We start from the raw sequence: 113,711 nt of genomic DNA, 5'->3' as shown, positions 1-113,711 counted from the left end.
CATCAGCCAGCCCGGGGATCGAGCGGATCGCGCGAAGGATGCGCGCCGCGTGCGCCGCGTTGGCGGCGGCGTTCTTGCCGGTCACCTGGATGTCGATCGGCGCGGGCGCGCCGAAGTTCAGGATCTGGCTGGTGATGTCGGCGGGCAGGAAGGCGAAGGTCGTGCCGGGGAAATCCTTCGGCAGCTGACGCCGCAGCAGCGCGATATATTCGGCGGTTGGCCGATGCTTCTTGGTCAGCGCGACGAGAATGTCGCCATCCTGCGAGCCGATCGTCCCGGAGTTATTATACACCGTGTTGATCGAGCTGACCGGCAGGCCGATGTTGTCGACGACCGAGGCGAGCTCCGACGACGGGATCAGCTGGCGGAGGCGGCGCTGGATCAGGTCGAACTCGGCGGCGGTATCCTCGATCCGCGACCCGATCGGCGCGCGGACGTGCATCGTGATCTGCCCGGCGTCGACGCTCGGGAAGAAGTTGCTGCCGAGGAACGGGACGAGCAGGAACGACGCCAGCACGACGACCATGAACCCGGCCATGAAGATGCCGCGTCCCGCAAGCGCGCGTCCGAGCAGGCCGCCATAGCTCGTGCGGATCCGCGAGAATGTCCGTTCGAAGCCGCGCTGGAAGCGGACCAGCGGGTTGCGCGACCCTGGCTTGCCCGCGGCATGCCCATCCTCGCCGACCGCATGCGCGCGCAGCAGATACATCGCCATCGTCGGCACCAGCGTCCGCGACAAGACGAACGAGGCGATCATCGCGAACACCACCGCCATCGCCAGCGGCACGAACAGGAATCCAGCGACGCCAGGAAGGAAGAACATCGGCACGAAGACGATGCAGATGCACAGCAATGAGACGAACGCCGGGGTGACGATCTGCGCGGCCCCGTCGAGGATCGCGGGGACGACCGCCTTGCCCTTTTCGAGGTGCCACTCGATGCTCTCGATCGTCACGGTCGCGTCGTCGACGAGGATGCCGACCGCCAATGCCAGACCGCCGAGGGTCATGACGTTCAAAGTCTCGCCGATCGCCGCGAGCATCGCCACCGCGGCGAGCACCGCGAGCGGGATCGACAGCGCGATGATCACGGTCGAGCGCCACGAGCCGAGGAACAGCAGGATCATCAGCGAGGTCAGCGCGGCGGCGATCGCGCCCTCGACGATGACGCCGGTGACAGCACCCTTCACGAACACCGACTGGTCACCGATCGGCACGATGTGGAGGCTGTCGGGCAGCGTCGCGGCGATCGCGGGCAGGCTGTCCTTGACCCCCTGGACGATCGCCAGCGTCGAGGTTGCGCCGTTCTTGAGGACCGTCATTAGAACCGAACGGCGGCCGTCGACGTGGACGACATTGGTCTGCGGGCCGCTGCCGTCGCGGACGTTCGCGACGTCGCGCATGTAGATCGTCGCGCCGTTGACCACCTTGACCGGGAGGTCGTTCAATCCGGCGATGGTGTCGGGGGCGTTGTTGAGCTTAATGCTGTACTGGTACGAGCCGATCTTGGCGAAACCGGCGGGGTTGATCTGGTTCTGCGCGGCGATGGCATTGCCGACATCCTGCGCAGATAGGCCCTTCGACTGGAGCGCCTGCGGGTCGATGTCGATCTGGATCTGCCGCTGGCGTCCGCCCGACGGATAGGGGATCGCCGCCCCGGGAACCGTGACGAGACTCGTCCGGACCTGATTCTGGCCGATGTCGAAAAGCTGCTGCTCGCTTAGGCCCTTGCCCGACAGCGCGAGCTGCAGGATCGGCACCGTCGACGCGCTGTAATTGAGGATCAGCGGCGGCGTGACCCCCGGGGGAAGCTGGCGCAACACGCTCTGCGAGATCGACGTCACCTGCGCCGTCGCGGTGCGGATATCGGCACCCGGCTGGAAGAAGATCTTGACCACGCCGATGCCCTGCAGCGACTGGCTCTCGATATGCTCGATGTCGTTGACCGTCGTCGTCAGCACGCGCTCATACGGGGTGATGAGCCGCCCCGACATGTCTTCGGGGGACAGGCCGGCGTAGGTCCACGCGACCGCGATCACCGGTACGCGAATGTCGGGAAAGATATCGACCGGGGTCCGCAGCGCGGCGAGAACGCCGACGATCGCGATCAGCATAGCCATGACGATGAACGTCAAAGGCCGCTGCAAGGCGATTTTGACGATGCTGATCATGACGCCATTACAGACCTGCTCCGCGCGGTTGCCGGGACGTAAGCCGGCACGGGCGGCTGATCGACAAAGCGTTTTGCAAGAATGATGCGCTGCGGTCTAATACTCGATGCAGCATGATCGATACGAAGGGCGACTTGATCCGTGGAGCTGCGGCACTTCAGATATTTCGTCGGTGTCGCCGAGGAGCTGCATTTTGGCCGAGCCGCCGAGCGCCTGGGCATCTCGCAACCGCCGCTAAGCCAGCAAATCCGCGCATTAGAAGCTGAACTGGGCGTCGAACTGTTCGAACGGACGAGTCGGCGTGTCCGCTTGACCGAAGCGGGGACGGCGTTTCTCGACGAAGCACGCAAGACCCTGGCGCAGGCCGATCATGCCTTCGCCACTGCCCGCCGGGCCGATCGCGGCGAGATCGGCGAGCTGACTATCGGCTTCATCACGTCGGCACCGCTGACGCCGCTGCTGTCGACCGCAATGTTCGACTTCCGCAAGGCGTATCCGGCGGTCTACCTCGACCTGACCGAGATGCCGCGCGCCCTGCAAGTCGAGCGGCTGACCGAGCGGAGCCTCGATGCCGGCTTCATCCGCGGTGTCGAGCCGCCGGTGCTACCGCCGTCGCTGGTCGCGACCATGCTGCTCGAGGAAGACATCATGGTTGCGATGCGAACCGACCATCGGCTCGCATCGTCGCCCGCGCTCGCTATCGCCGATCTCGTCGACGAAGCCTTTGTGCTTTACGAAAGCAAACTTGGATCGGGGTTCAACGAGCACCTGACGCACTTATGCCGGAACGCCGGGTTCGAGCCGCGGGTGGTGCAGGAGGTCGGCGCGCTGTCGACGTTGCTCGGCCTGGTCGCCGCTGGCTTCGGGATCACGGTGCTGGCCCGCTCGCTGGCGGCGCTGCACCTCGACAATCTCGTCTATCTTCCGCTCGACTCCCCCGGCGCGGTCAGCCGGTTATGGCTTATCCATCATCGCGATATGTCGCCGGTGTGCCGTAAGCTGGTCGATATCGTCACGGCGGCGAGCACCTGACGTTTCGGCGCGATCGTCACGGCTTGAGCGTACTTCCCGGCTGCCACGCCGGGACCGCGGGCTGGTCGGCGACGCGGTCGACAAGGCGGTAGAAGAAGGTGTTGAAGCGTGCGGCAGCGGTCCAGTCCATCGGCTGGGCGATGTCGTCCTGCGGCTTGTGATAGCCGGTGACGTACCAGTGGCGGTAGACGCGCTCGCTCGGGCCTCCCGGGCGATAGCCGAAGACGAAGGCGGTTGCCGGAATGCCCGCCTGGAGGACCGGCCACTGATCTGCTCGCCGGAGCAGGTTGCGCTCGGGCTCGGGGTCTTTCTGCACGGCAATGCCCATCTCTCCTGCCACCGCGCGCGCGTCGTTGCCGAGCGTGGTGTCGTCGAGCGCATGGACCGTCAGCAGGTCGAGCGGGAAGATCGGGCGGAGCTGGTCGAGGTTGATGTCGGCGGCGATCGTCGCGAGCGGCACCGTCGGATGCGCGACGAACCACCGTGCCCCGAGCAGCCCCTTCTCCTCGCCGGTGAACGCCGCAAGCATCACCGGGCGGCGATAGCCATGCCCGTGACGGCGCTCGGCGAGCTGGATCAACAGCGCGACATACGCCGCGTCGTCGAGCGTCCCGTTGTACAACGCATCGCCGTCGACCGGCTCGCCGAAGCCATAGCCGTCGAGATGCGCCGACAAAACGATATGCTGGTTGGCCAGCGCCGCGTCCGTACCGGGCAGCAAGCCGATGATATTCGAGGCGGTCAGCGACTTGCGCGTCGGGGCAAAGCTCGCGACGAAACGCCCCGGCGCGTCGAAGCTCGGCAACGGCTCGCCCATTGTGCCCGCAACGGTCAGCGCTGCCGCGTCATGGCTCGAACCGGCGACGACGCGTCCCAACGCCGCGACGTTGAGCGCCGCGACGAGCATCGCCTCGTGCCGCGGCGTCGTCCCGGCGAGCCAGACCGACCGCGCATAGGCGAACGGCCAGCGGGGCGGCTCGACGGCGAAACCCGGATCGGCGACAGTGACGATGCCGGCGGCTCCGGCGGTCCGTACCGCCGCGAGCCGCGCCGCCGCATCGGGCAGGCCCGGGCGGTGCGTCCCCCAGCAGACGACGACCTTGCCCCGGACATCGCCCAGCACGGCGGCGCCGCAATAACCGCGGAACGCGATCGTCGCGTCGAGCTTGGTCGGCATGTCGACCGTCGGCTCGACGGTAATATCGTGGAGGAAGGCGAGCGGCGTCGTGTCGACCGCGATGTGAACCCCGGCCTTCGGCAGCGCGACTTGCTCCATCGGCACGCGCTGGAACCAGCTGCCGTTGTCACCCGCCGGCTTGACCCCAGCCGCCGCCAGCCGCGCGGCAACGATCTTCGCCGCGCGCTCGTATGCCACCGAGCCGGTGTCGCGGCCCTCCATCGCATCGTTCGACAAGACGGTCGTCGTCGCCCACCACGCGCTCGTATCGCGGTCGGTCGCGGGCGGGGACGTCGCCAGTGCGAGGGCTATCAACGCGATCGACATGGTCTGCTCACCGCCGGTTTATCGCCACCATGTTGCACGCCGCCGGGCACCCGCCAAGCTCGGCTCGGCCTTCGACGGCGACGTATTTGACAGTTGCATGACTGCGGCTAGGTTTACGCCGCAACGGCAGGGGGATGCGCGGTGACGCTCAGGTTTTGGTGGCTCGCGACATTGCCGATGCTTCTCGCGGCGATGCCGCTTCCGGCCGAAACGCCGCCGCCCGGCCTCGAGGCGATGCTCGCCTATCCGTTCGTCAATGAACTCGTTGCGGCGGAAAAGGGCGACCGCATCGCATGGCTGACGACGGTCAAGGGCGTCCGCAATGTCTGGACCGCGACCGCGCCGGGCTTTGCGCCGCGGCAGGTGACGCGCGGCACCGCCGACGACGGGCAGGAGCTGACCGGGCTGACCTTCTCGCCCGATGGCATCCGCCTGGCGTGGGTCCGCGGCGGCGACCACGATGCGAACTGGCCCGCGGAGGGCGGCGTCCAGCCGAACCCCGCCGATGCGCTCGAGCAACCGAAGCTGACGATCTGGACCGCACTCGCCGCGGGTGGCACACCGGTCAAGGTTGCCGAGGGCGACCACCCGAAACTATCGGCAACCGGCAGGCTGGCTTACGTCAAGGACGGTCAGGTCTGGACCGCCCCGCTCGACGGCGGCAAGGCCAAGCCCGAGCGGCTGTTCTACGATGCCGGCAAGGATGCCGATCTGACATGGTCGCCGAACGGCACGAAGCTGGCCTTCGTTTCGCATCGCCGTGATCATAATCTTATCGGCGTGTACGACGTTGCGGCGAAGTCGGTGACGTGGCTGACGCCGTCGACCGGGCAGGACGAGGACCCGGTGTGGTCGCCCGACGGCCGCCGCGTCGCCTTCACTCGGCGTCCCGGCGCTGGCGGCGCCCCCGAGCCGATGCTCGTCGACGTGCCTCACCCATGGTCGATCCGCGTCGCCGACGCCGTCACCGGCGAAGGCCGCGAGGTCTGGCACAGCCCGCGTACGCTGGACGGCTCGTTTCCCGACGTTCCGGGCGGGGTCGGGCTGGCGTGGGCGGCTGGCGACAAGCTCAGCTTCCGTGCCGAACTCGACGGCTGGGCGCATCTCTACGCCGTCGCGGCGGGCGGCGGCAAGCCAGTGTTGCTGACCCCGGGCAAGTTCATCGTCGAGAACGTGAAGCCGACCGCCGACCGGCACGGCCTGCTCTACACCGCCAACACCGGCCCCGATGCGAGCGACGACGACCGCCGCCACATCTACCGCGTCGACGTCGACGGCGGCACAACGGCGATGCTGACCCCCGGCACCGGCCTCGAATTTCTTCCGGTTCCAGTCGGCTCAGGGCTCGCCTATGTCGCGGTCACGGGGCAACGCCCGGCATCGGTCCACGTTGCCAGTGCCGGCGGTGACCGCGCGATCGACGGCGCCGCACCCTATCCCGCCGCGTCGCTCGTCGTGCCGCAGCGCGTCACCTTTACCGCGGCCGACGGGCTGACGATCCACGGCCAGTTGTTCGCCACTGCTGGCAACGAGAAGAAGCCCGCGGTGATCTTCGTTCATGGCGGACCGCCGCGGCAGATGCTGCTCGGCTGGTCGTACATGGACTATTATTCGAACGCCTATGCGGTGAACCAGTACCTCGCCGCGCACGGGTTCGTCGTCCTGTCGGTCAACTACCGGCTCGGCATCGGCTATGGCCGCGCGTTCCAGCATCCGGCGAAAGGCGGCCCGGCGGGGGCCTCGGAGTATCAGGACGTCGTCGCCGGCGCGAAGTATCTCCAGTCGCTGCCGGGGGTCGACCCGGCGCGGATCGGCATCTGGGGCGGATCGTACGGCGGCTATCTGACCGGCCTCGCGCTCGCCCGCAACTCGGACATCTTCAAGGCGGGCGTCGATCTCCACGGCGTCCACGACTGGTCGCGCCTGTTGTACGAGGAGGCCGCTCCCGCGAAGCGCTACGAGCAGGGCGACTGGCTGGAGCTGGTCAAGACCGCCTTTACCAGCTCGCCCGATGCCGACGTCGCGACGTGGAAGTCGCCTGTCCTGCTGATCCAGGGCGACGACGACCGCAACGTCCGCTTCAACCAGACGATCGACCTCGCCCGCCGTCTCGACGCGGTGGGGGTGCCCTATGACGAGCTCGTCCTGCCCAACGAAATCCACGGCTTCCTGCGCTATGACAGTTGGCTCAAGGCCGACAGCGCGACGGTGCGGTTCCTCGAGGCGAAGCTCAAGCCGTAGCGGGCGCGCTCATCCTCCGGGGTGATAGCGGCGCTCGACGTGCCCGCTGAGCTCGTCCGGGTAGAAATACACCGGGCGGAGCGCACCGGCGGCATAGCGGGCGATCTGGTCGGCGAAGTGTGGTGAGGTCGGGTCGCCGCTCTGGCCGCCCGCCATCACCGCCATCGCCTTCACGCGCGGACCGAACTCGACGACCGCGACGAAGCTGTTGCCGCTCGTGCCGTAATAGCGTGTCGTCCCCGGCCATGGCTTGGCGCCGAACGAGGCGAGGCTGCCCCATTGCGCCGAGGTGAAGGGCACGGGCAGCGACGCCTTGGCATCGTCGAAATGCGGCGCGATTGCATCGTCGAGGCGCTGGAAGCGGTTGATCGTCTGCCACGGCGTCTGCCAGCTTCCGACGTCGCGGGTCAGCTGGCCGACCGCTGCCGTCAGCGCGGCAAGCTTGGCGTCGGGGCTGACGCGGGTGGCGATATAGTCGGGGACGTTGAGCCGTTCCGCCTGCGCGAAGCTGCCGACGTCGCGCCACAGCTGGTCGCCCCAGAACACCGCGAGGCTCGTCGCGGTCGAGTCGGCGCTCCAGCGATAATCCCAGCCCTTGAGCAATGCGATCGGCGCGGCGAGGGCGGGCTTGCGCGCATCGCCTGCGGGCAAAGCGGCCCAAGCCTCGACGAGTGCGGGCAGGAGGCGGGCGAAGGCGGGCAGATACGGATCGAACGCCGCGGCGCGCAGCGTCTCGGGCGTCCAGCCGCTTTTGCCGGTCAGCAGCAGGTCGGCATGGACGCCGCGGGCATTGCCACCCGCCTGGTCCATGTAACGCGGATAATTAGCCGTTTTTGGGCTGTCGGGTCCGGCGGCGCTCCACGGCCAGTCGTTGGTGTTGTGGGCCCAGCCGATGCGCGGGTTGATTACGCTCGGCAGGCTGGCGAGCGTATGGAGGCCGCGCCAGTCGGTTGCGGGATCGCTGCCGTCGACGGGCCGCGTATAGTCGAAGCGGTCGTTCCGCAGCGGAATATACTGCGGCATCAGGAAGGCGATCTCGCCGGTGCTGTCGGCGAACAGCGTGTCGTTCGACGAGTTGGCCTGAAGCGCGGCGCTCTTCATATAGCTCGCGAGATTGGTCGCCTTGGTCCGCAGATAGCTTTGTTCGAGCGCCGGAACCGGCTTCCACATCAGCGCGGTGGCGATCCATTTCCCCGCCTTCATCGCCACGACGGGGCCATGATGCGTGCGGTAGGTCGTGAAGCTGCGCTCGCTTATCGTGCCGTCGGGGCGGCGGAACCGGAGCGTGACGACACGACTGGCGACCGCCCGCGCGGCCTTGCCGTAGCGGTACGACCAGCCGTTCGCGGTGTGCGTTACCTTCTCGGCGAACTCGTCGACGGCGTCGGCGGTCGACGAGGTGTGCATCCAGCCGGCGCTGGCGTTGAACCCCTGGTAGACGAAGAACTGCCCCCACGTGCTTGCGCCATAGGCATTCAGCCCGGCGGCGCTGGTAATCTGCGCCTCTGACCGGAAATAGAAACTGGTGTGCGGATTGATCAACAGCAGCGCGTGGCCGTTCGCGGTCAGGCGCGGCGCGATGGCGATGCCGTTCGATCCCGACGGCTCGCGGAGCACCATGCCCAATTCCTCCGGCGTCGGCGGGGTCGGCTGGCCGTAGAAGGTCTTGAGGCCGCTCAGCGAAATTCGCTCGATGTCGCCGCCGATGCTGCCCTCGGTGAAGCTCAGCGCCATCCACGGCTCGAATCGGGTCAGCACCCGCGGCTTCGTTCCAGGATGCGAAGCGAGGTAAAAGTTCAATCCGTCCGCCCACGCCTGCATCAGCGTCCGCAGCCATGCCGGGCTCGCCGCATACTCCGCCTTGAGCTCGACGGGGTCGACGAACAGCCGCTGGCGCAGGTCGCCCCATATCGCGTCCTCGCCCTCGGCCTCGGCGGTCCGCCCGAGAGCGGTGAGGTAGTTCGCCTCGATCCGGGCAAAGTCGTCCTCGGCCTGCGCGTACATCAGCCCGAAGACCGCGTCGGCATCGGTCGGGCCGCTGACGTGCGGAATCCCCCAGTCGTCGCGGACGATCGTCACCCGCGCCGCCTCGTGCTGCCACCGCGTCGTGTCGGTCTCGGCGGCACCCGGCACTGCCGTCATTCCCGCCGCCAGCATCATCAGGAGATTGCGTGTGCGTCGCAGGGCTTTATCCATGAGCCGAGCTTAGGGTGGGAAAAAGGGAATGACTATGCGGTGGCTGGCGATACTCGCGGCGTTGGCGATCGGTCCGCTGGCGGCGGCGTCGGCGGCCGGAACCGCGTCGCTGCTGCTCAAGCCCGCAGGCGTGTTCGACGGCGTCGACGGCAAGGTCCACGCGCGCTGGCAGGTGCTCGTCACCGGCGACAAGATCGTTGCGGTCGGCCCCGACCTGCCGCACCCCGCCGATGCGAAGCCGATCGAGCTGCCCGGCACGACGCTGATGCCCGGGATGATCGAGGGGCACGGCCACCTGTTCCTCCACCCGTATAATGAGACCAGCTGGGACGATCAGGTGCTCCACGAGCCGTTGGCGCTGCGGACCGCGCGCGCGGTGGCGAGCGCCAAGGCGACGCTGCTCGCGGGGTTCACCTCCGAACGCGATCTCGGCACGGAGGGTGCGGGTTATGCCGATGTCGGGCTCAAGGCGGCGATCGACGAGGGCATCGTTCCCGGGCCGCGCCTGTCGGTTGCGACACGCGCGATCGTCGCGCTTGGCGCTTATGGCCCCAAGGGCTTCGAGCCGGGCGTTGTGGTCCCGCAGGGCGCCGAGGAAGTCTCGGGCACCGACCAGATCGTCGCCGCCGTCCGCCGCCAGATCGCGGCGGGCGCGGATTGGGTCAAGCTTTACGCCGATTACCGCTGGCGTCCGGGCGAGGACAGCCGCGCGACGCTCAGCCTCGACGAGATCAAGGCTGCGGTCACCGCCGCGCACGATGCCGGCCGCCCGGTCGCAGTCCATGCCTCGACTGCCGAGGGGATGCGCCGCGCGGTCGCCGCCGGGGTCGATACGATCGAGCACGGCTATGGTGGGACGCCGGAAATCTTCGCGGCGATGGCGGCGAAGCGGATCGCGCTGTGCACGACCCTCGCCGCATCCGACGCGACGTCGCGCTATCGGGGTTGGAACGGCAGCGAGCCCGCGCCGCCGGGGGTCGTGTTGAACCGCCAGAGCTTCCGCATGGCGATGAAGGCGGGCGTCCCGATCTGCATGGGCGGCGATGTCGGCGTGTTCCCGCACGGCCAGAACGCGCGCGAGATCGAGCTGATGGTCGACGCCGGGATGGCCCCGGCCGACGCGCTCGTGGCGGCGACGTGGGGCAATGCCCGCTGGCTGCATCTGTCCAGGAAACTGGGCGCGGTGAAGCCGGGCTTGCTCGCCGATCTTGTCGCGGTCGACGGCGACCCGACCGCCGACATCGGCGCAGTCCGCCGGATCAGGATGGTAATGAAGGGCGGGGTCGTGGTGCCTGCCGGTCAGTAACAGAGCGAACCGCTAGGTCGGGTTGTCGAGTGTAAACAGGTCGGCGGTCTCGTCGAAGGCATAGACCTCGGCATAGCGGCCCCATTGGACGACCGAGCGGATCGTCTGGTCGGCATATTCCTCGGACATATGGTCCTCGAGTTCGTCGCGAAACCGGCGCGCTGGGGCCTGGTGGCTCGCGCGATCGTCGAGGACGCGGCGGACATGCGCGACGAGCGGGACGTAGTTGAGCAGCTGCTGCGCGAACAGCTGCTTGCGCTGGTCGACCTCGGCCTCGGCGTAGCGGAACGCCGGCGGCAGCAGGCGGAGGTCGCCGCCCTCGAGTTCGGCGAAGCGCAGCAGCTGGAGAACTTCCGCGATCGGGAACAGCTCGTCGGCTTCGTACTGCAATTCGCGCGCGAGTTGCGGCAGGTCGGCCTTGCCGCTGTACGGCGGCGCGGCGATCGCCTCCATCAAACCGGCGAGGGTATTCGTCGACACGCGCGGCAGCACCATGCTGATCCCGGTTCCCGGGAACAGTCCGTCGCGCGCCTCGCCCGGGGCGGCTTTCTTGGTCATGCGGACGTAGATGTCCTCGACGAGCGCGCGGAACGCCGGTTCCTGGCGGTTGCGCGGCTGCGGCAGGTCGACCTTGATCTCGGCGACGACGCGGCCCGGGTTTGACGAGAAAACGAGGATGCGGTCGCACATCAGCACTGCCTCCTCGATATTATGGGTGACCATCAGGATCGACTTGATCGGCATCCGGCCTTCGGACCACAGGTCGAGCAGGTCGGTCCGCAGCGTCTCGGCGGTCAGCACGTCGAGCGCCGAGAACGGCTCGTCCATCAGCAGGATCGACGGGTCGACCACGAGCGCGCGGGCGAGGCCGACGCGCTGGCGCATCCCGCCCGATAATTCCTTGGGATAGGCGTTCTCGAAGCCGTCGAGGCCGATCAGGTCGATCGCGGCGAGCGCGCGCTTGCGCCGCTCGGCGGCGGGGACGCGCTTCGCCTCGAGCCCGACTTCGACGTTCTGCTGGACGGTCAGCCACGGGAACAGCGCGAAGCTTTGAAAGACCATGCTGACCGTCGTCGCGGGCGCCGGGAAGGCGACGCTGCCCCCGGTCGGGGTGAGTAGGCCGGCGATCGAGCGGAGCAGGGTCGACTTGCCCGATCCCGACCGCCCAAGCAGTCCGACGATCTCGTTGTCGAACAGCGTCAGGTCGACGTCGTCGAGGACGAGCAGGTTGTTCTCCGCAGACCGGCCGTAGAAATGCCGGACATTGCGGACTTCGACGAGCGGCCGATCGAGAATGGCGGTCATGGGTGCACCTCAGTCGAGCCGCAGGCGGCGTTCGGAATAGCGATAGAGCGGTCGCCACACGGCGCGGTTGAGCGCGGTGACGAAGACCGACATGACGGCGACGCCGAGTGCGACCTGCGCCGATCGGCCCGCCGCCGTCGCGTTGGCGATGTACGAGCCGAGCCCGACCGCCTCGATATGCTCGTGGCCCCAGCTCACCGCCTCGGCGACGATCGACGCGTTCCACGATCCGCCCGACGCGGTCAGCGCCCCGGTGACGTAGTATGGGAAGATGCCCGGCAGCGCGACCTGCCGCCACCACTGCCAGCCGCGAATGTCGAAGATCCGCGCGGCCTCCTTGATGTCGGTCGAGATCGCGCTCGCCCCGGCGATGACGTTGAACAGGATGTACCACTGGGTACCGAGGATGATCAGCGGCGACAGCCAGATGTTGGGATCGAGCCGGAAGCGCAGGATGACGACGACGGCGAAGGGGAACAGCACGTTCGCGGGGAAAGCGGCGAGGAACTGCGCGATCGGCTGGAGCCGCTCGGCCCAGATCGGGCGCAACCCGATCCAGACGCCGATCGGTACCCAGATCAGGCTGGCGACGACGATCAGGACGAGCACCCGGACCAATGTCGCGAAGGCGAGGCCGGTGACCGTCCAGACATCGCTCCAGTTGAGCGTGTGGCTGACGAAGCCAGCGAGCACCGCGACCGCCCAGACCGCGAAACCGCCGATGATGACGAGCCACAGGATGTCGAGGATGCGGTTGGTCTCGCCGCCGAGGCGCAACGCCGGCGGGCGTGGCACCGACCAGTCGATCCGGCCGATCTGGCGCATCGGCCATGCCAGCGCGGCAAAGCCGACGCGAAGCCAGCGCGTCTGGCGGACCATCGCATAGACCCACGATTGCGGCGCCTCCTGCGACTTGGTCTGCTCGAAGCGGAACTTGTCGGCCCAGGCGACGACCGGGCGGAACACCAGCTGATCGTAGAGCAGGATGACCACCGCCATCGCGCCGACGCCGATCGCCACCGCGTGCAGGTCCTGCCGCTCGATCGCCAGCGCCAGCCACGCGCCGATGCCGGGCAGCGTCACGGTCGTGTTGCCGACGGTGATCGCCTCCGACGCGACGACGAAGAACCAGCCGCCCGACATCGACATCATGATGTTCCAGACGAGCCCCGGCGTCGCGAACGGCAGGTCGAGCCGGATGAACCGCCGCCAGCCTGAGAAGCCGAATTGGCGGCTGACCTCGTCGAGGTCGTTCGGCACGGTCCGCAGCGACTGGTAGAAACTGAACGTCATGTTCCACGCCTGGCTGGTGAAGATCGCGAAGATCGCCGCGAGCTCGACACCGAGCTGGCGGCCCGGGAACAGGTTCATGAAGAAGGTCACGGTGAAGGTCAGGAAGCCGAGCACCGGCACCGACTGAAGGATATCGAGCGCCGGCACGATGATCATCTCGGCCTTGCGGCTTTTGGCGGCGAGGGTGGCGAAGACGAAAGTGAAGACGAGCGATGCGCCGAGCGCGGCGAACATCCGCAGCGTCGTCCGCAGTGCGTATTCGGGCAGCCGCGCGACATCGAGCGTGACCGGTGTCGCCCGCAGCGCGGCGAGCGGCTGGCTTGCCTCGCCCGCCCCCCGGACGATCAGGACGGCGGCGGCGGCGAGCAGCAGGAAGCTGATCAGGTCGGCCCATGACGGGGCGGACCGCATCCGCAAGAAGCGTGCGATCGGCCAGCCGCGTTCAGTCGTGGCATCGCGTTGCGCCATCGTGTCCCTCGTGGCCGCCCTGCCGCCACGAGCGCCTGGGGATCAGGCGGCCCCGTTCGACCTCGGCGGCGTGCGTCTTCGGTTGCTGCTATCGCCTGGCATTGGTGCCTGTTTCGCTAAAGTTGCGCATGACCTTTCGGGCGAACGCAGGCTGCGCTTGGCCTCGCAACCTGACCGAGTCAAGGCGTGTGAAAACGCCCTCGCGACGATGCGCGCCGGGGTCGTCGGGATCGACTTCGCGCAACCTGTCGGGCTGACGTTAGCGCCGACTCACGACGCTTCCCACAGCTCGATCGGGGTGCCCTCGGGGTCGTGGATTCGGGCGAAGCGGCCGGCCTCGGGCGAGTCCCACTCGGGGCGTGTCTCGACGTCGATTCCCGCCGCGCGCAGCCCGGCGAGCAGGTCGTCGAGGCCGGTGACGCGGAAGTTGAGCATGAACGGCTTGTCGGCGGCGAAATAGTCGCTCGTCGCGGCGAACGGGGCGAAGACGGTCGGGCCAGCGGCGGTGCGCCACGTCCACGGGTCGGGGTCGTCGTTCGCGCCGCCGCCGCATCCCGCGCCGACGCCGAGGTGGGTGACGTACCATGCCGTCAGCGCCTCGGGGTCGCGCGCCCGGAAGAACAAGCCGCCGATACCGGTTACGCCCATGTCGCTACCCCTTTGCCCGTCGCCGAATATCGAAACCCGGCAAAGGCTCGGCTATGCCGGTCGGGACGTCAAGCTGTGACGGCGGGGTGCATTCGATGCGGGCACGATCCTTCGACGTGCGGCGTTGTGCGGTGCCTGTGCGCGTGGCGGCGCGACGGGCTAAAGCGCGGTCCCGGTCAGTAATTTGGGCCGGTCGCCGGTCTCGCCGCGGGCCTCGGCCATGAAGCGCCGCTTGAGCAGCGGGACGCGCTCGACCGCCGCCAGCCCGAAGCGCCGCGCCGCCGCCGGGACCCGCCCCTTCAACGCGAACAAGCGGTTGAGGCCATCGGTGACGCTCCCGACCATCGAATTGTCGAGCCGCCGCCACGCCGAATAGCGCGCCGTCACTGCCGGCGCGCCGAGGTCGAGGCCGAGCCGGGCGCTGTCGACCAGCACCTCGGTCAGCGCCGCGACGTCGCGCAACCCCATGTTAAGTCCTTGTCCTGCAATGGGATGTATCCCATGCGCCGCGTCGCCGATGAGGACGAGGCGATCGGCGGTGTAGGTCGCGGCGTGGTGGTAGCCGAGCGGATACGACGCCGCCGGCGCGATCACCGTCACCGCCCCGAGCAGCCCGCCGATTCGCGCTTCGATCTCGGCAGCAAGCCCGCGAAGGCCGAGCTTCATCGTCCCCGCCGCGGCGTCGTTCTCGACCGTCCAGACGATCGCCGACCGATGACCGCCGCCCGGACTGGGCTGCATCGGCAGGATCGCAAACGGGCCGGTCGGGTAGAACAGCTCGAACGCGGTATTGTCGTGCGGCTCGGCGTGCTCGATCATCGTCACGATCGCCGTCTGCGGGTAGGTCCAGCGCGCCACCGCGATCCCGGCCCCGTCGCGAATCTTCGACCGGCGCCCGTCGGCGGCGATCAGCAGCGGCGCGGTCAGGACCGTGCCGTCGGCGAGCGTCACCGTCACTCCGTGCTCGGCGCGGACAATCGACGTCGCGGTCGCCGGGGCATGGAGGGCAATCCCCGCCGCCGCGCGTCCGCCGTTGAGCAGCGCGGCGCGGAGGTGGCGATTCTCGACCATGTGGCCAAGCGCGCCGCCACCGGACGCGTCGGGCCCATCGGTCGCAAGCGCGTCGAAGATCAATGGCTTGGTCGTGATCCCGTCGCTGACGCGGATGCGGTGGATCGGGCATGACTGGTCGTCGAGGACACCGCCCAGCCCGATCGCGTGGAACATCGCCGCCGAGGCGCTGGCGATCGCGGTCGCGCGGCCGTCGAAGCCCAGCGCCAGCGTCGCGTCGAGGTCGGCGGCGTCGACCACTGCGCTCGACAGCCCATGCGCGTCGAGGGCGAGCGCGAGCGTCATGCCGACCAGCCCGCCGCCGATGATGATCACGTCGCTCTGCATGTGTTGCGTCTTAGCCCGCATCGCCGCGATTGCGAAGCGGCACGATGTCCCGATCTTGCCCCGCGACTCGATCCAAGGCATCGTGAGACTGACGCGAACGGAGGGCGAACGGCATGGCAACGAGGGCCGCAACGACGGGGCGCGGGGCGCAGATCGTCGGCGCCGAAACCCGGGCCGCGCTGAGTCGCGGGGTCGGCATCGCGGGCGGGATTGCGCTCTTGTTCGTCGCGGCGGCAATCGTCGCGGTGCTCGCAAGTTACGGCCCCGCCGATCCGTCGTTCAACACCGTCACCGGGCGTGTGCCCCAGAACCTGCTCGGCGCTCCCGGGGCATGGGCCGCCGACGCCTTGCTGTTCGCCGCGGGCTATATGGTCGTCGCGCTGGTTCCGGCGCTCGTCGTTGCGGGCGCGCGACTGCTGCGGCGCAAGGGGCTTGCGAACTGGCGGCGCTATGCGCTGGCGACGCTGGCGGGGACGCTGTTTGCCGCGGGCGCGGTCGGAGCGCTGTGGCCTGATCCCGATGCAGCGATGCCCGCGGGGAGCGGCGGGCTTGCCGGGTTGATCGCTGCCAGTGTGGGCGACTCGCTATCGTCGATCGCGGCGCTGTCCGCTTTGCCGGTAACGAGCCTGCTCGCGCTCGTTCTGGCGATGGTCGCACTGCCGCTGCTGCTTTGGGGCGTCGGTGTCGATCGAAGTGATGCTGCAGCCATCACCGGGCTGTTCCGCCACCGCGACGATGACGAGATCGAGCCCGCCGCCGCCCCGGTCGAGCGCCGCCGCCGCCCTGCGCCCGAAGCCACCGCCGCCGCGATCGAGCAGGCCGCCGTGCCGCGGGCGACGATCGTCACGCCTGCCGCGCCGCCTCCTCTTTCGGCGAAGCGCGGTCGTCGCGACCGCCAGCCGACGCTCGGCCTCGGCGACATCTACGAGCTGCCCCCCCTCGACCTGCTCAAGCCGGTGCCGAAGGGGCCGGTAGTCAAGATCGACCGCGCCGCGCTCGAACAAAATGCCCGGCTGCTCGAATCGGTGCTCGACGACTTCGGGGTCAAAGGCCGGATCGGCGACGTCCGCCCGGGTCCGGTGGTGACGATGTACGAGCTCGAACCCGCTCCGGGGCTCAAGGCAAGCCGGGTGATCGGCCTGTCGGACGACATCGCCCGGTCGATGAGCGCGGTCAGCGCGCGGGTCGCGGTCGTGCCGGGGCGCAACGTCATCGGCATCGAGCTGCCCAACCACAATCGCCAGATGGTGACGCTGTCCGAGCTCCTCGCGTCGGCGGCGTTCGAGGACCAGTCCGCCGCGCTGCCGTTGGTGCTCGGCAAGAATATCGCGGGCGATCCGGTCATCGCCGACCTGTCGCCGATGCCGCATCTGCTGATCGCCGGGACCACGGGGTCGGGCAAGTCGGTCGGGCTCAACTGCATGATCCTGTCGCTGCTCTACCGTCTGTCGCCCGACCAATGCCGGATGATCATGATCGACCCGAAGATGCTCGAGCTGAGCGTCTACGACCGCATCCCGCATCTGCTCTCCCCCGTCGTCACCGAGCCGGCGAAGGCGATCCGCGCCTTGAAATGGGCGGTCGAGCAGATGGAGGACCGCTATCGGATGATGTCGACCATCAACGTCCGCTCGCTGTCGGGGTTCAACCAGCGCGTCCGCGAGGCGAAGGCGAGCGGCAAGCCGTTCATCCGCAAGGTCCACACCGGCTACGACGACGACGGCCACGCGATCTACGAGGAGGAGACGCTCGACTTCGAGCCGTTGCCGCTGATCGTCGTCGTGGTCGACGAGCTCGCCGACCTGATGATGACCGCCGGTAAGGAGGTCGAGTTCCTCATCCAGCGCCTCGCCCAGAAAGCGCGCGCGGCGGGCATCCACCTGATCATGGCAACCCAGCGCCCGTCGGTCGACGTCATAACCGGCGTCATCAAGGCGAACCTGCCGACGCGGATCAGCTTCTCGGTGACGTCGAAGATCGACAGCCGGACGATCCTCGGCGAGCAGGGGGCCGAGCAGCTGCTCGGCAAGGGCGATATGCTTTACATGCCCGGCGGCAAGCAGGTTGTCCGGGTCCACGGCCCGTTCGTCAGCGATGAGGAGGTCGAAGCAGTCGCCGATTACTGCCGCACCCAAGGCCGTCCCGACTATGTCGACGCGGTCACCGAGGAGCCGGTCGAGGGCGACGGCGTCTTCGGGCTCGATCTCGGCGAGGGCGGCGGCGAGGAGGCCGAGACTTACAAGAAGGCGATCATGATCGTCGCCGAGAGCCGCAAGGCCTCGACAAGCTACCTCCAGCGCCAGCTTCGCGTCGGCTATAACAACGCCGCGCGGCTGATCGAGCGGATGGAAAAGGACGGCTACGTCGGCGTCGCCGACCATGTCGGGCGGCGCGAGGTTCTCATCGAGCCTGATGGAACACGGATGTAAGCGCGCGTAAGGCCCGGCCAAACATAACCAGATGATGGGCGCTCCCCCTTTCCGCTAGTGCAATCCACGTCGGACAGCGCCCCCCGAAATACCCCTTGCGGTTGACGTAGCGTCATCGGTTACCACTCGGGGCATGGGAACCCTGTCGATCACCGATGTCTGCCGCCGCACCGGGCTCAGCGCCCGCGCCTTACGCTTCTACGAGGCGCGCGGGCTGGTCGGCGCGCAGCGATCGGCGGCGGGGCAGCGGCGTTATGGGGCCGATGAAGTCGCGCGGCTCCACCAGGTCACCGTCCTCAAGCGCGCGGGGTTCAGCCTCGCGCAGATCGGCGCGCTCCAAGGCGATCGCTGGCTCGACCTCGACCGGCTGATCGCGACGCAGCTTGCCGACCTGACCGCGCGGCGGGCGAGCATCGACGATGCGCTTGCGGGCTTGCGCGCGGCGCAGGCGGCGCTGACCGCCGACGCGACGATCGACATCGACACATTTTGCGCCCTCATCAGACAAGGAGAGAAGACTGTGACCGAGCAGACCGCTGCATGGCAAAAGGTCGTCGACCGCTATTATACTACCGAGGATCAGGCGCGCTGGCGCGAGAAGATGGGCGCCCTGCCGAGCGGATTCGACCCGGCTGCCTATCAGGCGAAGTGGGCCGACATCGGCTCGCGGATCGCTGCGGCCTTACCGCTCGATCCGGCCTCGGATGCGGCGCAGGCGTATCTCACCGAATGGAACGCGCTGCTCAAGCCGTTCAACATGGCCGCCGACGCGCGGATGAGGACCGAGGTCTTCGCGCTGTACGAACGGATGGACGAGTGGTCGACCGAGACAACGCCGGGCTTCACCAAGGCGGTGTGGGACTTCATCAAGGTGGCGGCGGTGGCGCGGGGTTGAGCGCACGCGCCTCCACCGACGAAGTTGCTCGTCTATAGTCTATCGCGTCGGCACCGGCTCGGCACCCGAGTAGTCGTAGAACCCGCGCTTCGTTTTCTTTCCCAGCCACCCCGCCTCGACATATTTCACCAGCAGTGGTGCGGGGCGGTATTTCGGGTCGCCGGTCGCCTCCTGCATGACGCGCATGATCGACAGCAGTGTGTCGAGGCCGACGAAATCGGCGAGGGTTAGCGGTCCCATCGGGTGATTCGCGCCGAGCTTGAGCCCGGTGTCGATGTCGACAACCGAGCCGACGCCCTCGCCCAATGCGAAGATCGCCTCGTTGAGCATCGGGCACAGCACGCGGTTGACGATGAACGCGGGGGCGTCGGCGGCCTCGATCGCGGTCTTGCCGAGCTTTGTCGCGAAGCCGTGCATCGCGGTCGCGGTGGCGTCCGACGTTGCCAGCCCGCGGATGATCTCGACAAGTGCCATCAGCGGGACGGGATTGAAGAAATGCACCCCGGTGAAGCGGTCGGGGCGGTCTGTTGCCGCCGCCAGCCGGGTGATCGAGATCGACGAGGTGTTGGTCGCGATCAGCGTATGCGGCGCGAGGTGCGGGCACAGGCCGGCGAAGATCTTCGCCTTGACGCCCTCGTTCTCGGTCGCCGCCTCGATGACGAGATCGGCGGCGGCGAAAGCGGCGGTGTCTGTCGTCAGCGCGATCCGGGCGAGAGCGGGCTCGACCGCAGCGGCGTCGACCGTTCCCTTCTTGACCCCGCGCGCGAGGTTCGCCGCGATCGTCGCCTTCGCGGCTTCGACTCGGTCGAGCGCGACGTCGGACAGGATGACGTCGTACCCGGCGAGCGCCGCGACATGCGCGATGCCGTTGCCCATCAGTCCCGCGCCGATAACGCCAATCGTCTGCATGCTCTATCGGTCCTCGTTGTGCATTTCCGTCATAGCGAGGATCGGCGCGGCTTGAACAGTCCGTTGCATCGCAGCAAATTATCCGTGCCCGACCGGCCTCAAGGGTGGAACATCGTCTTTGGCCATCCGATATCTCTGACGGCGACACCAGCCCGCGCCCGCCAACTCCGTCAGGAATCTATCATGTCAACGACCGCCAACGCTTATGCGGCGCATTCCGCCGACGCGCCGCTCGCGCCCTTCAGTCTCACCCGCCGCGACGTCCAGCCCGGCGATGTCGCGATCGACATCCTGTTCTGCGGCGTCTGCCATTCCGACCTCCACACCGCGCGCAGCGAGTGGGGCGGCACCCTGTATCCGTGCGTCCCCGGCCACGAGATCGTCGGGCGTGTCACCGCCGTCGGTGCCAGCGTCAGCAAGTTCGCGATCGGCGACGTAGTCGGCGTCGGCTGCATGGTCGACAGCTGCGGGCATTGCCCGTCGTGCAATGACGGCGAGGAGCAGTATTGCGAGACGACCGGTTTCGTCGGCACGTACAACGGCCCCGACACGGTGCTAGGCGGCTACACCTTCGGCGGCTATTCGGACCACATCGTCGTCGATCAGGGGTTTGTCCTGTCCGTGAGCCACGACGAGGCCGACCTCGCTGCAGTCGCACCACTGCTGTGCGCCGGCATCACGACCTACTCGCCGCTGCGCCACTGGAAGGTCGGCCCGGGACAGAAGGTCGGCATCGTCGGGCTCGGCGGGCTTGGCCACATGGGCGTGAAAATCGCGGCCGCGATGGGGGCCGAAGTCTATGTCTTCTCGACCTCGCCGAACAAGCGCGACGACGCGATCCGGCTCGGTGCGAAGGAACTGATCGTGTCGAAGGACGCGGACGCGATGGCGGCGCACGCCAACAGCTTCGACTTCATCCTCGATACCGTCGCGGCGAGCCACGACCTCGACGCGCTGACGTCGCTGCTCAAGCGTGACGGGACGCTGACGCTGGTCGGCGTCCCCGAGCATCCGCATCCGTCGCCGACCGTCGGCAACCTCATCTTCAAGCGCCGCGCGATCGCCGGTTCGCTGATCGGCGGCATCGCCGAGACGCAGGAGATGCTCGATTTCTGCCGCGACCATAAGCTGACCGCCGATATCGAGATGATCGCGATCAACGAGATCGACACCGCCTATGAGCGTATGGTGCGGAGCGACGTCAAGTATCGCTTCGTCATCGACATGGCGTCGCTCAAGACGGTGTAATGCCGGACCGGGGATGGGCGGGATGCCCGTCCCCGAACTGCTCAGCTTTTGACCAGTCCCGCCGCGATCAGGCTGCGCGCGGTGTCGACGATCGTCTCGGCGACCGGGCGCGGGTTCCAGCCGATCACTGCGCGGGCATGACTCGCGTCGCCGACGCGGGTGCGCCCGAGTTCGGGCAGGACGAGCTTGACCTGCGCGTCGAATAGCGCCGACACGCGGACGAGGAAATTCGGCAGCTTCATCGTCGGCACGCGCTTTGCCTTGTCGGCAAGGCGGCTTTTGAGGATCGCGGCGACGTCGGCCATCGACAGGTACTCGCCCGAACACAGGAACCGCCCGCCGTCGATGCCGGGCGTCGTCATCGCCGACAGATGCGCGGCGGCGATGTCGCGGACGTCGCAAATGCCGAAGCTGATCGCGGGCAGGCCGGGCAGTTCGCCGTTGAGCATCTTGGTGATGACGAGGAGCGATCCGGAGAAGTCGTTGCCGAGGACCGGGCCGAGCACCAGCGCCGGGTTGATCGTGCAATATTCCATGCCGCCGCCCTCCGCCGCGATCCAGTCGCGCGCGGCGCGTTCGGCGATCGTCTTGGATTTGGCATAGGCCCCGGTCGCGGGCGACGTCAGATTGCTCCAGTCGGCCTCGGTGTACGTCTGGTGCTGGCCGGTCATGCCGTAATACATCGCCGCGACCGACGAGGTCATCACGACGCGCTTGACCCCCGCCGTCTTCGCCGCGCGAAGCAGGCGGAGCGCACCGTCGCGGGCGGGAACGATCAAGTCGTCGTCGGTCTTGACCACGCCGGTCGGCAGCGGCGAGGCGATGTGCTGGACGAAATCGCATCCCGCCGTGGCCTCGGCCCACCCGGCGTCGCTGGTCAGGTCGGCGGCGGTAAGCGGGAGCTGGTCGGCGGTGAGGCCGAGGCTGGCGCGGACGGCGTCGGCCTTGGCAAGGCTGCGGATCGTGCCGCTGACCGACCAGCCATCGGCGATCAGCGCCTTGACGACATAGCCCGCGATGTATCCCGACGCCCCCGTGACGAGGACCTTGCCCTTGCTCATGTCATGCTCCCCCAGCCTGCGGCGACCGTAGGAGGCCGCCGCAGACGAGTCGAGCGGTTCGAGGCTTACGCCGCCTTGGGTGCCGACTCGCGGACGCCGGCATCGACGTGATCCTCGAACTGCGCGAAGTTCGCGACGAACATGCCGACGAGCGATTTCGCCTTGGCGTCGTAGGCGGCCTTGTCGGCCCATGTCTCGCGCGGGTTGAGGATGCGCGGCTCGACTCCGGGGACCGACACCGGGACCTGGAAGCCGAAGTTCGGGTCGGTGCGGAACTCGGCGTCGTTGAGGCTGCCGTCGAGCGCGGCGTTGAGCAAAGCGCGGGTGACGCGGATCGGCATGCGGCTGCCGGTGCCGTAGATGCCGCCGGTCCAGCCGGTGTTGACCAGCCAGCAGTCGACCCCGCCCTTGGCGATCCGCTCCTTGAGGAGGTTGCCGTACACGCTGGGGTGGCGCGGCATGAACGGCGCGCCGAAGCATGTCGAGAAGGTCGCGTCGGGCTCGGTGACGCCGATCTCGGTCCCCGCGACGCGCGCGGTGTAGCCGCTGAGGAAGTGGTACATCGCCTGCTCGGGGGTCAGCTTGGCGATCGGGGGCAGGATGCCGAAGGCGTCGGCGGTCAGCATAATGACGTTCGACGGCACCGGGCCGAGGTTGTCGGCGCTGGCGTTGGGGATGAAGTCGATCGGGTACGACGCGCGGCTGTTTTCGGCGAGCGTCGCGTCGTCGAGGTCGATGACGCGGGTGACGGGGTCAATCACGACATTCTCGAGGACGGTGCCGAAGCGCTGCGTCGTCGCGTAGATCTCGGGCTCGGCCTCGGCCGACAACCGGATGACCTTGGCGTAGCAACCGCCTTCGAAGTTGAACACCGCGGTGTCCGACCAGCCGTGTTCGTCGTCACCGATCAGCGTGCGGCTGGCATCGGCGCTGAGCGTCGTCTTGCCGGTGCCGCTGAGGCCGAAGAACACCGCGGTGCGGCCGTCGGCGCCGATGTTCGCAGAGCAGTGCATCGGCATCACGCCCTTGACCGGGAGCAGGTAGTTCAGGATCGAGAAGACCGACTTCTTCATCTCGCCGGCGTATTTCGTGCCGCCGATCAGGATCGTCTTGCCCTCGAAATCGACCGCGACGATCGTGCCCGAACGGCAGCCGTGGCGCGCCGGGTCGGCCTTGAAGCTCGGCAGGTCGACGATGATGAATTCGGGCGCGAAATCGGCGATCGCAGCGGCGTCGGGGCGCACCAGTAGCGTGCGAATGAACAGCGCGTGCCACGCTAGCTCGGTGATCACGCGGACGTTGACGCGGTGCTCGGGCTGCGAGCCGCCGAACAGGTCCTCGACGAACAACGTCTCCTTCGCGGCGAGTGCGGCGGCGAAGTCGGCCTTGATGTTGGCGAACTGTGCGGGGCTGATCGCCTTGTTGGTCTTGCCCCACCAGATCACCGGACCGGTGACATCGTCGTGGACGATGAACTTGTCCTGCGCGGAGCGGCCGGTGTGGCTGCCGGTCTCGACGACGAACGCGCCGTCTTTCGACAACAGCCCTTCGCCGCGCGTGACCGCGAGCTCGATCAGCGGCGCGGTCGACAGGTTCCAGTGGACCTTCGCAGACGTCGGAAAGCCCTGAGCGTCGAGGCCGTGGCGGGGGGCGGATACGGTAGTCACGGGCGACGTCTCCTCAAGGACGGCGGACTGATAGCCGCCGCAGATTTTCAAATCGCTTACAGGATGCGCCGCGGCTCCGTCAAAGGGCGGACTTGCGCAGGCGGGGCGCGCGGGGCAGAGCGGCGTATTCAACTGTCAGGCCGTCCCCGCATCATGCCCGACACCGCCATTACCCCGGTCGTCATCGCCCTGGTCGACGATGATCGCAACATCCTGACCTCGGTATCGATCGCGCTTCAGGCCGAGGGCTTCGTCGTGCGGATGTATTCGGATGGCGCGGCGGCGTTGAAGGCGCTCGTCGAAACCCCGCCCGATCTTGCGGTGCTCGATATCAAGATGCCGCGCCTCGACGGGATGGAGCTGCTTCGGCGGCTGCGCGACAAGGTCGACGTGCCGGTGATCTTCCTGACGTCGAAAGACACCGAGATCGACGAGGCGCTCGGGTTGGCGATGGGGGCCGACGATTATATCGGCAAGCCGTTCAGCCAGCGGCTGCTGATCGAGCGGATTCGCGCGGTATTGCGGCGGGCGGCATCGCGCAAGGGGCTGCCGCTCGCCGATGGCGAGGCTGCACCTGCGCCCGCGATCGTCCGCGGACGGCTCGCGATGGACCCGGCGCGACACCGCGTCACATGGGGTGTCGCGCCTGGGGGTGTCGCGGGCGGCGACGGCAAGGGCGACGTCGCGCTGACCGTCACCGAGTTCCTGATCCTCGAGGCGCTCGCCGCGCGGCCCGGCTTCGTCAAGTCGCGCGACCAGCTGATGGACGCCGCATACCAGGACGACGTCTATGTCGATGACCGGACGATCGACAGCCATATCAAGCGGTTGCGCAAGAAATTCCGCGTCGTCGATCCCAGTTTCAAGGCGATCGAGACGCTGTACGGCGTCGGCTACCGCTTCAATGAGGAGTGACGCGCCGCGCCGGTCGCTGCGACCGGAGCGCAGCAGGTGACCCGCGACATCGGCGGCGACACCCCCAACCGCAGCTTCAGCCTCGCGCCGCGCATCCTCGCGGTCAACGTCTTCGCCATTCTCGTGCTGACCGGCAGCATCTTCTACCTCGACTCGTTCCGCGAGCGGCTGCTCGACCAGCGCCGTGCCGAAATGCGGATGCAGGCGGTGCTGATCGCGAGCTTCATGGCCGGGGCACCGCCCGCCGCGCTCCCCGCGATCGCGGCGCGCTACGGCCGGGTCGGCGCGTTGCGGCTGCGCGTCTACGACCGCGACGGCGCGCTCGCCGCCGATAGCTGGCGCGCGACGGGGCCGACCTTCGAACTCCGCGACCCCGCCGACGACCCGTTTCGCCGCGATGTCGCCCGCTTTCTCGACCAGGTCGTCGAGGCGGTCGGCTCGTTCCCCAAGATCGTCGGCTACGCCGAGCCCGCGGTCGACAACCGCGCCGCGTGGGCCGAGGTCGCCGCTGCCGCCTCGACCGGCCGCCCGGCCGATACGATGCGCGCTGCCCCCGACCGCATCGTCATCATCAGCGCCGCCGCGCCGTTGTTCGGCACCGCCGAGGCACCGGAGAAGGCGCCATTCGCCACCGTCCAGCTGACCCGCGACAGCCGCGACATCACCAGCCTCGTCCGTGCCGAACGCCTGTCGTCATTCTATGTCTTCCTGTTCGTCCTCGCCGCGTCGCTGTTGCTGTCGAACTATCTCGCCTCGACGATCGTCCGGCCGCTGCGCCAGCTCGCGCTCGCGGCGCAGCGGGTCCGGCTTGGGCGAGCACGCGATGTGACGGTGCCGCGCTTTAACCAGCGGCGCGACGAGATCGGGCAATTGGCGCGCGCTTTGTCGGACATGACGCTGACCCTGCGCGAGCGGATCGACGCGACCGAGGCGTTCGCCGCCGACGTCGCGCATGAAATCAAGAACCCGCTCGCGTCGCTGTCGAGCGCGGTCGACACGTTCGGGCGCGTCCGCGAGCCGCGGCTGCAGAGCCAGTTGCTCGAGGTCATCCGCACCGACGTCGGGCGAATCGACCGGCTGATCACCGATATCGCCGACGCCAGCCGCCTCGACGCCGAGCTGTCGCGCAGCCGCTACGAACGCTTCGACCTCGGCACGCAGGTCGAACGGCTGGTCGACGGCTATTCGAGCGCGCCGCTGCCGCGCGGGGTGTCGGTCGCCTACGTCGGTCCCGGCGAGACTGCGATCGTCTACGGCGACAATGCCCGGCTGGCGCAGGTCGCGCGCAACCTGATCGACAATGCGGTGTCGTTCTCGCCCCCCGGTGGCATCGTCGCGGTCGCGGTGACGCGTTCGGCGCGTCACGTCGAGTTGCGCGTCGATGACAACGGGCCGGGAATCCCGCACGAAAATCGCGACGACATCTTTCGCCGCTTCTACTCCGAACGCCCGGCAGCCGAAGATTTCGGGCGGCACTCGGGGCTCGGCCTGTCGATCTCGCGGACGATCGTCGAGGCGCACGACGGCAGCATCGTCGCGGCGAATCGCACCGGCGGCGGCGCGCGCTTCACCGTCACTTTGCCGGTCGCGTGACGGTCCCCCCGCCCGGCCCGCCGACCATCCACGCCACCGGCGTCGCGATCGGCGCGCAGGGCTTTGCGCGCGCGGTGCTGCTCGTCGGGCCGCCGGGCAGCGGCAAGTCCGACCTCGCGCTGCGGCTGATCGATCGCGGCGCGACGCTGATCGCCGACGACCGCGTCGCGCTGACCACCGATGGCAACCGGCTGATCGCTGCGCCGCCGCCGTCGATCGCCGGGCTGATCGAGGTCAGGGGCGTCGGCATCGTTCCCATCCGCCACGTCGCCGGCGTCCCCGTCGCGCTCGTCGTCGACCTCGCGGAGTCGCCCGAACGCCTGCCCGAGGCGACCACCCGCGACGTCTTCGGCCACGCGATCCCGGTCATCGGCCTCGATCCGTTCGACGCATCGGCGGCGCTCAAGGTCGAACGGGCGTTGACCGCGTTCGGGCGGCGGGTAGAGACTGTGTTCGTGGATATGCCCGCTTTGTCTTCCCCGGTTTCGCCGTCCGGCGCCGCGACCTCGCCGCGCACCCTCCTCGTCACGGGCATGTCGGGGGCGGGACGCTCGACCGCGCTTAAGGTGCTCGAGGACCTCGGCTACGAGGCGGTCGACAATCTGCCACTTGGGCTGTTCGACAAATTGCTCGCGACGAGCGACGGCCACGCCGATCACGACGCCGAACGCCCGCTGGCGATCGGCATCGATTCGCGAACGCGGGCGTTCGATGCCGACGCGATCGTCGAGCGGATCGGCGACCTCCGTGCCGAAGGCGTCGACATCACATTGGTGTTTCTCGATTGCAGCGGTACCGAACTGACCCGGCGCTTTTCCGAAACCCGCCGCCGCCACCCGCTCGCGCTCGACCGCCCCGCCGCCGACGGCATCGCCCGCGAGCGCGAGATCGTCGCGCCGCTGCGCCGCGCCGCCGACATCGTCATTGATACCTCGGATTATGCCGTCTCCGATCTGCGCCGCGCGCTTGCCGGGCGCTTCGCCCGCGCCGGGGTCGACCCGCTGACGCTGACGATCATGTCGTTCGGCTTCGCCCGCGGCCTGCCGCGCGACGCCGACCTCGTCTTCGACGTCCGCTTCCTCGCCAACCCGCATTGGGACGCGGCACTGCGCCCGCTGACCGGCGAAGACCCCGAGGTCGGGGCGTATGTCGCCGCCGACCCTGCCTTTGCCCCGGCGTTCGAACGGATCGCCGATCTGCTCCTCCTGCTGCTCCCGCGCTACGGTGCCGAGGGCAAGTCGTACCTCACCGTCGCCTTCGGCTGCACCGGCGGGCGGCATCGTTCGGTCTATGTCGCGCGGATGATGGCGGAGCGGCTGGCGGCGGCGGGATGGGCCGGGTCGGTCGTTCACCGCGACAAGGCAAGCGGGGCGAGCGCGGCCGCCGACGGGGCCGGGGCTGGTCACGGCGACGAAGCCGCGCTACCGGGCCGCGAGCAGACACGGTGAGGATACTTAATAACGTGCCGATGATCGGACTGGTGCTGGTGACGCACGGGCGGCTGGCTGCCGAATTCGTCGCCGCGCTCGAGCACGTCGTCGGCGCGCAGACTGCGCTCGAAGGCATCTGCATCGGCCCCGACGACGACATGGAAATCCGCCGCGGCGACATCGCCGCCGCGATTGCCAAGGTCGATCGCGGGTCGGGGGTGATCGTCCTGACCGACATGTTCGGCGGCACGCCGTCGAATCTCGCGATCTCGCTGATGGTGCCGAAGCGCGTCGAAGTCATCGCCGGGGTCAACCTGCCGATGCTCGTCCGCCTCGTGTCGGTGCGCGGCACGATGTCGGTGGCCGCCGCGGTCGACGCGGCGCAGGAGGCGGGGCGGAAGTATATTTCGGTTGCGTCGAAGATCCTCGGCGAGGCGGCCTGAGCCTTGGCGGGTCCAGTCACTGTCTTGATTCGCAACAAGCGCGGGCTGCACGCGCGGGCGAGTGCGCGCTTCGTCACGCTGGCGTCGACCTTCGACGCGGTGGTGACGGTCGCGAAGGACGATTCGAGCGTCGTCGGCACCTCGATCATGGGCCTGATGATGCTTGCTGCCGCACCGGGCGACACCGTCGAGCTATCGGCCGAGGGCGAGCAGGCCGACGAAGCGCTCGCCGCGCTCGTCGCGCTCGTCGAAGGCAAGTTTGGCGAGGATTAGCGCGTCAGGCGCACGACCCCGCGACGAGCTCGATCTGGAAGGTCGCATGGCCGATCCCGAAATCATGTTCGAGCATATGCGCCGCCTCGCACAGGAATGCGTCGCCGGGGTGACCGGCGGGGCACAGCAGATGCGCGGTGAGCGCGGTCTCGGTCGTGCTGACCGGCCAGATGTGGACGTGATGGGTTTGCGCGACCCCGGGCAGGGCTGCGAGCCGTGATCGGACGGCGTCCAGCTCGACGCCCGGCGGCACCCCCTGGAGCGCGAGCGTCATCGAATCGCGGAGCAGTCCCCACGTCCCCCAGATGATCGCCGCCGCGATGACGAGGCTGACGATGGGGTCGAGCCACGTCCAGCCGGTCTCGAGGATGACGAACCCCGCAACGACGACGCCCGCCGACACCAGCGCATCGGACAGCATATGCGCGAAGGCGGCGCGGACGTTGATGTCACCCTTGCGCCCGCGCGCGAACAGCCACGCGGTGACGCCGTTGACCGCGATGCCGGCGGCGGCGACCGCCATGACGGTGACCCCGCCGACCGGCTGCGGATCGCCGAGGCGGCGGATCGCCTCGAGCGCGATCGCCCCGACTGCGACCAGCAGCAGGACGGCGTTGAACAGTGCGGCGAGGATCGACGAGCTGCGCATGCCGTAGGTGAAACGCTCGCTCGCCGCGCGCTTGGCGAGTGCGGTCGCGCCCCACGCCGCGGCGAGACCGGCGACGTCGGACAGATTGTGCCCCGCGTCGGCAAGCAGCGCGACCGAATTGGCGAGGAAGCCATACGCTGCCTCGACCGCGACGAAGCCGAGATTGAGGACGATCCCGATGATGAAGGCGGTGCTGAAGTCCTTGGGCGGGGCGTGACTGTGGCCGTGGTGATCGTGTCCGTGGTGATCGTGTCCGTGCGCGTGTGTGTGCGCGTGGTCGTGACTGCCGCTCATGCCGCGAACGCCTCCTCGGGTAACGCGTACAATAACTCGGCCCCGCGAGTCACAGGTCCAAGCAAAGCAGTGGCTTGCGGCAAAACCTGCTCAGCGAAGAAACGCGCGGTGGCGATCTTGGCGCGCAGGAACACCGCGTCGCCCTCGCCCGCCGCCACCCGCTCATGCGCTGCCACCGCCTGGCGTGCCATCAACCAGCCGCCGATGGTGATGCCAAAAATCCGAAGGTACGGCGTCGCCCCGGCGGCTGTGTCGCTCAACGCCTCGCCGCGGTTGCCCGTCAGCCACACCGTCGCGCTCTCGAGCGCCGCCAGCGCGTCCTCGAGATACGGACGCAGCAGGCCGAGATCGCCGCGCGGGGGCAGGTCGCGAATGTCCTGGCGAACCTCGGCGAACAGTGCCTTCCAATGCGCGCCGCCGTCCATTCCGAGCTTGCGCCCGACGAGATCGAGCGCCTGGATGCCGTTGGTCCCCTCGTAGATCGGCGCGATCCGGGCGTCGCGAAGGTGCTGCGCCGCGCCGGTCTCCTCGACAAAGCCCATACCGCCGAACACTTGGATGCCGATGCTCGCCATTTCGACGCCGATATCGGTGCAATACGCCTTGGTCACCGGAGTCAGCAGGTCGGCGAGCCCCGCCGCCGCCGAATTGTCGGCGGCGTGCGCGCGGTCGACCGCGGCGGCGGTATAATAAGTCAGCGCGCGCGCGGCTTCGGTCGTGCTCCGCATCGTCATCAGCATCCGCCGGACGTCGGCGTGCTCGATGATTCGGACCGGTGCGCCGCCCATTCCGAACTTCGCCGACTGGACCCGGTCGCGAGCGTAAGCGACCGCGCCTTGCGTTGCCCGCTCGGCGATCGCGACGCCCTGCAACCCGACGTTGATCCGGGCATGGTTCATCATCGTGAACATCGCTTTCATGCCCGCGCCCTCGGCCCCGACCAGATAGCCGACACAGCCGCCATTCTCACCGAAAGCCATCGTGCACGTCGGCGAGGCGTGGATGCCGAGCTTGTGCTCGACGCCGACCGCCCGCAGGTCGTTGCGCCGGGTGAAGTTGCCGGCATCGTCGGGCAGGAATTTGGGGCACAGGAACAGCGAGATGCCCTTCGTCCCCGCCGGCGCGTCGGGCAGCCGGGCGAGGACGAGGTGCACGATGTTCGGCGCGCAATCATGCTCGCCCCACGTGATGTAGATCTTCGACCCTTCGATCCGGTACGTCCCGTCGGCGGCAGGTTCGGCCTTGGTCCGCAGCGCGCCGACGTCGCTTCCCGCCTGCGGCTCGGTCAGGTTCATCGTTCCAGTCCACTCGCCCGAGACGAGCTTGGTCAGATAGGTTTCCTGCAATTTCGGCGAGGCATGAACCTGCAGCGCCTCGATCGCCCCCTGGCTGAGCATCATGCACAGGCTGAATGCCATGTTGGCGCTGGTGAGCTGCTCCTGCACCGCACTGGCAAGGACGAACGGCAACCCCTGTCCGCCGTGCGCCGGATGCGCGCCGAGCGAGGCCCAGCCGCCGTCGACATAGAGTTTATACGCTTCGGCAAACCCGGCCGGCAGCGTCACCGCGTCGTCGGCGAGCCTCGCGCCCGCTTTATCACCGACCGCGTTCAACGGCGCGAAGACGCCACTTGCCAGCTTACCTGCTTCGGTCAGGATCGCCTCGACCATATCCGCCGTCGCGCCGTCGAACCCCGGCAGGGCGCTCAGGCCAGGCAAGTCGGCGATCGTTTCGAGAACGAACCGCTGTTCAGCGATCGGGGCGATATAGGTCATGCGGCGGCCTTACAACGGTAGCTCGCTGATATAGCCGCCCGGCGAAGGACAGCAAACCGGGCCCGCGTGATCAGGTCAGCCGCCGTCCGACCCAGACTACTCGCCCAATCACCGCGACCGTTGCCGGGTCGCAGTCGTCCCAGCTTGGATACGCGCTATTGTCCGATCGGATCGTCAGCCGCCGGGTCGCCGGATTGATGCTCAGCCGCTTGACCAGCAGCGCGTCGTCGGTCCGCAGCACGTAGATTCCGTCGCGCAGGCGCTCGCGGTCATCGGTGTCGACGAGGATGTTATCGCCGTCGGCGAGCGTCGGCAGCATCGAGTCGCCCTCGACGCGGATCACCGACAGCGCTTCGGGCCGGCCGCTGGCGAGGCCGCGGACCCAGCTCGACTGGAAGGCGAGCACCGCAACCGGCAGTTCAGGACCCGGCTCGGCCCCCGACCCTGCCGACGCGCCGATATCGAGGTGCGGAATCAGCACGAAATCGCCGGGCGTCGACGCAATCCCGGCACGCGCCATGACCGCGTGCCCCGCGCGATCGGCCGGGCCGCCAAGCAGGCGTTCGGCGATGCCGAAATGCGCGGCGAGCTTGCGGCGATCGTCTTCGCTCAGCCGTCGCGGGACGCCACGCTTGACGAATTGCTGAATGTACGTCGGATTTCGCCCGATGAGCCGCGATAGCGACGCGTAATCCTCGCCGTGTTCGGCGATGAGTGCATCGAGCCGCTGACGTATAGCGACGTTTTCCATGCGTAGCGGACCTTTCTCCCCCCGAGACCCCGCTATTAACGGCGTATAGAGATAGTTTTTTACCTAGACTAGTAGGAATTCACTTCGCATCCTGTGTCGATCAAGCGAGTCGAGTCGGGAGAACATCATGGCGCACCTATTAACAGAGATTGAACGCTGCATTCGTCGGCGGAACATATCAGCATCGCGCTTCGGACGCGAGGCCGCAGGCGACCCCCGTTTTGTTTTTGACCTGCGCCGAGGCCGCGAGCCGCGTCCGCGGACTGCGGCGAAAGTGATGACATTCATTGCCGCCGCCCCGTCGCCCGAGTCGCGGTCATGAGGCCAATGCTGTCGGAGGCGCAGGGCCGTCTGCTCCGAGCGTTGACCCGCGCCCTCGCGGCTCCCGAAACGATGAATAGGCAATCACCGGCGCTGGTCGTCGAAAGCTTCGAAACGACCGATTGGTCGAGCCTGACCTTTGCCGGCCAGCGCCATCGAATCACGCTGATCGTCACCGAACCGGTGTCCGCCGATTCACCATCCTTCGACGGGCTGATCCTCAGGGGGTCGATCGTTGCCGAGGCGCGGGTGATTTCGGCGGTCGTCGCAGTGACTGGGCTCGTGCTCGATATCGCGGTGATGACGATCGACGTCGGCGCATGAGCGTCGACGGCGACACCACAGCGAATTGCCGCAGTCGGCTTAGGCACTGGGAACCGCTGCCGGTCGCGTAACGTTCGATCTGCGTGCTCAACTATACCGACACCAGCGAACCCGGCATTACGAGGCGCAAGCGCGGTAAACACTGGCATTATTTTGCCATCGACGGGGTCCGCATCACTGCGGCAGACGAGATCGACCGTCTCAACAAGCTCGGCGTGCCGCCGGCCTACGCCCGCGTGTGGTTCAGCCCGGACCCGTCGGGACACCTCCAGGCAGTCGGCTACGACGCCAAGGGCCGCAAGCAATACCGCTATCACGAGAGCTTCCGTCAGCAGCGCGAGGCCGACAAATACGACCGCTGCGGTGGGTTCGGCGAGGCGCTGCCGCATCTTCGGGCGATCGTCGAGCGCGACATCGCCGAGCGCGGACTCGGCCGGTCCAAGGTGCTCGCCGCGATCGTCCGGTTGCTCGATTCAGGGCACGTCCGGGTCGGCAATGACGTCTATGCGAGCGAGAACGAGAGCTATGGCGCGACGACCTTGCTCAACGAACATAGCGCGGTTCGCGGCAACAAGGTCCGGCTCGAATATCGCGGCAAGTCGGGCAAGATGCAGCGCGTCGTCATTGCCGACGAGGCGCTCGCCAAGATCGTCCGGCGCTGCCACGACCTGCCGGGACAGGCGCTGTTCCAATATGTCGGCGATGACGACGAGCCGCACCGCATCGGCTCGTCCGACGTCAACGCCTATATCCGCGAGGGGATGGGAGATGGCTTCTCGGCGAAGCACTTCCGCACATGGGGCGCGAGCGTCATCGCCTTCACCGCGATCCGCGATGGTGTCACGACCTTGAAGGAGATGCTCGAACCCGTCGCGGCGGCGCTTGGCAACACGCCGGCGATCAGCCGCAAGAGCTATGTCCATCCGGCATTGATCGCGCTCGTCAACGACGGTCAGATGGATAAGGTCGTGGAAGCGAAGCTGCCGCGTCCGACGCGCTATCTCAGCGCGGCCGAACGCGGGTTGATCGCCTTTCTCGCTACCGCATCGTGATCTTGACCCCGCCGGCCCCGGCGCTGAGCTGGAGGCCCTTCGACGTCGTGTCGAGTTCGATCACGACCCCGTGCTTGTTGCGAAGTTGCAGCGCGCCAGAGCCGCTGACGAACGTCGCGCTCGCCGCGACGCGGGTGTAAGTCCCGGCAAAGTCGGCGACGCGGGTCAGGTTGAACACCTGCCCATAGCCGCGGACGTGCGAGACGCCGATGTCGCCGACCGAGATGCCGCCGACTTTGAACGGGTAGAATTTATCGCCGAACTGAAGTTTGCCGCCGCCGACGTTGCCGCCGAGCAGGAATCCGAACTGCGTCTCGTCGATCGTGATCGTCGCCGATGGCAGCCGCGTGTCGGGCTTGCCGGTCGCGCCGGTCAGCACGATCATCGCGACCGCGCCGAGTATGTATTTATTCATTGTGCTGCCAGCCCCTCGTTCGAGGGGCTGGTTTAGCACGATCGTACGTTTCTGCTCAGTAGATCGCCGAAGCGGCGAGCAAGCTCTACTTGAGCGTGATCTTGACCCCGCCCGCGCCGGCGCTGAGCTGAAGACCCTTCGACGTCGTGTCGATCTCGAGGACGACGTCATGCTCGTTCTTGAGCTTGAGCGCGCCCGACCCGTCGACCAGCGTCGCGCTGGCGTTGAGCTTCGAATAGGTGCCGGCGAAATCCTCGATCGAGCGCAGGTTGTAGACGGTGCCAAAGCCCTTGACCTTCGAGCCGCCGATCGTCCCGATCGAGACGCCGCCGACCTTGAACGAATAGCGATGGCCGTGGAAGCGCAGGACGCCGCCGCCGGTGCTGCCGCCGATGAGGAAGCCGAACTGCGCCTCGTCGATCGTGATCGTTCCTGAACGAACCATCTCACCGGCGTTCGCGGTGCCGCTGAAGGCGATGGCCGCTGCGGCGGCGAGTGTCAGGGTCTTGAAGAATGCCATGGTTGAATCTCCTTGGTCGCGATGACCTGCGCCGTTAACGCCGCGACCGTGCGATCGGGTACAGAGCGCACGTGTGCGACGTCAGCCGAGCCGCGCTAGCGCCGCGCGGAGGCGTTCAGCTTCTGCACCACGCGCTGCGAGGTCGGACCGCGCCTTGTCGACCGCCTCGGGCTTGGCCTTGTCGACAAAGCCGGGCGAGGCGAGCCGCCCGGTCAGCGCATCGCGCTCCTTCTCCGCAGCGGCGGCGTTCTTTTCGAGGCGGGCGCGCTCCGCACCGATGTCGATCGCATCACCGAGATCTATCGAGAATGTTGCGCCATCGTGGATGACCTGAAGTTTTGCACCACCACTCTCGGGCGTGCCCTCGTTAGGAGCGGTGCGCGAAAACCATTGAATCGCGGCCGTATTGCGAAGGCGCCGAACTTCCTGCGCGGCGGTCTCCCCGGTCATGGTGTAAAATAGCCGAACGCCCGGCGGCACATTCAACTCCGTCCGCGCGGAGCGCACTGCGGTCACCAGTCGGATCAACCAATCGATCTCAACCGCCACATCGGTATCGATCGCCCCCTCATCGGTCACCGGCCACGCCGCGAGGATCAGGTCGTGATCGCGGCTGCCCAGCTTGTGCCAAAGCTCCTCGGTGAGGAACGGCATGACCGGGTGGAGCATGACGAGGATCTGGTCGAGCGCCCAGCCGGTGACTAGGCGTGTCTCATCCCGCAACTGCCAGTCGAATGAAGTGTTAAGCGCTCCAGTATCAGTTTGCAGCAGCGGTTTGGTCAGTTCGAGATACCAGTCGCAGAAGCGGCTCCAGACGAATTGGTACGCGGTCTCGGCATAGCCGTCGAAGCGGAATGCGGCGATCGCGCTATCGAGCGCGCGGGCGGTGGCGACGACTTCGCCGATGATCCAGCGGTTGACCGGGGCGGTGGCGGCGGGGGGCGTTCCCGACGACGACGCGGCGATGCCGTTCGACTGGCAGAAGCGCGCGGCATTCCACAGCTTGGTGGCGAAGTTGCGGTAGCCCTCGACGCGCTTCTCATCGAGCTTGATGTCGCGCCCTTGGCTCTCCATCGCGGTCAGCGTGAAGCGCAGCGCATCGGCACCGTACCGGTCGATCAGCGCGAGCGGGTCGACGGTGTTGCCCTTCGACTTCGACATCTTCGCGCCCTTGGCATCGCGAACGAGGCCGTGGCAGTAGACCGTGGCGAACGGCACCTCGCCCATGAAGTGGATGCCCTGCATCATCATCCGCGCGACCCAGAAGAAGATGATGTCGAACCCGGTGACGAGGACGTCGCCGGGGTAATAGCGGGAGAGTTCGGGGGTTTGGTCGGGCCAGCCGAGGGTGCCGAACGGCCAGAGTGCGGAGGAGAACCACGTGTCGAGGACGTCGTTGTCTCGGGTCAGCACCGCGTCGGGGCCAGCGAGCGCCTTCGCCTCGGCCTCGGTCGTCGCGACGTAGACCTTGCCGTGTGAGTCGTACCACGCAGGAATCTGGTGTCCCCACGTGATCTGCCGCGACACGCACCACGGCTGGATATTGTCCATCCAGTTGAAATACGTCTTGTCCCAATTCGCCGGCACGAACTTCGTCTTGCCCGACCGCACCGCCTCGATCGCCGGCTTCGCCAGCGTTGCCGCGTCGACATACCATTGGTCGGTCAGATACGGCTCGATGACGACGCCCGAACGGTCGCCGTACGGCACCTGGTGCTTGTGCGGCTCGATCTTGTCGAGCAGCCCGAGCGCGTCGAAATCGGCGATGACCTTTTTGCGCGCCTCCTCGCGGGTCAGGCCGCGATACCCGTCGGGGCAGGCGTCGGACATCGTCCCGTCGGGGTTCATCAGGTTGATCAACGGGATATTCGCCTCGGGGTGGCGTCCGGCGACGGCGAAGTCGTTGAAGTCGTGCGCCGCGGTGATCTTGACCGCGCCGCTGCCGAAGTCGGTCTCGACGTAGCTGTCGGCGATGATCGGGATCAGCCGGTCGACGAGCGGCAGGCGGCAGCGCGTGCCGACGAGGTGGCGGTAGCGGTCGTCGTCGGGGTTCACCGCGACCGCGCCGTCGCCAAGGATCGTCTCGGGCCGGGTCGTTGCAACGGCGATGTAGCCGCTGCCGTCCTCGAGCGGATAGCGGACGTGCCACATCGACCCGTCGATCTCGCGATATTCGACCTCGAGGTCGCTGATCGCGGTCTGGAGTTTGGGGTCCCAGTTGACCAGCCGCTTGTCGCGATAGAGCAAACCCTGATTATACAGGTCGACGAAGACCTTGGTCACCGCCGCCGAAAATCCCGGGTCCATCGTGAAGCGCTCGTGCGCCCAGTCGCAGCTCGCGCCGAGCCGCCGGAGCTGGCGGGTGATCGTGTCGCCCGATTGCGCTTTCCATTCCCAGACGTGCGACAGGAACGCCTCGCGGCTCATGTCGGCGCGCTTGAGGCCCTGCGACGCGATCGTCCGCTCGACGACCATCTGCGTCGCGATCCCGGCGTGGTCGGTGCCGACGACCCACAACGCATCACGCCCCTTGAGCCGGTGGTAGCGGATCAGCACGTCCTGGAGCGTGTTGTCGAGCGCATGGCCGATGTGGAGCGATCCGGTGACGTTCGGCGGCGGGATGACGATGGTGAACGGCTTCGCGTCGGGCCGCGCCGGGCGGAACGCACCAGTCGACTCCCAATGCGCGTACAGCCGCGCCTCGATCTCGGCGGGGTCGAAGGTCTTGTCGATGATATCGGGATTGGTTTCGGTGGTCATGCCTGCGTCTTTTGCGGATCAGCGCAGCGGCGGCAAGCCTTCGAGCCCGGCGGCGCTAAGTTCGATGCGCAGCGCGGCTACCGGGCGACGGTGCCAGACGATCGCCGCATCACTGGTCTTGGTCGCCATCAGTTCGGGCTCGCCCGCTGAATTGTCGAAGATAATCAGCTGGTCGACGTGCCGCGCGAACCACGCCAGCTGTTCAAACGATCGCGTCCGGCGCGCGCGGATCTTGTCCTCGGGAACGTCGTGCCCGCCGGTCTGGACGCGAACGCGGACGCGCTCGATCTGGAGGTCGACGCGGCTGAGCAGCACGTAGATCATCCGAACATCGAAACCATTGTCCTGTGCCCGGGCGACGAGCGCGCGGTACTTGGGCGAGGACAGGACAGTTTCGACGCCGATCGTCTGGTAGACGTCGATCGACGTTTCGAGCCACGCCTCGATGCGCTGGACCGCGGCAAGGTTGGCGGCGGTCAGCGCCATCGACTCGCCCTGGGCGATGCTCACCGTCAGCAGGTCGGGATTGATGATCCAGACCGCGCCACTCCACCCGGCGATGTCGGATTTGTTATAAAGCGAGCTCTTGCCGCTGCCGTTCGGCCCCGCGACGAGCCACAGGATTGGCCGATCGGTGCTATTCGGCGGCGTCACGCGCCCGCTTGCGCTGTTCGGCGCGGATCGTGCGGACGTTGGAACGGAAAGCCGACAGGATATCTTCGGCAAGCGTCGGGCTATTTGACTGGATGACCTTCTTGCGGACGACCGTGCCATCGGCGAGCCGGTAGGTTCGCGTTGGCAGTCGCGTCGGTTTGATCTCCGCCTTGGTCGCCATCGCTGTCTCCTTGCACCTGATATAGCAGGTCGCCGTTACGCTTCCAACGCGGGGCCGCCGTTTCGGCTCAATCGGTACGCTGCGAACAGAAGCTAGTCGGTCCGCCCGGTCAGCCGCCGGATTTCCTCGTGCGTCACGCGTTCGACGATCTCGGGGAGGTGGGTGTCGAGCCACGTCTGCAGCATCGGCCCGACCATCGAGCGGACGACGTCGTCGAGTGACGCACTAATATCGGCGACCGACGGGACCGGCGGCAACGCGGGCGGGCGGGCCGCCGCGGACTGAGCCGGGACGACGGGGGGGCCATCGTCGGCGAGGCTCGCGCGGATCGACGCCATGATGTCGTCGATCGACTGCGGCAGCTCGGCCTCGGGGCTCACCGAGGCGGCCCGATCGCGACCGACTTCGACGCGGCCACAGGGTCGGGCAGCGGCAGCGGCGCGGGGTTGTCGTCGATGTCGTAATCGCCCCACTTATGGCGGACGCGCTTCGCATTCGCGGTCGAGTCGTAATGTTCGCCCGGTACCGCGAGCGGGTCGGCCTCGGCCTCTCCGACCGCAGCGAGCAGCGTGTAGCCAGCGACATATTCGTCCCGGCGCGCGGCGGCGAGATTGACCCGGGCGACGACGAGTTCCTGCTCGGCGTTGAGGACTTCGAGGACGGTGCGCGTGCCGACCTGATTTTCCTGTGTCACACCCTCGAGCGCGAGCTGGTTCGCCTTGACCGAGCTTTCCGACGCGGTGATCACCGCGCGCGCGGTCGCGACCGAGACGAAGGCGTTGCTTGCGGTCTCGACCGCCTGGCGCCCGATAAAGCCGATCTGCTCCATATACTGGCTCCGCACCGACTGTGCCGCGCGGATCTGCGAGCCGTTGAGTCCCGCCTGGTACAGCGGCACCGTCAGCGTCAGCCCGGCGGTCTGCTGGAAAGCGTGGAAGTTGCCGCTGACCACCGACGAGCCGCCGGTCGAGCCGGTCCCCGTCGATCCCGAGCCGGTCGACCCGGTGCCGGTCGATCCGGTCCCCGTCGTCGTAAAGCCCGCCGTGCCCGACTGGGTGTAGGTATAGTTGACCCCGCCCCCGGCATCGAGGGTCGGCAGTCGCTGGCGTTCGATCGTGCTGACGTCGTAGCGCGCCGCCGCCTCGTCGAAGCGGGCCGCGACGAGCGACGGGTTGTTGGCGTTGGCGAGGTCGGTTGCCTGGCCGACGGTGCCGGGCAGGAGCGGCAGCGGCGGCAACGGCGCGAGGTCGACCGGCGGGCGGCCGACGACGCGGACATACGCGTTGTTCGCGGTGTTGAGCTGGCCGCGCGCGACGACGAGGTTCGACTGTGCGTTTGCCAGCCGCGCGTCCGACTGCGCGACGTCGGTCCGCGTCAGGTCGCCGACCTCGAAGCGGTCGCGGCTCGCCTGGAGTTCGCGCTGGAGGACCTTGACCTGATTCTCGTTCAATTCGACCACCTGCGCATAGCGCAGCACGTCGGCGTAAGCGGTGACGACCGCGAGCAGGACATTGTCCTCGACCGCGCGAAGCCGGGCGCGCGCGGCAAGAATGCGGTTCTCGGCGGCGCTCGTCGCGCTCCGGGTCCGGCCGCCGCGGTACAGCGACTGGTTGAGGCTGAGCGCGCCGTTGTAATAACGCCCGCCGTCGCTGGTGAAATTATCGCCGCTCTGCTGCGCGACACCGCTCGCGCTGACGGTCGGACGGCCGCTGGCGAGCGCCTGCGGGACGCCTTCGTCGGCCTGGCGGACGATCGCGCGCTGGACGGTGAGCTGCGGGTTGGTCTCGTACGCCGCCGCAAGCGCATCGGGCAGCGTATCGGCGGCGGCGGCCCCTGCGAAGCCCGTGGCTCCAACCGCGGCAGCGACCACGGCCAGCACCGTCAAACGCGTCATTCCGGCCATTCCCCCAAGCGCTCTTAAAATATGAATTTCGGCGCGCGGCCAAAGCCCGGCAACGCAACGGCGCCGGTGTCGAAGAAGCCGGTGCCGGCAAAATGCCCCCCGGCGACACGCCCCACCGTCGCGCGGCCGACCCCGTCGTCACCGATGATCACCGCCGCGAGCCGCCCGTCGTCGGCGCTCTGCGCGAGCAATGCGGACGGGAGCACCGCCGCCGCGCCGTCGATGAAGATGAGGTCGTACGGCGCGCGCGCCGCCCAGCCGTCGGCGAGCGGCCCGGTCACGACATCGACGCCGTTCGCCTGCGCCGCCGCCACCAGGCCCGAGTTCTCCTCGACCGCGGTGACGTGGCGGCTGAGATGGCGGATGATGGCGGCGGCGTAGCCAGTCCCCGCGCCGACGATGAGCACCCGGTCGCTCGGCATGATCCGCGCGTGCGTCAGCAGCAGACCGGTAACGAGCGGCTCGAGCAACCAGCGCCCCGGCGCGATCTCGATCGCGGTGTCGGCGTAGGCGAGCCCGGTGCGGGCGGGGGGAACGAAGCGTTCGCGCGGCACGGCGCGGATCGCCGCGAGCACGACCGGATCGTTGACCCCGGTCGGGCGCAACTGGCTTTCGACCATTGCCTCGCGCATTGTCTCGAACATCATCCCGCTTACGCCGCTCCGTATCGCTTCGGTGAGTTATAGGGGTAATACAGTTGCGACGCAACACCGCGACCGGCCCTTGGTGCGATGCGTCTAGCGGGCGCGGTTGCAGTCGCCAAGCGATATGGCTACACCCCGCGGCCAGCGCCGGCCCGATGGCGGAGTGGTGACGTAACGGACTGCAAATCCGTGCACCCGGGTTCGATTCCCGGTCGGGCCTCCATATATGCGCTGCATGGGTATCATGACCGAACGGTTGCTGCTCGCTTCGATCCACGACGTCGGCCCGAAGTTCGAGCGCGAGGTCGATGTGCTTGCCGCCCGGCTCGAGCGGCTGCTTGGCGGGCCGCGCTTCGCGATGCTCGTCGTGCCCGATCATTGGGGTGAGGCCCCGTTGAGCGCATCCCCGGCCTATGCCCGGCGGCTGCGCGACTGGGCCGATGCCGGGGTCGAGATGTTCGTTCACGGCTGGTGCCACCGCGACGCCGCTCCGGCGGGGTTTGCTGCGCGCCACATGACGGCGGGCGAGGGCGAATTCGCCGCGCTCGACCGCGCCGAAGCGCTGAAGCGGATGACGCGCGCACGCGCAGTGGTCGAGGACGCCACCGGCCGGCCGGCGGCGGGGTTCATCGCTCCCGCTTGGCTATACAGTGATGGCACCCGCGCCGCGCTCGCCGATGCCGGGTTCGCGCTTGCCGAGGATCACTTCCGCGTCTGGAACCCCGACAACGGCGCTGCGCTGACCCGCGGTCCCGTCATCACCTGGGCGTCGCGGTCACGCTGGCGGCGGCTAAGCTCGCGCTTCGTCGCGGGCGCGGCGCGAACCGCGCTTGGCGGGCAGCGCGTGATCCGCGTCGCGGTTCATCCGGGCGACACGCGCGAGCCGTCGATTCTAAACAGCATCGACGCGACTATCGGCCGTTTTGCGCGGTCGCATCGGCCGGGACGCTACGCCGAGCTTGCGGGGCATGGTAACGATTTGGCAACATCGCTGGCCACGCCCCCCTCCCTTGCCACGCCAAGGTCACAATGACATTGCACAGCGGACACGACAGGGGCAGTTTAAACGGCTTTGAGGACACAGACGCGGTGCACGACCTTGGTCGACTCAGCCCGGCGGGGGCAACTCCGGCGGGTTCGGCAAGCGCCGCTGCGCAGATGAGCGCGACCACGGCCGAGCCGCGCACGCTCGGCCAGTCGATCCTCCGCTGGGTCGGCCCGCTGGTATCGCTGGCGATCGTCGGCGTCGCCCTCAATACATTTCGCGGGACCGACTTCCACCGCATCTGGGCGCTGGTGCCGTCGTCGCCGCTGTTCTGGCTGGTCTTCGTCGCTGCATATCTCGCGCAGCCGACGGTCGATTTCATCATCTTCCGCCGCCTGTGGGGCATCCCGCCCGCGGGCTTCCCGGCGCTGGTTCGCAAGTTCATCTCGAACGAGGTGCTGCTCGGCTATTCGGGCGAGATCTATTTTTACACCTGGGCGCGGCGTCGCGCGACGCTCGACGGCGACTCTGCCGGGGCGATCCGGACCGGGGCGCCGTTCGGTGCGATCAAGGACGTCGCGATCCTGTCGGCGCTGATCGGCAACGCGGTCACGCTGGTGATGTTCAGCTTTGCTTATTCGACGCTCGAAAAGCTCAACATGGGGCTTAGCGGCAAGACGCTGTTCACCTCGATCGCGGTGCTGCTGGTGTCGTCGCTCGTCGTCATGCTGCTGCGCGGGCGGGTGTTCAGCCTACCACGCCGCGACCTGATCTTCGTCGGCACGATGCAGTTGATCCGCGTCCTCGGGTCGGCGACGCTGCTCGCGGTGATGTGGAGCCTCGTCCTGCCGACGGTGCCGTTCATCTACTGGATGATGCTGACGACGTTGCGGCTGTTGATCTCGCGGCTGCCGCTGGTGCCGAACAAGGACGTGGTCTTTGCCGGGGTCGCGGTGTTGATCGTCGGCACTGCGTCGGGCATCGCCCCGTTGATGGCGATGATGGCCGGGCTGCTGATCATCGTTCATGTCGCGGTCGGCGGCGTGCTTGTCGCGTCCGACCTGCTGGGGCTGGAGAAGCCGGCATGATCGCCCTGCTCGCCGCCGCCATCCTCGCCGCGACCCCTGCCGCCGATACCGCGCCGGTGCCCGATTACGGCATCGCCGAAGGCATGTGCCACGCGCATGAAAAGGGTCCGGCGCTGCTCGTCACCGCCGCCGGGCTGAAGGACCGCACCGGCAAGCTGCGGCTCGAACTCTATGCGCCGAACGACACCGAATTTCTCGCCGACGACCGCGATCTCGTTCGCGACGGCAAAGTCTTCCGCCGCACGACCATCGACGTCCCCGCCGCCGGGCCGGTCGAGCTGTGCGTCCGCGCGCCGCACAGCGGGACATGGTCGGTCGCGTTGATCCACGACCGCGCGGGCGCGAAGAAGTTCAAGCTGTCGTCCGACGGCATCGGCTTCGGCGGCAACCCGCACCTCGGCCTGTCGAAGCCGCACGCCGACGTGTCCGAGGTCGAGGTCGGGCAGGGGGTGACGCGCGCCTCGATCCGGCTCAATTATCGCCATGGGCTGCTTTCGTTCGGCCCGCTCGAGGACGCCAAGTGAAGATCGTCGATGTCTGCGCCTTCTACACGCCCACCGGCGGCGGCGTTCGGACGTATATCGACCGCAAGCTCGCGGCCGGGCCCGCCGCCGGGCACGACGTCACGATCATCGCGCCGGGCGCGACCAACGGCGTCGAGCAGCGCGGACCAGGCGCGAAGATCGTCTGGCTCCAGGGGCCGCTGTTCCCGATCGACCGCAACTATCGCTATTTCGCCGACGAGGTCGCGCTGCACGCCGCGATCACCGCCGAAGCTCCCGACATTCTCGAGGCGTCGTCGCCGTGGCGGAGCGCATCGATGGTCGCGCGCTGGCCGGGTTCGGCACCGCGATCATTGTTCATGCATGCCGACCCGCTCGCGGCCTTCGCCTACCGCTGGTTCGAAGGGCTGGCGTCGCCGGCGGTCGTCGACAAAGGTTTCGACTGGTACTGGCGGCACCTGCTGCGCCTCGACCAGCATTTCGACATGGTCGTCAGCGCGTGCGACAGCCTGACCGACCGCCTCGCCGCGGGTGGCCTGCGTCGCGTCGTGACCAATCCGATGGGGATCGACCCCGACGTGTTTTCGGCGGGGCTGCGCGACGAGGCGCTGCGCCGCCGCCTGCTTCATCAATGCGAGCTCGGACCCGATGCGACGCTTCTGCTCGGCGTCGGACGGCACGCGCCCGAGAAGCGCTGGCGGATGATCGTCGAGGCAGTGATGTCGGCTGCGTACCACCGTCCGATCGGGCTCGTTATCGTCGGCTCGGGGCGCGATTCGGGCAAGATTCGCCGGACGATCGGCGGCAACCCGCACATTCATCTCGCCGACCGGACGTCGGACCGCGCCGAAATGGCGCGCTTCATGGCGAGCGCCGACGCGCTGATCCACGGCTCCGAATCCGAAACCTTCTGCCTCGTCGCCGCCGAGGCGCGCGCGTCGGGCCTCCACCTGATCACGCCGGATCGCGGTGCCGCCGCCGACCATGCGCGCCAGTCGGGCGGGACGATCTTCGCCTCGGGTGACGCCACGAGCGCGGCCGACGCGATCGGGCGCTTCGTCGATGCCCGCGCGGCGGGAACGCTGCTGGTCCCCCCGACAACTCCGGTCAGGACGATGGACGACCATTTCGCCGCGCTGTTCGCCAGCTTCGAGGCGCTGCGCCAGCCGAAGCTCAAGCGCGCCGCTTAAGGGTTACGGGTTCGCCGTCAGATGGTCGGCGATCTCGTCGAAAAAGCGCTCGAGGTTGTGGATGACGTTGAGCTTGAACTCGTAATTCACCTCGGACGATGACGATTCGATGATCTTCGATTCGTCGACCTTGGCGGTGTAGATCGTCGCCAGCTCGCGGACATACGCCGGGGTCAGGTCGATCTGGCCGAGCTCGTCGAGGATGCGCAGCTGGACGACCATCAGCTGGCGGGTAAGGATTTCGAGCGCGGTGATCCGGGCGACGGTCGCGACGGGATCGAGCTGGACTTCGCTGTCGTCTTCCATGCCGTCCGGTTTAGCGGCAAGGGAGGCCATGTCCAATCGCAGCCTCTCTGCCCGCATCGAACGCTATCCGGTCCGCGGGGCCTTCGTCATCGCGCGCGGGGCGAAGACCTTCGTCGATGTCGTCGTCGCCGAGATCGACGATGGCGAGCACATCGGGCGCGGCGAGGGGACCGCGATCTACTACCGTGGCGAGAGCGCCGACTCGGTCCTCGCGCAGGTCGCGGGCGCGGCACCGCTGATCGCGTCGGGGGCGACCCGCGCCGACCTGCTCACCGCGATGCCGCCCGGCGCGGCACGAAACGCGGTCGACGCCGCGTTATGGGACATCGAGGCCAAGGCCAGCGGCGCGCTGGTGTGGCAAACGATCGGTCTGCCGAAACCCCGGCCGCTGCTCACCGCCTATACGATCAGCCTCGGCGAGCCGGGCGCGATGGAGGCCGCTGCGCGCGCCGCCGGGCACCGCGAATTGCTCAAGATCAAGCTGTCGGGCGCGGACGGTGCCTCCGGGGATCTCGCGCGTGTCGCCGCTGTGCGGCGCGGTGCGCCCGATGCTCGCCTGATCGTCGACGCTAACGAAGCGTGGGAAACGCTCGATATCGAAGCGATCGCGCATCAAATGGCCGACCTCCGCGTCGAATTGATCGAACAACCCGTTCCCGCCGGGTCCGATCACCTGCTCGACAAGGTCCGGTCACCGGTGCCGTTGTGCGCCGACGAAAGCGTCCACGACCGCGCCAGCCTCGACGCCGTCGTCGGCCGCTACCGCTTCATCAACATCAAGCTCGACAAGGCGGGCGGGCTGACCGAGGCACTGGCTTTGGTCCACGCCGCCAAGGCGCGCGGCATCGGTGTGATGACCGGGTGCATGTTGTCGACCTCGCTCGGCATCGCCCCGGCGTTTTTCGTGGCGATGCAGGGGATGTACGCCGACCTCGACGGCCCGCTCCTGATCGAGGATCGCGCTTCCGGGATGCGCTTCGACGCCTCCGACGTCTGGCCGCCCGAGCCGAGCCTTTGGGGGTAAGTCCGAACGGATTCGGCCCCAATCGCGGTCGCCGATGGTTCAATCGGTTGTAGCTTTCAAAGGAAACATAATGCTTCTCGCTCATGGTACGATCGTCGCTGTCGCCGACGGGGAAAAACTGACGCTGTTCCGTAACGGCGGCAGCGATAGCGCGCCGAAGCTGACCGCGATCGGGACGCCCGGCGTCGGCGAGGACAATATCGCTTCGGGCGGACGTCATCACAGCAGTTCGGCAAACCCCGACGATGCCCAGCTGGTCGAGGACGGCCACGCCGGGGCGGTTGCCAGCCTGCTCAACAAGATGGCGCTCGAAGGCGAGATCGACGCGCTCGTCGTCGTCGCGCCGCCGAAGACGCTCGGTGAACTCCGCAAGCATTGGCACAAGGTCACCGAGGGCAAGATCGCGGGCGAAGTCGCCAAGGAAATGACCGGGGCGTCGATCACCGACATCACCGCGATGCTCGAAAAGGCGTAATCGGTACGCGGTGGCGGAGGTGGGCAACACGCGCTCCCCTCCGCCGACTCCGGGTGACCCGGCCGGCGATCTGCGCACCTGCTCTTGGTCCGCGATGCCAGTGCTCCCCGCTGCCTCATCCCGGGCGGAAGATATCGTCCCCCTGCCGAAAATCGTGCAGCGCCGGCCGCTCCGCCGCCGTCGAGCCGTGAGACTCGGGTGGTTGTGCGACACAGGGCTTGCGCAGCGACGACTAGTTTATGTTATGTGCATAAACAAATAGAGTGATGGGGAGCGCCGGTGGATCAGCAGCACGACGACATGCAGGCTCCGCTCGCGCTCGACCGGCTCCTTCGACCGCGGTCGGTGGTCATCGTCGGCGCGTCCGACAAGCCGGGATCGCTCGGGGCGTTGGTCCTCGCCAATCTCGAGCGGCAGGGCTTTGCCGGGCCGATCCACCTCGTCAATCCGAAGCGCAGCGAGATCGGTGGGCGGCCTTGCGTTGCCAGCGTCGACGACCTGCCACCGGGGATCGACGCCGCCGTCCTCGCGATCCCGCGCGCCGGCGTACTCGACGTCATCCGCGGGCTCGCCGCCCGCAGCGTCGGTGCGGCGGTCGTGTTCTCGGCGGGCTTTGCCGAGGACGGACCGCAGGGGCTCGCCGACCAGGAGGAAATCGGCCGCATCGCGCGTGACGCGGGCATGGTCGTCGAGGGACCGAATTGCCTCGGCCTCGTCAACTTCGTCGCCCGCGTCTCGTTGACCTTCATCACCATGCCCGAGGCGCGCGCAGTGGGTCCGCGCCGGGTCGGGATCGTGTCGCAGTCGGGCGCGATGGCGGCGGTCCTCGCGACGACGTTCATCGCGCGTGACGTGCCGCTGTCCGCATACATCTCGACCGGCAACGAGGCCGCCAGTGGCGTCGAGGATTATCTCGCACACCTCGTTGCATCGCCCGAGACGGCGGTGATCGCGATGGTCGTCGAGCATTTTCGCCGCCCCGCTGCCTTCCTCGCCGCCGCCCGCGCCGCGAGGGCAGCGGGCAAGACGATCGTCCTCCTCCACCCCGGCAGCAGCGACGCGGGCGCGGCGAGTGCCGCCACCCATACCGGGGCGATGGCGGGCAGCTATGCGGTGATGAAGGTCCATGCCGAGGCGGCGGGGGTGATCGTCGTCGCGTCGCTCGAGGAGCTTGGCGACGTCACCGAGATCGCAGTGCGCTTTGCCAATCTGCCGCGCGGCGGTGTCGGGATCGTCGCTGAATCGGGGGCGTTGAAGGCGATGCTGCTCGACCTGTCCGAAGCGGTCGCGCTCGACCTGCCGCCGCTCGGCGACGCCGACAGCCCCGCATTGCGCGCGGCACTGCCCGCGTTCGTACCCGTCTCGAACCCAACCGACATCACCGCGCAGGGTTTGATCGACCCCGGCCTGTACGGGCGCACGATCGCCGCGCTGCTCGGCGACGACCGCATCGACACCGTCCTCGTGACCTTGATCCAGACCGAACCCGGGACGTCGGGGATCAAGTTCGCTGCGGTCGCCGAAGCGCTCGATGCTGGCGGCATGACAAAGCCCGTCATCGTCGCGGGCGTCGACGAAGGCGGGGAGGTCGCGCCATCCGATATCGCGCGGCTGCGTGGGCTCGGGGTCGTGTATTTGCCGACGCCCGAGCGCGCGGTCCGAGCGCTCGCGCGGATCGGCGGCTGCGCGGCGACGGTCGTGCAAGCCGTTGGCGGTGGCGAAGGCCTTGCCGGCCTGCCGCCCGCCGGATCGATCGTCCCCGAATATCGCGCCAAGGAACTGCTCAGCCCCTACGGAATCGATGTTCCCGGGTTCGAGCTGACCCAGACGGTTGCGGCGGCGGTCGCGGCCGCCGACCGGCTCGGCTATCCCGTCGTCCTCAAGGCGCAGGCCGCCGCGTTGCCGCACAAGAGCGATGCCGGTGGCGTCATCATCGGCCTCGCCGATGCGGCGGCGGTCGCGGCGGGATGGGAGCGGCTCCACGCCAACCTCGCCGCGTCGCGCCCCGGGCTCGACCTCGACGGCGTCCTCGTCGAGGCGATGGCGGCGAAGGGTGTCGAGCTGATCGTCGGCGCGCGTCGCGATCCTGCATGGGGACCGACGCTGCTGGTCGGCTTCGGCGGCGTCGCGGCCGAACTGCTCCACGACGTCGTGCTGCTGCCGCCGGGATTGTCGCGCGCCGAGATCGTCGCCGCGATCCGCACGCTACGCCTCGCGCCGCTCCTCGACGGTTTTCGCGGCGCGCCGGCCTGCGACATCGACGCGGTCGCCGCGATCATCGAAGCGCTCGGCCGTGTCGTCGGCGCAACCCCGGGCATCACCGAGGTCGATCTCAACCCGGTTGTCGCCTACCCCTACGGCGCGCTCGTCCTCGATGCGCTGATCTCGACCTGAAGCTAGGACTCCGCCAGAGCGCCTGGCCAAGCCGGGACGGTCCCAGCCCGTTGCGCTAGCGGCAGGGGACGATCGTCTTCGGCGCGGCGCGCGGGACGAAGACCGCGAGGTAGATCCCATCCTCGATCGCGTGGGTCGATTCGCGGGCAAAACCCATTGCGCCGAGTTCGCATTCGAGCAGCGCGGGCGGCGTACCATGATCGCCCGTCGTCCGGTCGGCATCGACGATCGCGACGCGCCCGCCGGGCTTGAGACTCGCGCGGACCCGCCACAGCAACGCGAACGGCTGGGTGATCTCGTGGTACATATGGACCATCAGGACGACGTCGGTGCTGCTCCGTGCGAGCCCGACATTGTCGGCGCGGCCCATCGTCGTCGTGACATTATGGAGCGGCTTGACCCGACGCGCGAGCTTGGCCACGGTCGCGTCGTCGATGTCCTCGGCGATGACACGCCCCGATGGGCCCACCGCGCGCGACAGATGCGGTTCGTAATAGCCCTCGCCCGCGCCGACGTCGGCAACGGTCATGCCCTTCAGGTCGCCAAGCACCGCGATAACCTTCTCGGCCTCGCCGAGGTGCTCGCGCTCGTCTTCGGTCGACCAGCGCGGCGAGACGATCGGCGCGACTGGGCGTGACAGTGCCGGGAAGCTCGGCTCGGGCGAATGCGAGCCGAGCGGGCCGCTGACCACCGCCGTCGTCGCGGCGGCAATGACAAGCAGCCCGAGCACGATCGGCAACGGCTTCACCGCGGGGCGATGACCATCAGCATCTGCCGGCCTTCCATCTTCGGCAACTGCTCGACCTTGGCATAGTCGACCGCGTCGTCGCGGACGCGCTCGAGCAGGCGCAGGCCGAGTTCACCGTGGCTCAACTCGCGGCCACGGAAGCGCAGCGTCAGCTTGACCTTGTCGCCTTCCTCGATGAAGCGCTGGACCGCCTTCATCTTGGTATCATAGTCGTGATCGTCGATGTTCGGACGCATCTTGATCTCCTTGATCTCCTGCGTCTTCTGGTTCTTGCGGGCAGCAGCGGCCTTCTTCTGCGCCTCGTACTTGAACTTGCCGACATCGAGGATCTTGCACACCGGCGGGTCGGCACCCGGCGAAACCTCGACGAGGTTCAAGCCGACTTCGTGCGCGGTGGCGATCGCTTCCTTGGTGTAGAGAACACCGAGATTTTCGCCGTCCTGGTCGATCACGCGGACCTTGGGAACGGTGATGAATTCATCGTAGCGCGGGCCGTTCATCGGCACCGGGGCATTCTGCGGACGGCGGGTCATGGGGGGTGGTATGGCGTGGTCTCCTGAGGTGATTCTTGGCGTTTACTTGATGTAACGCTTTTCGAGCGATTCCGAAAGGCGGGGGGCCGCTTAATAACGCGGCCCTTTCCGCCGCCTCCGGCCTTCCTACATTGGGGATAACCACACCCCATTTGTTTGAAAGTAACTCCCCTCACATGGCAGAATTTCCCGACTGGCACGGCACGACGATCGTGTCGGTGCGTAAGAACGGCCGCGTCGTCATCGCCGGCGACGGCCAGGTCACCGCCGGGCAGACGGTGATGAAGTCGAACGCGAAGAAGGTCCGGCGGCTCGGCAAGGACGGCGCCGTCATCGGCGGGTTCGCCGGCGCGACCGCCGACGCCTTCACTTTGTTCGAACGCCTCGAGGCGAAACTCGACCGCTTCCCCGGGCAGCTGACCCGCGCCGCGGTCGAGCTCGCCAAGGACTGGCGGACCGATCGCTACCTGCGGCGGCTCGAGGCGATGATGATCGTCGCCGACAAGGACGTGACGCTGATCCTGACCGGGACGGGCGATGTCCTCGAACCCGAATTCGGTGTCGCGGCGATTGGATCGGGGGGCAATTACGCGCTCGCCGCCGCGCGGGCGCTCGCCGACACCGAGCTCGATGCGGAGGCGATAGCCCGCAAGGCGATGAAGATCGCCGCCGAGGTCTGCGTCTACACCAACGACAATGTCACTTTGGAATCAATCGGATGAATGTGATGTCCCCAATCTCCGTGCCCGGCCCCGACGAAGCGCCGACGGCGTTCGACACCCTCACCCCGTCGGCGGTGGTTGCCGCGCTCGATCGCTACATCGTCGGCCAGGGCGACGCGAAGCGCGCGGTCGCGGTCGCGTTGCGTAACCGCTGGCGGCGGCAGCGCCTCGGCGACGACCTGCGCGACGAGGTTAGCCCGAAGAACATCCTGATGATCGGTCCGACCGGGTGCGGCAAGACCGAGATCAGCCGCCGGCTGGCGAAGCTCGCCGAGGCGCCCTTCCTCAAGATTGAAGCGACCAAGTTCACCGAGGTCGGCTACGTCGGACGCGACGTCGACTCGATCGTCCGCGACCTCGTCGAGGAATCGATCCGGCTGATCCGCGAGAGCAAGCGCGCCAGCGTCCGCGACAAGGCCGAGGCGGCTGCTGAATCGCGGCTGCTCGATGTCCTCGTCGGCAAGGACGCGAGCGAGGCGACCCGGCAGGCGTTCAAGCAGCGCTTCTACAACGGCGACCTCAAGGGCCGCGAGATCGAGATCGAGGTCGAGGATTCGGGCGGCATGCCGTTCGAGATGCCCGGCATGCAGCCTGGGCAGGTCGGCATGATCAATCTCGGCGAGATGTTCGGCAAGATGTCGGGCAAGACCAAGCGCCGGAAGATGTCGGTCGAAGCCGCGTGGGACGTCTTGCTTGCCGAGGAGAGCGACAAGCGCCTCGACAGCGACGACATCAACCGCGAGGCGGTCAAGTCGGCCGAGCAGAACGGGATCGTCTTCCTCGACGAGATCGACAAGATCGCGGTCAGCGACGTCCGTGGCGGCTCGGTCAGCCGCGAAGGCGTCCAGCGCGACCTGCTGCCGCTGATCGAGGGCACGACGGTTGCGACCAAGTACGGCCCGGTCAAGACCGACCATATGCTGTTCATCGCCAGTGGCGCGTTCCACGTCTCGAGCCCGTCCGACCTGCTCCCCGAGCTGCAGGGGCGGCTGCCGATCCGCGTCGAGCTGAAGGGTCTGACCAAGGATGATTTCGTCCGCATCCTGACCGAGACCGAGGCGTCGCTGATCCGGCAATATACCGCGCTGCTCGCGACCGAGGGGGTCACGCTCGACTTCACCGCCGACGGGATCGAAGCGATCGCGGCGACCGCGGCACAGGTCAACGACGCCGTCGAGAACATCGGCGCACGGCGGCTCCAGACGATCTGCGAGAAGTTGCTCGAGGGCATCAGCTTCGACGCGAGCGAGCGCGGCGGCGAGACGGTGACGATCGACGCGGCGTATGTCGAGCGCGAGCTGGGCGACATCGCGCGGGATACGGACCTGTCGAAGTTCATCCTGTAGGGCGCGGGGTCTGGTCGGCATGACGTGGCTGACCGGACCTCGATTGCTCCGCCAGACCTCCATCGTCACCCCGGCGAAGGCCGAGGCCCATCGTCGTGCAAGCACCGAATTTCGCGTTGCGCGGAGGGATGGGCCCCGGCCTTCGCCGGGGTGACGGGGAGTGGGGGCTGTATTCCCGTCCCGGCCGGGCCGACGAACGCGCTGTCCTACACTGCGAGGAGCGCCTAGGTTGCCGCCGATGACATTACACTCTCTCTCGAACCGCGGCCGGATTGTCCCGCAATGGTTCGAAGGGTCGAGGTTTCAGGCGAGCGGTCCGTTAACTTCGTCAACTTCCAAATTGCCTCTAGTGCCAAGTCGGTTACCGCGACTCGCCCGTAGCGCTGTCGAATGACTTCGACCCAGCCGACCGCGTGCGACGCCAACTGCGCCACCGCGCAACCCGAGGGGTCTACTCCGCATGCCGGGCTGGTCCTCACCGCGACGATCCTCGCGTCGAGCCTCGCCTTCGTCGACGGGTCGGTGGTCAACGTCGCGTTGCCCTCGATCGGGCGCGACCTCGCGGGCGCGGCCCCCGACCTGCAATGGGTGGTCAACGCCTACCTCCTGCCGCTGAGCGCGCTGCTCCTGCTCGGCGGCGCGGCGGGGGATCGGTACGGGCGGCGGCGGTTGCTCGTGGCGGGGATCGCGCTTTTCGCACTCGCCTCGATGCTCTGCGCCGCCGCGCCGTCGCTGCCGTGGCTCCTCGCCGGACGCGGCTTGCAGGGGATCGGCGCGGCGATGCTGATGCCGAACAGCCTTGCAATCCTCGGCTCGTCGTTCAGCGGCGAGGCGCGCGGGCGTGCGATCGGGACATGGGCGGCGGCGGGGGCGATCGCGGGCGCGATCGGGCCGCTCGCGGGCGGCTGGCTCGTCGACCTGATCGGCTGGCGCGCGATCTTCTTCGTCAACCTGCCGATCGCGGCGGGGGCGATCGTCCTCGCGCTGCGCTACGTCGGCGAGTCGACCGATGACGGCACCCCGCTCGACTGGACCGGCGGCCTCCTCGCGACCGCCGCGCTCGGCGCGCTGACGTGGGGGCTGACGCTGCGCTCGACCGGGGCGGGGGGCAGCCTCGTGCTGGTCGCGGGCGCGGTGCTGCTCGCGGCGTTCGTCTTGGTCGAATGGCGGCGCGGTGAGCGGGCGATGATGCCGGTGTCGCTGTTCACCTCGCGCAGCTTCACCGGGCTGACGGTGCTGACGTTATTGCTCTACGGCGCGCTCGGCGGGCTGCTGCTGTTGCTGCCGTATGTGCTGATCGAGGCCGATCATTATTCGGCATTCGCGGCGGGGGCGGCGCTGCTGCCGCTGCCGATCGTCATCGGCATCGCCAGCCGGGCGATGGGGCGGCTTGCGGCAAAGACGGGGTCGCGGCTGCCGTTGACCATAGGGCCGATCGTCGTCGCCGTGGGCTTCCTCCTCGCCGCGCGGATCGGAAACGGCGGGACATATTGGACCGAGGTGTTCCCGGCGCTGATCGTCGTCTCGCTCGGCATGGCGGGGGCGGTCGCGCCGCTGACGACGGCAGTGCTCAGCTCGGTCGACGCGCGCCACACCGGGACCGCGTCTGGCTTCAACAGCGCGGTCGCGCGGACCGGCGGGATGATCGCGACCGCGTTGCTCGGCGCGGCGCTCGCGGCAAAGGGCGATGCGCTCATCGCCGCTTTCCAGACCGCGGCGTTCGTCGCGGCGGCACTCGCGTTAGGAGCCGGACTGGCGGCGTTTGCCCTGCTCGACCGCAAGAAACCGGCATGACGCGCAAGACGACCGCCGTCGGCCATGCTAGGTCCGAAACGATCCTCCAACCTCAGGAAAATCAATGACCCTTTCGATGTATCAGGCGTCGGTGCCGGTGTTCGTTCGGCAGTTCGCCTCGCTTACCGCGATCCTCGACAAGGGCGCCGCCTTCGCCGCCGAGCGCGGAATCGACCCGTCGGAATTGATCGACGCCCGCCTCGCGCCCGACATGGCCGCGCTGCCGCGGCAGATCCAGATCGCGTCGGATGGGGTCAAGGGCTGCGTCGCGCGGCTCGCCGGGATCGACGTGCCGGGCTATGCCGACACCGAAACCACCTTCGACACGCTCAAGGAGCGCATCGCCAAGACCGTCGCGTTCATCGAGTCGGTCCCGGCCGACCAGATCGACGGCACCGAGGACCGCGAGATCAGCCTCAAGTTCGGCGAGCAGTCGATCAACCTGTCGGGGCAGGCGTATCTGCTGACGTTCGTGCTGCCGAACTTCTTCTTCCACGTCAGCATCGCCTATGCCCTGCTGCGGTCGAAGGGCGTCGAGATCGGCAAGCGCGACTACCTCGGCGGCTAGATCGCCCTAGAAAGCGGGATCGAACGCGGGTTCGTGGATGCCGCATTCGGTCTTGTCCCAGCCGCGCCAGCGACCCGAGCGCGGGTCTTCGCCGGGCAGGACCTTGGTCGTGCATGGCACGCATCCGATCGAGGCGAAGCCCTGCGCTTCGAGCGGGTGGCGCGGCAGCTGGTGCGCGGCGAAATAGGCGTCGAGCCGCGCCTTGTCCCAGTCGGCAAGCGGGTTGACCTTGAGCCGCCCCTCGTCGAGCTCGAAGCGCGGCAGCGCGGCGCGGGTCTTGCCCTGGAAGCCCTTGCGCCCCGACAGCCATGCGTCGAACGGCGCGAGCGCGGCGCGCAGCGGCTCGACCTTGCGGATCTCGCAGCAGCCGTCGGGGTCGAAGCTCCATCGCAGGCTGGTCGGATCGCGCGCCGCCAGCCGGTACGGATCGGGTCGCTGGACGCGCAGGTCGGTCAGCCCGAGCCGCTCGGCGAGCTCGTCGCGATAGGCGAGCGTCTCGCCGAACATCTTCTGGGTGTTGATGAAAATCACCGGCACCGTCTTGTCGATCGAGGCGACGAGATGGAGCAGGACCGCCGATTCGGTGCCGAACGACGACACCGCCGCGGTCCGCGCGGCAAGCTCGCCGGTCAGCAATTCTGCGAGCATCGTCGCGGTGTCGACACCCGCAAAGCGCAGGTTCATCGCGCCGACCTCGGCGAGCGTGAACGCCGGGGCAACGTCGATGACGTCGGGGATGCGTGCTGCCTCAGCCATGTCGCAATGCCCAGACCGGGGGGCGGCCATCGGCGGCCTTCTGGTAGACATAGTCGTAGCGGCTCAGCGCAGCCTCGACGCGGGCCGGATCGAGCGGCTTGGCCGGGGCGAAGCTGTCGAAGCCGACGCGGCGCATGAAGAAGATCTGATCGAGCAGCACGTCGCCCGCCGCGCGCAGCTCGCCGGTGTAGCCCGCCTCACGCAAGATGCGCGCCGACGAATAGCCGCGTCCGTCGCGGTACTTGGGGAAGGCAATCTCGATCAGCCGCAGCCCGCCGAGGTAGGGCACGAGCGCGCGAGCGTTATCGCCCGGATCGAGCCGGACGGCGGCGGTGTTCGACGTCGCGGTGAAGTCGGCGAGCGCGACGACTGGCCCGTCGTAGAGCGCGCTATCGCGGAAGCTGAGCGGCGGCGTCAGCGTCTCGGGCGTCGGTGCCGCGCCGGCGACGGGGGACTGGTCCTGGACGTCGGTCATGCGGCTTCCCCGGGCAGCTTGGCGATGACCTTCAGCTCGAAGTTGAAGCCGTAAAGCCACGTCACCCCGATCCCGGTCAGCGCCGGATACGGCGGCTCGCCGAAGAACTCGGCGCGAACTTTGGCTGCGATCGGCAGCGTCTTCTCGGGGTCGACGGTGTAAATCGTGAGATCGACGATGTCGTCCAACGTGCACCCGCCCGCCGCGAGCACCGCTTCGAGGTTCCGGTACGCAAGCCGAAGCTGGGCCTCGGGATCGGGTTCGAGGCTGCCGTCAGCGCGGCTGCCGACTTGCCCCGAAACGAACAGGAAGCCACCCGACACGACCGCCGCCGAATATTTGTTGCGCTCGTACAGATCCTGCCGACCGGCGGGAAAGACCGCGACCCGCTTACCCATAAACCGCATCCTTGAATGGCCCGGCACCGACCCGGCGGTAGGTATCGAGGAAGCGCTCGCCGGGGCCACTGCGGACCGTCCGGTACGCCTCGATCACCTTCTCGACCGCATCGACGACGCCCGCTTCGGAGAAGCCCGGGCCGAGAATCTTGGCGAGGCTGGCGTCCTCCGCGCCCGATCCGCCGAGCGAGAGCTGGTACGCCTCCTCGCCCTTCTTATCGACGCCGAGGATGCCGATGTGCCCGGCGTGGTGGTGGCCGCAGGCGTTGATGCACCCCGAGATCTTGATCTTGAGCTCGCCAATGTCGTGCTGACGGTCGAGGTCGGCGAAGCGCTCGGCGATCTTCTGCGCGACCGGGATCGAGCGCGCGTTGGCCAGCGCGCAATAATCGAGCCCCGGGCAGGCGATGATGTCGGTGACGAGGTCGAGGTTCGGCGTCGCCAGCCCGGCGCCCTCGAGCGCGGTCCACATCGCATACAGGTCGGCCTTGCGGACGTGGGCGAGGACGAGGTTCTGGCTGTGGGTGACGCGGATTTCGTCATGGGCGAAGCGCGCGGCGAGGTCGGCGATCAGGTCCATCTGGTCGGCGGTCGCGTCGCCGGGGATGCCGCCAACTGGCTTGAGGCTGATCGTCGCGATCGCATAGCCCGGCTGCTTGTGGGCGTGGACGTTCTGGTCGAGCCATAGCGCGAAGTCGGGGTCGCTACGATCGACGCTATCGGGCGCGGCGCGGTCATAGTCGGGGTCGGCGAACTGCGCGACGATCCGGTCGTATTCGGCCTGCGGCGCATCGAGCGCGAGGGGTTCGAGGATCGCCCATTCGGCCTCGACTTGGGCGGTGAACTCCGCCGCGCCGAGCTCGTGGACAAGGATCTTGATCCGCGCCTTGTAGATGTTGTCGCGCCGTCCGTAGCGGTTGTAGACCCGCAGGACCGCCTCGCAATAGCTCAGATACTGGCGCGCCGGAATGAACTCGCGGATGACGTGGCCGATCATCGGCGTCCGCCCCATGCCGCCGCCGACCCAGACCTTGAAGCCGAGCTCGCCGTCCCTGCGGACGAGTTGCAAGCCGATATCGTGGAGCTGAATCGCCGCGCGATCAACGTCGCAGGCAATCACCGCGATCTTGAACTTGCGCGGCAGGAAGCTGAATTCGGGGTGGAAGCTCGACCATTGGCGGAGGAGTTCGGCGTACGGGCGCGGGTCGGCGACCTCGTCGGCGGCGGCCCCGGCGAACTGGTCGCTGCTGATGTTGCGGATGCAATTGCCGCTCGTCTGGATCGCGTGCATTTCGACCGCCGCCAGCTCGGCGAGCAGGTCGGGGGCCTCCGACAGCTTGATCCAGTTGTACTGGATATTCTGCCGCGTGGTGAAATGGCCGTAACCGCGGTCGTACTTGCGCGCGATGTGCCCGAGCATCCGCATCTGCGTTCCCGACAGCGTCCCATACGGTACCGCGACGCGGAGCATGTAGGCGTGGAGCTGAAGGTAGAGCCCGTTCATCAGGCGCAGCGGCTTGAACTGGTCCTCGGTGATCTCGTTCGCCAGCCGTCGCGCGACCTGGTCGCGAAACTCGTCGACGCGGGCATCGACCATCGACTGGTCGTATTGGTCATAACGATACATCAGGCGGTCGCTTCGGTTGAGTTGGGCCGGTTGAGATCGCGGCGGATGGTCGGTCCGGCACCGCGGACGCGCTCGCGCATCGTCCGCGGGCGCGGGCCGTCAGGGGTCGGCTCGGCATCGACGAGGGCGGCGTCGGTGATCCGCTCGGCGGCGACGGTTTGCGCCAGCAGGGCATCGCCACCGGGCCCGACGTCGACGGCATCGCGCAGCGCGAGGCTCCAGGTCGACCCGGTCCACCAGACGACGTCGCCGGTCTCGAGGGCATTGCCGGTCAGAAGGCGGATCATGCGAATTCCTGAAAGGCGGCGAGGACGTCGACCGCGGTGCCGAGCCGGGCGACGTCGCCGATGACGAGGAGCGCAGGCGAGACGACGGCATTGTCCTCGACAGCGCGGCCGAGGTCGGCGAGCAGGGTGCGCAATGCGCGTGCGCCCGGAAGCGTCCCGCGCTCGAGGATCGCGCATGGCGTTTCGGGGGCGAGCCCGTCGGCCATCAACTTGTCGGCGATCGCCGCCGAATTGGTCACGCCCATGTAAACGACCAGCGTCCGCCCCTTGCCCGCGAGCCCCGCCCAGTCCTGCTCGGCGAGGTTCTGGCAGGTCCCCGCGACGAAGCTGACCGACGAGGCGTGGTCGCGGTGCGTCAGCGGGATCAGCGCCCCGGCCGCCGCGCCGAGTGCCGCCGAAACGCCGGGAACGACGGTGACCGCAACGCCGGCGGCGACGAGCGCCTCGACCTCCTCACCGCCGCGCCCGAAGACGAAGGGGTCGCCGCCCTTTAGCCGGACGACATGGTAGCCTGCGCGCGCCTCGGCGACGAGCAGCGCGCCGATCTCGTCCTGCGGCAGGGTGTGGCGGGCGCGGCGCTTCGAAACATCGATGCGGCGCGCGCCGGGGGCGAAGTCGAGCACCGCCGGGTCGATCAGGCCGTCATGGACGACGACATCCGCCACCGCCAGCGCGCGGACAGCACGGATGGTCAGGAGATCGGGCGCGCCGGGACCAGCCCCGACAAGGGTGACGCGACCGGTTAGTGGGACGGATGGAGCCATGATCGGCAAGTGGGTTGTGCGGACCCGATTGGAAAGCAAGGCTTTCTTTGCCGGGGTCAAGGCGCGTTACCCAAGCGATTTAGTGGGATATCACGATGGGTGCGCCGCAGCCGCCGGTTTGCGCTGTCCTACAGGGGCATGAAGGGGTTACGCTCTCCACTTCGAGTCGGGTCGCGTCAGCCCGGCAAACGCGTTCTTTCTCATTGTTGGCCGCTGTTCTTTCCGGCTCCTTCTATTCCTGCTCCCCTCCCCTTCAGGGAAGGGGCCGGGGGTGGGGGAGTCGCCCCGAGCCCTTCGCTCGGGAAGGCCTTACCCCCGGGCCGGCAAGCGCCGCCTCTCGCCCCTCCCCTGAGCCGCAGGCCGCCCGAAGGGCAACGGGAGGGGAAGCGAAACGGTCTGCGAGCGCTCCTTCGAGATAGAGGTCGTCGCGAAAATCCATGTCGATTTCCGTGAACTTCGTGTGACCTTTCAAACGCGCAGGTTTCAGCCCAACTCGCTTAAATCGAGCGCCACCAACAGCTTAGCCCGGGCTTGCCGGCAGTGATGCCACAGCCCGGGCGAGGCGAGGTCGGCCGGCGCGATGACCTCGGGCCAGTGCTCGCCGACAACGCGCTCGATGCGGTCGGCCTTGGCCGCATCGAGGAGAAACCGCGGGTCGACCGTTGCCGGGTCGGCGACGACGCGGAGGCGGAGGCAGGCGGGGCCGCCGCCGTTCCGCATCGACTCGCGGACCTCGACGAATTGGAGTGCACGGATCGGCCCGTTGCTCGCGACGAGGGCATCGAGGTACGCTGCGACGCGGGGGTTGGCGCGGGCCTCGGCGGGCAGGATCAGCGCCATGCCGCCAGCGGGCAGCGTCACCAGCTGCGAGTTGAATAGATACGATTCGATCGCGTCGGCGAGGCTGACGGCGACGGCGGGGACCGCGATGATCGTCGCTTCGGGAAGCAGCCGGGTGAGGTCGGCGGCGAACCCGGCGGGGTCGGCGAAGGCGAGTTCGTGCATGAAGACAACAGCTTCGTTCGCCACCGCGACGACGTCGTTGTGGAATGCCCCCGCCGCGATTGCTGCCGGGGACTGCTCGACGAACAGCGTTCGCGCTGGATCGAGGCCGTGGCGGCGGGCGACTGCCTCGGAGGCGCGTCGAGATTGCCGCGCGGGGAACGGACCGCCCTCGACGCCATAGACGAAGACCTCGACGCCGGGCGCATCGTGCGACGCCGCCAGCCGCATGTGATTGGCCGCGCCCTCGTCGCCGAAGGTCGGCAGCGCTGGATGCACCGCGAAGGCCGGGTGCCCGAACATCAGACGGACTTGTCGCTCGGTCGCAGTCGCCTCATGGCTGCGGTGCGGCATCCGGGCGAGGTTGGCGATGCTGAGGTGGCAGCGCCCATCGCTTGTGTCGGGAGCCGGGGAAACCGTCGCGGCGTTCGCGGTCCACATCGACGACGCCGACATCGCCTGCGCGAACACGACCGGATCGGCCCGTGCTGCCGCGGCGCAGACCTCGTCGTCACTGCCGGGAAAGCCAAGCTGCCGCAGCCAGCCGGTTGTCGGTCGGTCGGGGGGCACGAAGAACCCCTGGACCAGACCCAGCCCCATCGCCGCGCGCATCTTCGCCAGCCCCTGGAGCGCGGCGTCGCGCGGCCGCGAGACCGACCCGGCGTTGCTGGCGCTGGCGAGATTGCCGAGGCTCAGCGCGGCGTAGTTGTGGCTCGGCCCGATGATCCCGTCGAAGTTGATCTCGAGGCTCACCGCAAGCCTGTCGCGATGCTGCCCTCGATGCCGTCGGCCTCGAGGCTGGCGACCGGCCATGCGCAATAATCGGCGGCGTAATAGGCGCTCGGGCGATGGTTGCCGCTGAGCCCGACCCCGCCAAATGGGGCGTTCGACGCCGCACCGTTGGTCGGCCGGTTCCAGTTGACCACCCCGGCACGGCTTTCACGCCAGAAGCGGTCGTAGAGCGCGGCATCGCCGCCGATCAGCCCCGCGGACAGCCCGAACTTGGTCGCGTTCGCCTCGACCATCGCGGCGGCGAAGTCGGGGACGCGGACGACCTGGAGGACCGGGCCGAACAGCTCGATGTCGCGGTCGGCGACGCTGGTCACGTCGATCAGCGCGGGCGTCAGGAACGGCTTTTCCGATATGAGCCGGTCGAGCCCGCGAACTACCTTGGCACCCTTGCCAACCAGCGCGGCGAACCCCGCCTGAAGCGCGTCGGCGGCGCGGTTGTCGATCACCGGCCCCATGAACGGCTGCGGCTCGTCGAACGGCGCGCCGACAACGATCCGGTCGATCAGCCCGGCGACGCGGTCGAGCAGTGGCGCGGCATCGGGGCCTACGATCAGCCGCCGCGCGCAGGTGCAGCGCTGGCCCGCCGACAGATACGCCGACTGGACGATCAGCGCCGCCGCCGCGTCGAGCCGGTCGTCGGCGACGTCCCAGACGACGAGCGGGTTGTTGCCGCCCATCTCGAGCGCGAGAATCTTGTGCGGCGTCTCGGCGAACTGGCGGGCAAGCGCCGCCCCGGTTCGCGGCGAGCCGGTGAACAACAGCCCGTCGATGTCGGCGGCGGCGAGCGCCTTGCCGGTCTCGCCGCCGCCGTGAACGACATTGAGCACGCCCGGCGGCAACCCCGCCGCGTCCCAGCACGCCGCCATGAAATCGGCGACAGCGGGGGTCAGTTCGGAGGGTTTGAACACGACGGTGTTGCCCGCGAGCAGCGCGGGGACGATGTGGCCATTCGGCAAATGCGCCGGGAAGTTGTACGGGCCGAGGACGGCGACGACGCCGTGCGGCTTGTGGCGCAGGACCTGCCGGACCCCCGCAACCGTGCCGCTGCGGGTCCCGGCGCGTTCCGCCTGCGCGGTGATCGAGATATCGACCTTGGCGCGAACGCTGGCGACCTCGGTCCGCGTTTCCCACAATGGCTTGCCAGTCTCACGGGCGATCAGGACGGCAAAGTCCTCGGCGCGCTCGCCGACGATCGCGGCAAAGCGATGGGCGACGGCGATGCGCTCATCGAGTGTGGTCGCGCTCCAGCCGGGGAAGGCGGCGCGCGCTGCGGCAACCGCGGCGGCGGGTTCGCCGGCAGGGCCCTGCCAGACGATGTCGCCGGTGCAGGGGTCGGTGGAGGTCTGGATCATACGCTAAAACCCGACATGCCGCACCTCGTCGCCCAAGCCGACCCGCATCAATTCCGCCTCACCTGCGGGCAAGACCAGCCCATCCGCGCACCAGTCGGCATGCCCGATCCATGACCTGAACTCGCCGAGCCGTCCCGCCGCTAGCAAGGCGCGGGGCAGGCCGCCGCTGCCCTCGGCGAGCTCCCCGACCGGTGCGGCGCGGCTGGCGGCGATCGTCCGCACGCTCTCGGTCGGGCAGGTCACGGTCGGGCCGCCGTCGAAGATGTCGACGTAGTTCTCGTAGCGGAAGCCTTCGGTTTCGAGCATCTTCAACGCCGGCACCCCGCGGGGGTGGGGGTGGCCGATCACCGCCTGCGCCGCCTCGCTGAGCAGGGCGACATAGACCGGCTGTTTGGGCATCAGGTCGGCGATGAACTGGTTGCCGTTGAGGCCGTTGAACTTGTCGGCGTCGCGAAATTCCATGCCGAAGAAGCGGCGGCCGAGGCTGTCCCAGAACGGGCTGTCGCCGTCGTCGGTCAGCACGCCGCGCAGCTCGGCGAGGAGCTTGGCGGCGAAACGCTCGCGGTGCCCGGCGATGAACAGGTAACGCGAGCGTGCGAGCAATCGCCCAAGCCCGCCGGTGCGGAGGTCGGGGTGGAGGAACAGCCCGCCAACCTCGCTCGCCCCGTCATGGTCGGTGACGAGGTTGAGCAGTTGCATCGAGAAGGTCTTGCCGAGCGCGCGCGAGGTCTGCGACGCACTCGAGATCTTGTAGCTGTAGAACGGCCACTCGCTGCCGACCCGGCTGAACACCGCTGCCGTGCCGCCGATGCGGCGCGTCGAGGTTTGTTCGAGGATCAGCAGGTACATCTCGTCGACCGGGCCGGTCAGGCTGGCGGTGAACGAGGCCTCGGACTTGACCAGCCGGGCCGCGAGCGCATCGCGGTCGGGCGGCAGGTTGGTGAAGCCGCCGCCGGTCAGATGCGCGAGCTCGAGTAACGCGTCGAGGTCGTCGGCCCGCGCCGGGCGGATGTGCCAGGTCACCGGGTCCATCCGCTCTGCGCCACGCGCATCAGGACGAGGGCCGACAGGCGGGCGCGTTCGACGAGGCTGGCGGTGTCCATATATTCGTCCGACGAATGGATCGCGCCGCCACGGACGCCCATCGTGTCGACGACGGCGAGGCCGGTCGCGGCGAGGTTGTTGCCGTCGCAGACCCCGCCGGTATCGCGCCAGCCGATCCCCAGCCCGATCGCGGTGCCGCACTCGTGGACGAGGTCGAAGAGGCGGCGCTGGTTGGCGTCGAGCGGCTTCGGCGGGCGAGCGAAGCTGCCGTCGAGGGTGATGGCGACGTCGTGGACTGCAGCGACTGCCGCGACTGCATCGGCGATCGCGGCCTCGGCGGCGGCCTGGTCGGCGAGCGTCGACGGGCGGACGTTGAAGCGGAGCACGGCGAGGTCAGGCACGATGTTGTTCGGCCCGCCGCCGTCGATCCGCGCCGGATTGACCGACAGCCCGGCGCGGACCAGCGCGGCGAGACGGAGCGCGAGGTCGGCGGCCGCAACGAGCGCGTTGCGTCCCTTCTCGGGCTCGCGGCCGGCGTGGGCGGCGGTTCCCCGGACGACGGCTGCGAAGTTGCCCGACCCTTTGCGCCCGCCCGCGAGCGTGCCGTCGGGCAGCGCGGGCTCGTAGGTCAGGCCAAGATGGCACCGCAGCGCGGCCTCGCGCAGCAGTGCCGAGGAGCCGAGCGACGACACTTCCTCGTCGCTGTTGAGGACCACTTCATAGCCGATGCCTGCGGCGAACGGCGACGCCTCGATGGCTTCGAGCGCGGCAAGCATCACCGCGATGCCGCCCTTCATATCGGCGGTGCCGGGGCCGTTGACCGTCGTCGCGTCGAGCCAGCGGCACGCCTGGAACGGATGGTCGGCGGCGAACACCGTGTCGATGTGGCCGGTCAGCAGCACGCGGACCGGGGCGTCGGGGCGGACCACGAGATGCAGGTTATCGCCATGCGCGAGCGGCCGGGCGGTGCCGGTGGCGTCGACCGCATCGACCGGGGTCGGGGCAAGGCGGCCGACCGGGCCCAGCGCGGCGAGCGCGGGTTCGATCGCATCGGCCACCGCCCGAAGGCCAGCGAGGTTGCGGCTCCCAGAATTGATCGCCGCCCACGCCAGTGTCCGATCGAGCATCGCGGCACCATCGATCCGGTCGAGGACCGCAGACTCGGCAGCCGTCGGGGGGTGGATCGTCGTCGTTAGCATGGCGCGGTCTTAGCCGGGGCGGCCGGTTTGCGCCACCCGCAGCCATCGCCGGCGCCGGTTCACCGGTCACATCCGGGCCTAAGTTCAAAATAAGTTCACACAAAAGCGTGTGTTTTGCGCGTTCGCCTTTTCGGCGGGGGTTTTCACTTTAGCCTTCCGCAAGGCTTTCGCTCCCGCCTTTCCGGCGAGACGCGTGACGAGGGTTCACCGATGAGAAAGAACGCACGCCACCCGTTGGCAGCCTGGAGAGGCTAACCCACGCCGCACCCTGTAGGACAGCGAATTCGGCGCGGCTGGCATCGGCCGCCGCTGCACGCTATCGGCGTGACGATGACCACCCTGTCGATCCGCCCCGCGACCGCCGCCGACCTCCCCGACCTCCACGCGCTGATCGAGCGGTCGTATCGTGGCGAAGCGTCGCGCAAGGGCTGGGCGAACGAGGCCGACCTGCTGACCCAGCCGCGAACCGACCGTGCGACGCTCGCGGCGATCATCTCCGATCCCGCGCAGACGATCCTGGTCGGCGAGGATGCTGGCATAATCCGCGCCTGCGTCCAGGTGACGATCAAGGGCGGCGGGCTCGCCTATATCGGCCTGCTCGCGGTCGATCCCGACCTGCAGGCGGGTGGCTTCGGGCGAACGATGCTGACAGCCGCCGAAAACGCTGCAACCGAACGCGGCGCGACGCGGTTCGAGATGACGGTGGTGTCGGTGCGCGACACGCTGATCGCCTATTACGAACGCCGCGGATATTCGGTCACCAGCGAAGTCCGGCCGTTCCCGGAGGACTTGCTCGAAGGCGGGATTCCGCTCGAATTCGCCGTGCTGGCGAAAACGCTATAGCTGCACCGACCTTCGCCCGCTCCCCGGCAGAATGCCGATACCGAACGAAGGCAACGCGGCGGGTCGCTTCAGGCGAAGCGTGCAGAGCGACGGCGGCTGGCGGCTCCGATCATACCGAAGCCGGTGATGAACAGCGCCCATGCCGCCGGCTCGGGGACCGCTGCGGCGGGCGTCGTCGCCGACAGGCGGAAATTGGCATCGCAGATTCCGCTCGCGCAGATGCGGTCGCCGAGGTCGCGCGTGGTCACGAGCGCACCCCCGGCATAGGCGTCGCTGCCGAGCGGAACGCCGGTGTAGATGTTGATGTCGGGGCCGTAGACGAAGCCGAGCAGGGCGGAGGTCGTTGAGACCAGCGCGGTATAGCTATGGCCCAGAACGAGTGTCGTGCCGGTCAGGTCGAAGTCGTACCACGTGCCGACGCGGGTCGCCGGAATGACCGGCAGCGTCGCGGTGCGGGTGGCGATGACCGCTCCGGTCAAGCCGGCGCCGTCGCGCAGGGTGAAGGTCAGCGGCGCGTTGGGCTGGCCCGGATTGAACGTCTCGAACTGGAAACCGAACGACGTCAGGTCGGTATCGGTCGCGGTGAACGACTGGCCGACCGGGCCGTAATACGCAACCTGCAGTGCCCGCTGGCCGCTGCCCGAAATCACCGTGAGGTCGGCCGCCGCCGGCGTGGCTGCGATCGCGGCGACGGCGGCAGCGAGGATGGTCATCGTGCGCATTGTTGGTTCCCGTTTGTTAACCAACGTTACCTGGCATGCACAGGTTACGGTCTCGGGACGGCAGCGTTACTCTTTGTGAACAGCCAGACGCGGATCGCGCTCGACAGGTTGGTCGTCCGCGCCTCGTCGATCTCGGCGATCAGTGCGTTGAGCGGGCGGTCCTGCGCCGCCGCAGCAGCGACGAGCGCGGTCCAGAAGACGGGCTCGAGGCTGATCGAGGTGCGATGCCCGGCGATTGCGACCGAACGCTTGATCAGCCCCGCCGCCACATCAATACATGTGCTGCCCGCCGTTGATCGACAGCGTCGACCCGGTGACGAATCCAGCGGTGTCGCCGGTCAGGAAGACGACGCCGCGGGCGATCTCGCTCGCCTGCCCCAAACGCCCGGCGGGGATCTTGGCGACGATCTTCTCGAGGACGTCGGCGGGGACCGCGGCGACCATGTCGGTGTCGATATAGCCCGGCGCGATCGCGTTGACGGTGACGTTGAACTTCGCCCCTTCTTGCGCCAGCGCCTTGGTGAAGCCGTGGATGCCCGACTTGGCGGCGGCGTAATTGACCTGCCCGTACTGCCCGGCTTGGCCGTTAATCGAGCCGATGTTGACGATGCGCCCGAAGCCGCGCTTGCGCATGCCGGGGAACGCCGCTTTCGCCATGTTGAAGCAGCCGCCGAGATTGACGTCGATGACTTCGCGCCACATTTCGTAGGTCATCTTGAGCAGGGTGCCGTCGCGGGTGATCCCGGCGTTGTTGACGATGATGTCGACCTGGCCGTGCTCGGCCTCGACCTTCGCCACCGCGTCGAGGCACGCCTGGTGGTCGGCGACGTTCCACTTGATCGCCTCGATGCCGGTGCGCGCAGTGAACTCGGCCGCCTTCTTGTCGTCGCCGCCGTAATTGGCGATCACAGTGACCCCGGTCTCCTGCAGCGCGAGGCAGATTGCCTCACCAATGCCGCGGGTTCCGCCGGTCACGATTGCTACGCGTGCCATGTTCTCGTCTCTCCCCAGAGGATGCGGTTAACCCTAGGGCGCGGGGACCCACCCGGCAAGTTCGCGACGGACGATCGCGGTCAGCGCGGCGTTGCCGATCGCCCCGGCATTGAGGCACGGGATATAGGCGAAGTCGGTTCCGCCGGCATCGAGGAAGGTCGCGCGCCCCTCCATCGCGACTTCCTCAAGCGTTTCGAGATTGTCGGCAGAGAAGCCGGGCGACATCACGACGAGCTTACGGATGCCCTGTGCAGGCAATTCGGCGAGGGTGACATCGGTGTACGGCTTGAGCCATTCGGCACGGCCGAGGCGCGACTGGAACGACACGCGCAACGGCGTGGAGATCCGCTCGCCCATCAGCCGCGCAGTCTTGCGGCACTGGCAATGATAGGGATCGCCCTTGTCGAGGGTCGATCGCGGCATGCCGTGAAACGAGGTGAGGAGCAGGTCGGGGACGAAGTCGAGACCGGCGACGCCGTCAGCGAACGAAGCGGCGAGCGCGTCGAGGAAGATCGGGTCGTCGTGGTACGGCGGCAGCGTCCGCAGCGCCGGCTGCCAGCGCCACTTCATCAGCGTCGCGAACACCTTGTCGTTGACTGTGCCGGTCGTCGCGCTCGAATATTGCGGATACAGCGGCGCGATCAGGATGCGCTCGCACCCCGCATCCTTGAGCGCCTGCAACCGGTCGGGGATCGACGGCGAGCCATAGCGCATCGCCCAGTCAACGATCACGCCGTCGCCGAGTGCCGCCGACAGCGATGCCGCCTGCGCGGTGGTAATGACCCGCAGCGGCGAATCGTTCGCCTCGCGGTCCCAGATCTTCGCGTAATTCGCCGCGGTCCGCTTCGGGCGGGTCAGCAGGACGACGCCGCGCAGCAGCGGCTGCCACAGGATCGGCGGCAGCTCGACGACGCGGCGGTCCGACAGGAATTCGGCGAGGTAGCGCCGAACCGGCCCGGTCTCGGGCGAGTCGGGGGTGCCGAGGTTGACCAGCAGGACCCCGATCCGGCCAAAGGCGACCGGCGGGTGATCGGGCGGCAGCGAACTCACGCGAACGGCAAGCTGCGCAGGCGTTGGCCGCTGGCGGCGAAGATCGCGTTGGCGACGGCGGGGGCGATCGGCGGGGTGCCGGGCTCGCCGACCCCGCCCATCGGCGACGCACTGCCGGGCTCGCCATTGACGATGATGACCTCGATCGCCGGGGCCTCGGCGAGCATGAGGACCGGATAGCCGTCGAAGTTGGTCTGCTCGACCGCGCCGTCGGCGAAGGTGATCTTGCCCTTGAGCGCGGCGCCGAGGCCGTAGGCGATCGCACCCTCGACCTGCGCGCGGACGCCGTCGGGGTTGACCACGGGGCCGCAGTCGATCGCGGCCCAGACGCAGATGACCCGCGGCGCGGCGTCCTTGGTGCATTCGACCTCAGCGACCTGTGCGACGATCGAGCCGAAGCTTTCGTGAAGCGCGACGCCGCGCCCGGCGGTGGAGCCGGAGGTTGCCGACGTGCTCGACGGCTCGACCTGCCCCAATGGCCCGGCAGCGCGGAGTGCGGCGGTCAGGACGGCGGCGTGGCGCGGCTGGTCCTTGAGCATCGCGAGGCGGAACGCGCCCGGATCGGACCCGGCGGCATGGGCGAGTTCGTCGACGAAGCTTTCGACGAAGAACGCGCTGAAGCTGTGACCGACCGACCGCCAGAAGCCGAGTGGTACCGGCGTCAGGACGAGCGCGTGTTCGACCCGGACGTGGGCGAGGTCGTACGGGATTTGCGTTGCGCCATCGACCGCCTCGGCGCTGGCTTTTGGCGCGCCCGCCATCGCCGGAAGGTTGCGGGCGGCAAAGCTCGACGTCACGTCGGGGGCCGCGACGCGGCTGTCCCACGCGGCGATCCGCCCGTTTGCTACCGATCCGCGCATCCGGGCGGCGGCGGCGGGGCGGAAGCGGTCCTGCGCTAGGTCCTCGGTACGGCTGTAGATGAGCTGCACCGGGCGTTTGACCGCGCGAGCGATCAGCGCCGCCTGGACCGAGGCGTCGGCCTCGGCCTTGCGCCCGAAACTGCCGCCGATCAGCGTCGGGTGGACGATGATACTGGCCTCGTCGACGCCGAGCGCCTTGGCCAAGCTCCATGTCGTGATCGACAGCGACTGGGTCGGAGCCCAGACCTCGACCTTGTCGCCGTCGACCCGCGCGGTCGCGTTCATCGGCTCGAGCGCGGCGTGGGCGAGGTAGGGGACGGTGTAGTCGGCGGTGATGACGTTGCCCTTCGCGAGCGCGCCCGCCGCGTCGCCGTCGTCGCGGACCGCCTTCGCGGCTCCTGTCAGCGCGAGCCGGGGAGCATCGGACACCCACGGCCCGGCGGGCTTCGCCTGAGCGGCGAACACCGGGACGACCGCGTCGAGCGCCTGGTTTGCGCCGAACCATGTTGTCGCGACGACCGCGATCCATGTCGGGCCGTGGACGACGTCGATCACCCCGGGCAGCGTCTTCGCCTTGGCCGCGTCGGCGCTGACCAGCTTCGGATCGCCCGCCGGGCCCGAGCGGACTGCGGCATAGACCATGCCGGGTACGCGGACATCGATGCCGAAGCGCGCGCTGCCGTCGGTTTTCGCCGGGATGTCGAGGCGCGGGACGGGCTTCCCCATCAGCGTCGACTTGACCCGCAACACCGGTGACGACGGCGCATCGCTCTGGACGACCTTCCCCGCGATGTCGGCAAAGCGGATGCGATTCGCCTTGTAGACGACGAAGCCGTTGGCGGTGTCGCACTGGCTAGCATCCGCTCCCCACTCGCGCGCGGCGGCACTGCACAACATCTCACGCGCCGCTGCGCCGGCGAGCCGCATCGGCTTGGCGAAGCCGCGGACCGACGTGCTGCCGCCGGTCATCTGGACGTCGAAATGGTCGATCACCCCGCCGAGTCCCCAGCGCGCGAAGCCGCGCAGCGCCGACGGCATTCCCGCGGTCGCATCGAGCGCCATGCCGCGATTGGCGTAGATCGGGTTCAATGGCGCGGGTTCGACCGACACCGTGTTCCAGTCGGCCCCTAGCTCGTCGGCGACGATCTGCGCCAGCGCGCTCGACACGCCTTGTCCCATTTCAGCCTGCGGGATCGCGACGACGACGCGCCCGTCGGTGCCGATCTTGACGAAGCCGTTGATCACGGTCTCGTCGGGGGCGGCAGCCCAGTTGAGCACCGCCCGCCGCGGCCAGACCGCATAACCGACCGCGAGCCCCGCGACCGCGCCGGTGCCGATGAGGAAGCCGCGCCGGGTCGTCCGCAGCCGCGACTTCGCGGGCGGCAGCGCGGGCTGAGGCGACTGCACGTTCATCTGGCGGCGATAGCGCACCGCAGGTCCCTTGTCGAAGGGTCGTGGTGACGCGCACGGCGCAGCAAAACGCCCGCCGCTCGGTGTCGAGCGACGGGCGTAGCGACCCTCCCCAGGGTAACTGGTCCCGCGACTAGGCGGCGAATTGGTTCATCGTGTTGTGGCTGCCGCCCGCCTTGAGCGCGGCCTCACCGGCGAAATACTCCTTGTGGTCGTCGCCGATGTCCGAGCCCGACATGTTCTGGTGCTTGACGCAGGCGATGCCCTGGCGAATTTCGGCGCGCTGGACGTTCTTGACGTAGCCGAGCATCCCCTGGCTGCCGAAATACTCCTTCGCGAGGTTGTCGGTCGACAGCGCCGCGGTATGGTAGGTCGGCAGGGTGATGAGGTGGTGGAAGATGCCCGCGCGCTTCGCCGCATCGGCCTGGAAGGTGCGGATGCGCTCGTCGGCCTCGATCGCAAGGTCGGTCGCGTCATAGTCGACACTCATCAGCCGCGCCCGGTCGTACGCGGAAACATCGGCACCGGCGGCGACCCGCGCGTCATAGACCTGCTGGCGGAAGTTGAGCGTCCAGTTAAACGACGGCGAGTTGTTGTAGACGAGCTTGGCGTTCGGGATCACCGCGCGGATGCGGTCGACCATGCCGGCGATCTGCTCGATGTGCGGTTTCTCGGTCTCGATCCACAGCAGGTCGGCACCGTTCTGGAGCGAGGTGATCGAGTCGAGGACGCAGCGGTCTTCGCCCGACCCGGCGCGGAACTGGAACAGGTTCGACGGCAGCCGCTTCGGGCGCATCAACTTGCCGTCGCGGTTGAGGATGACGTCGCCGTTCTTCGCGGTCGATGCGTCGATCTCCTCGCAATCGAGGAAGCTGTTATACTGGTCGCCGAGGTCGCCGGGCTCCGTCGACACCGCGATCTGCTTGGTCAGTCCTGCCCCGAGCGAGTCGGTGCGGGTGACGATGATCCCGTCCTCGACGCCCAGCTCGAGGAATGCGTAGCGGCAGGCGCGGACCTTGGCGAGGAAGTCCTCGTGCGGGACGGTGACCTTGCCGTCCTGGTGGCCGCACTGCTTCTCGTCCGAGACCTGGTTTTCGATCTGGAGCGCACACGCCCCGGCCTCGATCATCTTCTTGGCGAGGAGATACGTCGCCTCGGCATTGCCGAAGCCCGCGTCGATGTCGGCGATGACCGGGACGACGTGGGTCTGATAATTCTCGACCGCAGCAAGGAGCTGCTTTTCCTTGAGGACGTCGCCGGCGGCGCGCGCGGCGTCGACGTCGCGGAACATCATGCCGAGTTCACGCGCATCGGCCTGGCGGAGGAAGGTATAGAGTTCTTCGATCAGCGCCGGGACGCTGGTCTTCTCGTGCATAGACTGGTCGGGGAGCGGGCCGAACTCCGACCGCAGCGCCGCGACCATCCAGCCCGACAAATACAGGTAACGCCGTTCGGTCGACCCGAAGTGCTTCTTGATCGAGATCATCTTCTGCTGGCCGATGAAGCCGTGCCAGCAGCCGAGCGACTGGGTGTAGTTCGCCGGGTCGGCGTCGTACGCCGCCATGTCGCGGCGCATGATCGTCGCGGTGTAGCGGGCGAGGTCGAGGCCGGTCTTAAAGCGGTTCTGCAGCCGCATCCGGGCGACGGACTCGGCGTTGATGCCGTCCCAGCTACCCTTCTGGGCACCGATAAGGTGCTTCACCTGGGCGATATGTTCTTGATATGACATCGAAGTGTTGCCCTACGCATGACTGCTCCGAGGCGGATACGGCGGTGCTGCAATTGCTAAAAGCCCTATCGAAGTTGTGCTGTCACACTTTACAGACTTCGGTTGTGCTGATGTAAGGATTGCACAACCGGAGAGAGTCCTATGTCGAACGACCGCCCTGTTTACATGGGTCCGCGCCTTCGCCGGTTGCGCCGCGACCTCGGCCTGACGCAGGCCAACATGGCGACCGACCTCGACATCTCGCCGTCGTACGTCGCGCTAATCGAACGCAACCAGCGCCCGCTCACCGCCGACATGCTGCTCCGGCTGGCGCGGACATACCGGCTCGATATGGCGACCCTCGCGAGCGACAATGGCTCGGACACGATCGCCCGGTTGCAAACCGTCCTCAGGGATCCGATGTTCGCCGACGTCGACATGCCGGCGATCGAGACCGCCGACGTCGTCAATGGCTTCCCCGGCATCACCGAGGCGTTCTTGCGCCTCTATACCGCGTACCGTGAGGAGCATCTCGCGCTTGCCGATCAAGGTGCCGAAGGGCCGGGCGGAGAGTCGGCGCCTGCCGATCCGGTCGCCGAGGCACGGCGTTTTCTCGCGGCGCGGCGCAACAACTTCCCCGCTATCGATGATGCCGCCGAGGTGCTCGCCGCTGCCGTCGCCGACGCGGGCGGCCTCGTCGCGTATTTGCGCGAGCGCCACAAATTGCGCGTCCGGCGGCTGCCGTCCGACGTCATGGGCGGGGCGATGCGGCGCTTCGACCGGCATCGCGACGAGGTGCTGCTCGACGACACGCTCGACAATGCCAGCCAGACTTTTCAGCTCGCGCTCCAGCTTGCCTACCTCGATCTCCGCGGCGTGGTCGACGCGCCGATGGCGGGGAGCCGATTCACAACCGCGAACGGCGAGCGGCTGACGCAGAAGGCGCTGGCGAGCTACGCGGCTGCGGCGATTCTTATGCCGTACACTGCGTTCGCCCGCGCCGCCGAACGCCGCAGTTACGACGTCGAAGCGTTGGCCCGCCAGTTCGGCGCGAGTTTCGAACAGGTCGCGCACCGGCTGACGACGCTGCAAAAGCCCGGCGACAATTATGTGCCGTTCTTCTTCATCCGCGTTGACCCGGCGGGCAACGTCTCGAAGCGACTCGACGGCGCAGGCTTCCCCTTCGCGCGCCACGGCGGTGGCTGCCCCTTATGGTCGGTCCACCAGGTCTTCCGCCGCCCACGTGAGATCGTCACGCAATGGATCGAACTGCCCGAGGGCCAGCGTTTCTTCTCGATCGCTCGGACCGTTACCGCTGGCGGCGGAGCCTTCGGCGCGGCCCGGGTCGAGCGTGCGATCGCGCTCGGATGCAGCGCCGAGCATGCGGCGAGGCTGATCTACACCCGCGATCCGCTCAGCCCTGGACCCGACACCGCGACGCCGATCGGAGTGACGTGCCACCTGTGCCACCGGACGCATTGCACCGCGCGGTCGGCCCCGCCGATCGGGCGCACTGTCCTGCCCGACGATTTTCGCCGGGCGAGCGCGCCGTTCGGATTTTCGGATATCTGAAGTTATCGGGAGCGCGGGGCAATGGCGGGGCGCGTTACATCGCGACCTCCGCCACCCTCTCCCCAGTACTCCGTGATCCCCGATTGTCAGCCCTGTGGCGCTCCGCTAGGCGAACGTCAACGCTAATCTATCACCTGAAGGGTTTCTTCATGACGCAGCCTTCGCTGGCCGGCATCCGTATCACCGGCGCAATGAAGCCCGGCTTCGAATCGGTCCTCACCGACGATGCACTAACTTTCGTTGCGAACCTCCACCGCCAGTACGAGCCGACTCGGGCTGCGCTGCTCGGCGCCCGAGTCGCGCGGCAGCGGTGGTGGGATGCAGGCAATGCGATCGACTTCGCCCCCGAGACGTCGAGCGTTCGCGCGGGAACGTGGAAGGTTGCCGGGTCGCCGCCCGACCTGCAGGACCGGCGCGTCGAGATCACCGGTCCGGTCGACCGCAAGATGGTGATTAACGCGCTGAACTCGGGCGCAAAGTGCTTCATGGCTGACTTCGAGGATGCGTCGTCGCCGGTGTGGGAGACAATGGTCGAGGGCCAGATCAACCTGCGCGACGCCGTCGCCGGGACGATTACGCTCGAAGACAAAGGCAAATCGTATAAGCTCAACGACAGCATCGCGACGCTGCTGGTGCGCCCGCGCGGCTGGCATCTGCCCGAAGCGCACATGGTCGTCGACGGTGAACCGGTCGCGGGGGCGCTGTTCGATTTCGGGCTGTACTTCTTCCACAACGCCCGCGCGCTGGTCGCCAAGGGGTCGGGGCCGTATTTCTACCTGCCCAAGCTGGAGCATTATCTCGAGGCACGGCTGTGGAACAACGTCTTCGTCACCGCCCAGTCGGTGATGGGGCTCCCGGTCGGCACGATCAAAGGCACCGTGCTGATCGAGACGCTGCCGGGCGCGTTCATGGCCGACGAGATCCTGTACGAACTCCGCGACCATATCGCCGCGCTCAACTGCGGCCGCTGGGATTATATCTTCAGCTATATCAAGTGCTTCCGGGCCGACTCGGCGCATGTCCTGCCCGACCGCGCGGCGGTCAACATGACGGTGCCGTTCATGCGCGACTATGCGCTCCACGTCATCCGCACCTGCCATAAGCGCGGCGCGCACGCGATGGGCGGGATGAGCGCGTTCATCCCGGTCAAGGGCGACGAAGCCGCCAACGACAAGGCGTTCGCCGCGGTCCGCGCCGACAAGGAGCGCGAGGCGGGCTTCGGCCATGACGGCACGTGGGTCGCGCATCCGGGGCTCGTCGGCGTTGCGATGGAGGTTTTCGACAAGGCGATGCCGGGGCCGAACCAGCTCGACGTCATACCCGAAGGCGTCGCCACGCAGGAAGCGCTGACCACCCCCGCGTCCGGACCGAAGTCGCTCGCGGGGCTGACCAACAACATCAATGTCGGGATCGGCTATATCGCGTCGTGGCTGCGCGGACAGGGCGCGGCTCCGCTCCACAACATGATGGAGGACGCCGCCACAGCCGAGATCAGCCGCACCCAAGTCTGGCAGTGGCGGACCACGCGGACGCATCTCGATTCGGGCGAACTCGTCGATGCGGCGCTGATCGAGCGCGTCATCGCCGAGCAGCTCGACGTGTGGAAGGCGGCGGTAGGGGACAATTTCTACACCGCGGGCAAGTTCGTCGAGGCCGCCGAGGTGTTCCGCGAACTGGCGCTGGCGGACGACCTGGAGGCGTTCCTGACGCTTCCGGCGTACGCGCACTACTTCGCGGCGTAGGCAGTCGGCCGTCATCCCGGTTCGCGGGATGACGGCCCTTATCTTAATCCGTGAACGCCTCGACCTCGATACGCTTGCCGAGCATGAAGGCGTCGGCGATCAACTTGATCGGGGCAATATCGAAGTCGACTTCGCGGCGGGGTACGAGTTCGGCGAAGCGTTTGTAAAGCCCTTCATATTCGGCGTGCTGGTCCTGGTCGTCGGTCTTCGTCCCCGCGATATCGAGCATCGCGCCGCCGCCCGACAGCAGCAACGATCCCGCGTCGGTATCGACCGCGATCTCCCACATCTGGTTCTCGACCTGCCGCCAGTCGAGCTCGACGGTGATTGCCAGTCCCGCGATGTCGGTCAATTCGAGCATCGCCGCGATCGGCGTCCCTCGATTGGCCGGAAACGACAGATCGGCCTTGGTGATGAGCAGCGCTTCGGGGAGAATTTCGGTCAGCGACGACATCGCGTTGATTCCGGGGTCGAACACGCCGAGCCCGCCCGGCTCCCAGATCCACGCCTGCCCCGGGTGCCACTGGCGAACATTCTCCTTCCAGCGCACGCGAACGTTGGTGATGTGCTTGTCGGCCAGCCACGCCTTCGCCGGAGCGACCGCTGGGGCGTAACGGGAGTGGTATGTCGCGAACAGCGCGAGGTTCTTCGACGCCGCGAGCCCGGGCAGGTCAGCGATCTCGCTCAGGCTCGCCCCCGGCGGCTTTTCGAGCATGACGTGGAGGCCGTGGTTGAGCGCGGCGCGGACGATCGTGTGCCGGTCCTGCGGCGGGGTGCAGATCGCGATCGCCTCAAGCCCCGGCACGCCGGCGACGAGGGCGTCTAGGTCGGGAAAGGTCGGAATACCATCGACCGCGCCAGACCGGTTCGCGGCCCCGACGAGGGTGAAGGCCGGGTTCGCGGCGATCGCGGGTAGATGCTGGTCGTGGGCGATCTTGCCGACGCCGAGAATACCGAGTTTGATCGTCATGGCTGCTCCCGCTGGTGGGTCGTCGAACGATCCGGCACCTACGTCGGTGCCATACCGGAACGCAACCGGCTAAGCGGTTGGCGCGATCGCCGCCGCGCTCAGCCGAGCCCAAGCCGCCGCGCCGCAGCGTCGGCGGTGTCTTCGGGACGCGTGTTGAAGGCGATCACTGCGTTCGACGCGCCTTTGTGGACCGCGTTGACGACAGCCTCGAACAGCAACAGGCTTTTCGGCGGAATGCGCAGACCGCCGCCGATGACGACGCAATCATAAATCGCCGACGCCAGCTGCTTTTCAATCATTGGACCAGCGCTATCGTCGGGACGAACCATGCACGGATCGACCTGCCAGCCGCGCTCCTCGATCTTGGTGATGCCGAGCGCGATGCCAGCCTTGATCTTCTCGGCATCGAAGCCGGGCGGCAGGGCGGGGTCGGAAAAATCAACCGTGTCGGGATCCTGGCCGACGAATAATATGCGCGTCATCGTGATCTCCCGGGGGTTGGTTGATCCGGCTATGGCCTGTCGAGGTCGCGCGCGACGTGTGGCGACCGCAGGATCGCGTCTATCTTCGCCCCCGCGTCGAAGCTCTCGTCGAGGCGGAAGGTCAGGTCGGGGGTGTACTTCGTCGCCAGCGTCTTGGCGATTTCGCCGCGCAGCCAGCGGCTGTTCTCCTTCAGCGCCGCAAGCACCGCCGCCTCGTCGACTTTTAGCCCCGGGCCGCCGAGCGGGTGAACGAAGACGATCGCCTGCCGCAGGTCGGGAGTGACCCGGACCTCGCTGACCGAGATGATCGTGTTTTCGAGCACTGGGTTGCGGATCTCGCGCCGGGCGAGCAGCGCCGCCATCGCATGGCGCACCTGTTCGCCGATGCGGAGCAGCCGGACCGATTTGCCCTTCTCGTCTTGTGCGGGTTTCATCGGTCAGGCTTTAGCAACAAAGCGCCCCGCGCGCGACCCTTGCGACGCGAGCGCCGCAAGGGTCGCGCGATCAGACGAGTTCGTTTCGCCGGATGAGTTCACGATACCACGCCGCGCTCAGCTTCGGCGTCCGCTTCTGCGTCGCGAAATCGACGTGGTGGATCCCGAAACGCAGCCCATAGCCGTCCGCCCATTCGAAGTTGTCCATCAGGCTCCACAGGAAATAGCCCTTGAGCGGATAGCCCTCGACCGCCGCGCGACGGAATTCGGTCAGATAGTTCCGCAGGTACATGATGCGGTCGGAGTCGTAGACGACGCCGTTGGTCACCGGATCGTCGGCCGAACAGCCGTTCTCGGAGATGTACAGCGCCTTCGGCTTCCACAGTTCGCTGACATTACGGACCGCCCAATAGGCAACCTCGGGGCCGACATATAGCCACGGCGATGCCATCCGCGGCGACGACTTCAGATGCGGCAGGATCGCATAGCCCTGCGGCGAGTCGTCGGCGCGAACGTAGTTCGGCGCGTAGACGTTGAGCGCGACGAAATCGAGCGGGCTGCCGATCGCCGCCATGTCGCCGGGCTCGACCTTGGGGGCCGCCGCGCCTTGTTCGGCGAGATAGCTGTCGAGGTATTCGCCTTCCATGACCGCAGTCAGGAACATCGCGTTTTCGCGCCGGACCGCGTGCTTTGCCGCCTCGATATGCTCGGGTGTCTCGATCACCGGCACGTAGAAGTTGGTGTTGTCGGCGAGCCCGACCTGCGTCTTCGCGTTGCCGTGCGCCCGGATCGCCTGGACGCCGAGCCCATGCGCCAGCACACCGTGATGCCGGACCTGATTGACCGCTGCCGGTCCGAGCCGCAGCCCCGGGGCGTGCTTGCCTTCCTGATGCCCGAGATCGGTGAAACAGCGTAGTTCGTTGACCGTCATGAAATGGTCGACGCGATCGCATAATTTGCCTGCCGTGAAGCCCGCATAGTCGGCGAAGGCCAAGGCGGTGTCGCGCGACTGCCATCCGCCCGGGAGCGCTTGCGGCAGGTCCCAGTGGAACATCGTGACGTACGGCGTGATCCCCGCCTCGAGCAGGCCATCGACGACGCGATTATAATAATCGACGCCTTTCGGATTGGGGCTACCGCGGCCGTCGGGGAAAATCCGCGACCATGCGATCGACAGGCGATACGCCTTGACGCCGAGCGCCTTGAGCAGACCGATGTCCTCGCGGTAGCGGTGATAACTGTCGCAGGCGACGTCGCCGGTATCGTTGTTCGCCACGCGCCCCGGGGTGTGCGAGAACACATCCCAGTTGGTCGCGCCGCGCCCGTCTTCCGCAACCGCGCCTTCGATCTGGTAGCTCGCTGTCGCGCAGCCCCAGACGAATCCGTCGGGAAATTTCAGGTCAGCCGGGCGCGGCGGCGCGGCGAGCGCCGGGGTTGCGGCGGCGGCGGCGAGCGCGCCTCCAGCGGTAAAACCGGCCTTCATGACGTCGCGGCGGTGCATGTCAGTCCTCTCAAGTTGGCGGCGTCGAGCGCTCGCTTCGTCGTTCGATCGGTCGTGTGCCCTCAGCGGCTGATCCGCTGGAGAATTTGTGCGCGCAAGCGGCGAGCTTCGCGGTCATCGGGCTCGGCGAGCGGCCCTTGTACGTGCGGCGGCAAGTGGGCACGCGCCAGCTCCGCCGGGCCGAAAACATAATAGTCGAACAACGACTTCCACGCCTGTTTCTCAGCGAGCGGGCGGTTGCGCAGTGACAACATCGCATGGAGCAACGTCGTCATCGGATTGTCCATGAACGGCTGGGCGTCGTTCCACCAGTAATTGACCAGCACGTTGAAGGGGTCGAGCGCCTCGACCTGATGCCACCACAATGCCGGGTAGATCAGCACATCGCCCGGCCCGAGGTCGGCGACCTGCGCCGCTGCCAGTGCGTCGCGAAAGCCGGGCTGCTGGTCGAAGTCGGGGGCGTCGAAGTCGACCATGCTGACGATCTGGCCCCCGGGGGTCGGCTCGATTGGCCCGGGGTAGAGGTTTGCCGCCTGGTCGGGCGGGAACAGGGTAAAGCGCCGCCGTCCCGCCGCGCAGACGGCGATGTTGTTCGACATGTCCCAATGCGCCGACGCGATCGTCCGATTGCCGATCCAGATGCTCGCCATCGGCTCGTGGGCGTCGAGCGTCGCGCTGGCAAACGGCAGCGGGTTGTCGTTGCCGAAACCCGGAAGATAGGCGGCGATGTCGGTTGAGCCGATGTACATCGACGGTGCCTCGGGATCGTCGAGGTGCATGCGAATACGGTTGAGGTAGTCCCCTAGACCGGTTCGCTCTCGGGCGAAGTTGAAGCCGTCGAGCGCGGCGTTGTAAAAGAACCGCCCTCCGATCGACGACGCGCCGGTGTAGCCGACAACCTGCGCCGGTCCGGCGAAGGTCGACAGATAATCGATCGCAGCACCCGCCGACTCCCTGCCGCGGTGGACGAGCGGCCATGCCTCGGCCAGTCCCCTCACAATTGACGGATCAGGCGACGCCAGCAGCGCGTCGATGCCATCGCCCTCAAGCGTCGATGCCTCGACAACGCGGGTACGGCGGGCGATCGTGATCATCCGGCTCGCTTGGCATTCTTGAGCGCGATCAGCCGCGACACGTTGCCGAGCGACGAGGCGATGTGCACGGCGGCGGCGAGGAGACCCTGACGGTGCAGGCTTTCAAGCGCCGCGCCGCTGAGCCGGGCGAGCGCCTCGATGCCGATCGTATGGAAGTCGACGAGATCGTAGCGCAACGTCTCGTCGAGCTGGATCTCGATGCGGACCGGCTCGATCAGCCCCGCGTCGGCCAGCGCCCCGAACATCGCGGACTGTGCGAGATAGCCGGTATGTATGACCTGGAGGATATCCTGCATCCGCTCGAGGTACGGGGCGTTTCCACCGTGCGGCAGAAATAATGGCTCCCCCGCTGGCGTGACGCTGCCGTCGCGCACGATCCGCTGGTGGGCGAGATCGATATGGACCATTGGCTCGCGCTGACCATCCGGTCCGGTATGAACCCCGATCGAAAATGGGCCGCGGTCGAGCAGGGCGGGGATGTAGCGTGCGATCCAGCGGTCGCCGTCGAGAAACAGATTTTCGTCGCGGTCGAGTCCGAGCAGCGCGAGCGCTTCCCAAGCCCCGTCGGGCGTGCGGTGAAGGACGATCGGAAAATCGCGCTGGACCGCCTCGAACTCGGTCGGGAAGACGGGGATCTGGTTGACCGCATCGCCCCGCTCGGCACCACGCGCGGTGATCACCCGAAGCCCGGCGTGATCGATGTTGTTGAGCCTGACGATGTTGGTCATGGGGCCGGGGGCGTTGGTTGGGCTGGTCGTCGTGGTCATTGCGACGGCAATCTCTCCGATGGGTCGCTCGCCGACGCCAGGTCCGAAGAATGACCCGGAAGCTGCTTTTGCACAACTTGATGCAAAGCGCGCGGGGCCGCGATTGCTCGCGACCCCGTCACTTTGGCCGTTAGAAGCGGTAGCGGGCACCCAGCAGGAAGCGGCGCTGGCCTTCCTGGACGAGCCAGATTTCGTTCGGCGAGCGAGCGTAGGTCTTCACGCCTTCCTTGTTGAGGTTGATCGCTTCGAGCGACACCGCGATGTGCGGGGTGATGTCGTAGCTCAGGTTAAAGTCGAGCTGACCGTAAGGCGCGGTGAACTCGGGGTTGTGCGAGGCATCGCGGTTCAGACCCGACAGGTACCGATCCCGCCAGTTGTAGCTCAACCGGGCCGAAACACCGTTCTTGTCGTAGATTAACGTCGCATTGAAGGTATCGCTCAGGCCGAGCAGCGCGAACTGGTCGACGCTGGGATCCGCCGCAACGTTGATACCGACGTTGCCGCGAACGAGGGTGTACGCCGCTGCGACGCCGATACCACTGTTGCCGAAGAAATACTGACCAGCAACCTCGACGCCATAGACTTCGGCGTCCTTATTGTTGACCGGTGTATTGACGTTGAACTGGAACAGCGGGTCGTTGGGATCGGCGACAATGTCGACGGCACCGATGATCTGGTCGACGAACGCCTGGTTGAGCGCCCGCGCCCCGACGTTGTAGTTAGCGAGGAAGGCCGCGTTGGCCGCAGCGGCGTTGCCGTTGTTCTGCTGGAGCAGCGCGGTGTAGGTGAACAGGTTGACGTCGGTAACATCGGCACCAATCGTCGTCAGTGCGGCTTTCGCAGTGCCTGAGCGGCTGCCGGCAGCGCCCGAGCTCGGATCGCGAAGTCCGAACAGGTTCTTCTTGACGACGGAGTTACCGATAAAGTTGTGCACCCGCTTGTCGAAGAAGCCGATCGACACATAGCTGTCGGGCTTGAAGTACCATTCTAGCGACAGGTCGAAGTTGTCGGAGGTCAGCGGCTGGAGGTTGGCATCGTTCGCCGTTCCAGTGGCCTGACCGCCGACTGCGGTCGCGTCGTTCGGCTGGCCGGCCGAACCCGATGCGAACAGATTGCCGTAGCTCGGGCGTGAAATCGTCTTGCTGAACGAGAAGCGGCTGATCAGGTTGCGCTTGATCTCGAACTGGAAGTCCATCGACGGCAGCAGATTGTTGTACCGACCCGATGCAGCGACCGGCTGATAGTTGGGCGAGACATCGACGATGAAGTCGTTGTCCGACTGCCAGCGAATGTCGAGCGGCACCGCCTGGAGCGAATTCGACCGGACCCGCGTGCTTTCGAACCGCGCACCGGTGACGAGGCTGGCCGCATGGTCGCCGATTTCGCCCTTCCAGGTGAACTGGCCATAGGCCGCCCAGATGTCTTCCTTGACGCGATCGTCTACGAAGGCGTTGATCGTGCTCGGGTTGCCATGCGCCGCGTAATAGCTCGACAGCGCATTGTAGAGCTTGGTCGGATCCTCGGTCCGGAACGCGACCAAGCCCTGTCCGGTGGCCTGGGGGTTGTTGTCGGCGAAGCGGCAGACGAGGCAGAACGTCTGGACCTGACCGGGTGCGATCACGTTCACGTCGCCCGGGTGGATGTTGCCCCAGTCGCCGAGCGTCTGCTGATACTGCGTCTGCGTCGAACGCGTCTTGGTCGTGCGATAGTCGCCTCCGAAATCGATCCGGCTGCCCCCGCCGATATCCCAGCCTGCATCGAGCCGGGCTTCCTTGATGTCCTGCGACAGGCTGGTCGCGACCTGACGGGCGACCTGGCTGCCGAGGTCGCCGGTATCGAGCATGCCGTTGCCGTTGCCCTTGATCACCGGATGCGACGCGCTCGTCGTCGCCGGATCGGTAAACACGACCGTCTGGACCGGGAAGCCGTTGCTGTAGTCGACCGAATGCGAGGCAAGCGTCGGCGAGCTGATCGACACGAGTGTCGAACTCATTCCGTTGGGATTGTCCGGCGTGCTCTTCGACTGGCCGATGTGGCCATCGAGGACGAGGTGGAAGGTATCGGTGACGTCCCACTTCGCCTTGGCACCAAAGTCGTACAGCGCTTCCTTCTGGGCGCGATACTGCTGCTCGAAACCGGCATCCTTGGTCTCGCCCGAGATGACCTCGTGGAGGAAGGTCGTCGTCGCGACCGAGTGGCCGGTATCAAAGGTGACCTGGTCGAACGGACGGTTGAACCAGTTCGACTGGTCCGACCGGCGCTCCTTCTGGATGTTCTGCGCGTAGAGGCCGTCGACGCTCAGGTCGAGCCGGTCGCTCGGCTTGAACTCGATCGTTCCCTGCCCGTTGATCCGCTCGCGCGTGCCTTCGCCGAAGTGGTAACGCAGGTCGTTCGGGCGAGCGACAAGCGAATTCGGGTCGGTCGGCGCGTTGGTGATCTTCGTGGCGGCGTTGACGTTACCGGCCGTGGGATCGATGAACTGCGAATAGGTCGTGATATTCCAGTCATTCGACGTTGCGCTGATGTTGCTGAAGTTGCGCTTCTGATAGCTGCCGAACACTGAAACGCCGAACGTCCCGGCTTCGTTGGTCCAGCCGCCGACGCCCGAAAATTCCGGCGTGACGTGCGAGCCGCAGCTGACACAGTCGTCGCTGCTCATGTCGTACGTCGCCTTGCCGCCGATCGACCCGGTGAAGCCGCTTTCGCGGGCATCGAGCGGGGTGCGGGTGACGACGTTGATGGTTGCGCCGATGCCGCCCGACGGGATTGCGGCGCGGCCGGTCTTATAGACTTCGAGCGTCTTGACGCCTTCCGCAGCAAGGTTCGAGAAGTCGAACGAGCGGCTGGTGTTCCGCGAGAAGTCGGCGCTTTCGTCGCCGCCGACGGTCTGCTGCGAGGTGGCGGCGAGCTGGCGGCCGTTGAGCGTGACGAGGTTATACTGCGGCCCGAAACCGCGAACGGTGACTTCGGCGCCTTCACCGCTGCGCCGGCTGATCGAGACGCCGGTGATGCGCTGGAGCGATTCGGCGAGGTTGGTGTCGGGGAATTTGCCGATGTCCTCGGACGAAATTGCGTCGACGATGCCGGTTGATTCGCGCTTGATCGCGATCGACCGCTCGAGCGAGGCGCGGATGCCGGTGACGATGATTTCGTCCGCCGCCGGAGCAACGCCCGGGACGACCGTGGGACCAGGCTGAGCATTCGTGGCTTCTGCACCCGCCGACGGGGCATTGGTCGCTTGCGCGGATAGATGCGCCGGCAGTGTCAGACATGCCGCGATTGCGATCGTCGATGACGAACGAACAAGATTAGTCGCGTAGATCCGGATATTCATATCAACTCCCCCTAGAGCGGCGCATTGCGTGGCCAGCTATTCTTGATGGGAGCGGTAACATACCGGTTGAAGGTGTCAATCGAGAATGGCGATCGTTGCGCATAGCTGCACTTTGACGCTCTGATTCAATCCCAAGCGTGGTAAAAATATCGCATACGGGTTCAAAGCGCGGTTTAACGAACCCTGAAGCGCGGAAATGCAAATCGTTCGAAATGCCGCAGCGCGGGATAAAAGTCGTATGGCGATAGCGCTACCCACGACGCGTCTATATCCACTACGCTCGACGTATCGCTCTCGCCGATCGATCAAGATCGACGGAGGAAGCGCGAAGGTCTCGTGAAGCGGACCGATGGGGAGGCGGATATGCAGGGCAAACGGGTCGAGCGCGTCGTTATTGCGGGCGGCGGAACGGCGGGGTGGATCGCAGCCGCGGCGCTGGTCAAGCAGCTCGGCCCGTTGATCTCGGTCACGCTCGTCGAATCGGAGGAGATCGGGACGATCGGCGTCGGCGAATCGACGATCCCGACCGCGCGCAGCTTCCACGAATTGCTCGGCATCTATGAAGACGCCTTCATGCGCGCGTCGCAGGCGACGTTTAAACTGGGGATATCGTTCGAGAACTGGGGACATGACGGCACCCGCTATTTTCACCCGTTCGGATCGGTCGGCCGTTCGGTGTGGATGGGCGACTTCCAGCATTTCTGGCTTGAGGCGCGACGGCAGGGACTGACCAACGCCGACTATGGTGATTTCTCGCTCGAGCAGAACGCGGCGCTCGCCAGCCGCTTCACGCGCGATGGTAAGCCGCCCTTGGCCTATGCGTATCACCTTGATGCCGGAGGCTACGCGCGCTTCCTCCGCTCGCTTGCCGAAGCTGCGGGCGTCCGCCGGGTCGAGGGCAAGATCCGCAGCGTGCCGGTCGACGCCGAAAGCGGAGAGATCGTCGCGCTCGAGCTCGAATCGGGCGAGCGGATCGAAGGCGACCTCTTCATCGACTGCACCGGATTCCGGGCGCTGTTGATCGGCGAGACCCTCGGCGTAAAATTCGAGGATTGGGGCGAATGGATTGCGACCGATCGCGCTTTGGCGGTGCAGACCGAAAGCACCGGGCCGGCGGTGCCGTACACGCGGGCGATCGCGCACTGCGAGGGGTGGCGGTGGAAGATTCCGCTGCAGACTCGCGTCGGCAACGGCCTCGTCTATGCGAGCGACTTCCTGTCGGAGGACGAAGCAGTGGCGCGGCTGCTCGGCTCGATCGACGGGCGGCCGTTGTTCGATCCGCGGCCGATCCGGTACCGGACCGGGATGCGAACGAGCAGCTGGTCGCGTAACTGCATCGCGCTCGGGCTCGCCTCGGGGTTCGTCGAACCGCTCGAATCGACGAGCATCCATCTGATCCATGTCGCGGTGACGCGGCTGATCCAGCTGTTCCCGTTCGCCGGGACGACCGCCGCGCTCGCCGACCGCTACAACGCCCAGTCCGCGCGCGAATGGCAGGGCGTCCGCGACTTCGTGATCTTGCATTATAAACAGTCGGAGCGCGCCGACACGGCGTTCTGGCGGCGTTGCCGCGATATGCCGATTCCCGATTCGCTTGCCGAGCGGATCGCCTTGTTCCGCGAATCGGCGATGGCCTATCAGGGTGGTGAGGACCTATTCCGCGTCGATTCATGGGTTTCCGTAATGCTCGGCCAAGGCCTCATGCCGCGCGACTGGCACCGCGTCGCCGAATTGCTCAAGCCCGGTGAGCTGGGGCAGGCGCTTGGTGATCTCAAAAAGGGCATTGCCGCAACGGTCGCCGCGACTCCCACCCACGATGCCTTCATCGCGCGCTATTGCGCGGCGGCGTGAGCCGGCGTCAGCTGGGCGGTGTCGGGCACATTGCGGCGAGGACCGGGGCGATGTCGGTCCGCGGTGCCAGTGTCTTTCCGGCCGCTAACACGCGGTCGCGGATCGTGGCGACCGGCGGCAGCGACGGATCGATGTCCGCCGCATAAGCAGGGTCCGACTCAGCCTTTCCCAGCGTCGTGAAGGCGAAACTCTTCTGACGGTAAAGCGCAAGCAGGCGCGGCAGCATCCGCGCATCGAATGCGCCGGCGTGCATCAGCAGGACATACGGGATGTCGCGACCGTACAATGCCTTTGCGTTGGCGCGCGCCTCGTCGGCGGCGTTGGCGGCGGCGGTAAGATAGCTCGTTTCGAGCTGCGTGATCGCTGCGGCGTCGTGGTTCGCGAGGCAGCGCGCGTACGGTGGATTCCACAAATAGTCGTCGAAGCTCATCGTCACCGCGGCGATGCGGTAGCCGCGCGCGATCAACTCATGGCGCAGCGCGAGGCGTGTCGCCGGGTCGCGACCCTCGGCGAGATACGGGTAGCGGAACCAGTGCCAGTCGGTGGTGCCGGCGAGTGCGGCGACCAGTGACTCGTTGCGGACGATGTCGGCGCTCGCGACCGGTGCGCCAACGTCGTCAAGATTGAGGTGCGACCAGCCGTGGTTGCCGATCGGCAGCCCCGCGTCGCGCCACAATTGCAGCACCGGCATGTCGTTCTCACGCTCGGTCAGCACGCCGTTGACGAAGCCGTAGACCTCGCCGACCCGGGAGGCTTTGAGCGCGGCGACGATGTCCCCGACGATGGCGAGGCGCGTCGTCCCGATCGGCAACGGGCCGTGCGCCGGGAGATCGTCGAAGGTGACCGCGATCGACGGACGCGCCTGGGCGCTCGCCGCGCCGATGGCGATCAGGGCGGCGATCGCCGGGAGAAACCGCCGCCGGCTCATTGCCTCAGCGCGCGATTGTAAGCGTCGCCGATTTCAAAGCGACCGAGCTGTTGCCCGCCATGATCTCGAACTCGCCGGGTTCGACGACGCGCTTCATCTCGAGGTTCCACAGTTCGAACGCGCGATGGTCGAGGGTGAACTTGACCGTTCGCGCTTCGCCCGGCTGGAGCGTCACGCGCTCGAACGCCTTCAGTTCCTTGACCGGGCGCGTCACCGACGGGACCTTGTCATGGACGTACAGCTGGACGACCTCGTCGCCCGCGCGCGCGCCGGTATTGCGGACCTCGACGCTGACATCGACCGTGCCGTCGGGCCGGATCGTCGGCGTCGACAGCCGCGGTTCGCCGACCGCGAAGGTGGTGTAGCTCAGGCCGAAGCCGAACGGGAACAACGGGGTCTTGTCGCTGAACAGATAGCCGCGGTGCGCCGATGGCTTGTAGTTATAGAACATCGGCAGCTGCCCGACCGAGCGCGCGATCGTCACCGGCAGCTTGCCACCGGGATTGACGTCGCCGAACAACGCGTCGGCGAGCGCGGTGCCGCCTTGTTCGCCGAGATACCAACCCTCGATCACTGCGTTCGCCTGCTCGGCTACGCGATTGATCGCGAGCGGGCGGCCATTGATCATCACGACGACGATCGGCTTGCCGAGCGCCTTCAATGCGTCGAACAGCGCCTGCTGCTCGCCGACGAGGTCGATGCTGGCGCGGTCGCCGAGGTGGTTGTCGGCCCAGCCTTCGCGGCTGGTCTGCTCGGTGTCGCCGATCGCGAGGACGATCGTGTCGGCCCCGCGCGCGGTGTCGACCGCGGCGGCAATTCGCTTGGCGTTCTCGGCGGGGTCGGCGAGGGTGACCTTGTCCTCCCACCAGTCGTCGTTCTCGGTGATCTTGACCCCAAGCGACGTGACGATCCTGACGCGCGATCCGACCTTCGCCTTGATCCCGTCGAGCAGCGACACCGTCACCGGCGGCTGGCCGTAATAGCCGCCAAGCCGGGCGACCGCGGCGTTCGGCCCGATCACCGCGATGACCGGAACCGCAGCGCCAAGCGACGACAGCGCCAACGGCAACGTCCCGTCATTCTTGAGTAGCACTATCGACCGCGCCGCCGCGACCTTGGCGAGCGCGCGGGCATCGGCGCTGTTGGTGACCGCGACCGCAGCCTTGGCGTCGGCGTACGGATGCTCGAACAGGCCTGCGCGAAACTTGATCTCGAGCATCTTGCGGACCGCGTCGTCGATCAGCGCGACCGGCACGCGGTTCGCCGCGACCGACGCAGCAAGGGTTTTGTAGCTGTTGCCGTCGGGCAGGTCGCTGTCGACCCCGGCCGAGAGCGCGATAATCGCCGCAGCCTGATGGTCGGGGGCGATGTGGTGGAGGTCGGCGATCTGGTCGATCGCCGAATAATCGCTGACGATCGCGCCGGTGAAGCCCCATTCGCCGCGCAGGACGGTCTGGAGCAGCCACTTGCTCGCGTGGCTAGGGACGCCGTCGATCTCGTTGTACGACGGCATCACCGCCCCAGGTCCGGCGCGCGCGATCGCCTGCTCGAACGGCGGGAAAAAGTTTTCGCGGAGTTCGCGCTCGGAGATCGGCGCCGGTCCGGTATTGGTGCCGCTCTCGGGCTGGCCGTGCCCGGTCAGGTGCTTGAGCGTCGCGAAGACCTTGCCGGGTGCGAGCATCTGCGGCTTGCCGACGCCTTCGAGCCCCTCGATTGCGGCGACGCCGAGTTCGCCGACGAGATACGGGTCCTCGCCGAAGGTCTCCTCGATCCGCCCCCAGCGCGGGTCGCGGGCGATGTCGACGACCGGCGAAAGCGCTTGCGTCACGCCGCGCGCCGACATTTCGCGCGCGGTGACGACGTTCGTTCGCCGGACCAGATCGGGGTCCCAGCTCGACGCCAGGGCGATCGGTACCGGGAAGCTCGTCGCGCCGAGCGCGGCGTACCCGTGCAGGCCCTCCTCATGGAACAGGATGGGGATGCCGAGGCGGGTGTGGGTCAAGGCGTCGCGCTGGAGATCGTTGACAAGTTCGATCGTGCTCCGGACATCGCGGCCGGCAAGGACGCGCGGCGACACCGCCCCGGCGGCGTCGGACGGGCGCGCGAAGCCGCCAATACCGTCGGGATACAGCATCGCGCGCGCTGCCGGATCGAGGCGCTGGTGCGTGTCGAGCAGCTTGACCTTGCCCTCCCACACTGTGACCAGCTGAGCAACCTTTTCGGCGAGCGTCATGCGGGCAAGAAGGTCGTCGACCCGCGCCGCCACTGGCGCGTGCGCGTCCTTGTATAGCGGGCGCTCGACAGCGGCATTCGCCGGTAGTGCGAGCGATGCAGCGAGAATGAGGCCGACAGTGCGCGGACGCGCTCCTGATCGCAGGCGAACTGGCCGCCGGATTGGACGCAAAAGCATATATCCTCCCTCGCGGGTCGTCGCCGGGCTTGACCCGTGAAGCGCAACCCTTTCTTGATAGCGCTAACATGCTTCAATCGCCGAAACCATGTCAATGTCGACCGGCCTGACCAGCATCCGATCGTACGATCGACGTCGCGCGACGACTGCTGGCACGCCGAACATAAAGGTGGATGGTGCGAGGCCTTCGAGGGGTGCGTTGCGTACCTCAAGGCAACATCGTACCGACATCGGGGGAGCAGGATCTTTGGCAAAACCACCGGGACGTCCGCAGCGCCGTTCGACAACGATCAGCGATGTCGCGCTCAAGGCCGGCGTTTCGCCGATGACGGTTTCGCGTGTCATCAACGGCGAGGCAAACGTTCGCCAAACAACCCGCGATACGGTCAACGCCGCGATCGCCGACCTGAATTACTCGCCGAATCCCGCCGCGCAGAGCCTCGCCGGGGCGCAGCCGATCAAGATAGGCATGCTCTACAGCAACCCGAGCGCGGCCTATCTCAGCGAATTCCTTGTCGGCACGCTCGACTATGCCAGCCGCGCCAACATCCAGCTGGTGATCGAGAAATGCGATACCGGCGATCAGGCCGAGGCCGCCGCGCGCCACCTGCTCGCAGGCGGCGTCGACGGCCTCGTCCTGCCACCGCCGCTCTGCGACACCGAGCAGGTCCTGTCGGTCCTGCGCGCGGCCGACGCAATCGGCGTGACGGTCGCGAGCGGCCACCCCGCGCCAGGCTTTTCGGCGTTCAGCATCGACGACCATCGCGCAGCATACGAGATGACCGCGCACATCATCTCGCTCGGCCACCAGCGGATCGGCTTCATCGTCGGCGATCGCGAGCACCCGTCGAGCCTGTTGCGGCTCGCCGGCTTCCGCGACGCCATGGCGGCCGCCGGGCTCGACGTTCCCGACGCGCTGATCAAGTACGGGCTGTTCACCTATCGCTCGGGCCTCGACGCCGCCGAAGAATTGATCGGCGTCGACGGCCCGCCCTCGGCGATCTTCGCGAGCAACGACGACATGGCGGCGGCGACCGTCGCGGTGGCGCACCGCCACGGCATCGACGTGCCGAGCGACCTCACCGTCTGCGGCTTCGATGACACCGCGCTGGCGACGACGATCTGGCCCGAATTGACGACCATTCGCCAGCCGATCGCCGACATGTCGCTCGCCGCGGTCGAACTGCTCGTCAAGGAAATCAGGGCGTATCGCGCGGGCGAACCGATGGAGCCGCAACACTTGCAACTCGACTTCAAGCTTATCCGTCGCCAGTCCGACGCTGCGCCGCGCCGCCGCCCGTCGATCATGGTGTCGCGCCCATGACGCCGGACAAGGAGCCGGTGCGGCGGTTTCGCTCGCGCGACTGGTTCGATGCGCCGGGCCGCTCCGACATGGCGGCGCTCTATCTTGAGCGCTTCATGAATTACGGGATCACCGCCCCCGAACTGCGCTCGGGCCGTCCGATCATCGGCATCGCGCAAAGCGGCAGCGACTTGTCGCCGTGCAACCGGGTCCATCTCGAACTGGCGAAGCGCACCCGCGACGGCATCCGCGACGCCGGCGGCATTCCGATGGAATTCCCGACGCATCCGATCTTCGAGAACTGCCGCCGCCCGACCGCCGCGCTCGATCGCAACCTCGCCTATCTTGCGCTCGTCGAAATCCTTTACGGCTACCCGATCGACGCCGTTGTCCTGACGACCGGCTGCGACAAGACCACGCCGTCGGGGATCATGGCGGCATCGACCGTCGATATCCCCGCTATCGTTCTGTCGGGCGGCCCGATGCTCGATGGCTGGCACGACGGCGAACTGGTCGGATCGGGTACGGTCATCTGGCGCGCGCGGCGCAAGCTCGCGGCAGGCGAGATCAGCGAAACCGAGTTCATTGACCTGGCGAGCGACAGCGCGCCTTCGGTCGGGCACTGCAACACGATGGGGACCGCGTCGACGATGAATGCCGTCGCCGAGGTGCTCGGCCTGTCGCTGCCCGGATGCGCCGCCATCCCCGCCGCCTACCGCGAGCGCGCACAGATGGCGTATGCGACCGGCGTCCGCATCGTCGAGATGGCATACGCCGACCTGCGCCCCTCGAAGATTCTCACTCGGGCGAGCTTCCTCAATGCGATCCGCCTCGTCACGGCGATCGGCGGCTCTTCGAACGCCCAGCCGCATGTTATGGCGATGGCGCGGCACGCCGGCGTCGAGCTGACCCCGGACGACTGGACGACGTTCGGCTACGACCTGCCGCTGCTCGCCGACGTCCAGCCCGCGGGCCGCTTCCTCGGCGAGCGTTTTCACCGCGCTGGCGGAGTGCCCGCCATATTGTGCGAACTCGCCGCGGCCGGGCACCTCGACACCGACTGCCTGACGGTCACCGGCAACAGCCTCGGCGACAACATCGCCGGACGCGACAGCCATGACCGCGAGGTCATTCGCGCCTTCGACGAACCGCTCAAGGAGCGCGCGGGCTTCCTCGCGCTGTCGGGCAATCTGTTCGACTTCGCGATCCTCAGCGTGATCTCAGAGGAATTCCGCACCCGTTACCTCAACCGCCCGGGTGCCGAAGGCGTGTTCGAGGCGCGCGCGATCGTCTTCGAAGGGTCCGACGATTACCACCACCGGATAAACGACCCGGCCCTGGACATCGACGAGAATTGCATCCTCGTGATCCGCGGCGCCGGCCCGATCGGCTGGCCGGGGTCGGCTGAAGTCGTCAACATGCAGCCGCCCGACGCGCTGCTCCGCCGTGGAATTGCCTGGCTGCCGACGCTCGGCGACGGGCGTCAGTCGGGGACGTCGGACAGCCCGTCTATCCTCAATGCCTCGCCCGAAAGTGCGGTCGGCGGCGGCCTCGCCTGGCTCGCGACCGGCGACACGATCCGCATCGATACCAACACCGGTGAGTGCAATGCCCTGGTCGACGACGCCGAGATCGCGCGACGACGCGCCGAAACCCCGCCGCCGATTTCCGCGAGCCACACGCCGTGGGAGGAGCTGTATCGGGAAAAGACCGGCCAGCTATCGACCGGCGCTGTCCTCGAGATGGCGGTTAAATACCGCCGGGTCGCCAAGACGACCCCGCGCCACAATCACTGACGCAACCGGGCCGAGGCGTCGCCTCGGCCCGTAATCGCTCAGCCCACCATGTCCTCGAGCTCACGACCGCGCGTCTCCTTGATCAGCGCGCGAACGAAGAAGAACGAGATGAGCGCGCTCGCCGCGTAGAAGCCGTAGGTCAGCGGCAGGCCGACCCCCGCCGCGAGCGACGGGAAGCTGACCGAGATCGCGAGGTTCGTCATCCATTGGGCGAGCCCCGATACCGCTAGCGCCGACCCGCGCATCTGGTTGGGGAACATCTCGCCGAGCATGACCCACATCACGGGGCCCCACGACAGGTTGAAGAAGACGACGTAGGCGTTCGCTGCAACCAGCGCGATGAGCCCGGTCTGGTCGCTCATCTTGAGCGCCCCCCCGGTCGTGATCGCGGTCGAGAAGCACACCGCTAGGATCGTCAACGCCACCGTCATGCCCGCCGACCCGACGAGCAGCAGCGGCTTGCGGCCGATCTTGTCGATGACGAGGATCGCGAACAGACAAGCGATGATCGACAGGCTGCCCGACAGAATATTGATCTTGAGCGCGTCGTTCTCGCTGAAGCCGACCGACTGCCACAGCACCGAGCCGTAATAGAAGACGATGTTGATGCCGACGAGCTGCTGGAACACCGCGAGCCCGATCCCGGCCCAGACAATCGGCCGGATCTTGCCGGTGGTCTTGTCGAGCAGGTCCGAAAACGACGGCCGATGATGGTCGGTGGCGAGGCTCGACCGGATTGCGGCGACCTTGTGCGGCGCTTCCTCCGGGCCTAACAGCCGTGCCAGCACGACTTCGGCTTCGGCGTCGCGGCCCTTGAGGACGAGGTAGCGCGGGCTTTCGGGGATGAGCAGGAGCGTGACGAAGTAGATCGTCGCGGGGATGACCTGGAGCCAGAACATCCAGCGCCATGCCGGCTGGTCGAACCACAAGGTGCCGAGCGACCCGCCCGCCGAATGCGCGAGGACGTAGTTGGCGACGAACGCTCCGGTGAGCCCGGTGATGATCATGATCTGTTGGACGCTCGACAGGCGGCCGCGCGCCGCTGCGGGCACGACCTCGCTGATGTAGACCGGCGCGAGGATGCTCGCCGCGCCGACGCCGAGGCCGCCGACGATGCGCGCGAGGATGAACATCAGCGACGACGTCGCGGCACCGGCGCACAAGGCGCTGATGATGAACAGGAATGCCGCGATCTTCATCACCGTGCGGCGGCCGATCCGGTCGGCGAGCCGCCCGGCGATGAACGCGCCGGCGGCGCAGCCGAGCAGGATCGCGCCGACGTTGAAGCCGGTGCCGAGCGTCGACAGGTTGAACGCTTTTTCCAGCCCGGCCTGCGTGCCGTTGATGACGCCGCTATCGTAGCCGAACATGAATCCGCCGATCGTCGCGACCGCCACGATCAGCGCGATAAAGGCGACGTTTACTTGGTCGATTGTCTTGGTTGCCACGATACCCCCTCAGGTTTTTATATTTATGATCGATGTCAGTGCAGCGCGACGATCGCTTCGGTCGCCGGAAGCCCCGCCACGTCGACTGTGAAGGCGAACAGGTCGCCGGCTTCGGGCTGCGTTGCGAGCGCCGTAGCGTCGAGGCCCTTGCGCGCGGTCGTGACGTAAGCGGTTTTCAGGTCGGCACCACCGAACGCGATCTTGGTGATATTCGCGGTCGGCAGGCGCACGGTCTCGATCAGGCTGCCATCGGGCGCGTAGCAGCGTGCCGCCCATCCGCCGAACAGTCCGGTCCAGACGTTTCCCGCGCTGTCGACGACCGGGCCATCGGGATAGCCCGCCCCGTCTTCGATCTCGACGAAGGTCTTAGCCGCGCCGAGGCTGTGGTCGTCGTTGACCTCGACCGCATGGATCGTCCGGCCGAGCGTGTCGGTGTGATACAGCACGCGACCGTCGGGCGAGAACGCCGGGCCGTTGGTGATCGCGACTTCGGGTAGTCCACTATGGACGACGCCGCGCGCGTCGAGCGTGTAGAGCGCGCCGCTCAGCGCCGCTTCGGCATCGTCCATCGAGCCAAACCAGATGCGGCCGTGCGCGTCGGTGGTGGCGTCGTTGAGGCGATTGCCTGGGAGGTGCGCTTCGGGGACGACGATCGGCGCGAAGCTGCCGTCGGCGGGGTCGAAGCGCTCGATGCCGCATTGCATGCCGACCGCGAAGCCGCCGCCGCTGATCGGCAGGATCCAGCCCGGCTGCGCCGCGACACTCCAGCTGGTAAGCGCGGTGTCGGCGGGATCGAAGCGGTGGACCTGGTGACCCTTGATATCAACGAACCACAAAGCCTGTTCGCGCTCTACCCAGACCGGGCCCTCGCCGAGCATCGCCCCGACACGGCACGCCAGTTCAGGGCGGCCCGACGGCATCAGCGCCAGCCGGCGTCGACGAAATAATCGTGGCTCGTGCACATGCGCGCATCGTCGGAGGCTAGAAAGAGCACCAGCGCGGCGACGTCGACCGGCATGATCCGTGCGTCGAGACACTGCGCGGCGACGATCTCGGCTTCGCCCTCCGGCGTGTACCATTTCATCTGGCGCGGCGTCTTGACGTTGCCCGGGACGATCGTGTTGACGCGGATATCGAAGCGCCCGAGGTCGCGCGCGAGGCTGCGCGTCAGCCCTTCGACCGCCGCCTTCGCGGTTTGGTAGAGCACGAGGTCGGCGAGCGCGAGATGCCAGCTGATCGACCCGAAGTTGAGGATGACCCCGCCGCCCGCGCGCTTCATCGCCGGGACGACTGCCTGCGCGGCGAAGAACTGGTGGCGGAGGTTGACTGCCATCCGCTCGTCCCAATAGTCGGGCGTGACCTCGGCGATCGAATGTCGGTCGTCGCTCGCGGCGTTGTTGATCAGCACGTCGATCCCGCCGAGCTGCTCCTCGATCGCCGACAAGGTCGTCTTGAGACTGGCAATATCGGTAACGTCGCAGCGCAGGTAGAGCGGGACATGCGCCGCGTCGCCGCTCAGCCGTTCGACGAGCGCGTGGCTCGGGCCGTCGACGATATCGACGAAAGCGACGCGGGCCCCCTGTTCGACGAAGGCCTCGACCAGTCCCTCGCCGATTCCGCTGCCGCCGCCGGTAATGACGACGCGCTTCCCGGCAAGGCTCGGGTAGCGTGCGCGACCAGCCGCAGGCGCTGGCGACAAATCATGCGTCTCTGAGGCGGCGGTGCTCAATGCCCCGATCCCGACAGGAGGCCGCGCCCGGCGAGGTTCTGAAGCAGCTGGCTGATGCCAAACGTCCACGGCGGCGCGAGATTCGATGTCGTCACGCGGTTGACGAGGCGACCGAGCGTCGGCGTCGAGATCGAGACGCGGTCGCCGACCTTATGCGTGAAGCCGCGCCCTGGCTCGTCGCGGTCCTTGGTCGGCGCGAACATCGTGCCGAGGAACAGCGCGAAGCCGTCGGGATATTGATGCTCGCTCATCGTCTGCTTGAGCAAGTTCGTCGGGTCGCGGCTGATCTGGCTCATGCTGCTGGTGGCGGTCAGAGTGTAGCCGTCGGTTCCCTCGATCAGCAGATTGACCTCGGCACGGCGGACGTCGTCGAGCGAGAAAGCGTCATCAAACAGGCGGATGAACGGCCCGATCGAACACGATGCATTATTGTCCTTCGCCTTGCCGAGCAGCAGCGCCGAACGACCCTCGAAGTCGCGCAGGTTGACGTCGTTGCCGAGCGTCGCGCCGATGGCATGGCCGTTCGAATCGGCGATCATGACGATTTCGGGTTCGGGGTTATTCCACGTCGAGTCCGATCGGATGCCGATCTCGGCGCCCCAGCCGACCGTCGACAGGATCTGCGCCTTGGTGAAGACTTCGGCGTCGGGGCCGATCGCGACTTCGAGATATTGCGACCACATGCCGTCGGCGATCAGCCGGTCCTTGAGCGTCGCCGCCTCGGGCGATCCGGGGACGACCTGCTGGAGACTGACGCCGATGATACCTTCGAGCCGCGACCGGACCGCTGCCGCCGCGCCCGGATCGCCGCGTGCGCTTTCCTCGATCACGCGTTCGAGCGCGGAGACGGCGAAGGTCACCCCGGCAGCCTTGACGCAGTGCAGGTCGATCGGACTGAGCAGGTCGAGGCTTGTGTGCAGCGCCTCGAAGGTTCCGAGCTTCGTCCCGAGCGTTTCGTCCAACACGCGCTGCTCGACCAGCATCGACACGGTCGGAGCGGCGGCGGTCATGTCGTAGACGATCCCATCGGCGATAAGAATCGGTACCGGGCCGACAGCGGTCGCAATACGACCAAGGAGGCGGGCGGCCTGCCAATCGCTCGGCAGCGCGTCCGCGGTGATGCCCAGATCCATAATCCCCAAAGCTCTTTTATTGATAGCGCTACCATCGCTGGTGGCGAAATTAGTGTCAAGTTTGCTTTTATCGATGGTGATCGACCCGTCGCGAATGGTCGCTAGGGTCACCACGGTGAAGTGGGCATGCGACCCGCCGAAGTTATGATACCGTACAATCCGCATGGTGACCGCCGCGTTGGATCGCGCTAGGATAGTCTCCCTGGACCGGCGGTCGGACCAGTCGAAGAGGACCGGTATCAGGGATTGCGTCCATGTTCCGCCAACGCTTTACCGACAGTCTGTTTCACTGGAAGTCGGATGACAATCTACTGAGCGAGAAGTACCGGACACTGCTGCCGCAACGTCCGATGATGTACCTCGCGGTCTTCATTAACATATTGTTTCTGGATTATGTGTCTGCCCCGCGAATCGGCAGTGCTGCGTACATCTTGCCGATCGTCGTTTGCGGGGTCATCGCCGTGCGCGTGATCCTCCTCTGGTCGCCGCAAGCGGCGGCGCGCGTGCTGACGGTGGCACAGATGCGCTCGTCGATGACCGCGACCCTGGTGGTGGCGTTCGCCATTTCGATCATCCTCAGCGCCTGGGGCGCAATGCTGGCGTATGGCGACGGTGCGACCAAGGCGTATGTTTCGCTGTTCGCCGTGCTGTGCACGATCAGCTGTGCGGTCTCGCTGTCGAGCCTGCCGCTGGCGGCGTATATCGTCGTCGCCATTGGGACGATTCCGCTGTCGATCGCATTACTGTCGACCGGCGACACGATGCTCGCGAGCATGGGGGCAAACATCCTGCTCGTGTCGCCGCTCGTCATCAGCATGATCTACCGGCAGGACCAGCAGCTCCGACGGATGGTCGAGACGCGCAGCGACATTGCGTATGAAAAGATGAAAGTCAGCGATCTCGCGTACCGCGATTCGCTGACCGGCCTCGCCAATCGGCTGGCATTCCTCGACGCCCTCAAAATGGCCTCCTCGGTACAGCCATCGCGTGCGCTGGCGATCGGGATGGTCGATCTCGACGGCTTCAAGGTCATCAACGATACCTATGGCCACCGGACCGGGGACGAGCTGCTTGTTGAAACGGCGCAGCGTTTCCAGCGGCTCGACATGGGCGACGCGGTGATCGCGCGACTGGGCGGCGACGAGTTCGCGGTTCTTTTGCGCGACGTCGGCGGCCCGGATGACGCGCAGCGGCGCCTCGTCCGCATCGCGAACGCCTTCGACGAGCCGTTCGTCGTCGGCGGCCACGTCTTTCGACTGCGGGCATCGATCGGTCTCGCGCATGATGTGTCGGGCGCCGCGTCGTCGCTGTCGTTGATCAATCGCGCCGACCTCGCGATGTACGAGGCGAAACGCGCGCATAGTTCCGACATCTATACTTTCGAGCCGGAAATGGAGGCGCGGACCCGACGCCGGATCATGGTCGAGCAGGCGCTTGCGTCGCCTGTTGAAAACGACCTCATCACGCTCAATTACCAGCCGATCGTCGATGCGGCGAATGGCCGGATCATGGCGTTCGAGGCGCTGGCACGCTGGACCCATCCCGAACTCGGCGTCATCCCGCCGGCCGAATTTATCCCGCTCGCCGAACAGGCCGGCATCACCAGCCAGATGACGATGCACTTGCTGTCGATGGCCTTGCGGGCGGCGTCGGCGTGGCCGGCCGACGTCGGCCTGTCGTTCAACCTAAGCGCCGCCGAACTGAACTCCCCCTCGATCGCCAGCCGTATCCTGACGATCGTCAGCGAGCTTGAGTTCGAGCCAGGGCGGCTGTCGATCGAAGTCACCGAAACCGCGCTGCTCAGCGACTTCGTCGCGGCACGGGCCGCGCTATCGGCATTGCAGCGCGGCGGGCTCCGCATCCTGCTCGACGATTTCGGCGCCGGCTATGCCTCGATCGGCTACCTGCGCGAAATCCACTTCGACGGAATCAAACTCGACGGCAGCTTGATCGCGTCGTTGATCGAAAGTCCGGCGGCGCATGACCTGCTGGTCGGCGTGCTGCATCTTTGCCGGGCGATCGGCGCGCCGGTGACTGCCGAGATGGTCGAAAGCGCGGCGCAGCACGACCTGCTCCGCGATCTCGGCGTCCAGAAGCTCCAGGGTCACTTCCTGTCGCGCGCGCTGACCGCCGACGATGCGCTGCAAGCGTGTACCGACAACCAGGTGCGCACGCTCCCGGTTCAATCCTCGATCGTATTTCTCAACAAGCGCGAGTCGCGCAAGGTCGCCTGAACCGCGGCGGTCGCGAGACGCGCAAGGCTGCGGGCCGGGCACAAGGCCCGACCCGCCACCTATGCTTTAAAGTGTACGCTCGCGCTCTTCGATCTCGTACGTCTCGATGATGTCGCCCGGCTTGATGTCGGTGTTGTTCTCCAAGCCGATACCGCACTCAAGCCCCGAACGGACCTCGTTGACGTCTTCCTTGAAGCGCCGCAGCGACGACACGTTGGCGACATAGATGACGACATCGTCGCGCATGACGCGAGCCCGCAGGTTGCGCTTGATCGTGCCTTCGATGACACGCGCACCAGCGGCCTTGCCGGTCTTGCCCGCCTGGAAGACTTCGAGCACCTGCGCGCGGCCCACGACGTTCTCGAGGAACTCGGGACCGAGCTGCCCTGCCATCGCCGCCTTCACGTCGTCGATCAGATTATAGATGACGTCGTAATATTTGAGCGCGACGCCGTCCCGCTGGGCGAATTCGCGTGCCTTGGCGTTGGCGCGGACGTTGAAGCCAATGATCGGCGCCTTCGATGCCGCCGCCAGCGTGACGTCGGACTCGGTAATCCCGCCGACCCCCGAATGCAGCACCTTGACCTTGATGAGGTCGGTCGAGATCTTGTTGACCGCGCTGACGATCGCCTCGACCGATCCCTGAACATCGCCCTTGATGACCATTGGATACTGCTGCGCCTTGGCTTCGCGGAGCGCGTTGAACATCTGCGCAAGGTCGGCCGGCGGACCAACGGTGCGTTCGGCGGTGATGAGCCCGGCGCGATACGCCGCAACCTCCTTCGCGCGTGCCTCGGTCTCCATGACGCTGAACGGGTCACCCGCACGCGGGACGCCCGACAGGCCGAGCACCTCGACCGGGACCGACGGCCCCGCAGTCTTGACCTGGACGCCCTTGTCGTTGAGCAGCGCGCGAACCTTGCCCCACTCGGCACCGACGACGAAGACGTCGCCGACTTTGAGCGTGCCGCGGTTGACGAGTACCGTCGCGAGCGGGCCGCGGCCCTTGTCGAGCTTCGCCTCGATCACCGTCGCCTCGGCGGCGCGGTTCGGGTTGGCGGTGAGTTCGAGCACCTCGGCCTGGAGCAGGACCTTCTCGAGCAGGTCGTCGAGCCCGGTCTTCTTGGTCGCCGACACCTCGACATCCTGGACGTCGCCGCCCAACTCCTCGACCTGGACATCGTACTGGAGCAGCGCGGTGCGAATTTTCTGCGCATCGGCTCCGGGCTTGTCCATCTTGTTGATCGCGACGATCATCGGCACGCCCGCCGCCTTGGTGTGGGCGATCGCCTCGATCGTCTGCGGCATGATCCCGTCGTCCCACGCCACCACGAGGATGACGATGTCGGTGACGTTCGCCCCGCGCTTGCGCATGTCGGTGAAGGCTTCATGGCCCGGCGTGTCGAGGAAGGTGACCTTTTCTCCGCCCTTCAACGCCACCTGATACGCGCCGATGTGCTGGGTGATGCCACCGGCCTCGCCCGCGACGACGTCGGTGCCGCGAAGTGCGTCGAGCAGGCTGGTCTTGCCGTGGTCGACATGGCCCATGATCGTCACGACCGGGGGCCGCGGCTCGAGATCGGTATCGACGTCGACCGCGCCGATGACGCCGACTTCGACGTCGGAATCGGACACGCGAACGATGTTGTGGCCGAACTCGACGACCAGCAGCTCGGCGAGGTCCTGGTCCATCGCATCGGTCATCGCCATCGGCGAGCCGAGACGATTCAGCGCCTTGAGCAGGTCGCTGCCACGCTCGGCCATGCGGTTGGCGAGCTCCTGGACGGTGATCTCCTCCGGCACGACGATGTCGCGAACCTGGCGTGCCTGGCCGGCACCGCCGCCGTGGCCGCGATGCTGCTTCTCACGCGCGCGGCGAAGTGCGGCAAGGCTGCGGGTGCGGACGCTGTCGTCGCTGTCGAGCGCGCGGGTGACGGTGAGCTTGCCCTGGCGGCGGTCGTCGACGCGACCGCGCGACGGACGCGCCGGCAGGCCGCGCTTGCCGCCTTCTTCCTCGTCGATGATCGGCGTGATAGTGCCGGGCAGACGGCCAGCGGCAACCTTCGCCTCGGGCGGACGCAGCGCGGCTTCCTCCTCGGCCTTCTTCTTTTCCTCGGCGCGGAGCTTCTCCATGCCGATTGCCTCGGCCTTTTCGATCTCCTCGCGGCGGCGCGCTTCTTCGAGCGCCTGCATCCGCTGTTCCTCGGCCTCGCGCAGCATCGCGGCGAGCCGCTCCTGCGCGGTCAGCCGGTCGGGTGCAGCGGGAGTCGGGGCCGGGCGGCCGCGATTCGGTGCTGGACCGCGCGGGGTCGCCTGCGCCGAACGGACCGGCGGGGCTGGAGTGGGCGTTGGGGCTACGGGCGCCGCAGCAGCGGGAGCTGCCGCAACCGGCGCGGGGGTCGCAACCGGGGCCGGGGCCGGGGTTGCAACGGGCTCGGCGCGGACCGGAATCGGCGCGCGTTCGACCGGGGTGAACATGACCGGGGGCACGACCGGGCGCGCCGGGACGGGCGCAGGCGCAGGCTCGACCGGCGCTGCCACGGCGGGCGTCGCGACCGGAGCCGGTGCGGCGGCGGGCTCGGCAACGGGGGCCGGTGTCGGCTCGGGGGCCTTCGCGACGGGGGCGGCGGGCGCGACCGGGGTGGCGACGGGGGGCGCTACCTGTGCGGGAACGGGTGCGGCCGCCGGTGCGGGGGCCTCGACGACGGGTTCCTCGCGGACTTCACCCGGACGATGGAGGACGCGCGCGCGCTTGACCTCGACCACGACCGACTTCGAGCGGCCATGGCTGAAGCTCTGCTTGACCTTGCCGATCTCGACCGTCTTGTTCAGACCGAGCGGGGCACGCATGCCGAGCTTGGGTTTGTTGTCGTCACTCATGCGTTACCCTGATGCCTTTAGTGGGAGCGGCGTTCGCCCCCATGTCGTTGAAATCCAAGCCGTTGAAGGCGCGCCAGCGGGCAACCGCACCGCTCACGCGCGCCGCCGCCGCCGTCTCGCAGACTGCGGCGTGTACCACATTCTCGCGACCGAGCGCCAAGGACAATATCTCGCGCCCGACCGGCAAAACGATCGACACGACGCTGTTCGGTGCGCCCTTCGCCTTGCCGTCGAGCTTCGCCATGCCGTCGGGCGCGGCGTCGTTCGCGTGGAGCAAAAGCCGGACCCGTCCTGCGCTCAACGCATCGCCGATCCGCTCCGATCCCCAGATGAGGTGTCCGGCCTTGTTTTCCAACCCGAGCCGGTCGAGCGCGCGGCGTTCGAGCCCCGCCGCGATCGTCTCCACGAGGGTGTCGGGGACGTTGATGCTCGTCGTCTTGAATGCGCGCATCAGCACGCCGCGCAGCTTGCCCTTGGCAGCGGCGGTGGCGATCAGCGCGCGATTCGGTGCCAGCCACGCCCCGCGTCCCGGCGCCCGCGCAGCGAGGTCGGCGTGAACTCCGCCGGCGTCGTCGAGCGCAAGCCGGATCAACGCATCGCGCGATCCGTGCTCACCCGTCAGGATGCACTTGCGCTCGGGGGCCGACGGTTTCCCGGTCGGGCCCTGAACGTCGATGTCGGTCGCTATGCCGGTTTCATTCTGGGACATCCGCGTTAGCGACCTCCCCAGCTACTTCCGGCTTCACTTCTTCGTCGAACCAGTGCGCGCGCGCCGCCATGATGATGCGGTTGCCCTCGTCTTCCGACAGGCCAAACGTCTTGAGGATGCCGTCGCGCTTCGCCACCAGCTCGTCACTGGCGAGGTCGCCGAGGTCGTCGATCGTCTTGATCCCGGCATGGCCGAGAACGACGAGCATCGCCTCGGTCAGGCCGTCGATCGCGGCGAGGGCATCTTCGACGCCAAGGCCACGGCGTTCCTCGCGGGCGGCGGACTCCTTGCGGTCGAGTGCATCCTGCGCGCGCTGCTGAAGCTCACCGGCGAGATCGTCGTCGAAGCCTTCGATCGCCGCCAACTCGGCGACGTCGACATAGGCAACTTCCTCGAGCTCGCTGAAGCCTTCGGCAACGAGCAGCTGCGCGAGCGTCTCGTCGACGTCGAGTTCGGTCTGGAACAGCTCGGACTTCTCGACAAATTCCTTCTGGCGCCGCTCGCTCTCGTCGGCCTCGGTCATGATGTCGATCTGGCGTCCGGTCAGCGCGCTGGCAAGGCGGACGTTCTGCCCGCGGCGGCCGATCGCGAGGCTCAACTGGTCGTCGGGGACGACCACGTCGATGCGGTTGTCCTCCTCGTCCATCACGACTTTGCTGACTTCGGCCGGCTGGAGCGCGTTGACGACGAAGGTGGCGACGTCGGGCGACCACGGGATGATGTCGATCTTCTCGCCCTGGAGCTCCTGGACGACCGCCTGAACGCGGCTGCCCTTCATGCCGACGCACGCGCCGACCGGGTCGATCGACGAGTCGCGGCTGATCACGCCGATCTTCGCGCGGCTGCCGGGGTCGCGCGCGACCGCCTTGATCTCGATGATGCCGTCGTAGATTTCGGGGACTTCCTGTGCGAACAGCTTCTTCATGAACTCACCCGCAGCGCGGCTGAGGAAAATCTGCGGCCCACGGATTTCGCGGCGGACTGACAGGATCAGCGTGCGGACGCGGTCGCCGACGCGGAGGACTTCGCGGGGGATCTGCTGATCGCGGCGAATCACGCCTTCGGCCTTGCCGAGGTCGACGACGACATGGCCGAATTCGGCGCGCTTGACGACGCCAGTGATAATCTCGTTCACCCGGTCCTTATATTCTTCGTACTGGCGGTCGCGCTCGGCATCGCGGACCTTCTGGACGATGACCTGCTTCGCCGCCTGCGCGGCGATACGGCCGAATTCGATCGGGGGCAGCGGGTCGACGATGAAATCGCCGAGCGCCGGGTTTTTCTGCAGCTTGGCGGCGTCCACCAGGTTGATCTGCTTGAAGAAATCTTCGGGGGCTTCGACGACTTCGAGGACGCGCCACAGCCGCAGGTCGCCGGTCTTCGCATCGATCTTGGCACGGATGTCGTTCTCGGCGCCGTAACGCGCACGCGCGGCCTTCTGGATCGACTCCTCCATCGCCTCGATGACGATCATCCGGTCGATCGACTTCTCCCGCGCGACGGCGTCGGCGATCGCGATCAGTTCGGCGCGGTTGGCAGTGACGGCGGCGACGCCTTTGGTCGCGGTGGCGGCTTGGGCCATGTCAGTCCTCATCCTGCGTGTTGTCGTTGTCGGCAAATTCGGCCGGGTCTTCGACGATCTGCTCGGCATCGCCGAAATCGAGCGGGCGGCTGGCGGCGATCAATTTGTTGGTCAGCACCAGCTTGGCGCTTTCGATCGCGGCAAACGGCACCGTCACCAGGCCAACCGTCGGTACGTTGAAATCGACATTCTCGCCGGTCACGCCGACGATCGCGCCGTGGAGCCGGGCGCGCCCGTCGATGCTCTCGGTGAATTTCACCCGGACATCGTGCCCGGCCCATTTGGCATAATCGCCGAGCCGGGTGAGCGGGCGGTCGATGCCCGGCGATGATACTTCGAGCGCGTATTCGGCCTCGATCGGGTCCTTCTCGTCGAGCATGTCGGACAGCGCGCGGCTCAATGTCTCGCATTGCTCGAGCGTCAACTGGCCGGTCGCCGGGTCCTCGGCCATCACCTGCAACGTCTGCCCGGCCTTCGACCCGTTCATCTGAACGCGCACGAGGACAAGCCCCTGCGCGGTGGCGATCGGGCCGATCAACTCGGCGAGGACGGCGGCTGTAGCCAGATAAAACCCTTGAAATTTCGCCGATACGGCGAAGGGGACGGTCCGGAGCGACCCGGCCGACCTTCGCAGCATGACGATGTGAAGATGGATGTGATATAGAACACGGGGTGCCCGGGCGCAAGCATAGCACTCGGCATCGATCATATTCTGGTAGACGAAGGCGCGAGCCGCGAGCGGGCAAGTGCCGCAGGCGGCTTGGCCGTTGCCGCGCCGACCGCTATCACGCACGACACTATCGCTCCAAGGAACCCGACGATGGCCGTGACCAAATTTGCAGCCCTGTTCGCCGCCGCGCTGCTCGCCGCGCCGCTAACTGCCGCGCCGATGCCGCAGCCGGTCGCGCCCGAAGCGCGCTGGGTCGCTGTCGGCGCGCTGCGAGTCGCGGCGCTTCACGACACCGACTTCCTCATCCCCAACGACGGCGGGACCTTCGGCGTCGATGCTGGCGTGCCTGCGGTAACGGCGGTGCTCGCCGCAGCGGGGGCGCCGACCGACACGGTCCGGGTCGGGGTCAACGCGCTGCTGGTCGAGCTGCCGGGGCACTTCGTCCTGATCGATACCGGCGTCGGCGTTGCGGCGAGCCAGCTCATGCCGAGCCTCACCGCGGCCGGGGTCAAACCGGGCGATGTTACCGACGTCCTCATCACCCACAGCCACGGCGATCACGTCGGCGGCCTGATCACAAGCGACGGGGCGCAGGCGTTCCCGAATGCGAAAGTACGCATGTCGGCGGCCGAATGGACCTTCCTCCAGGCGAACACCGGCGCGGCGAAGCTGGTCGCGGCGATCACCCCGCAGGTCGCGACCTTCACCCCCGGTACGATGGTCGTTCCCGGCATCACCGCGATGTCGATCCCCGGCCACACGCCGGGCCACGTCGCCTATGAGATCGTCTCGGGCAAGGTGCGGCTGCTCGATATCGGCGACACCGCGCACAGCACGATCGTGTCGCTGGCGAAGCCCGACTGGTCGATGGGCTTCGATTCGGACAAGGCGCTCGGCAAGGTCAGCCGCCGCGCTGAACTGACTCGCCTCGCCGCGAGCCACGAGATGATCTTCGCGCCGCACTTCCCGTACCCCGGCGTCGGCACGATCGCCGCCAAGGGAGACGGCTTCATCTGGGTCCCGGCGGCAGCGGGGAGCTTTACGAACTGATTCCCTTCGCCCGGCACGCGTCGGAGCAGTAACGGACGTTCTCCCAGTCACGCTCCCACTTCTTACGCCACGCGAACGGGCGGGCGCAGGCGGCGCAGATTTTTGTCGGCAGGTCCGCCTTTTTGACGCCCTTTGGCATCAGTCGGCGAGCGTCCGGTCGAGGAACGCCGCGACGTCGCCGAGCGGGATATCGCGGGCGATGAAAGCGTCGCCGATGCCGCGGGCAAGGACGAAGGCGAGGGTGCCGTTCCGCATCTTCTTGTCCTGGAGCATGTGCGCCATCAGCGGCGCGGCGGTCGTCGCGATCCCGCGCGGGTGGTTCGGCAGCCCGGCTTGGGCGAGATGATCGGCGACCCGCGCTGCATCGGCGGTTGGGCACAGGCCGCGCTCGGCGGAAAAGGCGAACGCTAGCGCGCAGCCGATCGCGACTGCCTCGCCGTGGAGCAAGCGGTCGGAGAACCCCGCCTCGGCCTCGAGAGCATGGCCGAAGGTGTGGCCGAGATTGAGCAAGGCGCGGGTGTCGCCGGTTTCACGCTCGTCGGCGGCGACGATCGCGGCCTTGGCGGCGACGCTGGTGGCGATCGCATGCGTCCGCGCGGCGGGATCGCCGCTCAGCAGCGCGGCGACGTTAGCGTCGCACCAGTCGAAGAACGCCGCGTCGCCGAGCAGCGCAGTCTTGATCACCTCGGCATACCCAGCGCGCAACTCGCGCGGCGGCAGCGTGTCGAGCAGGTCGGGATCGATCAGCACCGCCGCCGGCTGGTGGAACGCGCCGACGAGGTTCTTGCCTGCCTTGGCGTTGATCGCGGTCTTGCCGCCGACCGAGCTGTCGACCTGCGCGAGCAATGTCGTCGGAATCTGGACGAATTTGCATCCGCGGCGAAGGATCGCGGCGGCAAAACCCGTCAGGTCGCCGACCACCCCGCCGCCGAGCGCAACGACGACATCGCCGCGCTCGACCCCGAAGCCGAGCAGGCTCTCGACGACCGTTTCGAGCGTCCGCCAGTTTTTCGTCGCCTCGCCGGGGGGCACGATGATCGGCGCTATCGTCAACCCCACCGCCGACAGCGCCGTCCGCAGCGATTCGAGATGGAGGCGCGCCACGGTCGAATCGGTGACGACGGCGATATGCTTGCGCGCGGTCAGCGGCGCGACGATCTCTCCGGCGCGCGCGAGCAGACCGGGCGCGATGTGGACGTCGTACGCGCGCTCGCCAAGTGGAACCGGGACGATCATCGCGCCTTCGCCAGCGCGGCGAGGATCGCGCGGACGGTGGCGTCGTGCGGTGTCGGCTTGCTGCTGATATGGATATGCGCCTCGGCATAGAGCGGGTTGCGGACTGCGGCGAGTTCGGCGAGCACTTCGGCGGGATCGCGGTCGCGAAGAAGCGGCCGGGTATTGCGCCGCCGGACCCGCTCGGCAAGCGTCGCGATATCGGCGTCGAGCCAGATCGCGACCGCGCGGGCGAGGATCAGCGCCCGCGTGTCGGCGGCGACGAAGGCACCGCCGCCGGTGGCAACGACCTTGACCGGTCCGTCGATCAGCCGGGCAATGACGCGGCGCTCGCCGTCGCGAAAATGCGCCTCGCCGAAGCGTTCGAAGATTTCGGCGATCGACAGGCCCGACGCGCGCTCGATCTCGGTATCGGCGTCGACGAACGGCAGGCCGAGCCGTGTCGCCAGCCGCCGCCCGATCGTCGACTTGCCTGCGCCCATCAGCCCGACGAGGACGATCGTCCGCGTCTGCGCCGCTGCGGGCGCTCGCGACTCTGCTGCAGCGGCCCGCGAGGGGAGGGCCATCTCGGCCGGGCTTTTTGCGTCGCACTCCATGACAAGCTTACGCTATACACCGCGCCGAAGACGGGCAAAGCCCCGCGACATTGGTATCGGGAATAGAACGACATGCGGTTTTTGATGTGGGTCTTGCTTGCGGTGCTGCTGATCGTCGTTGCCGGGGTTGTCTATCTGATGACCGCCAACGTCCCCGCGCCGACGCACCATGTCGAGCGCGTCATCCCGAACGACCGCCTTGGCCACTGATCGCCGTCCCCTTGCGCTGCTGCTGATCGCGGCGTTCGCGGCGGGACCGTCGGCCGCGCAGGTTGCCCCCGCACCCGACGCTCCAGCTCCGGCAACCGCCGCGCCGAAGTCGCTGCTGCCCGACAGCTTCGGCGCGGCGCCGTCCGCCCCGGTCGTCGCGCCTGCGCCGTTGGCGCTGCCTGCTGCCCCGGAGGCTGATGCGACGCCCGACGCCGCCGCTCCCGCCGATGTTGCTGCGGCGACCACCGCTGCGACCGCCGCCGCCGAGCCGAGCGGACCGCCGATCGGCAGTGTCGGCCCGCTGACCCCCGACGCGGGCGGCTACGGGCCCGACGTCTTCGCCGGGTCCGACGGGCGCTTCGTCGCCGGCCTGCTACGGCGGCTGCGGACCCCGGTCGCGGCACGCTGGGCGCATATCGTCCTTCGCCGCGCTTTGCTGTCCGAGGCTCCGGCCCCGGTCGGGATCAACCCCGGCGACTGGATTGCAGAACGCGCGCGGACCCTGCTCGAGATGGGCGAGATCGACGGAGCCAAGGCGCTGGTCGACAATCTGCCGATCGACCGGGTGACGCCGCGGCTGGTCCGCGTCGAGGGCCAGGTCCACCTCGCCGCCGCCGACCTGCCCGGCCTGTGTCCGCTCGCCGATACCGGCGGCGCGGTCTCGCCCGACCCGCTGTGGAAACTGAGCGAGGCGATGTGCGCGGCGATGGCGGGCGACGACATCACCGCCGCGAGCGGCTTCGACGGCCTGCGCGACGGCAACCAGGTCGACCCGTTCGACATCATGCTCGGCGAGCGTATCGCCACGATCAGCGGGGCCGGCGGCGGGCGCGCGGCGAACGTCGAATGGGACGCGGTCGACCGGCTGACGCCCTATCGTTTCGGCGTCGCGACCGCCGCGGGAGTCGCGGTGCCGCTGCCGCTGCTGACCAAACTCGCCGAGGCGACCGGCGGCGCGAGCTGGGGCTGGGTGCTCCGCGCGCCCGGACAGGCCGCCGACGTCCGCGCGGCGGCGCTGCGCCCGGCGGCGGCAATCGGCATTGTCTCGGTCGACGACATGGTCAGCGCGATCAGCGCGGCGAGCGCCGATCTCGATCGCAGTGCGCTCGACGCGTCCCCGGCGGGAACGCTGCGCGCCGCTTATGCCGCGCCGACGACGGTCGAGCGCGTCGCGGCGATGCGGACGATCTGGGCAAGTGGCGCCGACGAGCCCGACCGCTATGCCGCGCACGTCGAGACCGCGCTCGCCGCCGCGCGGTTGCCGGTCGATCAAGCGGTGGCGTCCGACGCGCCTGAATTGATTGCGTCGATGCTGTCGGCAGGGATCGAGGACCGCGCCGCCAAATGGTGGCCGGTCGTCGCGCGCGGCGGCGACGCCGCGAGCCGCAGCGCGTGGGCGCTGCTCGCGGTCGGGGCGAATGGCGGCATAGCAGTATCGCCCGACCGCTTCGCCGCTTACGCCAAGGACGTCTCGCCGCACCGCGCGGCACTGCTGCTCGCGGCACTCGACGGCTTGGGCCATGCGCGCGGCAGCGACTGGAGTTCGTCGAAAAGCGATGCCGGGCTGACAGTCGCCAACAGCTGGAGCAGCGCGATCGACGCGGCGGCGGCGGCGCACCGTACCGGCGAGGTCGCGGTCCTCGCTGCGACCGGGCTGCAGGTGCGTTGGGCGGCGGTGTCGCCAGCATATTTCGCGCACATCATAGCTGCCTATGTTGCGGTTGGCTGGAACCACGAGGCGCGAATGCTCGCCGCCGAAGCCGTCACGCGGGGGTGACGGGAGCGGTTACAGAGGCTCTGGCCGACACCCGCGCCATCGCCCTGTTCCTCGACATGTGCGCCGCCGAGCGCGGGTCGGCGAAGAACACGATCCTCGCCTACCGCCGCGATCTCGACGGCGCGAGTGCGCTGCTCGGCGGGCGGCTCGTGGCGGCGACCCCCGATGATCTCGCCCGGCTGGCGCATGAGTGGCGCGATCTCGCGCGGGCCTCGCTCCAGCGCAAATCGTCGGCGCTGCGCGGTTTCTTCGCCTTCCTGATCACCGAGGGAGTCCGCGCCGACGATCCCGCAGCGGGGCTGCCGAAGACCGCGCGCGCTCGCCCGCTGCCGAAGTCGCTCGGGTCGGGCGACGTCGAGCGGCTGTTCGCGGCGCTCGCCGACCGGGCACCGACTCCCGCGAACCTCCGCCTGAACGCGTTGGTCGAATTGCTGTACGGCTCGGGGCTGCGCGCGACCGAGCTCGTCAGTCTGCCGCGGCACGCCGTTCAGCCGGGGCGCGGCTTTGCGATCCTGACCGGCAAGGGCGGCAAGGAGCGGTTGGTGCCGATCGGCCAGCGCGCACTCGCCGCCGTCGCCGCCCACGCTGCCCTCGTCGATGCGAGCGAACGCTATCTATTCCCCAGCGGGGCGAAGCACCTGTCGCGCGTCCGCCTGTTCCAGCTCGTCAAGGACCTCGCCGCCGCCGCCGGCATCCCGCCCGACCGGATCAGCCCGCACGTTTTGCGCCACGCCTTCGCGACGCATCTGCTCGAGGGCGGTGCCGACCTGCGGACGCTGCAGACGCTGCTCGGGCACGCCGATATCGCGACGACGCAGATCTATACCCATGTCCAGAGCGCGAAGCTCGTCGAGCTGGTCAACACCCGCCATCCGCTTGCCGACAAGGTCTGACGGGCGCACACTCAAAAAAACTGGGAGAGTCGCCGTGGCTACCGCCTTCAAGACCGTCGACAACGTGCAGGACCAAGTCAGCCCCGAGGAATGGGCGATCCGTGTCGACCTCGCCGCCGCGTACCGGCTCGTCGCGCATTACGGCTGGGACGACTTGATCTTCACCCATTTGTCGGCGCGCGTCCCCGGCCCCGAGCATCACTTCCTGATCAACCCCTACCAGTTGATGTTCGAGGAGATCACCGCGTCGAGCCTCGTCAAGATCGACGTCGAGGGCAAACCGGTGATGCCGACACCGTACATTACCAACGCCGCCGGCTTCACCATCCATTCGGCGCTGCACATGGCACGTGACGATGCGTTCGCGGTGATGCACCTCCACACCCCGGCGGGGCAGGCGGTCGCCGCGCAGGCGGAAGGGTTGATGCCACTCACCCAGACCGCGATGCTGATTCGCGACGAAGTCGCCTATCATGAGTTCGAGGGCGTTGCGCTCGACCTCGAGGAGCGCGAGCGGCTCGTCGAGGACCTCGGTACCAAAGACGCGATGATCCTGCGCAACCATGGCACGCTGACTGTCGGCAAGAACGTCGGCCAATGCTTCATCAAGATGTATTTCCTCGAGCGTGCGTGCGAGGCGCAGATCATGGCGCTGTCGGGCGGCGTCGCGAACCTTTACCACCCGCCGCAGGGGTCGCCGGAAAAGACCGCCGGGCAGGGCAAGAACGGGCTCGACGTCGTCGCCGACCGCCTCGCATGGCCCGCGCTGCTGCGGAAGATGGACCGGCTCGACCCGAGCTTCCGGAACTAGGCGTTCGGCGGCGGCAGGGCGGGTGCGCGCGTTGCGGCGCGCTGCGCTTCGGAGATGATGACCTCGAGGCGGATGACGCGCTCGGTCAGACTGTCCTGCCGCGCCTCGAGCTTGGCATAATCGGCGGTAAGCTGGTCGACCTTATACTGCAGCAACAGGATGTTACGCGTTCCGCTCAGGATATTGTCGATGATGCTCAAGCGTTGACCCTGAACAAATCGGCGACGCCGTCGAGATCCATCCCGGCAATTTCGCGCGTCACGCGCGCACGAATTTCATCCTCGCGCGCAGGGTCGAGCGCATAGTCGATTCGGGCGATCGTCGCGTCGAGTTGCGCGTTCATCGTCCGCGTCGCCGAGTTGAGCAGTTCGGCGTATGTCTCGAGCTGGGCCATGACATCCGGCGTCAGCTCGACCTCCTCGTACATCTCGTACGCCGACACCGCGCGCTTGATGTATTCGCCCGTGCTGATTCGCGCGGCTAAGGCATGCGACTGGAGCGCGGCCTTCTCTGCGGGGTCGAACAGGACGGTGACGCGGGCAGTAGCGGCCATCGATCGTTCCTTATCATCTTCCTTATCATGATAAGCGCGAGCACGAACTCCTACAAGCCTAGCGCCGCCCCGGCACGAACGGCGCGAGTGCGAGCCATAGCCAGCCAAGGAGCATCGCCGACCCCCCGATCGGCGTGATCGCACCGAACCAGCGCGGGGCACCGAGCGCAAGGCCGTCGAGCGTCGCTGCGAAGATCAGGCTGCCGACCAGCAACGCCCACGCCCCGCCACGCACTGCGGGAGTATCGCGCCAGCTCAGCAAAGCGAACACCGCAATCGCGTGGGGCAGCTGGAACTGCACCCCGGTCTGGAGCCATCCCTTCGCCAGCGGATCGGTCACGCCGTGGACCGCCGCTGCGCCGACCGCGATCGACAGGCACGCGCTCAACGCCGCGAGAGACGGCAGATAGCGCGCGGTCAATTGCTCGCCCGCATCAACTCGCGCGAAATCACCACGCGCATGATCTCGTTGGTCCCCTCGAGAATCTGGTGGACGCGCAGGTCGCGGAACAGGCGCTCGACAGGGTAATCCATCAGGTAACCGTAGCCGCCGTGGAGCTGGAGCGCGCGGTCGACCACCGCCATGCCGGTGTCGGTCGCCAGCCGCTTCGCCATCGCCGCAAAGCGCGTCTTATCGGGGGCATTGTCCTCGACCCTTGCAGCAGCGGCATACAAAAGCATCCGCGCCGCCTGCAGCTCGGTCTCCATGTCGGCGAGCTTGAACTGGGTCGCCTGGAAATCGGCGATCGCCTTGCCGAACTGCGACCGGCCGCGCGTGTAGGTCACCGCCTCGTCGAGCGCGCGCTGCGCCCCACCGAGGCTGCACGCGCCGATGTTGAGCCGCCCGCCGTCGAGCCCGGTCATGGCGATGGCGAAGCCCTGCCCTTCCTCGCCGACGCGGTTCGCGACAGGCACGCGGACCGCGTCGAAGTTGACCTGCGCGGTAGGCTGCGAGTGCCACCCCAATTTGCGTTCGGGCGCACCGAAGCTGACGCCGGGCATGTCCTTGTCGATGACGAGGCAGGTGATGCCCTTCGGCCCGTCAACGCCGGTGCGGACCATCGTCACATAAACGTCGTTGACCCCGCCGCCCGAGATGAACGCCTTGCTCCCTGTCACGATGTAGTCATCGCCGTCACGCACTGCGCGCATCCGCAGCGCGGCGGCGTCGGACCCCGACCCCGGTTCGGTCAGGCAATAACTGGCGATCTTGTCCATCGCGACGAGCGCGGGCAGATAGCGTGCCTTCAATTCCGCCGCGCCGAAGCTGTCGATCATCCACGACGCCATGTTGTGGATCGAGATGAACGCGCTCGTCGACGGGCAGCCGTACGCCATCGCCTCCATGATCAGCGCCGCCTCGATCCGCCCGAGGCCGATGCCGCCGCTCGCCTCCGACACATAGATCGCGCCGAAGCCGAGCGCGCCCGCCGCACGAATCGTGTCGATCGGAAAGATGTGGTGTTCGTCCCAATGGCTCGCATTGGGGGTGATCTCGCTCGCGGTGAAGCGGCGCGCGACCTCCTGGATTTCGCGCTGGTCGTCGGTCAGGTCGAACTGCATGCAAAAGGCTCCGTCGGGAGCGCTGCCCTAGCAGACGGTCGACCGGCCGCCAATTATCGGGCATGCCGCAGGCGATGACTTCCTCCCAGATCGTCGACGCCCTCACCGCCATCCACGCGACCTCGGTCGCCGCGCTCCGCGCCGCACTCGGGGCATACCTCCGTGACGGCACTCCGCCTAATCCGGCGGCGCGCGCGGCGGGGGCGTTCGCCTACCCCGAACTGCGGCTGCGCTACCATGGCGGCGGCGCGCCTCGGCTGATCCGCGCTTATGCCCGCGTCACCGTGCCCGGCGATTATGCGACGACGGTGACCCACCCCGAGCTGTATCGCGACTATCTCGTCGAACAGCTGGATCTGCTCACCGCCGACTTCGGAGTCGAGATCGAGGTGGCGCGCTCGGGGGTCGAGATTCCCTACCCGTACGTTCTCGACGGCGCCGACGACCTGCGGCTCGACACCGTCGCCGCCGCCGACCTCGCGCGCTTCTTCCCGACGACCGAGCTGACGCATATCGGCGACGAACTGCCCGACGGGCTGTGGGACCTGTCGCTCAACGCGACGCGTCCGCTCGCCTTGTTCGACGCGCCGCGCACCGACTTCAGCCTCGCCCGGCTCAAGCACTACACCGGCACGCCCGCTGCCGACGTCCAGCAATATGTCCTGCTGACCAACTACCACCGCTATGTCGACGAGTTCGTCCAATGGGCGTGCCGCCAGTTGCAGGGCGACACGATTTACACCAGCCTGTCGTGCAGCGGCGGGACCGTCATCGGCCGGGATGATCCCGACCCGGCGCGGGCGATAGCCGACGGCGCGTGGCGGCGCCACC

101 protein-coding genes, 1 tRNA gene and 1 pseudogene (2 of these 103 cut by a window edge) are annotated in these 113,711 nt (G+C 67.5%); 39 read left to right on the top strand and 64 right to left on the bottom strand.

Features of this window, described 5'->3' with window-relative positions:
- Positions 1 to 2,170, bottom strand: partial view of an efflux RND transporter permease subunit gene (locus KTC28_RS03720; protein ID WP_216709785.1) — the 5' portion only. Its footprint begins 1,022 nt before the window's first position; the window shows 2,170 of its 3,192 coding nt (coding positions 1–2,170); its start codon is at positions 2,168 to 2,170; the stop codon falls past the left edge of the window.
- Positions 2,171 to 2,311: 141 nt separating this feature from the next.
- Between KTC28_RS03720 and KTC28_RS03715 the strand changes: the two genes are divergently transcribed.
- Positions 2,312 to 3,202, top strand: coding sequence for a LysR substrate-binding domain-containing protein (locus KTC28_RS03715; RefSeq protein WP_216709784.1), 891 nt, complete (start codon positions 2,312 to 2,314; stop codon positions 3,200 to 3,202).
- A gap of 16 nt (positions 3,203 to 3,218) precedes the next feature.
- On the opposite strand, the gene KTC28_RS03710 is transcribed toward KTC28_RS03715, so the two are convergent.
- Positions 3,219 to 4,706 (bottom strand): M28 family peptidase, encoded by a 1,488-nt coding sequence (locus KTC28_RS03710; RefSeq protein WP_216709783.1) that lies wholly within the window; start codon positions 4,704 to 4,706, stop codon positions 3,219 to 3,221.
- A 141-nt stretch (positions 4,707 to 4,847) separates the two neighbouring features.
- Here KTC28_RS03710 and KTC28_RS03705 point away from each other — a divergent pair, with 141 nt between their 5' ends.
- Positions 4,848 to 6,947, top strand: coding sequence for a prolyl oligopeptidase family serine peptidase (locus KTC28_RS03705; RefSeq protein ID WP_216709782.1), 2,100 nt, complete (start codon positions 4,848 to 4,850; stop codon positions 6,945 to 6,947).
- 9 nt (positions 6,948 to 6,956) lie between these two features.
- Here KTC28_RS03705 and KTC28_RS03700 read toward each other — a convergent pair whose 3' ends face one another.
- Complete coding sequence (locus KTC28_RS03700; protein ID WP_216709781.1) at positions 6,957 to 9,143, bottom strand: penicillin acylase family protein; 2,187 nt, start codon at positions 9,141 to 9,143, stop codon at positions 6,957 to 6,959.
- A gap of 28 nt (positions 9,144 to 9,171) precedes the next feature.
- Here KTC28_RS03700 and KTC28_RS03695 point away from each other — a divergent pair, with 28 nt between their 5' ends.
- Entirely contained in the window at positions 9,172 to 10,449 is a 1,278-nt protein-coding gene (locus KTC28_RS03695; RefSeq protein ID WP_216709780.1) for a metal-dependent hydrolase family protein, read from the top strand.
- Between the two features lie 12 nt (positions 10,450 to 10,461).
- On the opposite strand, the gene KTC28_RS03690 is transcribed toward KTC28_RS03695, so the two are convergent.
- The 4 genes from KTC28_RS03690 to KTC28_RS03675 all read right to left on the bottom strand — a co-directional run bounded on the left by KTC28_RS03690 (position 10,462) and on the right by KTC28_RS03675 (position 15,561).
- Entirely contained in the window at positions 10,462 to 11,754 is a 1,293-nt protein-coding gene (locus KTC28_RS03690; RefSeq protein ID WP_216709779.1) for an ABC transporter ATP-binding protein, read from the bottom strand.
- Between the two features lie 9 nt (positions 11,755 to 11,763).
- Positions 11,764 to 13,515, bottom strand: coding sequence for an ABC transporter permease (locus KTC28_RS03685; RefSeq protein WP_216709778.1), 1,752 nt, complete (start codon positions 13,513 to 13,515; stop codon positions 11,764 to 11,766).
- Between the two features lie 270 nt (positions 13,516 to 13,785).
- The gene (locus KTC28_RS03680) at positions 13,786 to 14,163 is read right to left on the bottom strand and encodes a VOC family protein (protein ID WP_216709777.1); all 378 of its coding nucleotides are present in this window, start codon (positions 14,161 to 14,163) and stop codon (positions 13,786 to 13,788) included.
- Between the two features lie 159 nt (positions 14,164 to 14,322).
- Positions 14,323 to 15,561, bottom strand: coding sequence for an FAD-dependent monooxygenase (locus tag KTC28_RS03675; RefSeq protein ID WP_216709776.1), 1,239 nt, complete (start codon positions 15,559 to 15,561; stop codon positions 14,323 to 14,325).
- Between the two features lie 113 nt (positions 15,562 to 15,674).
- Between KTC28_RS03675 and KTC28_RS03670 the strand changes: the two genes are divergently transcribed.
- Positions 15,675 to 17,990: an FtsK/SpoIIIE family DNA translocase gene (locus KTC28_RS03670; protein ID WP_216709775.1), complete on the top strand. Its 2,316-nt coding sequence runs from the start codon at positions 15,675 to 15,677 to the stop codon at positions 17,988 to 17,990.
- Between the two features lie 133 nt (positions 17,991 to 18,123).
- Positions 18,124 to 18,885 carry a MerR family transcriptional regulator gene (locus KTC28_RS03665; RefSeq protein WP_216709774.1) on the top strand — a complete coding sequence of 254 codons (762 nt, stop codon included), beginning with the start codon at positions 18,124 to 18,126 and terminating at the stop codon, positions 18,883 to 18,885.
- A 39-nt stretch (positions 18,886 to 18,924) separates the two neighbouring features.
- Here the strand turns inward: KTC28_RS03665 and KTC28_RS03660 are convergent, their stop codons facing one another.
- Positions 18,925 to 19,794 (bottom strand): 3-hydroxybutyryl-CoA dehydrogenase, encoded by an 870-nt coding sequence (locus KTC28_RS03660; RefSeq protein ID WP_216709773.1) that lies wholly within the window; start codon positions 19,792 to 19,794, stop codon positions 18,925 to 18,927.
- Positions 19,795 to 19,977: 183 nt separating this feature from the next.
- Between KTC28_RS03660 and KTC28_RS03655 the strand changes: the two genes are divergently transcribed.
- The gene (locus tag KTC28_RS03655; protein WP_216709772.1) at positions 19,978 to 21,042 is read left to right on the top strand and encodes an NAD(P)-dependent alcohol dehydrogenase; all 1,065 of its coding nucleotides are present in this window, start codon (positions 19,978 to 19,980) and stop codon (positions 21,040 to 21,042) included.
- 41 nt (positions 21,043 to 21,083) lie between these two features.
- Here the strand turns inward: KTC28_RS03655 and KTC28_RS03650 are convergent, their stop codons facing one another.
- Entirely contained in the window at positions 21,084 to 22,103 is a 1,020-nt protein-coding gene (locus KTC28_RS03650; RefSeq protein ID WP_216709771.1) for an NAD-dependent epimerase/dehydratase family protein, read from the bottom strand.
- Between the two features lie 65 nt (positions 22,104 to 22,168).
- On the bottom strand, positions 22,169 to 23,770 hold the full coding sequence (locus tag KTC28_RS03645; RefSeq protein WP_216709770.1) for a phosphoenolpyruvate carboxykinase: 1,602 nt from the start codon (positions 23,768 to 23,770) through the stop codon (positions 22,169 to 22,171).
- A 153-nt stretch (positions 23,771 to 23,923) separates the two neighbouring features.
- Between KTC28_RS03645 and KTC28_RS03640 the strand changes: the two genes are divergently transcribed.
- The 6 genes and pseudogenes from KTC28_RS03640 (at position 23,924) to KTC28_RS03615 (ending at position 28,424) form a co-directional block, all read left to right on the top strand.
- A complete protein-coding gene (locus tag KTC28_RS03640; RefSeq protein WP_216709769.1) occupies positions 23,924 to 24,685 on the top strand; it encodes a response regulator transcription factor in 762 nt (253 codons plus the stop codon).
- Between the two features lie 36 nt (positions 24,686 to 24,721).
- Positions 24,722 to 26,278: a sensor histidine kinase gene (locus KTC28_RS03635; protein ID WP_216709768.1), complete on the top strand. Its 1,557-nt coding sequence runs from the start codon at positions 24,722 to 24,724 to the stop codon at positions 26,276 to 26,278.
- A pseudogene (locus KTC28_RS23245) lies at positions 26,275 to 26,496 on the top strand (HPr kinase/phosphorylase); the annotation flags it as partial. The gene KTC28_RS03635 and the pseudogene KTC28_RS23245, both read left to right, overlap by 4 nt.
- Positions 26,497 to 26,739: 243 nt before the next feature.
- A complete protein-coding gene (gene rapZ / locus KTC28_RS03625; protein WP_255602406.1) occupies positions 26,740 to 27,726 on the top strand; it encodes an RNase adapter RapZ in 987 nt (328 codons plus the stop codon).
- Positions 27,727 to 27,746: 20 nt separating this feature from the next.
- Positions 27,747 to 28,151, top strand: a complete 405-nt coding sequence (locus KTC28_RS03620) for a PTS sugar transporter subunit IIA (RefSeq protein WP_216709823.1) — start codon at positions 27,747 to 27,749, stop codon at positions 28,149 to 28,151.
- Positions 28,152 to 28,175: 24 nt separating this feature from the next.
- Positions 28,176 to 28,424: an HPr family phosphocarrier protein gene (locus tag KTC28_RS03615; protein ID WP_255602241.1), complete on the top strand. Its 249-nt coding sequence runs from the start codon at positions 28,176 to 28,178 to the stop codon at positions 28,422 to 28,424.
- Between the two features lie 4 nt (positions 28,425 to 28,428).
- Here the strand turns inward: KTC28_RS03615 and KTC28_RS03610 are convergent, their stop codons facing one another.
- From KTC28_RS03610 to KTC28_RS03600, 3 genes are all read right to left on the bottom strand, one after another.
- Positions 28,429 to 29,367, bottom strand: coding sequence for a cation diffusion facilitator family transporter (locus KTC28_RS03610; RefSeq protein WP_216709766.1), 939 nt, complete (start codon positions 29,365 to 29,367; stop codon positions 28,429 to 28,431).
- On the bottom strand, positions 29,364 to 31,142 hold the full coding sequence (locus KTC28_RS03605; RefSeq protein ID WP_216709765.1) for an acyl-CoA dehydrogenase: 1,779 nt from the start codon (positions 31,140 to 31,142) through the stop codon (positions 29,364 to 29,366). Before KTC28_RS03605 ends, KTC28_RS03610 begins: the two co-directional genes overlap by 4 nt.
- Before the next feature lie 70 nt (positions 31,143 to 31,212).
- Complete coding sequence (locus KTC28_RS03600) at positions 31,213 to 31,893, bottom strand: S24 family peptidase (protein ID WP_216709764.1); 681 nt, start codon at positions 31,891 to 31,893, stop codon at positions 31,213 to 31,215.
- 318 nt (positions 31,894 to 32,211) lie between these two features.
- On the opposite strand from KTC28_RS03600, the gene KTC28_RS03595 reads away from it, so the two are divergent.
- Complete coding sequence (locus KTC28_RS03595; RefSeq protein ID WP_216709763.1) at positions 32,212 to 32,538, top strand: hypothetical protein; 327 nt, start codon at positions 32,212 to 32,214, stop codon at positions 32,536 to 32,538.
- 83 nt (positions 32,539 to 32,621) lie between these two features.
- Positions 32,622 to 33,590 carry a DNA topoisomerase IB gene (locus tag KTC28_RS03590; RefSeq protein WP_216709762.1) on the top strand — a complete coding sequence of 323 codons (969 nt, stop codon included), beginning with the start codon at positions 32,622 to 32,624 and terminating at the stop codon, positions 33,588 to 33,590.
- On the opposite strand, the gene KTC28_RS03585 is transcribed toward KTC28_RS03590, so the two are convergent.
- The 8 genes from KTC28_RS03585 to KTC28_RS03555 form a co-directional block, all read right to left on the bottom strand.
- Complete coding sequence (locus KTC28_RS03585) at positions 33,577 to 34,005, bottom strand: hypothetical protein (RefSeq protein WP_216709761.1); 429 nt, start codon at positions 34,003 to 34,005, stop codon at positions 33,577 to 33,579. The two genes, KTC28_RS03590 and KTC28_RS03585, sit on opposite strands and share 14 nt — an antisense overlap.
- A gap of 85 nt (positions 34,006 to 34,090) precedes the next feature.
- Complete coding sequence (locus KTC28_RS03580) at positions 34,091 to 34,525, bottom strand: hypothetical protein (RefSeq protein ID WP_216709760.1); 435 nt, start codon at positions 34,523 to 34,525, stop codon at positions 34,091 to 34,093.
- Positions 34,526 to 34,606: 81 nt separating this feature from the next.
- Positions 34,607 to 37,285 carry a valine--tRNA ligase gene (locus tag KTC28_RS03575; protein WP_216709759.1) on the bottom strand — a complete coding sequence of 893 codons (2,679 nt, stop codon included), beginning with the start codon at positions 37,283 to 37,285 and terminating at the stop codon, positions 34,607 to 34,609.
- Positions 37,286 to 37,303: 18 nt separating this feature from the next.
- Positions 37,304 to 37,939, bottom strand: a complete 636-nt coding sequence (locus tag KTC28_RS03570; protein ID WP_255602238.1) for an ATPase — start codon at positions 37,937 to 37,939, stop codon at positions 37,304 to 37,306.
- Entirely contained in the window at positions 37,923 to 38,120 is a 198-nt protein-coding gene (locus tag KTC28_RS22675; protein WP_226896165.1) for a hypothetical protein, read from the bottom strand. The genes KTC28_RS03570 and KTC28_RS22675 overlap by 17 nt, the downstream gene beginning before the upstream one ends.
- A gap of 92 nt (positions 38,121 to 38,212) precedes the next feature.
- Positions 38,213 to 38,500, bottom strand: a complete 288-nt coding sequence (locus KTC28_RS03565; RefSeq protein WP_216709757.1) for a DUF2497 domain-containing protein — start codon at positions 38,498 to 38,500, stop codon at positions 38,213 to 38,215.
- On the bottom strand, positions 38,497 to 40,014 hold the full coding sequence (locus KTC28_RS03560; RefSeq protein ID WP_216709756.1) for a TolC family outer membrane protein: 1,518 nt from the start codon (positions 40,012 to 40,014) through the stop codon (positions 38,497 to 38,499). Before KTC28_RS03560 ends, KTC28_RS03565 begins: the two co-directional genes overlap by 4 nt.
- A gap of 23 nt (positions 40,015 to 40,037) precedes the next feature.
- Positions 40,038 to 40,670 (bottom strand): protein-L-isoaspartate O-methyltransferase family protein, encoded by a 633-nt coding sequence (locus KTC28_RS03555; protein WP_216709755.1) that lies wholly within the window; start codon positions 40,668 to 40,670, stop codon positions 40,038 to 40,040.
- Between the two features lie 146 nt (positions 40,671 to 40,816).
- Here KTC28_RS03555 and KTC28_RS03550 point away from each other — a divergent pair.
- The 5 genes from KTC28_RS03550 (at position 40,817) to KTC28_RS03530 (ending at position 44,433) form a co-directional block, all read left to right on the top strand.
- Positions 40,817 to 40,890: transfer RNA gene (locus KTC28_RS03550), tRNA-Cys, on the top strand.
- A gap of 21 nt (positions 40,891 to 40,911) precedes the next feature.
- Positions 40,912 to 41,700 (top strand): DUF2334 domain-containing protein, encoded by a 789-nt coding sequence (locus KTC28_RS03545; protein ID WP_216709754.1) that lies wholly within the window; start codon positions 40,912 to 40,914, stop codon positions 41,698 to 41,700.
- A gap of 125 nt (positions 41,701 to 41,825) precedes the next feature.
- Positions 41,826 to 42,740, top strand: a complete 915-nt coding sequence (locus KTC28_RS03540) for a hypothetical protein (RefSeq protein WP_255602237.1) — start codon at positions 41,826 to 41,828, stop codon at positions 42,738 to 42,740.
- Complete coding sequence (locus KTC28_RS03535) at positions 42,737 to 43,264, top strand: DUF2141 domain-containing protein (RefSeq protein WP_216709753.1); 528 nt, start codon at positions 42,737 to 42,739, stop codon at positions 43,262 to 43,264. Before KTC28_RS03540 ends, KTC28_RS03535 begins: the two co-directional genes overlap by 4 nt.
- The gene (locus KTC28_RS03530) at positions 43,261 to 44,433 is read left to right on the top strand and encodes a glycosyltransferase (protein ID WP_216709752.1); all 1,173 of its coding nucleotides are present in this window, start codon (positions 43,261 to 43,263) and stop codon (positions 44,431 to 44,433) included. Before KTC28_RS03535 ends, KTC28_RS03530 begins: the two co-directional genes overlap by 4 nt.
- A gap of 3 nt (positions 44,434 to 44,436) precedes the next feature.
- Here KTC28_RS03530 and KTC28_RS03525 read toward each other — a convergent pair whose 3' ends face one another.
- Positions 44,437 to 44,769, bottom strand: coding sequence for a hypothetical protein (locus KTC28_RS03525; protein WP_216709751.1), 333 nt, complete (start codon positions 44,767 to 44,769; stop codon positions 44,437 to 44,439).
- Here KTC28_RS03525 and dgcA point away from each other — a divergent pair.
- The 3 genes from dgcA (at position 44,768) to KTC28_RS03510 (ending at position 48,632) form a co-directional block, all read left to right on the top strand.
- Entirely contained in the window at positions 44,768 to 45,763 is a 996-nt protein-coding gene (gene dgcA / locus KTC28_RS03520) for an N-acetyl-D-Glu racemase DgcA (protein ID WP_216709750.1), read from the top strand. The genes KTC28_RS03525 and dgcA overlap by 2 nt on opposite strands.
- Before the next feature lie 70 nt (positions 45,764 to 45,833).
- Positions 45,834 to 46,238: a host attachment family protein gene (locus KTC28_RS03515; RefSeq protein WP_255602236.1), complete on the top strand. Its 405-nt coding sequence runs from the start codon at positions 45,834 to 45,836 to the stop codon at positions 46,236 to 46,238.
- 300 nt (positions 46,239 to 46,538) lie between these two features.
- Entirely contained in the window at positions 46,539 to 48,632 is a 2,094-nt protein-coding gene (locus KTC28_RS03510) for an acetate--CoA ligase family protein (RefSeq protein ID WP_216709821.1), read from the top strand.
- 55 nt (positions 48,633 to 48,687) lie between these two features.
- Here the strand turns inward: KTC28_RS03510 and KTC28_RS03505 are convergent, their stop codons facing one another.
- Together KTC28_RS03505 and infC are read right to left on the bottom strand one after the other, a co-directional pair.
- Complete coding sequence (locus tag KTC28_RS03505) at positions 48,688 to 49,380, bottom strand: class I SAM-dependent methyltransferase (RefSeq protein ID WP_219776103.1); 693 nt, start codon at positions 49,378 to 49,380, stop codon at positions 48,688 to 48,690.
- Positions 49,377 to 49,913: a translation initiation factor IF-3 gene (infC, locus tag KTC28_RS03500; RefSeq protein WP_216709747.1), complete on the bottom strand. Its 537-nt coding sequence runs from the start codon at positions 49,911 to 49,913 to the stop codon at positions 49,377 to 49,379. The genes KTC28_RS03505 and infC overlap by 4 nt, the downstream gene beginning before the upstream one ends.
- Positions 49,914 to 50,089: 176 nt before the next feature.
- Between infC and hslV the strand changes: the two genes are divergently transcribed.
- From hslV to KTC28_RS03480, 4 genes are all read left to right on the top strand, one after another.
- Positions 50,090 to 50,635, top strand: coding sequence for an ATP-dependent protease subunit HslV (gene hslV / locus KTC28_RS03495; RefSeq protein ID WP_216709746.1), 546 nt, complete (start codon positions 50,090 to 50,092; stop codon positions 50,633 to 50,635).
- A 5-nt stretch (positions 50,636 to 50,640) separates the two neighbouring features.
- Positions 50,641 to 51,981 (top strand): ATP-dependent protease ATPase subunit HslU, encoded by a 1,341-nt coding sequence (hslU, locus tag KTC28_RS03490; protein ID WP_216709745.1) that lies wholly within the window; start codon positions 50,641 to 50,643, stop codon positions 51,979 to 51,981.
- A gap of 390 nt (positions 51,982 to 52,371) precedes the next feature.
- Complete coding sequence (locus KTC28_RS03485) at positions 52,372 to 53,775, top strand: MFS transporter (RefSeq protein ID WP_216709744.1); 1,404 nt, start codon at positions 52,372 to 52,374, stop codon at positions 53,773 to 53,775.
- Positions 53,776 to 53,839: 64 nt separating this feature from the next.
- Positions 53,840 to 54,343, top strand: coding sequence for a DUF1993 domain-containing protein (locus tag KTC28_RS03480; protein WP_216709743.1), 504 nt, complete (start codon positions 53,840 to 53,842; stop codon positions 54,341 to 54,343).
- 6 nt (positions 54,344 to 54,349) lie between these two features.
- Here the strand turns inward: KTC28_RS03480 and KTC28_RS03475 are convergent, their stop codons facing one another.
- From KTC28_RS03475 to KTC28_RS03430, 10 genes are all read right to left on the bottom strand, one after another.
- Positions 54,350 to 55,099, bottom strand: a complete 750-nt coding sequence (locus tag KTC28_RS03475; RefSeq protein ID WP_216709742.1) for a phosphoadenylyl-sulfate reductase — start codon at positions 55,097 to 55,099, stop codon at positions 54,350 to 54,352.
- Positions 55,092 to 55,574: a DUF934 domain-containing protein gene (locus KTC28_RS03470; RefSeq protein ID WP_216709741.1), complete on the bottom strand. Its 483-nt coding sequence runs from the start codon at positions 55,572 to 55,574 to the stop codon at positions 55,092 to 55,094. The genes KTC28_RS03475 and KTC28_RS03470 overlap by 8 nt, the downstream gene beginning before the upstream one ends.
- The gene (locus KTC28_RS03465) at positions 55,571 to 55,972 is read right to left on the bottom strand and encodes a RidA family protein (RefSeq protein WP_216709740.1); all 402 of its coding nucleotides are present in this window, start codon (positions 55,970 to 55,972) and stop codon (positions 55,571 to 55,573) included. The genes KTC28_RS03470 and KTC28_RS03465 overlap by 4 nt, the downstream gene beginning before the upstream one ends.
- A complete protein-coding gene (locus tag KTC28_RS03460; protein ID WP_216709739.1) occupies positions 55,965 to 57,599 on the bottom strand; it encodes a nitrite/sulfite reductase in 1,635 nt (544 codons plus the stop codon). Before KTC28_RS03460 ends, KTC28_RS03465 begins: the two co-directional genes overlap by 8 nt.
- Positions 57,599 to 57,886 (bottom strand): DUF2849 domain-containing protein, encoded by a 288-nt coding sequence (locus KTC28_RS03455; protein WP_369426574.1) that lies wholly within the window; start codon positions 57,884 to 57,886, stop codon positions 57,599 to 57,601. Before KTC28_RS03455 ends, KTC28_RS03460 begins: the two co-directional genes overlap by 1 nt.
- Complete coding sequence (cobA, locus tag KTC28_RS03450; protein ID WP_216709738.1) at positions 57,883 to 58,650, bottom strand: uroporphyrinogen-III C-methyltransferase; 768 nt, start codon at positions 58,648 to 58,650, stop codon at positions 57,883 to 57,885. Before cobA ends, KTC28_RS03455 begins: the two co-directional genes overlap by 4 nt.
- A gap of 483 nt (positions 58,651 to 59,133) precedes the next feature.
- Complete coding sequence (locus tag KTC28_RS03445; protein ID WP_216709737.1) at positions 59,134 to 60,405, bottom strand: N-succinylarginine dihydrolase; 1,272 nt, start codon at positions 60,403 to 60,405, stop codon at positions 59,134 to 59,136.
- A complete protein-coding gene (gene astD / locus KTC28_RS03440; RefSeq protein WP_216709736.1) occupies positions 60,402 to 61,796 on the bottom strand; it encodes a succinylglutamate-semialdehyde dehydrogenase in 1,395 nt (464 codons plus the stop codon). The genes KTC28_RS03445 and astD overlap by 4 nt, the downstream gene beginning before the upstream one ends.
- A gap of 3 nt (positions 61,797 to 61,799) precedes the next feature.
- Positions 61,800 to 62,828, bottom strand: coding sequence for an arginine N-succinyltransferase (locus tag KTC28_RS03435; RefSeq protein ID WP_369426573.1), 1,029 nt, complete (start codon positions 62,826 to 62,828; stop codon positions 61,800 to 61,802).
- On the bottom strand, positions 62,816 to 64,039 hold the full coding sequence (locus KTC28_RS03430) for a hydrolase (RefSeq protein ID WP_216709735.1): 1,224 nt from the start codon (positions 64,037 to 64,039) through the stop codon (positions 62,816 to 62,818). Before KTC28_RS03430 ends, KTC28_RS03435 begins: the two co-directional genes overlap by 13 nt.
- Positions 64,040 to 64,369: 330 nt before the next feature.
- Between KTC28_RS03430 and KTC28_RS03425 the strand changes: the two genes are divergently transcribed.
- A complete protein-coding gene (locus KTC28_RS03425) occupies positions 64,370 to 64,882 on the top strand; it encodes a GNAT family N-acetyltransferase (RefSeq protein WP_216709818.1) in 513 nt (170 codons plus the stop codon).
- Positions 64,883 to 64,950: 68 nt separating this feature from the next.
- Here the strand turns inward: KTC28_RS03425 and KTC28_RS03420 are convergent, their stop codons facing one another.
- The 6 genes from KTC28_RS03420 to KTC28_RS03395 all read right to left on the bottom strand — a co-directional run bounded on the left by KTC28_RS03420 (position 64,951) and on the right by KTC28_RS03395 (position 71,646).
- Positions 64,951 to 65,604: a PEPxxWA-CTERM sorting domain-containing protein gene (locus KTC28_RS03420; protein WP_255602234.1), complete on the bottom strand. Its 654-nt coding sequence runs from the start codon at positions 65,602 to 65,604 to the stop codon at positions 64,951 to 64,953.
- 44 nt (positions 65,605 to 65,648) lie between these two features.
- The gene (locus tag KTC28_RS03415; protein WP_255602233.1) at positions 65,649 to 65,873 is read right to left on the bottom strand and encodes a ribbon-helix-helix domain-containing protein; all 225 of its coding nucleotides are present in this window, start codon (positions 65,871 to 65,873) and stop codon (positions 65,649 to 65,651) included.
- Position 65,874: 1 nt separating this feature from the next.
- Entirely contained in the window at positions 65,875 to 66,597 is a 723-nt protein-coding gene (gene phbB / locus KTC28_RS03410; RefSeq protein ID WP_216709734.1) for an acetoacetyl-CoA reductase, read from the bottom strand.
- 33 nt (positions 66,598 to 66,630) lie between these two features.
- Positions 66,631 to 67,647 (bottom strand): ferrochelatase, encoded by a 1,017-nt coding sequence (gene hemH / locus KTC28_RS03405; RefSeq protein ID WP_216709733.1) that lies wholly within the window; start codon positions 67,645 to 67,647, stop codon positions 66,631 to 66,633.
- Positions 67,644 to 69,938: a xanthine dehydrogenase family protein molybdopterin-binding subunit gene (locus KTC28_RS03400; protein ID WP_216709732.1), complete on the bottom strand. Its 2,295-nt coding sequence runs from the start codon at positions 69,936 to 69,938 to the stop codon at positions 67,644 to 67,646. Before KTC28_RS03400 ends, hemH begins: the two co-directional genes overlap by 4 nt.
- Before the next feature lie 112 nt (positions 69,939 to 70,050).
- Positions 70,051 to 71,646, bottom strand: coding sequence for an isocitrate lyase (locus KTC28_RS03395; protein ID WP_216709731.1), 1,596 nt, complete (start codon positions 71,644 to 71,646; stop codon positions 70,051 to 70,053).
- A gap of 141 nt (positions 71,647 to 71,787) precedes the next feature.
- Between KTC28_RS03395 and KTC28_RS03390 the strand changes: the two genes are divergently transcribed.
- Complete coding sequence (locus KTC28_RS03390; RefSeq protein WP_216709730.1) at positions 71,788 to 73,197, top strand: helix-turn-helix domain-containing protein; 1,410 nt, start codon at positions 71,788 to 71,790, stop codon at positions 73,195 to 73,197.
- A 149-nt stretch (positions 73,198 to 73,346) separates the two neighbouring features.
- On the top strand, positions 73,347 to 74,939 hold the full coding sequence (gene aceB, locus KTC28_RS03385; RefSeq protein ID WP_216709729.1) for a malate synthase A: 1,593 nt from the start codon (positions 73,347 to 73,349) through the stop codon (positions 74,937 to 74,939).
- A 43-nt stretch (positions 74,940 to 74,982) separates the two neighbouring features.
- Here the strand turns inward: aceB and KTC28_RS03380 are convergent, their stop codons facing one another.
- The 7 genes from KTC28_RS03380 to KTC28_RS03350 all read right to left on the bottom strand — a co-directional run bounded on the left by KTC28_RS03380 (position 74,983) and on the right by KTC28_RS03350 (position 83,521).
- Positions 74,983 to 75,909 (bottom strand): Gfo/Idh/MocA family protein, encoded by a 927-nt coding sequence (locus tag KTC28_RS03380; protein ID WP_216709728.1) that lies wholly within the window; start codon positions 75,907 to 75,909, stop codon positions 74,983 to 74,985.
- Between the two features lie 98 nt (positions 75,910 to 76,007).
- Positions 76,008 to 76,391, bottom strand: a complete 384-nt coding sequence (locus tag KTC28_RS03375; RefSeq protein ID WP_216709727.1) for a hypothetical protein — start codon at positions 76,389 to 76,391, stop codon at positions 76,008 to 76,010.
- Positions 76,392 to 76,420: 29 nt separating this feature from the next.
- A complete protein-coding gene (gene rbfA, locus KTC28_RS03370; protein WP_216709726.1) occupies positions 76,421 to 76,825 on the bottom strand; it encodes a 30S ribosome-binding factor RbfA in 405 nt (134 codons plus the stop codon).
- A gap of 70 nt (positions 76,826 to 76,895) precedes the next feature.
- The gene (locus KTC28_RS03365; RefSeq protein WP_216709725.1) at positions 76,896 to 78,326 is read right to left on the bottom strand and encodes a GH1 family beta-glucosidase; all 1,431 of its coding nucleotides are present in this window, start codon (positions 78,324 to 78,326) and stop codon (positions 76,896 to 76,898) included.
- 62 nt (positions 78,327 to 78,388) lie between these two features.
- Positions 78,389 to 79,420 carry a cupin-like domain-containing protein gene (locus KTC28_RS03360; RefSeq protein ID WP_216709724.1) on the bottom strand — a complete coding sequence of 344 codons (1,032 nt, stop codon included), beginning with the start codon at positions 79,418 to 79,420 and terminating at the stop codon, positions 78,389 to 78,391.
- Positions 79,417 to 80,187 (bottom strand): SapC family protein, encoded by a 771-nt coding sequence (locus KTC28_RS03355; RefSeq protein ID WP_255602231.1) that lies wholly within the window; start codon positions 80,185 to 80,187, stop codon positions 79,417 to 79,419. Before KTC28_RS03355 ends, KTC28_RS03360 begins: the two co-directional genes overlap by 4 nt.
- Before the next feature lie 130 nt (positions 80,188 to 80,317).
- Positions 80,318 to 83,521 (bottom strand): TonB-dependent receptor, encoded by a 3,204-nt coding sequence (locus KTC28_RS03350; RefSeq protein WP_216709723.1) that lies wholly within the window; start codon positions 83,519 to 83,521, stop codon positions 80,318 to 80,320.
- Positions 83,522 to 83,884: 363 nt separating this feature from the next.
- Here KTC28_RS03350 and KTC28_RS03345 point away from each other — a divergent pair, with 363 nt between their 5' ends.
- The gene (locus KTC28_RS03345; RefSeq protein WP_216709814.1) at positions 83,885 to 85,372 is read left to right on the top strand and encodes a tryptophan halogenase family protein; all 1,488 of its coding nucleotides are present in this window, start codon (positions 83,885 to 83,887) and stop codon (positions 85,370 to 85,372) included.
- 7 nt (positions 85,373 to 85,379) lie between these two features.
- Here the strand turns inward: KTC28_RS03345 and KTC28_RS03340 are convergent, their stop codons facing one another.
- Together KTC28_RS03340 and KTC28_RS03335 are read right to left on the bottom strand one after the other, a co-directional pair.
- Positions 85,380 to 86,300: a polysaccharide deacetylase family protein gene (locus tag KTC28_RS03340; RefSeq protein WP_216709722.1), complete on the bottom strand. Its 921-nt coding sequence runs from the start codon at positions 86,298 to 86,300 to the stop codon at positions 85,380 to 85,382.
- Positions 86,301 to 86,304: 4 nt separating this feature from the next.
- On the bottom strand, positions 86,305 to 88,710 hold the full coding sequence (locus tag KTC28_RS03335) for a glycoside hydrolase family 3 N-terminal domain-containing protein (protein ID WP_216709721.1): 2,406 nt from the start codon (positions 88,708 to 88,710) through the stop codon (positions 86,305 to 86,307).
- Positions 88,711 to 89,035: 325 nt separating this feature from the next.
- On the opposite strand from KTC28_RS03335, the gene KTC28_RS03330 reads away from it, so the two are divergent.
- Both KTC28_RS03330 and KTC28_RS03325 read left to right on the top strand, forming a co-directional pair.
- A complete protein-coding gene (locus tag KTC28_RS03330) occupies positions 89,036 to 90,034 on the top strand; it encodes a LacI family DNA-binding transcriptional regulator (protein WP_255602405.1) in 999 nt (332 codons plus the stop codon).
- Positions 90,031 to 91,809 carry an IlvD/Edd family dehydratase gene (locus KTC28_RS03325; RefSeq protein WP_216709720.1) on the top strand — a complete coding sequence of 593 codons (1,779 nt, stop codon included), beginning with the start codon at positions 90,031 to 90,033 and terminating at the stop codon, positions 91,807 to 91,809. Before KTC28_RS03330 ends, KTC28_RS03325 begins: the two co-directional genes overlap by 4 nt.
- A gap of 38 nt (positions 91,810 to 91,847) precedes the next feature.
- On the opposite strand, the gene KTC28_RS03320 is transcribed toward KTC28_RS03325, so the two are convergent.
- Genes KTC28_RS03320 through KTC28_RS03305 form a run of 4 tightly spaced genes read right to left on the bottom strand, consistent with a single transcriptional unit; the run spans position 91,848 to position 96,119 of the window.
- Positions 91,848 to 93,257 carry a sugar porter family MFS transporter gene (locus KTC28_RS03320; protein WP_216709719.1) on the bottom strand — a complete coding sequence of 470 codons (1,410 nt, stop codon included), beginning with the start codon at positions 93,255 to 93,257 and terminating at the stop codon, positions 91,848 to 91,850.
- A 35-nt stretch (positions 93,258 to 93,292) separates the two neighbouring features.
- Positions 93,293 to 94,177: an SMP-30/gluconolactonase/LRE family protein gene (locus KTC28_RS03315; RefSeq protein WP_216709718.1), complete on the bottom strand. Its 885-nt coding sequence runs from the start codon at positions 94,175 to 94,177 to the stop codon at positions 93,293 to 93,295.
- Positions 94,177 to 94,986 (bottom strand): D-xylose 1-dehydrogenase, encoded by an 810-nt coding sequence (xylB, locus tag KTC28_RS03310; RefSeq protein ID WP_304610485.1) that lies wholly within the window; start codon positions 94,984 to 94,986, stop codon positions 94,177 to 94,179. Before xylB ends, KTC28_RS03315 begins: the two co-directional genes overlap by 1 nt.
- On the bottom strand, positions 94,983 to 96,119 hold the full coding sequence (locus KTC28_RS03305; RefSeq protein WP_216709717.1) for a fumarylacetoacetate hydrolase family protein: 1,137 nt from the start codon (positions 96,117 to 96,119) through the stop codon (positions 94,983 to 94,985). Before KTC28_RS03305 ends, xylB begins: the two co-directional genes overlap by 4 nt.
- Before the next feature lie 254 nt (positions 96,120 to 96,373).
- Between KTC28_RS03305 and KTC28_RS03300 the strand changes: the two genes are divergently transcribed.
- Positions 96,374 to 98,353, top strand: coding sequence for a putative bifunctional diguanylate cyclase/phosphodiesterase (locus KTC28_RS03300; RefSeq protein ID WP_216709716.1), 1,980 nt, complete (start codon positions 96,374 to 96,376; stop codon positions 98,351 to 98,353).
- Between the two features lie 66 nt (positions 98,354 to 98,419).
- Here the strand turns inward: KTC28_RS03300 and infB are convergent, their stop codons facing one another.
- From infB to KTC28_RS03280, 4 genes are read right to left on the bottom strand one after another with little or no spacing between them, the layout of a single operon-like run.
- Positions 98,420 to 101,233, bottom strand: a complete 2,814-nt coding sequence (gene infB, locus KTC28_RS03295) for a translation initiation factor IF-2 (RefSeq protein WP_216709715.1) — start codon at positions 101,231 to 101,233, stop codon at positions 98,420 to 98,422.
- A complete protein-coding gene (locus KTC28_RS03290) occupies positions 101,226 to 101,942 on the bottom strand; it encodes a DUF448 domain-containing protein (RefSeq protein WP_216709714.1) in 717 nt (238 codons plus the stop codon). The genes infB and KTC28_RS03290 overlap by 8 nt, the downstream gene beginning before the upstream one ends.
- The gene (nusA, locus tag KTC28_RS03285; protein ID WP_216709713.1) at positions 101,929 to 103,524 is read right to left on the bottom strand and encodes a transcription termination factor NusA; all 1,596 of its coding nucleotides are present in this window, start codon (positions 103,522 to 103,524) and stop codon (positions 101,929 to 101,931) included. Before nusA ends, KTC28_RS03290 begins: the two co-directional genes overlap by 14 nt.
- A 1-nt stretch (position 103,525) precedes the next feature.
- Entirely contained in the window at positions 103,526 to 104,089 is a 564-nt protein-coding gene (locus tag KTC28_RS03280; RefSeq protein WP_216709811.1) for an LSm family protein, read from the bottom strand.
- Positions 104,090 to 104,344: 255 nt separating this feature from the next.
- On the opposite strand from KTC28_RS03280, the gene KTC28_RS03275 reads away from it, so the two are divergent.
- The gene (locus KTC28_RS03275; protein ID WP_216709712.1) at positions 104,345 to 105,244 is read left to right on the top strand and encodes an MBL fold metallo-hydrolase; all 900 of its coding nucleotides are present in this window, start codon (positions 104,345 to 104,347) and stop codon (positions 105,242 to 105,244) included.
- Here the strand turns inward: KTC28_RS03275 and KTC28_RS03270 are convergent.
- From KTC28_RS03270 to KTC28_RS03260, 3 genes are read right to left on the bottom strand one after another with little or no spacing between them, the layout of a single operon-like run.
- Positions 105,234 to 105,383 (bottom strand): DUF2256 domain-containing protein, encoded by a 150-nt coding sequence (locus tag KTC28_RS03270; protein WP_216709711.1) that lies wholly within the window; start codon positions 105,381 to 105,383, stop codon positions 105,234 to 105,236. The two genes, KTC28_RS03275 and KTC28_RS03270, sit on opposite strands and share 11 nt — an antisense overlap.
- Positions 105,383 to 106,480 (bottom strand): 3-dehydroquinate synthase, encoded by a 1,098-nt coding sequence (aroB, locus tag KTC28_RS03265; protein ID WP_216709710.1) that lies wholly within the window; start codon positions 106,478 to 106,480, stop codon positions 105,383 to 105,385. The genes KTC28_RS03270 and aroB overlap by 1 nt, the downstream gene beginning before the upstream one ends.
- Positions 106,477 to 107,043 carry a shikimate kinase gene (locus tag KTC28_RS03260; protein ID WP_216709709.1) on the bottom strand — a complete coding sequence of 189 codons (567 nt, stop codon included), beginning with the start codon at positions 107,041 to 107,043 and terminating at the stop codon, positions 106,477 to 106,479. Before KTC28_RS03260 ends, aroB begins: the two co-directional genes overlap by 4 nt.
- Before the next feature lie 102 nt (positions 107,044 to 107,145).
- Here KTC28_RS03260 and KTC28_RS03255 point away from each other — a divergent pair, with 102 nt between their 5' ends.
- From KTC28_RS03255 to KTC28_RS03245, 4 genes are read left to right on the top strand one after another with little or no spacing between them, the layout of a single operon-like run.
- Entirely contained in the window at positions 107,146 to 107,283 is a 138-nt protein-coding gene (locus KTC28_RS03255; protein ID WP_216709708.1) for a hypothetical protein, read from the top strand.
- Positions 107,273 to 109,060, top strand: a complete 1,788-nt coding sequence (locus KTC28_RS22670; RefSeq protein ID WP_255602229.1) for a hypothetical protein — start codon at positions 107,273 to 107,275, stop codon at positions 109,058 to 109,060. The genes KTC28_RS03255 and KTC28_RS22670 overlap by 11 nt, the downstream gene beginning before the upstream one ends.
- Before the next feature lie 56 nt (positions 109,061 to 109,116).
- The gene (locus KTC28_RS22665) at positions 109,117 to 109,953 is read left to right on the top strand and encodes a tyrosine-type recombinase/integrase (protein WP_255602404.1); all 837 of its coding nucleotides are present in this window, start codon (positions 109,117 to 109,119) and stop codon (positions 109,951 to 109,953) included.
- A gap of 34 nt (positions 109,954 to 109,987) precedes the next feature.
- Positions 109,988 to 110,764, top strand: coding sequence for a class II aldolase/adducin family protein (locus tag KTC28_RS03245; protein ID WP_216709706.1), 777 nt, complete (start codon positions 109,988 to 109,990; stop codon positions 110,762 to 110,764).
- Here KTC28_RS03245 and KTC28_RS03240 read toward each other — a convergent pair.
- The 4 genes from KTC28_RS03240 to KTC28_RS03225 are packed head-to-tail and all read right to left on the bottom strand — an operon-like array spanning position 110,761 to position 112,880.
- Positions 110,761 to 110,964, bottom strand: coding sequence for a hypothetical protein (locus KTC28_RS03240; protein WP_216709705.1), 204 nt, complete (start codon positions 110,962 to 110,964; stop codon positions 110,761 to 110,763). The two genes, KTC28_RS03245 and KTC28_RS03240, sit on opposite strands and share 4 nt — an antisense overlap.
- On the bottom strand, positions 110,961 to 111,317 hold the full coding sequence (locus tag KTC28_RS03235; protein WP_216709704.1) for a plasmid mobilization protein: 357 nt from the start codon (positions 111,315 to 111,317) through the stop codon (positions 110,961 to 110,963). The genes KTC28_RS03240 and KTC28_RS03235 overlap by 4 nt, the downstream gene beginning before the upstream one ends.
- 58 nt (positions 111,318 to 111,375) lie before the next feature.
- Positions 111,376 to 111,738: a DUF423 domain-containing protein gene (locus KTC28_RS03230; RefSeq protein ID WP_255602228.1), complete on the bottom strand. Its 363-nt coding sequence runs from the start codon at positions 111,736 to 111,738 to the stop codon at positions 111,376 to 111,378.
- Positions 111,735 to 112,880: an acyl-CoA dehydrogenase family protein gene (locus KTC28_RS03225; protein ID WP_216709703.1), complete on the bottom strand. Its 1,146-nt coding sequence runs from the start codon at positions 112,878 to 112,880 to the stop codon at positions 111,735 to 111,737. Before KTC28_RS03225 ends, KTC28_RS03230 begins: the two co-directional genes overlap by 4 nt.
- Before the next feature lie 74 nt (positions 112,881 to 112,954).
- Between KTC28_RS03225 and KTC28_RS03220 the strand changes: the two genes are divergently transcribed.
- Positions 112,955 to 113,711, top strand: partial view of an AMP nucleosidase gene (locus KTC28_RS03220; protein WP_439650111.1) — the 5' portion only. It continues 680 nt past the right edge of the window; only the first 757 of its 1,437 coding nucleotides appear in the window; the start codon lies at positions 112,955 to 112,957; the stop codon falls past the right edge of the window.

Origin of the sequence: Polymorphobacter megasporae (assembly GCF_018982885.2) — a bacterium.
GTDB lineage: Bacteria > Pseudomonadota > Alphaproteobacteria > Sphingomonadales > Sphingomonadaceae > Polymorphobacter_B > Polymorphobacter_B megasporae.
This window is presented reverse-complemented; position numbering and strand designations above follow the sequence as displayed.

Bases quoted from the DNA above. Each gene is read 5' to 3' on its own strand.
- rapZ (WP_255602406.1), top strand. From the start codon at position 26,740: ATGCCCGCTTTGTCTTCCCCGGTTTCGCCGTCCGGCGCCGCGACCTCG.
- KTC28_RS03255 (WP_216709708.1), top strand. From the start codon at position 107,146: ATGCGGTTTTTGATGTGGGTCTTGCTTGCGGTGCTGCTGATCGTCGTT.
- hslV (WP_216709746.1), top strand. From the start codon at position 50,090: ATGGCAGAATTTCCCGACTGGCACGGCACGACGATCGTGTCGGTGCGT.
- astD (WP_216709736.1), bottom strand. From the start codon at position 61,796: ATGATCCAGACCTCCACCGACCCCTGCACCGGCGACATCGTCTGGCAG.
- KTC28_RS03540 (WP_255602237.1), top strand. From the start codon at position 41,826: ATGAGCGCGACCACGGCCGAGCCGCGCACGCTCGGCCAGTCGATCCTC.
- aroB (WP_216709710.1), bottom strand. From the start codon at position 106,480: ATGATCGTCCCGGTTCCACTTGGCGAGCGCGCGTACGACGTCCACATC.
- KTC28_RS03600 (WP_216709764.1), bottom strand. From the start codon at position 31,893: ATGGAAAACGTCGCTATACGTCAGCGGCTCGATGCACTCATCGCCGAA.
- KTC28_RS03365 (WP_216709725.1), bottom strand. From the start codon at position 78,326: ATGCACCGCCGCGACGTCATGAAGGCCGGTTTTACCGCTGGAGGCGCG.
- infB (WP_216709715.1), bottom strand. From the start codon at position 101,233: ATGAGTGACGACAACAAACCCAAGCTCGGCATGCGTGCCCCGCTCGGT.
- KTC28_RS03510 (WP_216709821.1), top strand. From the start codon at position 46,539: ATGCAGGCTCCGCTCGCGCTCGACCGGCTCCTTCGACCGCGGTCGGTG.
- KTC28_RS03430 (WP_216709735.1), bottom strand. From the start codon at position 64,039: ATGCTAACGACGACGATCCACCCCCCGACGGCTGCCGAGTCTGCGGTC.
- KTC28_RS03670 (WP_216709775.1), top strand. From the start codon at position 15,675: ATGGCAACGAGGGCCGCAACGACGGGGCGCGGGGCGCAGATCGTCGGC.
- KTC28_RS03315 (WP_216709718.1), bottom strand. From the start codon at position 94,177: ATGCCGTCGGGCCGCCCTGAACTGGCGTGCCGTGTCGGGGCGATGCTC.
- KTC28_RS03435 (WP_369426573.1), bottom strand. From the start codon at position 62,828: ATGGACCCGGTGACCTGGCACATCCGCCCGGCGCGGGCCGACGACCTC.
- dgcA (WP_216709750.1), top strand. From the start codon at position 44,768: ATGTCCAATCGCAGCCTCTCTGCCCGCATCGAACGCTATCCGGTCCGC.
- KTC28_RS03655 (WP_216709772.1), top strand. From the start codon at position 19,978: ATGTCAACGACCGCCAACGCTTATGCGGCGCATTCCGCCGACGCGCCG.
- KTC28_RS03305 (WP_216709717.1), bottom strand. From the start codon at position 96,119: ATGGATCTGGGCATCACCGCGGACGCGCTGCCGAGCGATTGGCAGGCC.
- KTC28_RS03675 (WP_216709776.1), bottom strand. From the start codon at position 15,561: ATGCAGAGCGACGTGATCATCATCGGCGGCGGGCTGGTCGGCATGACG.
- rbfA (WP_216709726.1), bottom strand. From the start codon at position 76,825: ATGAAACCCGCACAAGACGAGAAGGGCAAATCGGTCCGGCTGCTCCGC.
- KTC28_RS03235 (WP_216709704.1), bottom strand. From the start codon at position 111,317: ATGGCCGCTACTGCCCGCGTCACCGTCCTGTTCGACCCCGCAGAGAAG.
- KTC28_RS03290 (WP_216709714.1), bottom strand. From the start codon at position 101,942: ATGTCCCAGAATGAAACCGGCATAGCGACCGACATCGACGTTCAGGGC.
- KTC28_RS03360 (WP_216709724.1), bottom strand. From the start codon at position 79,420: ATGATCACGATCGCCCGCCGTACCCGCGTTGTCGAGGCATCGACGCTT.
- KTC28_RS03470 (WP_216709741.1), bottom strand. From the start codon at position 55,574: ATGACCGACGTCCAGGACCAGTCCCCCGTCGCCGGCGCGGCACCGACG.
- KTC28_RS03485 (WP_216709744.1), top strand. From the start codon at position 52,372: ATGACTTCGACCCAGCCGACCGCGTGCGACGCCAACTGCGCCACCGCG.
- KTC28_RS03545 (WP_216709754.1), top strand. From the start codon at position 40,912: ATGACCGAACGGTTGCTGCTCGCTTCGATCCACGACGTCGGCCCGAAG.
- KTC28_RS22675 (WP_226896165.1), bottom strand. From the start codon at position 38,120: ATGGCGACCAAGGCGGAGATCAAACCGACGCGACTGCCAACGCGAACC.
- KTC28_RS03480 (WP_216709743.1), top strand. From the start codon at position 53,840: ATGACCCTTTCGATGTATCAGGCGTCGGTGCCGGTGTTCGTTCGGCAG.
- KTC28_RS03610 (WP_216709766.1), bottom strand. From the start codon at position 29,367: ATGAGCGGCAGTCACGACCACGCGCACACACACGCGCACGGACACGAT.
- KTC28_RS03330 (WP_255602405.1), top strand. From the start codon at position 89,036: ATGACGGTTTCGCGTGTCATCAACGGCGAGGCAAACGTTCGCCAAACA.
- hslU (WP_216709745.1), top strand. From the start codon at position 50,641: ATGTCCCCAATCTCCGTGCCCGGCCCCGACGAAGCGCCGACGGCGTTC.
- KTC28_RS03700 (WP_216709781.1), bottom strand. From the start codon at position 9,143: ATGGATAAAGCCCTGCGACGCACACGCAATCTCCTGATGATGCTGGCG.
- KTC28_RS03585 (WP_216709761.1), bottom strand. From the start codon at position 34,005: ATGAATAAATACATACTCGGCGCGGTCGCGATGATCGTGCTGACCGGC.
- KTC28_RS03375 (WP_216709727.1), bottom strand. From the start codon at position 76,391: ATGACGCGCATATTATTCGTCGGCCAGGATCCCGACACGGTTGATTTT.
- KTC28_RS03460 (WP_216709739.1), bottom strand. From the start codon at position 57,599: ATGTATCGTTATGACCAATACGACCAGTCGATGGTCGATGCCCGCGTC.
- KTC28_RS03605 (WP_216709765.1), bottom strand. From the start codon at position 31,142: ATGACCTATATCGCCCCGATCGCTGAACAGCGGTTCGTTCTCGAAACG.
- KTC28_RS03535 (WP_216709753.1), top strand. From the start codon at position 42,737: ATGATCGCCCTGCTCGCCGCCGCCATCCTCGCCGCGACCCCTGCCGCC.
- KTC28_RS03475 (WP_216709742.1), bottom strand. From the start codon at position 55,099: ATGGCTGAGGCAGCACGCATCCCCGACGTCATCGACGTTGCCCCGGCG.
- KTC28_RS22665 (WP_255602404.1), top strand. From the start codon at position 109,117: ATGTGCGCCGCCGAGCGCGGGTCGGCGAAGAACACGATCCTCGCCTAC.
- KTC28_RS03575 (WP_216709759.1), bottom strand. From the start codon at position 37,285: ATGACCACCGAAACCAATCCCGATATCATCGACAAGACCTTCGACCCC.
- KTC28_RS03275 (WP_216709712.1), top strand. From the start codon at position 104,345: ATGGCCGTGACCAAATTTGCAGCCCTGTTCGCCGCCGCGCTGCTCGCC.
- KTC28_RS03580 (WP_216709760.1), bottom strand. From the start codon at position 34,525: ATGGCATTCTTCAAGACCCTGACACTCGCCGCCGCAGCGGCCATCGCC.
- KTC28_RS03390 (WP_216709730.1), top strand. From the start codon at position 71,788: ATGTCGAACGACCGCCCTGTTTACATGGGTCCGCGCCTTCGCCGGTTG.
- KTC28_RS03350 (WP_216709723.1), bottom strand. From the start codon at position 83,521: ATGAATATCCGGATCTACGCGACTAATCTTGTTCGTTCGTCATCGACG.
- aceB (WP_216709729.1), top strand. From the start codon at position 73,347: ATGACGCAGCCTTCGCTGGCCGGCATCCGTATCACCGGCGCAATGAAG.
- infC (WP_216709747.1), bottom strand. From the start codon at position 49,913: ATGACCCGCCGTCCGCAGAATGCCCCGGTGCCGATGAACGGCCCGCGC.
- KTC28_RS03270 (WP_216709711.1), bottom strand. From the start codon at position 105,383: ATGCCAAAGGGCGTCAAAAAGGCGGACCTGCCGACAAAAATCTGCGCC.
- KTC28_RS03355 (WP_255602231.1), bottom strand. From the start codon at position 80,187: ATGACCACGACGACCAGCCCAACCAACGCCCCCGGCCCCATGACCAAC.
- KTC28_RS03690 (WP_216709779.1), bottom strand. From the start codon at position 11,754: ATGACCGCCATTCTCGATCGGCCGCTCGTCGAAGTCCGCAATGTCCGG.
- KTC28_RS03395 (WP_216709731.1), bottom strand. From the start codon at position 71,646: ATGTCATATCAAGAACATATCGCCCAGGTGAAGCACCTTATCGGTGCC.
- KTC28_RS03710 (WP_216709783.1), bottom strand. From the start codon at position 4,706: ATGTCGATCGCGTTGATAGCCCTCGCACTGGCGACGTCCCCGCCCGCG.
- KTC28_RS03260 (WP_216709709.1), bottom strand. From the start codon at position 107,043: ATGGCCCTCCCCTCGCGGGCCGCTGCAGCAGAGTCGCGAGCGCCCGCA.
- nusA (WP_216709713.1), bottom strand. From the start codon at position 103,524: ATGGCCCAAGCCGCCACCGCGACCAAAGGCGTCGCCGCCGTCACTGCC.
- KTC28_RS03595 (WP_216709763.1), top strand. From the start codon at position 32,212: ATGAGGCCAATGCTGTCGGAGGCGCAGGGCCGTCTGCTCCGAGCGTTG.
- KTC28_RS03620 (WP_216709823.1), top strand. From the start codon at position 27,747: ATGATCGGACTGGTGCTGGTGACGCACGGGCGGCTGGCTGCCGAATTC.
- KTC28_RS03380 (WP_216709728.1), bottom strand. From the start codon at position 75,909: ATGACGATCAAACTCGGTATTCTCGGCGTCGGCAAGATCGCCCACGAC.
- KTC28_RS03695 (WP_216709780.1), top strand. From the start codon at position 9,172: ATGACTATGCGGTGGCTGGCGATACTCGCGGCGTTGGCGATCGGTCCG.
- KTC28_RS03685 (WP_216709778.1), bottom strand. From the start codon at position 13,515: ATGGCGCAACGCGATGCCACGACTGAACGCGGCTGGCCGATCGCACGC.
- KTC28_RS03340 (WP_216709722.1), bottom strand. From the start codon at position 86,300: ATGAGCCGGCGGCGGTTTCTCCCGGCGATCGCCGCCCTGATCGCCATC.
- KTC28_RS03455 (WP_369426574.1), bottom strand. From the start codon at position 57,886: ATGATCCGCCTTCTGACCGGCAATGCCCTCGAGACCGGCGACGTCGTC.
- KTC28_RS03650 (WP_216709771.1), bottom strand. From the start codon at position 22,103: ATGAGCAAGGGCAAGGTCCTCGTCACGGGGGCGTCGGGATACATCGCG.
- KTC28_RS03640 (WP_216709769.1), top strand. From the start codon at position 23,924: ATGCCCGACACCGCCATTACCCCGGTCGTCATCGCCCTGGTCGACGAT.
- phbB (WP_216709734.1), bottom strand. From the start codon at position 66,597: ATGGCACGCGTAGCAATCGTGACCGGCGGAACCCGCGGCATTGGTGAG.
- KTC28_RS03680 (WP_216709777.1), bottom strand. From the start codon at position 14,163: ATGGGCGTAACCGGTATCGGCGGCTTGTTCTTCCGGGCGCGCGACCCC.
- KTC28_RS03300 (WP_216709716.1), top strand. From the start codon at position 96,374: ATGTTCCGCCAACGCTTTACCGACAGTCTGTTTCACTGGAAGTCGGAT.
- cobA (WP_216709738.1), bottom strand. From the start codon at position 58,650: ATGGCTCCATCCGTCCCACTAACCGGTCGCGTCACCCTTGTCGGGGCT.
- KTC28_RS03465 (WP_216709740.1), bottom strand. From the start codon at position 55,972: ATGGGTAAGCGGGTCGCGGTCTTTCCCGCCGGTCGGCAGGATCTGTAC.
- KTC28_RS03335 (WP_216709721.1), bottom strand. From the start codon at position 88,710: ATGCTTTTGCGTCCAATCCGGCGGCCAGTTCGCCTGCGATCAGGAGCG.
- KTC28_RS03225 (WP_216709703.1), bottom strand. From the start codon at position 112,880: ATGCAGTTCGACCTGACCGACGACCAGCGCGAAATCCAGGAGGTCGCG.
- KTC28_RS03525 (WP_216709751.1), bottom strand. From the start codon at position 44,769: ATGGCCTCCCTTGCCGCTAAACCGGACGGCATGGAAGACGACAGCGAA.
- KTC28_RS03345 (WP_216709814.1), top strand. From the start codon at position 83,885: ATGCAGGGCAAACGGGTCGAGCGCGTCGTTATTGCGGGCGGCGGAACG.
- KTC28_RS03660 (WP_216709773.1), bottom strand. From the start codon at position 19,794: ATGCAGACGATTGGCGTTATCGGCGCGGGACTGATGGGCAACGGCATC.
- KTC28_RS03560 (WP_216709756.1), bottom strand. From the start codon at position 40,014: ATGACGCGTTTGACGGTGCTGGCCGTGGTCGCTGCCGCGGTTGGAGCC.
- KTC28_RS03425 (WP_216709818.1), top strand. From the start codon at position 64,370: ATGACCACCCTGTCGATCCGCCCCGCGACCGCCGCCGACCTCCCCGAC.
- KTC28_RS03420 (WP_255602234.1), bottom strand. From the start codon at position 65,604: ATGCGCACGATGACCATCCTCGCTGCCGCCGTCGCCGCGATCGCAGCC.
- KTC28_RS03325 (WP_216709720.1), top strand. From the start codon at position 90,031: ATGACGCCGGACAAGGAGCCGGTGCGGCGGTTTCGCTCGCGCGACTGG.
- KTC28_RS03665 (WP_216709774.1), top strand. From the start codon at position 18,124: ATGGGAACCCTGTCGATCACCGATGTCTGCCGCCGCACCGGGCTCAGC.
- KTC28_RS03555 (WP_216709755.1), bottom strand. From the start codon at position 40,670: ATGATGTTCGAGACAATGCGCGAGGCAATGGTCGAAAGCCAGTTGCGC.
- KTC28_RS03515 (WP_255602236.1), top strand. From the start codon at position 45,834: ATGCTTCTCGCTCATGGTACGATCGTCGCTGTCGCCGACGGGGAAAAA.